Source organism: Flavobacterium sp. PLA-DH12, assembly GCF_059511845.1.
On sequence record NZ_JCAMPD010000003.1, the window covers coordinates 173015 to 288357 of the forward strand.

Annotated in this window: 105 protein-coding genes (2 of these 105 running past the window's edge); 58 read left to right on the top strand and 47 right to left on the bottom strand. The window is 33.6% G+C overall.

Annotation, left to right across the window (positions count from 1 at the left end; genetic code table 11):
- From AC5ZCW_RS07090 to AC5ZCW_RS07115, 6 genes are all read right to left on the bottom strand, one after another.
- Window positions 1–390, bottom strand: the 5' end (the start) of a protein-coding gene (locus tag AC5ZCW_RS07090; protein WP_343541335.1) for a chloride channel protein. It extends 894 nt beyond the left edge of the window; 390 of the gene's 1284 nt are visible here — the first part of the coding sequence; it begins with the start codon at window positions 388–390; its stop codon lies off the left edge, out of view.
- Window positions 391–738: 348 nt separating this feature from the next.
- On the bottom strand, window positions 739–1128 hold the full coding sequence (gloA2, locus tag AC5ZCW_RS07095) for an SMU1112c/YaeR family gloxylase I-like metalloprotein (protein ID WP_111363319.1): 390 nt from the start codon (window positions 1126–1128) through the stop codon (window positions 739–741).
- The gene (locus AC5ZCW_RS07100; RefSeq protein ID WP_177212461.1) at window positions 1128–1703 is read right to left on the bottom strand and encodes a sugar O-acetyltransferase; all 576 of its coding nucleotides are present in this window, start codon (window positions 1701–1703) and stop codon (window positions 1128–1130) included. The genes gloA2 and AC5ZCW_RS07100 overlap by 1 nt, the downstream gene beginning before the upstream one ends.
- The gene (locus tag AC5ZCW_RS07105; RefSeq protein WP_496118767.1) at window positions 1703–3049 is read right to left on the bottom strand and encodes a hypothetical protein; all 1347 of its coding nucleotides are present in this window, start codon (window positions 3047–3049) and stop codon (window positions 1703–1705) included. Before AC5ZCW_RS07105 ends, AC5ZCW_RS07100 begins: the two co-directional genes overlap by 1 nt.
- A gap of 184 nt (window positions 3050–3233) precedes the next feature.
- Entirely contained in the window at window positions 3234–3692 is a 459-nt protein-coding gene (locus AC5ZCW_RS07110) for a YciI family protein (protein WP_496118769.1), read from the bottom strand.
- A gap of 12 nt (window positions 3693–3704) precedes the next feature.
- Window positions 3705–4163 carry a DinB family protein gene (locus tag AC5ZCW_RS07115; protein WP_198856660.1) on the bottom strand — a complete coding sequence of 153 codons (459 nt, stop codon included), beginning with the start codon at window positions 4161–4163 and terminating at the stop codon, window positions 3705–3707.
- Between the two features lie 142 nt (window positions 4164–4305).
- On the opposite strand from AC5ZCW_RS07115, the gene AC5ZCW_RS07120 reads away from it, so the two are divergent.
- The 9 genes from AC5ZCW_RS07120 to AC5ZCW_RS07160 all read left to right on the top strand — a co-directional run bounded on the left by AC5ZCW_RS07120 (window position 4306) and on the right by AC5ZCW_RS07160 (window position 11316).
- The gene (locus tag AC5ZCW_RS07120; RefSeq protein ID WP_496118771.1) at window positions 4306–6471 is read left to right on the top strand and encodes a TonB-dependent receptor; all 2166 of its coding nucleotides are present in this window, start codon (window positions 4306–4308) and stop codon (window positions 6469–6471) included.
- A gap of 267 nt (window positions 6472–6738) precedes the next feature.
- Entirely contained in the window at window positions 6739–7146 is a 408-nt protein-coding gene (locus AC5ZCW_RS07125; RefSeq protein ID WP_343541342.1) for a DUF2141 domain-containing protein, read from the top strand.
- A gap of 47 nt (window positions 7147–7193) precedes the next feature.
- Complete coding sequence (locus AC5ZCW_RS07130) at window positions 7194–7814, top strand: hypothetical protein (protein WP_343541344.1); 621 nt, start codon at window positions 7194–7196, stop codon at window positions 7812–7814.
- Between the two features lie 18 nt (window positions 7815–7832).
- A complete protein-coding gene (locus AC5ZCW_RS07135) occupies window positions 7833–9170 on the top strand; it encodes a 2TM domain-containing protein (RefSeq protein WP_343541974.1) in 1338 nt (445 codons plus the stop codon).
- Window positions 9170–9493 (top strand): 2TM domain-containing protein, encoded by a 324-nt coding sequence (locus tag AC5ZCW_RS07140; protein WP_343541345.1) that lies wholly within the window; start codon window positions 9170–9172, stop codon window positions 9491–9493. Before AC5ZCW_RS07135 ends, AC5ZCW_RS07140 begins: the two co-directional genes overlap by 1 nt.
- Window positions 9474–9803: a 2TM domain-containing protein gene (locus AC5ZCW_RS07145; protein ID WP_343541346.1), complete on the top strand. Its 330-nt coding sequence runs from the start codon at window positions 9474–9476 to the stop codon at window positions 9801–9803. Before AC5ZCW_RS07140 ends, AC5ZCW_RS07145 begins: the two co-directional genes overlap by 20 nt.
- A gap of 2 nt (window positions 9804–9805) precedes the next feature.
- Window positions 9806–10111: a 2TM domain-containing protein gene (locus tag AC5ZCW_RS07150; protein ID WP_260671006.1), complete on the top strand. Its 306-nt coding sequence runs from the start codon at window positions 9806–9808 to the stop codon at window positions 10109–10111.
- A gap of 13 nt (window positions 10112–10124) precedes the next feature.
- Window positions 10125–10511 (top strand): 2TM domain-containing protein, encoded by a 387-nt coding sequence (locus AC5ZCW_RS07155; RefSeq protein WP_343541348.1) that lies wholly within the window; start codon window positions 10125–10127, stop codon window positions 10509–10511.
- A 40-nt stretch (window positions 10512–10551) separates the two neighbouring features.
- Window positions 10552–11316: a LytR/AlgR family response regulator transcription factor gene (locus tag AC5ZCW_RS07160; protein WP_343541349.1), complete on the top strand. Its 765-nt coding sequence runs from the start codon at window positions 10552–10554 to the stop codon at window positions 11314–11316.
- Window positions 11317–11672: 356 nt separating this feature from the next.
- Here AC5ZCW_RS07160 and AC5ZCW_RS07165 read toward each other — a convergent pair whose 3' ends face one another.
- Window positions 11673–12698 carry a COX15/CtaA family protein gene (locus AC5ZCW_RS07165; RefSeq protein WP_202006234.1) on the bottom strand — a complete coding sequence of 342 codons (1026 nt, stop codon included), beginning with the start codon at window positions 12696–12698 and terminating at the stop codon, window positions 11673–11675.
- A gap of 15 nt (window positions 12699–12713) precedes the next feature.
- Window positions 12714–14147, bottom strand: a complete 1434-nt coding sequence (locus AC5ZCW_RS07170) for a CCA tRNA nucleotidyltransferase (RefSeq protein ID WP_496118775.1) — start codon at window positions 14145–14147, stop codon at window positions 12714–12716.
- Window positions 14148–14609: 462 nt separating this feature from the next.
- Between AC5ZCW_RS07170 and yaaA the strand changes: the two genes are divergently transcribed.
- Window positions 14610–15368, top strand: coding sequence for a peroxide stress protein YaaA (gene yaaA / locus AC5ZCW_RS07175; protein WP_343541355.1), 759 nt, complete (start codon window positions 14610–14612; stop codon window positions 15366–15368).
- 221 nt (window positions 15369–15589) lie between these two features.
- On the opposite strand, the gene AC5ZCW_RS07180 is transcribed toward yaaA, so the two are convergent.
- The 23 genes from AC5ZCW_RS07180 to AC5ZCW_RS07290 all read right to left on the bottom strand — a co-directional run bounded on the left by AC5ZCW_RS07180 (window position 15590) and on the right by AC5ZCW_RS07290 (window position 37609).
- Window positions 15590–17176: an MDR family MFS transporter gene (locus tag AC5ZCW_RS07180; RefSeq protein WP_496118777.1), complete on the bottom strand. Its 1587-nt coding sequence runs from the start codon at window positions 17174–17176 to the stop codon at window positions 15590–15592.
- Window positions 17177–17181: 5 nt separating this feature from the next.
- Complete coding sequence (locus AC5ZCW_RS07185; protein WP_496118779.1) at window positions 17182–18261, bottom strand: HlyD family secretion protein; 1080 nt, start codon at window positions 18259–18261, stop codon at window positions 17182–17184.
- Between the two features lie 12 nt (window positions 18262–18273).
- Entirely contained in the window at window positions 18274–19593 is a 1320-nt protein-coding gene (locus AC5ZCW_RS07190) for a TolC family protein (protein ID WP_343541358.1), read from the bottom strand.
- Entirely contained in the window at window positions 19583–20212 is a 630-nt protein-coding gene (locus tag AC5ZCW_RS07195) for a TetR/AcrR family transcriptional regulator (protein ID WP_281633546.1), read from the bottom strand. Before AC5ZCW_RS07195 ends, AC5ZCW_RS07190 begins: the two co-directional genes overlap by 11 nt.
- 312 nt (window positions 20213–20524) lie before the next feature.
- Window positions 20525–21286, bottom strand: a complete 762-nt coding sequence (trpA, locus tag AC5ZCW_RS07200) for a tryptophan synthase subunit alpha (RefSeq protein WP_111426575.1) — start codon at window positions 21284–21286, stop codon at window positions 20525–20527.
- A 101-nt stretch (window positions 21287–21387) separates the two neighbouring features.
- Window positions 21388–22125, bottom strand: coding sequence for a carbon-nitrogen hydrolase family protein (locus AC5ZCW_RS07205; RefSeq protein WP_496118782.1), 738 nt, complete (start codon window positions 22123–22125; stop codon window positions 21388–21390).
- A gap of 9 nt (window positions 22126–22134) precedes the next feature.
- Window positions 22135–22455, bottom strand: coding sequence for a gamma-glutamylcyclotransferase family protein (locus AC5ZCW_RS07210; RefSeq protein ID WP_496118784.1), 321 nt, complete (start codon window positions 22453–22455; stop codon window positions 22135–22137).
- A gap of 56 nt (window positions 22456–22511) precedes the next feature.
- The gene (gene trpB / locus AC5ZCW_RS07215; RefSeq protein ID WP_281633543.1) at window positions 22512–23693 is read right to left on the bottom strand and encodes a tryptophan synthase subunit beta; all 1182 of its coding nucleotides are present in this window, start codon (window positions 23691–23693) and stop codon (window positions 22512–22514) included.
- A 12-nt stretch (window positions 23694–23705) separates the two neighbouring features.
- A complete protein-coding gene (locus tag AC5ZCW_RS07220; protein ID WP_343541364.1) occupies window positions 23706–24338 on the bottom strand; it encodes a phosphoribosylanthranilate isomerase in 633 nt (210 codons plus the stop codon).
- Between the two features lie 84 nt (window positions 24339–24422).
- Entirely contained in the window at window positions 24423–25202 is a 780-nt protein-coding gene (trpC, locus tag AC5ZCW_RS07225) for an indole-3-glycerol phosphate synthase TrpC (protein WP_496118786.1), read from the bottom strand.
- An 86-nt stretch (window positions 25203–25288) separates the two neighbouring features.
- Entirely contained in the window at window positions 25289–26281 is a 993-nt protein-coding gene (trpD, locus tag AC5ZCW_RS07230; RefSeq protein ID WP_496118787.1) for an anthranilate phosphoribosyltransferase, read from the bottom strand.
- Window positions 26282–26366: 85 nt separating this feature from the next.
- Window positions 26367–26933, bottom strand: coding sequence for an anthranilate synthase component II (locus AC5ZCW_RS07235; RefSeq protein ID WP_496118789.1), 567 nt, complete (start codon window positions 26931–26933; stop codon window positions 26367–26369).
- A gap of 91 nt (window positions 26934–27024) precedes the next feature.
- Window positions 27025–27468, bottom strand: a complete 444-nt coding sequence (locus AC5ZCW_RS07240; protein ID WP_343541370.1) for a hypothetical protein — start codon at window positions 27466–27468, stop codon at window positions 27025–27027.
- An 81-nt stretch (window positions 27469–27549) separates the two neighbouring features.
- Window positions 27550–28950 carry an anthranilate synthase component I family protein gene (locus AC5ZCW_RS07245; protein ID WP_496118791.1) on the bottom strand — a complete coding sequence of 467 codons (1401 nt, stop codon included), beginning with the start codon at window positions 28948–28950 and terminating at the stop codon, window positions 27550–27552.
- A 299-nt stretch (window positions 28951–29249) separates the two neighbouring features.
- Window positions 29250–30530 carry a beta-helix domain-containing protein gene (locus AC5ZCW_RS07250; RefSeq protein WP_496118793.1) on the bottom strand — a complete coding sequence of 427 codons (1281 nt, stop codon included), beginning with the start codon at window positions 30528–30530 and terminating at the stop codon, window positions 29250–29252.
- Window positions 30531–30737: 207 nt separating this feature from the next.
- Complete coding sequence (locus AC5ZCW_RS07255) at window positions 30738–31304, bottom strand: YceI family protein (RefSeq protein WP_281633535.1); 567 nt, start codon at window positions 31302–31304, stop codon at window positions 30738–30740.
- A 37-nt stretch (window positions 31305–31341) separates the two neighbouring features.
- On the bottom strand, window positions 31342–31974 hold the full coding sequence (locus tag AC5ZCW_RS07260; RefSeq protein ID WP_343541375.1) for an NAD(P)H-dependent oxidoreductase: 633 nt from the start codon (window positions 31972–31974) through the stop codon (window positions 31342–31344).
- Window positions 31975–31987: 13 nt separating this feature from the next.
- Window positions 31988–32446, bottom strand: a complete 459-nt coding sequence (locus AC5ZCW_RS07265) for a MarR family winged helix-turn-helix transcriptional regulator (RefSeq protein ID WP_343541377.1) — start codon at window positions 32444–32446, stop codon at window positions 31988–31990.
- A gap of 288 nt (window positions 32447–32734) precedes the next feature.
- On the bottom strand, window positions 32735–34312 hold the full coding sequence (locus AC5ZCW_RS07270) for a glycerol-3-phosphate dehydrogenase/oxidase (RefSeq protein WP_496118796.1): 1578 nt from the start codon (window positions 34310–34312) through the stop codon (window positions 32735–32737).
- Between the two features lie 186 nt (window positions 34313–34498).
- Window positions 34499–35017, bottom strand: coding sequence for a GNAT family N-acetyltransferase (locus AC5ZCW_RS07275; RefSeq protein WP_343541380.1), 519 nt, complete (start codon window positions 35015–35017; stop codon window positions 34499–34501).
- A gap of 3 nt (window positions 35018–35020) precedes the next feature.
- Complete coding sequence (locus tag AC5ZCW_RS07280) at window positions 35021–35497, bottom strand: DUF6691 family protein (RefSeq protein ID WP_343541382.1); 477 nt, start codon at window positions 35495–35497, stop codon at window positions 35021–35023.
- 10 nt (window positions 35498–35507) lie between these two features.
- Window positions 35508–36071, bottom strand: coding sequence for a YeeE/YedE family protein (locus AC5ZCW_RS07285; protein WP_343541385.1), 564 nt, complete (start codon window positions 36069–36071; stop codon window positions 35508–35510).
- 122 nt (window positions 36072–36193) lie between these two features.
- Entirely contained in the window at window positions 36194–37609 is a 1416-nt protein-coding gene (locus AC5ZCW_RS07290) for an MBL fold metallo-hydrolase (protein WP_496118799.1), read from the bottom strand.
- 205 nt (window positions 37610–37814) lie between these two features.
- Between AC5ZCW_RS07290 and AC5ZCW_RS07295 the strand changes: the two genes are divergently transcribed.
- The 6 genes from AC5ZCW_RS07295 (at window position 37815) to AC5ZCW_RS07320 (ending at window position 43455) form a co-directional block, all read left to right on the top strand.
- Window positions 37815–38405, top strand: a complete 591-nt coding sequence (locus tag AC5ZCW_RS07295; RefSeq protein WP_496118801.1) for an HD domain-containing protein — start codon at window positions 37815–37817, stop codon at window positions 38403–38405.
- A 414-nt stretch (window positions 38406–38819) separates the two neighbouring features.
- On the top strand, window positions 38820–40166 hold the full coding sequence (locus AC5ZCW_RS07300) for a cytochrome ubiquinol oxidase subunit I (protein WP_343541975.1): 1347 nt from the start codon (window positions 38820–38822) through the stop codon (window positions 40164–40166).
- A 2-nt stretch (window positions 40167–40168) separates the two neighbouring features.
- Entirely contained in the window at window positions 40169–41245 is a 1077-nt protein-coding gene (gene cydB, locus AC5ZCW_RS07305) for a cytochrome d ubiquinol oxidase subunit II (RefSeq protein ID WP_496118803.1), read from the top strand.
- A gap of 261 nt (window positions 41246–41506) precedes the next feature.
- Window positions 41507–41902 (top strand): helix-turn-helix domain-containing protein, encoded by a 396-nt coding sequence (locus tag AC5ZCW_RS07310; protein WP_343541391.1) that lies wholly within the window; start codon window positions 41507–41509, stop codon window positions 41900–41902.
- 523 nt (window positions 41903–42425) lie between these two features.
- Complete coding sequence (locus AC5ZCW_RS07315) at window positions 42426–42830, top strand: hypothetical protein (RefSeq protein ID WP_343541393.1); 405 nt, start codon at window positions 42426–42428, stop codon at window positions 42828–42830.
- A gap of 238 nt (window positions 42831–43068) precedes the next feature.
- Window positions 43069–43455, top strand: a complete 387-nt coding sequence (locus AC5ZCW_RS07320) for a helix-turn-helix transcriptional regulator (RefSeq protein ID WP_281633525.1) — start codon at window positions 43069–43071, stop codon at window positions 43453–43455.
- Window positions 43456–43542: 87 nt separating this feature from the next.
- Here the strand turns inward: AC5ZCW_RS07320 and AC5ZCW_RS07325 are convergent, their stop codons facing one another.
- Both AC5ZCW_RS07325 and AC5ZCW_RS07330 read right to left on the bottom strand, forming a co-directional pair.
- Window positions 43543–44328 carry a sulfite exporter TauE/SafE family protein gene (locus AC5ZCW_RS07325; RefSeq protein WP_496118806.1) on the bottom strand — a complete coding sequence of 262 codons (786 nt, stop codon included), beginning with the start codon at window positions 44326–44328 and terminating at the stop codon, window positions 43543–43545.
- 256 nt (window positions 44329–44584) lie between these two features.
- Entirely contained in the window at window positions 44585–45211 is a 627-nt protein-coding gene (locus AC5ZCW_RS07330) for a Crp/Fnr family transcriptional regulator (RefSeq protein ID WP_496118808.1), read from the bottom strand.
- 376 nt (window positions 45212–45587) lie between these two features.
- Between AC5ZCW_RS07330 and AC5ZCW_RS07335 the strand changes: the two genes are divergently transcribed.
- The 4 genes from AC5ZCW_RS07335 to AC5ZCW_RS07350 all read left to right on the top strand — a co-directional run bounded on the left by AC5ZCW_RS07335 (window position 45588) and on the right by AC5ZCW_RS07350 (window position 50490).
- The gene (locus tag AC5ZCW_RS07335; RefSeq protein ID WP_095929060.1) at window positions 45588–45899 is read left to right on the top strand and encodes a rhodanese-like domain-containing protein; all 312 of its coding nucleotides are present in this window, start codon (window positions 45588–45590) and stop codon (window positions 45897–45899) included.
- 74 nt (window positions 45900–45973) lie between these two features.
- Window positions 45974–47554 carry an NADP-dependent glyceraldehyde-3-phosphate dehydrogenase gene (locus tag AC5ZCW_RS07340; RefSeq protein ID WP_496118811.1) on the top strand — a complete coding sequence of 527 codons (1581 nt, stop codon included), beginning with the start codon at window positions 45974–45976 and terminating at the stop codon, window positions 47552–47554.
- A 281-nt stretch (window positions 47555–47835) separates the two neighbouring features.
- Window positions 47836–49713 (top strand): M1 family metallopeptidase, encoded by a 1878-nt coding sequence (locus AC5ZCW_RS07345; protein WP_496118813.1) that lies wholly within the window; start codon window positions 47836–47838, stop codon window positions 49711–49713.
- A gap of 162 nt (window positions 49714–49875) precedes the next feature.
- Window positions 49876–50490: a hypothetical protein gene (locus AC5ZCW_RS07350; protein ID WP_496118815.1), complete on the top strand. Its 615-nt coding sequence runs from the start codon at window positions 49876–49878 to the stop codon at window positions 50488–50490.
- Window positions 50491–50536: 46 nt separating this feature from the next.
- On the opposite strand, the gene AC5ZCW_RS07355 is transcribed toward AC5ZCW_RS07350, so the two are convergent.
- The gene (locus tag AC5ZCW_RS07355; protein ID WP_496118817.1) at window positions 50537–51100 is read right to left on the bottom strand and encodes an outer membrane beta-barrel protein; all 564 of its coding nucleotides are present in this window, start codon (window positions 51098–51100) and stop codon (window positions 50537–50539) included.
- 174 nt (window positions 51101–51274) lie between these two features.
- On the opposite strand from AC5ZCW_RS07355, the gene AC5ZCW_RS07360 reads away from it, so the two are divergent.
- The 14 genes from AC5ZCW_RS07360 to AC5ZCW_RS07425 all read left to right on the top strand — a co-directional run bounded on the left by AC5ZCW_RS07360 (window position 51275) and on the right by AC5ZCW_RS07425 (window position 67259).
- Window positions 51275–51679, top strand: coding sequence for a GNAT family N-acetyltransferase (locus AC5ZCW_RS07360; RefSeq protein ID WP_496118819.1), 405 nt, complete (start codon window positions 51275–51277; stop codon window positions 51677–51679).
- Window positions 51680–51871: 192 nt separating this feature from the next.
- Entirely contained in the window at window positions 51872–52252 is a 381-nt protein-coding gene (locus AC5ZCW_RS07365) for a hypothetical protein (RefSeq protein WP_496118821.1), read from the top strand.
- 178 nt (window positions 52253–52430) lie between these two features.
- Window positions 52431–53513, top strand: coding sequence for an efflux RND transporter periplasmic adaptor subunit (locus AC5ZCW_RS07370; protein ID WP_343541410.1), 1083 nt, complete (start codon window positions 52431–52433; stop codon window positions 53511–53513).
- Between the two features lie 106 nt (window positions 53514–53619).
- A complete protein-coding gene (locus tag AC5ZCW_RS07375) occupies window positions 53620–56787 on the top strand; it encodes an efflux RND transporter permease subunit (RefSeq protein WP_496118823.1) in 3168 nt (1055 codons plus the stop codon).
- Window positions 56780–58231 carry a TolC family protein gene (locus AC5ZCW_RS07380; protein ID WP_496118825.1) on the top strand — a complete coding sequence of 484 codons (1452 nt, stop codon included), beginning with the start codon at window positions 56780–56782 and terminating at the stop codon, window positions 58229–58231. Before AC5ZCW_RS07375 ends, AC5ZCW_RS07380 begins: the two co-directional genes overlap by 8 nt.
- Before the next feature lie 326 nt (window positions 58232–58557).
- Complete coding sequence (tssD, locus tag AC5ZCW_RS07385) at window positions 58558–58950, top strand: type VI secretion system tube protein TssD (protein WP_496118827.1); 393 nt, start codon at window positions 58558–58560, stop codon at window positions 58948–58950.
- Between the two features lie 22 nt (window positions 58951–58972).
- Complete coding sequence (locus AC5ZCW_RS07390) at window positions 58973–60835, top strand: type VI secretion system Vgr family protein (RefSeq protein ID WP_496118829.1); 1863 nt, start codon at window positions 58973–58975, stop codon at window positions 60833–60835.
- Between the two features lie 4 nt (window positions 60836–60839).
- Complete coding sequence (locus AC5ZCW_RS07395) at window positions 60840–61193, top strand: hypothetical protein (RefSeq protein WP_496118831.1); 354 nt, start codon at window positions 60840–60842, stop codon at window positions 61191–61193.
- The gene (locus AC5ZCW_RS07400) at window positions 61190–63268 is read left to right on the top strand and encodes a hypothetical protein (RefSeq protein WP_496118833.1); all 2079 of its coding nucleotides are present in this window, start codon (window positions 61190–61192) and stop codon (window positions 63266–63268) included. Before AC5ZCW_RS07395 ends, AC5ZCW_RS07400 begins: the two co-directional genes overlap by 4 nt.
- Window positions 63265–63951, top strand: a complete 687-nt coding sequence (locus tag AC5ZCW_RS07405; RefSeq protein ID WP_496118835.1) for a toxin-antitoxin system YwqK family antitoxin — start codon at window positions 63265–63267, stop codon at window positions 63949–63951. The genes AC5ZCW_RS07400 and AC5ZCW_RS07405 overlap by 4 nt, the downstream gene beginning before the upstream one ends.
- A 316-nt stretch (window positions 63952–64267) precedes the next feature.
- On the top strand, window positions 64268–64438 hold the full coding sequence (locus AC5ZCW_RS07410; RefSeq protein WP_496118837.1) for a hypothetical protein: 171 nt from the start codon (window positions 64268–64270) through the stop codon (window positions 64436–64438).
- Window positions 64422–65300 carry a hypothetical protein gene (locus AC5ZCW_RS07415; RefSeq protein WP_496118838.1) on the top strand — a complete coding sequence of 293 codons (879 nt, stop codon included), beginning with the start codon at window positions 64422–64424 and terminating at the stop codon, window positions 65298–65300. The genes AC5ZCW_RS07410 and AC5ZCW_RS07415 overlap by 17 nt, the downstream gene beginning before the upstream one ends.
- A 7-nt stretch (window positions 65301–65307) precedes the next feature.
- Window positions 65308–66054, top strand: coding sequence for a hypothetical protein (locus AC5ZCW_RS07420; protein WP_496118839.1), 747 nt, complete (start codon window positions 65308–65310; stop codon window positions 66052–66054).
- Window positions 66055–66188: 134 nt separating this feature from the next.
- Window positions 66189–67259, top strand: coding sequence for a DUF2931 family protein (locus AC5ZCW_RS07425; RefSeq protein ID WP_496118840.1), 1071 nt, complete (start codon window positions 66189–66191; stop codon window positions 67257–67259).
- A gap of 72 nt (window positions 67260–67331) precedes the next feature.
- Here the strand turns inward: AC5ZCW_RS07425 and AC5ZCW_RS07430 are convergent, their stop codons facing one another.
- On the bottom strand, window positions 67332–67601 hold the full coding sequence (locus tag AC5ZCW_RS07430) for a hypothetical protein (RefSeq protein WP_111362943.1): 270 nt from the start codon (window positions 67599–67601) through the stop codon (window positions 67332–67334).
- Window positions 67602–68002: 401 nt separating this feature from the next.
- Window positions 68003–68752, bottom strand: coding sequence for a DeoR/GlpR family DNA-binding transcription regulator (locus AC5ZCW_RS07435; protein WP_496118842.1), 750 nt, complete (start codon window positions 68750–68752; stop codon window positions 68003–68005).
- 88 nt (window positions 68753–68840) lie between these two features.
- Between AC5ZCW_RS07435 and AC5ZCW_RS07440 the strand changes: the two genes are divergently transcribed.
- The gene (locus AC5ZCW_RS07440; protein ID WP_496118843.1) at window positions 68841–69374 is read left to right on the top strand and encodes a 5' nucleotidase, NT5C type; all 534 of its coding nucleotides are present in this window, start codon (window positions 68841–68843) and stop codon (window positions 69372–69374) included.
- A gap of 73 nt (window positions 69375–69447) precedes the next feature.
- Here AC5ZCW_RS07440 and AC5ZCW_RS07445 read toward each other — a convergent pair whose 3' ends face one another.
- Window positions 69448–71103: a tetratricopeptide repeat-containing sensor histidine kinase gene (locus AC5ZCW_RS07445; protein WP_496118844.1), complete on the bottom strand. Its 1656-nt coding sequence runs from the start codon at window positions 71101–71103 to the stop codon at window positions 69448–69450.
- Between the two features lie 145 nt (window positions 71104–71248).
- Window positions 71249–71425, bottom strand: a complete 177-nt coding sequence (locus tag AC5ZCW_RS07450) for a hypothetical protein (RefSeq protein WP_496118846.1) — start codon at window positions 71423–71425, stop codon at window positions 71249–71251.
- Between the two features lie 1053 nt (window positions 71426–72478).
- Here AC5ZCW_RS07450 and AC5ZCW_RS07455 point away from each other — a divergent pair.
- Window positions 72479–72841 (top strand): hypothetical protein, encoded by a 363-nt coding sequence (locus tag AC5ZCW_RS07455; protein ID WP_343541433.1) that lies wholly within the window; start codon window positions 72479–72481, stop codon window positions 72839–72841.
- Window positions 72842–72977: 136 nt separating this feature from the next.
- On the opposite strand, the gene AC5ZCW_RS07460 is transcribed toward AC5ZCW_RS07455, so the two are convergent.
- The 3 genes from AC5ZCW_RS07460 to AC5ZCW_RS07470 all read right to left on the bottom strand — a co-directional run bounded on the left by AC5ZCW_RS07460 (window position 72978) and on the right by AC5ZCW_RS07470 (window position 75177).
- A complete protein-coding gene (locus AC5ZCW_RS07460; protein ID WP_496118848.1) occupies window positions 72978–74330 on the bottom strand; it encodes a GH1 family beta-glucosidase in 1353 nt (450 codons plus the stop codon).
- Window positions 74331–74616: 286 nt separating this feature from the next.
- Entirely contained in the window at window positions 74617–74781 is a 165-nt protein-coding gene (locus tag AC5ZCW_RS07465; protein ID WP_496118850.1) for a hypothetical protein, read from the bottom strand.
- A 207-nt stretch (window positions 74782–74988) separates the two neighbouring features.
- On the bottom strand, window positions 74989–75177 hold the full coding sequence (locus AC5ZCW_RS07470; RefSeq protein WP_496118852.1) for a hypothetical protein: 189 nt from the start codon (window positions 75175–75177) through the stop codon (window positions 74989–74991).
- Window positions 75178–75366: 189 nt separating this feature from the next.
- Here AC5ZCW_RS07470 and AC5ZCW_RS07475 point away from each other — a divergent pair, with 189 nt between their 5' ends.
- Window positions 75367–75783 carry a lipocalin family protein gene (locus AC5ZCW_RS07475; RefSeq protein ID WP_496118854.1) on the top strand — a complete coding sequence of 139 codons (417 nt, stop codon included), beginning with the start codon at window positions 75367–75369 and terminating at the stop codon, window positions 75781–75783.
- A gap of 106 nt (window positions 75784–75889) precedes the next feature.
- Here the strand turns inward: AC5ZCW_RS07475 and AC5ZCW_RS07480 are convergent, their stop codons facing one another.
- Window positions 75890–79909 carry a PAS domain-containing sensor histidine kinase gene (locus tag AC5ZCW_RS07480; RefSeq protein WP_496118856.1) on the bottom strand — a complete coding sequence of 1340 codons (4020 nt, stop codon included), beginning with the start codon at window positions 79907–79909 and terminating at the stop codon, window positions 75890–75892.
- 10 nt (window positions 79910–79919) lie between these two features.
- On the bottom strand, window positions 79920–80366 hold the full coding sequence (locus AC5ZCW_RS07485) for a response regulator (protein WP_496118858.1): 447 nt from the start codon (window positions 80364–80366) through the stop codon (window positions 79920–79922).
- A gap of 532 nt (window positions 80367–80898) precedes the next feature.
- On the opposite strand from AC5ZCW_RS07485, the gene AC5ZCW_RS07490 reads away from it, so the two are divergent.
- Window positions 80899–82344, top strand: a complete 1446-nt coding sequence (locus AC5ZCW_RS07490) for a glycosyltransferase family 2 protein (protein ID WP_496118860.1) — start codon at window positions 80899–80901, stop codon at window positions 82342–82344.
- Between the two features lie 74 nt (window positions 82345–82418).
- Here AC5ZCW_RS07490 and AC5ZCW_RS07495 read toward each other — a convergent pair whose 3' ends face one another.
- Window positions 82419–83132, bottom strand: a complete 714-nt coding sequence (locus tag AC5ZCW_RS07495) for an AAA family ATPase (RefSeq protein ID WP_496118861.1) — start codon at window positions 83130–83132, stop codon at window positions 82419–82421.
- Window positions 83133–83161: 29 nt separating this feature from the next.
- Complete coding sequence (locus AC5ZCW_RS07500; protein WP_496118863.1) at window positions 83162–83893, bottom strand: YggS family pyridoxal phosphate-dependent enzyme; 732 nt, start codon at window positions 83891–83893, stop codon at window positions 83162–83164.
- Between the two features lie 162 nt (window positions 83894–84055).
- Here AC5ZCW_RS07500 and AC5ZCW_RS07505 point away from each other — a divergent pair, with 162 nt between their 5' ends.
- On the top strand, window positions 84056–84319 hold the full coding sequence (locus AC5ZCW_RS07505; protein ID WP_343541466.1) for a DUF2024 family protein: 264 nt from the start codon (window positions 84056–84058) through the stop codon (window positions 84317–84319).
- A 138-nt stretch (window positions 84320–84457) separates the two neighbouring features.
- On the opposite strand, the gene pdxR is transcribed toward AC5ZCW_RS07505, so the two are convergent.
- A complete protein-coding gene (gene pdxR / locus AC5ZCW_RS07510; RefSeq protein WP_496118866.1) occupies window positions 84458–85867 on the bottom strand; it encodes a MocR-like pyridoxine biosynthesis transcription factor PdxR in 1410 nt (469 codons plus the stop codon).
- Between the two features lie 205 nt (window positions 85868–86072).
- Between pdxR and AC5ZCW_RS07515 the strand changes: the two genes are divergently transcribed.
- The 12 genes from AC5ZCW_RS07515 to AC5ZCW_RS07570 all read left to right on the top strand — a co-directional run bounded on the left by AC5ZCW_RS07515 (window position 86073) and on the right by AC5ZCW_RS07570 (window position 105177).
- A complete protein-coding gene (locus AC5ZCW_RS07515; RefSeq protein WP_496118868.1) occupies window positions 86073–86666 on the top strand; it encodes a murein L,D-transpeptidase catalytic domain-containing protein in 594 nt (197 codons plus the stop codon).
- 513 nt (window positions 86667–87179) lie between these two features.
- Complete coding sequence (locus AC5ZCW_RS07520; protein WP_496118870.1) at window positions 87180–87773, top strand: RNA polymerase sigma factor; 594 nt, start codon at window positions 87180–87182, stop codon at window positions 87771–87773.
- Between the two features lie 157 nt (window positions 87774–87930).
- Window positions 87931–89079 (top strand): FecR family protein, encoded by a 1149-nt coding sequence (locus tag AC5ZCW_RS07525; protein WP_496118872.1) that lies wholly within the window; start codon window positions 87931–87933, stop codon window positions 89077–89079.
- Window positions 89080–89252: 173 nt separating this feature from the next.
- On the top strand, window positions 89253–92570 hold the full coding sequence (locus AC5ZCW_RS07530) for a SusC/RagA family TonB-linked outer membrane protein (RefSeq protein WP_496118874.1): 3318 nt from the start codon (window positions 89253–89255) through the stop codon (window positions 92568–92570).
- A 10-nt stretch (window positions 92571–92580) separates the two neighbouring features.
- A complete protein-coding gene (locus tag AC5ZCW_RS07535) occupies window positions 92581–94029 on the top strand; it encodes a RagB/SusD family nutrient uptake outer membrane protein (RefSeq protein ID WP_343541476.1) in 1449 nt (482 codons plus the stop codon).
- Window positions 94030–94039: 10 nt separating this feature from the next.
- The gene (locus AC5ZCW_RS07540; RefSeq protein WP_343541477.1) at window positions 94040–94804 is read left to right on the top strand and encodes a DUF4843 domain-containing protein; all 765 of its coding nucleotides are present in this window, start codon (window positions 94040–94042) and stop codon (window positions 94802–94804) included.
- 31 nt (window positions 94805–94835) lie between these two features.
- A complete protein-coding gene (locus tag AC5ZCW_RS07545) occupies window positions 94836–96326 on the top strand; it encodes a PKD-like family lipoprotein (RefSeq protein WP_496118875.1) in 1491 nt (496 codons plus the stop codon).
- Window positions 96327–96398: 72 nt separating this feature from the next.
- A complete protein-coding gene (locus AC5ZCW_RS07550) occupies window positions 96399–97271 on the top strand; it encodes a thioredoxin family protein (RefSeq protein WP_496118876.1) in 873 nt (290 codons plus the stop codon).
- Between the two features lie 6 nt (window positions 97272–97277).
- The gene (locus AC5ZCW_RS07555; RefSeq protein ID WP_496118877.1) at window positions 97278–98750 is read left to right on the top strand and encodes an aspartyl protease family protein; all 1473 of its coding nucleotides are present in this window, start codon (window positions 97278–97280) and stop codon (window positions 98748–98750) included.
- A gap of 27 nt (window positions 98751–98777) precedes the next feature.
- Window positions 98778–100160, top strand: a complete 1383-nt coding sequence (locus tag AC5ZCW_RS07560; RefSeq protein ID WP_496118878.1) for a TlpA family protein disulfide reductase — start codon at window positions 98778–98780, stop codon at window positions 100158–100160.
- 11 nt (window positions 100161–100171) lie between these two features.
- Complete coding sequence (locus AC5ZCW_RS07565) at window positions 100172–102988, top strand: M16 family metallopeptidase (RefSeq protein WP_496118879.1); 2817 nt, start codon at window positions 100172–100174, stop codon at window positions 102986–102988.
- Window positions 102989–103131: 143 nt separating this feature from the next.
- Window positions 103132–105177: a protein-disulfide reductase DsbD family protein gene (locus AC5ZCW_RS07570; protein WP_496118880.1), complete on the top strand. Its 2046-nt coding sequence runs from the start codon at window positions 103132–103134 to the stop codon at window positions 105175–105177.
- 275 nt (window positions 105178–105452) lie between these two features.
- Here the strand turns inward: AC5ZCW_RS07570 and AC5ZCW_RS07575 are convergent, their stop codons facing one another.
- Window positions 105453–105911, bottom strand: a complete 459-nt coding sequence (locus AC5ZCW_RS07575; protein ID WP_496119150.1) for a DUF1810 domain-containing protein — start codon at window positions 105909–105911, stop codon at window positions 105453–105455.
- Between the two features lie 353 nt (window positions 105912–106264).
- On the opposite strand from AC5ZCW_RS07575, the gene AC5ZCW_RS07580 reads away from it, so the two are divergent.
- The 7 genes from AC5ZCW_RS07580 to AC5ZCW_RS07610 all read left to right on the top strand — a co-directional run.
- Complete coding sequence (locus AC5ZCW_RS07580) at window positions 106265–106669, top strand: hypothetical protein (protein WP_343541487.1); 405 nt, start codon at window positions 106265–106267, stop codon at window positions 106667–106669.
- 101 nt (window positions 106670–106770) lie between these two features.
- A complete protein-coding gene (locus AC5ZCW_RS07585; RefSeq protein WP_343541488.1) occupies window positions 106771–108426 on the top strand; it encodes a peptidase domain-containing ABC transporter in 1656 nt (551 codons plus the stop codon).
- A 2-nt stretch (window positions 108427–108428) separates the two neighbouring features.
- Window positions 108429–109781 (top strand): HlyD family secretion protein, encoded by a 1353-nt coding sequence (locus AC5ZCW_RS07590; protein ID WP_496118881.1) that lies wholly within the window; start codon window positions 108429–108431, stop codon window positions 109779–109781.
- Between the two features lies 1 nt (window position 109782).
- The gene (locus AC5ZCW_RS07595; RefSeq protein WP_343541493.1) at window positions 109783–111180 is read left to right on the top strand and encodes a TolC family protein; all 1398 of its coding nucleotides are present in this window, start codon (window positions 109783–109785) and stop codon (window positions 111178–111180) included.
- Between the two features lie 459 nt (window positions 111181–111639).
- Window positions 111640–112443, top strand: coding sequence for a DUF2490 domain-containing protein (locus AC5ZCW_RS07600; RefSeq protein WP_496118882.1), 804 nt, complete (start codon window positions 111640–111642; stop codon window positions 112441–112443).
- 164 nt (window positions 112444–112607) lie between these two features.
- A complete protein-coding gene (locus AC5ZCW_RS07605) occupies window positions 112608–113840 on the top strand; it encodes an ROK family transcriptional regulator (protein WP_343541498.1) in 1233 nt (410 codons plus the stop codon).
- A gap of 328 nt (window positions 113841–114168) precedes the next feature.
- Window positions 114169–115343 carry the 5' portion of a SusC/RagA family TonB-linked outer membrane protein gene (locus AC5ZCW_RS07610; RefSeq protein ID WP_496118883.1) on the top strand. 2260 nt of this gene lie beyond the right edge of the window, so 1175 of the gene's 3435 nt are visible here — the first part of the coding sequence; it begins with the start codon at window positions 114169–114171; its stop codon lies off the right edge, out of view.

Consider the following 115343-nt stretch of genomic DNA (forward strand, 5'->3'; position numbering starts at 1 on the left):
AACGGTAGAAACTTCAATTCCTGTAGAACCTCCAAAAATAACGGTCAATAAGCCGTTTATGAAGTGAGATGGAATTTTATAAGAAGGCAGATTTTTAGATTTTGATGCAGTGCTTTCAAAAACTTCTTTGATTCCTTTGTTTTCTTTTTTCTTAAAAAGATATTGTCTAAGAAAATAAATTACTGATAATCCAAAAACAGGGAAAACAATATAAAATATTGGATGAACCGAAACTTCGTGAAAGAAAATTTCTTCGTAATATTCGGTTATTTTTTTTAGTGAAATTCCGAGAAAGGCAGAAAGGAAGCCAATTAAGATAGAAACAATAACTAATTTTCGGAGTTTAATTAATTGATGATTTTTTTTGATTTGCGCCGTTTTGTTCATCATTATAAGTTTGAGAATCGCATTTTTTTTCTGCGGATTACAAAATTAAGCATCAAATTCGGTTTTTTCTAGGAAATCTTTATTTTAGTGTGTTAAAATGGATATAAACAGGAAAATTCTTTCGACGTTATTTTTGCCACAAAGGCACTAAGACGCAAAGATATTTAAATAGCCCCTAGCTTCAGCTAGGGGAGTAAGTTTTAAACAATGAAAGGCTTTAGCCAAACTTCGCAGATTTGGCTAAAGCCTTTTTTAAATGTTTCTATTTGACATCCAGCTAAAGCTGGACGCAATTCAATCTTAAATACTTAAAAAAAAACTTTCCGTCTTAGCGCCTTTATGGCAAAAAGCTTATCTCTCATAAAACTCAATCGGTAATAAATCAGGATCTGCGATAAAAGTGAAACGCTTTTCTGTGGTTTCATCAATTCTTATCGGTTCAGATTCTATGTTTTTTGAAGTTAAAAAAGCAATCGTTTCTTCTAGATTAATGACTTCAAATGCCAAATGTCTTAAACCAACCGCTTCTGGTCTTGAAGGTCTTTGCGGCGGATTTGGAAATGAAAATAACTCCACAACATAAGAGCCATTTAAAGCCAAATCCAATTTATAAGATTGGCGTTCTTCGCGGTAAATTTCACGAATAATGGTTAAACCTAAAATCTGAGTATAGAAATATTTCGATTTTTCGTAATCGGAACATAAAATGGCAATATGATGAACTTTATTAAGGGTAAGCATTATTTTTTTGATTCAGGTTCTTGATTTAATTTTCGAATAACTTTTGCTGGATTTCCAACAGCAAGCGAATTATCTGGAATATCTTTTGTAACGACAGATCCAGCTCCAATAACACAGCCTTTTCCGATTGTTACGCCTGGGCAGATAACCGAATTTCCGCCAATCCAGCAATCGTCTCCAATTGTAACAGGATACGCATTTTCTAATGTTTTTCTTAGTTCAGCGTCAAGCGGATGCGAAGCGGTATAAATCTGAACATTTGGTGCAATAAATACATTTGAGCCAATATTTACTGGCGCACAGTCTAAAACCACACAATTCACATTAAAATAAACATTTTCGCCAGCAAAAATATTGTAGCCATAATCACAATGAAAAGGAGGTTCAATATAAAGACCAGCTCCAGCGTTCGGAATCAATTCTTTTAGAATCTCTTTTGCTTTCTTGGTAACTCGATATTCTTTTACATTTAAGCTATGTAAAAGGTTTTTTGCCGCACGGCGTCCTTTTACTAATTCTGGATCAAAGGCATTATAATATTCGCCAGAGATCATTTTTTCTTTTTCTGTTTTCATTATTTAATATTGTTCTTTTTTAGAATTTCGTCTAAAGAATCGCTTCCCCAATCTTGATTCATATTTTTGTTTTGCTTTCTTGTCTCCAATATTTTTTTGTTGATAGCTTTGTCTTTAAAAGAAATTAAAGTTTCAACAATTGGAATATAAACATTTGCATTATCTTCTGTTGTTAATCTTTTGAAAAGAATTGGTGCAAAAGAAGAATCTTGTAATTCTAAAACTTTTGTACAATAAATTTCAAAATCACTAACGTAGGCATTCATAATTTTTTCTTTTAAGATGCTATAGGCAAAGGATTTGTCGTTTAAAAGAATAAAATTTAATAAAGTTTCTTCTAAATTTTCAGTAAGCATTTTTTGATTGGTCTGAGCAGTTTTTTTTATGTTTTTTATTTGATAACTTGGCTTAAGCTCCTTTTTAGCAAATTCTAAAGTTTTTGCACTATTTACTTTTAATAAATATTTAAATCCGTCCAAAGTGATAACGTGTTCGTCTTGCCAAATCTTCCACAATAAATCATCGTATAATTTAGATTGATTTGCTAAAATGGCTTCGTAAACAAACTTAATACGATATTTTCTAATGTTTTGATTTTGATATTTTGTAAAGGGAATTTTTAACAGTTCAACAGCTTTTTGATTTTTATAAGCTGCAATTGCCCCATACATTTCTAGCCATTCATTTGAAAAATGATCATTGTCTAAACTTTCATATACTTTCTTTTCTAAAAAAGGTAAAAAACGAGCGTCTGGAAAATTTTGAATGGCTCGATACGTGAAAAAATAACCACTTTCACCATCATCATCTTGATCTTTATCTCTGTTATTGAGAATTAGTTCAATATCATTTGGGCTTTTGTATTTTGATAAAGTTACTAATGCACTTTGATTATGGTCTTTAATATATAAGGTTCTTACTTTTGGATATAAAGCTTTTGTTGGCACTGCATTTTCAATTGCATTATCTGAAGCATAAAGATCATTTTTCTGATTGATTAAAATATTTTCTAATTTGGAAAATTCCTCATCATTTAGTTGTCTAATTTGAGAATTCTTATGCTTAGGATTTACAAGATTGATAAAAAAATCACCTACTTTTTCAGTAGCTCCAATACAGCCAAATTGAGTTTTTACAAGAGCATCATCATTGATATGGCTTTTAACTAATAAAAGTAAATCAAAATTTTTATAATTGCCCAAAGCCCAAAAAGAATAACAGCGTACAACTGCATTTGAATGATTGGTTAATTGTAATAACTCTTCTTTGGAAGCAGTTTTTTTCAATGCTTCAAAATTATCATATTGTTCAGGTTTATTTCCGCTTTCCCCCACAGCTGAACCCATTAGAACATTTATATTCTCTATTTTTTTTACAATTAGATTTGTTTCCTTAGAAATTTCAACACTATTTTTTCGTGAACAACCCAACAGAAAAAACATAATTACAAGAAAACTTGATAAAGAATTACAAATTGAAAGCTTGTTTGTCATAATTAGATAAAAGCAAATAAATGCAGGGAATTAAATTTTACATTTTCGTCTTGGCAATTTTTTCATGCATTTTCGGAATTTCCTGCAAAGCTGCGGTGCAGTACCAAGGCGTTAATTCGGCTTCGAGTAAATTGGCTTTTATTGCTGGATCGGTGGCAACAAGCGCTTTGGCTTCTTCCACCGTTTCGACATTAAAAATATAAATGCCACGATAATTTCGATCATTTTTCATGAAAGGTCCTGCAACAACTAGTTTTCCTTCTTTAGCCAATTTGCCAATATTTTCCATGTGTCCTTCAAAAAGTTTTTTGGTTTCTTCTTTAGAAGCTGTTGTATTACTTCCAGATTTTAGAAGACAAAAAACATATTTCTTCATTCCGTATTCGTCAGCATGGAGAGATTTGGCTAGAGCTTCATCATATTTAACTTCGGATTCTTGTGAAAACCCGATTGCACTCATTACTAAAAAAGCAAAAATTAAAAGTGGCTTTTTCATGATTATGAATTTTTAAAGCAACTTCTTCAAAATAACAATCTGCCCCAAATGATAAACGTCATGTTGAATGATTCCGTGAATATCTTCATAAAAATTGTGATTATTATTTAAATCTATTTTTTCGAAATCCTCATCATTAAAATCATTCAGGCAAGCACTCCATAATTCCTGAGATTTTGCCAGACTTTGAAGTGATTGTTCCCAAGCGGGCTCAGATGAATCTAAAATTGGCACAAAATAATTATGATCGGGAGTTGTAATTATTTCTCCTTGAACACGCTTTAATATGTTTCTTCTCCATTGTATTAGGTGATTGACAATTTCCCAAATCGTGTTTAAGTTAGGATTGATTTTTTTATAAGCCTGAGCTGCAGTTACATCTTTCAAAGTATCTGCTAAGGTTACTTCAAGCCATGGATTTCCATTATAAATGGATTGATATAAATTCGAAACTCTTTTACTTTCTGACATAGATAATAGTTTTTAGAAACACGTTACTAAGATACAAATTAGTATTTTACAACTCATCCTCGAAAATCTACAATTGGGTTATTATATATTTTTTAACATGAATTGTTAAAATACATTTGCTTCATCAAAAACCAAAGATGACATGAAAACCAAATTATTTTTTACAATAAGCTTTTTATTTTTTACAGCTTTAATTTTTGCTCAAAATACTATTTCTGGAAAAATAGTAGATCCAAAAGGAAAACCTGTTGTTGGCGCTAATATATATATTGACGGAACTTACGACGGAGCAACAAGTACTGAAACTGGAGAATTTTCTTTTGAAACTACAGAAACTGGAAATAAATTTTTAGTGGTAAGTTTTCTACTTTTTGAGACCTACAAACAAGAAATTGATGTTGCTAATTATAAAGATCAAGTAGTAAAATTAAAAGAGAATATTAATACTTTGGATGCCGTTGTTATTACAGCTGGAACTTTAGAATCTGGAGACAAAGCTAGAGTTTCTGTTTTAAAACCTTTAGATATTGTTACTACAGCAGGTTCTGCAGGAAATATAGTGGCAGCTTTACAGACTTTGCCAGGAACTCAAACGGTTGGTGAAGATGGACGTTTGTTTGTACGTGGAGGAGAAGCAAGCGAAACACAAACTTTTGTTGACGGAATTCGTGTGGCACAACCGTATGGTGCTACAACAAATAATTTGCCTACAAGAAGCAGGTTTTCTCCTTTCTTGTTTAATGGAATTGCATTTTCTACTGGAGGTTATTCTGCAGAATATGGCGAAGCTTTGTCGAGTGTTTTGCTTCTAAATACAAAAGACGAAGAAGATCATGATAAAACAGATATCGGATTAATGACGGTTGGTTTGAGTTTAGGAAATACGCAGAAATTCAAAAAAAGTTCTCTTAGTGTAAATATGATGTATGTGAATTTAGCACCTTATCAGGCTGTTATTCCGCAAAACGTAGAGTGGAATAATCCGTATCAATCACTTGGGGGAGAAACCGTTTATAGATATAACTTCACAAACGGAATATTTAAGCTGTATGCCTCTTTTGATTCTGAGAAGTTTGATTTGAATCAGAAAAATGTCAATTTCGAGAACCCGATTCGAACTGATATGAACAATAATAACTTTTATTTGAATTCATCTTACAAAGGAAGTTTTGGAACTGGATGGCAGATTACTTCAGGAGTGAGCTACGGTTACAGCAAAAACAAACTGAAATATGATATTACAGGAATTGAAAACCAAGAAAATGCAGCTCAGCTGAAACTGAAATTAAGCAAGAAATTTTCGAACTTTTTTAAATTGTCTTTTGGAAGTGATTATTTCATTACAAAATACGATGAAAACGTAGCCGATAATATTTCACTTAATGTTACAAATGGTTACGATTCAAACATTTTTGCAGCTTATACAGAAGGAGATCTTTTATTTTCTAAAAAACTAGCTTTAAAAGTTGGTTTAAGATATTCAAACAATAGTTTATTAAACGAAAATAATATCGCACCGAGAGCTTCATTAGGTTATAAAGCTTCGAAAAACAGTCAGTTCTCGTTTGCTTATGGAGATTATTCTCAAACACCAGTTGTAGATTATATTAAATTTTCTAAATATCATCAGTTTGAAAGTGAAAAAGCAAGACATTATATTTTCAATTATACGTTTACAAGAATAGGTCAAACACTTAGAGCAGAGGCTTATTATAAAGATTACAGTAATTTGGTGCAATATGATACAAGAGATATTCAGTACAATTCGGTTTTTAATAATAATGGATCTGGTTACGCAAAAGGATTCGATTTATTTTGGAGAGACAGCAATTTGCACAAAAACCTAGAATATTGGATTTCGTACTCTTATATCGATTCAGAAAGACAGTATAAAAACTTTCCAAACATGGCAACTCCAAGTTTTATTGCCAATCATAACTTATCTGTTGTAGCAAAATATTTTATTACGGACTGGAAATCTCAGGTTAGTTTAACAAACAGTTTTAGTTCAGGTCGTCCATACAACGATCCGAACCAGACACAGTTTATGAACGGGAAAACGAAATCGTACAATAGTTTAAGTTTCAGCTGGGCGTATTTATTAACGACACAAAAAATCCTTTTTTTCTCAGTTTCAAATGTTTTAGGAACTCAGAATATTTTTGGATATGATTACGCCAAAACACCAGACGCAAGCGGAGTGTATCAAAGACAAGCGGTAGTGCCAACAGCAGACAGATTCTTTTTCGTAGGTTTCTTTTGGACGATCAGCCAGAATAAGAATGAGAATCAGTTGAAAAACTTGTAGTTCGTGGTAAAGATGCTAAGCTGCTAAGGTTCTAAGTTACTAAGGTTTTGCCATAAAAAAACTTAGAATCTTAGCGATTCAGAACCTTAGCAACTTAAAAAAACAATTCATCATCAAAAATCAACAACTCAGCATCATTTAATTTTAAAAGAGTAAAAACCGATATACTTTTGAAGTATAAATTAACAAACCGAGTTTTAATCATCAACAAGAAAACTTAGAACCTCAGAACCTTAGTAACTTAGAACCTTAAAAAAAATAGAAATCATGACCAAAATTATTACAATAACTATCTTATTTATCTGCAGCTTAATGTCTGCTCAAAATGTGAAATTAACTGTTGCCGTTTCAGGTTTGAAAAATGACACAGGAATCGTGAAAGTAGGATTATATAATTCAGACGGAACTTTCCTTAAAACAACTTACAAAAGTTTGGCTTCGGAAATTAAAGACAATAAAGCGGTTGTAACTTTTGATGATCTTCCAGCGGGAGAATATGCAATCTCAACGTATCATGATGAAAATAGCAACGGACAGCTTGACAGAAACTCAATGGGGATGCCACTAGAAGAATATGCAGCTTCAAATAATGCTAAAGGATTTATGGGACCTCCTTTGTATAGTGATGCTAAATTTAACGTCAGCAAAGATTCAAAAATTGAAATTGTATTCTAAAAAACAAATAACTAATCCATTAAACAAACCATTAAATAACTTATAAAATGAAAAAAATCATCACTTTAATTGCACTATTTGTAGCAGTAGTAAGTTCGGCTCAAACACAATTTGAACAAGGAATGAATAAAGCATTCGGACTTTGGAAAGAAGGAAAAAATGCTGAAGCTTCGGCTTTATTTGAAAGAATTGCTGCTGCAGAAAAAAATAGCTATCTGCCTAATTATTATGTTGCTATGATCAACGCGACAGCTGTTTTTACAGAAAAAGACAAAACAAAAATCGATTTGTTATTGACCAAAGCACAAGATGCATTAGATATAGAGTTGATAAAAGACCAAGCCAACTCAGAATTGTATGTAATGCAAGCCTTAATTTATACAGGATATGTTGTAGCAGACCCGATGACAAACGGAATGAAATATTCTGCTAAAGTGATGGAAGCTTACGCAAAAGCCAAAGCATTAGATCCAAATAATCCGAGAGCAGTTTTTGGCGAAGCAGATTATCAGATAGGGGGAGCAAAATGGACAGGAGTAGATACAAAACCTTTATGCGCGCAAGTTGATAAATCTATTGAACTTTTTAATACTTTTAAACCAGCAACACCTTATTCTCCAAAATGGGGATTAGAAAGAGCTTTAGAAATTCAAAAAACTTGTAAATAATTCAGTATTATAAATATGATGATATTAAAACCTAATTTGTTAAAAGCATGCTTAGTTGGAGGAATAGTATTTTTGTTCTCTTTTCTAATTCGGTTCGCTTCTTTAGGAACAGCAGTCTTTACCAAGAATCTTTATATTTATTTCTTGTATTGCATGCTTTACAGTGTGGTTTTGTATATCGTAAATGTCGTTCTTTTTGATTTTTTAGATAGGGTCTTCCGAGAAAATCCATATTCAGTAAAGAGAATTTTAATTGGTTTTGCAAGTTCTTTTTTAATATCGATGATCGTAATTTTAATATTACGTTTGTTTACAAGTGTAATAATCGAGAATAAGACAATTATTGGTTTTCTTGCCAATGAAAAGGCTGAAAATTACATAGAATCTGCAGTAATGACTTTTATTGTTCTACTGTTTTTTCACGGACTTAATTTTTATAAACTCTATCAGGAAAATAAGGTTACACAACAAAAGATTATTGCGGGAACAGCAAATGCCAAATTTGAAAGTTTAAAAAACCAGATTGATCCGCATTTTCTTTTTAATAGCTTAAATGTTCTTAGTTCTTTAATAGAAGAAAATCCAGATAATGCACAGCGTTTTACTACTTCATTATCTAAAATTTACCGATATGTTTTAGAACAGAAAGATAAAGAATTGGTTTCGGTTGAAGACGAGTTGTCGTTTGCAAAAACCTATATGAATCTTCTGAAAATGCGTTTCGAAAATAGTTTATTTTACGAATTGCCAACAGAAAACATCAATCCAGAAGCCAAAGTGGTGCCGCTTTCTTTACAGCTCTTGCTAGAGAATACTGTAAAGCACAATGTGGTGAGCGAGCAAAAACCGCTTCATATTAGAATTTTTATTGATAAAGATTATCTGGCCATCCAGAATGATCTTCAGAAAAAAGAAGTTTTGCAGGATAGACAAGGTGTCGGATTGCAGAATATTGTAAACAGATACGGAATTGTAACAGACAGAAAAGTGAAGATTGAGGAGGACGAAAAGAATTTCACAGTTAGAATTCCAATTTTAACGAAACAAATTGCGGTTATGGAAATGAGTGCAGAATATACAGATGAAGCAAAAGCTTATTATAGAGCCAAAAAAAGAGTCGAAGAACTTAAAGGATTTTATGGAAATATAATTTCATATTGTTGTGTAATTCCGTTCTTAATATTTATCAATCTAAAATTTTCACCAGGATTTCAATGGTTTTGGTTTTCGGCTTTAGGCTGGGGATTTGGAGTTGCCATGCATGCCTTTAAAGTGTTTGGATATAGTTCAGATTGGGAAGAAAGAAAAATTCGCGAAATTTTAGAGAAAGACAACAAACAAAAAACGTGGAAGTAATGGAAAATAATTTCACAGAAACAGTTCGTTATTATGATGCTCAGAAAAAAGTAAAAGAGATAAGAGGATTTTACGAGCATTTGACAGTCTACGTTTTATGTAATCCAATTGTGATTGTTGTAAATTATATGACTTCTCCTGAATATCTATGGTGGATTTGGTCTGTAATGGGTTGGGGAATGGCAATAATATTGCACGGACTGAAAGTTTTTAGTCTTCCACCTTTCTTTAATAAGAAATGGGAAGAAAAAAAGATTCAGGAAATTTTAGAAAAAGAAAATCAAAAACGACTTGAAAGTAATTATGGAAACAAATTTGAGTAATGATCAGGAACAAATAATACTGCAAGAATTGGCAAGTAAAAAAGTAATTCAGCTGAAATCTTTTTACAAACATTTGTTCATTTACACCATTGTATTGATTGTTTTTCTTTTAAAAGAATATACCAATCTGCCATTGCAATTTTTCCCCATAAAATATATTAATTGGGTGATTGTAATAATTTGGACTGCTGTAATGGTAGGATCTGCAATCGATTTGTTTGCTTCGTATAGAATTTTCGGACAGCAATGGGAAGAGCGTAAACTAAGAAGCATTTTAGAGAAAAAGTATAAAAAACAAAAATGGGAATAATTATGGAAAGGAATTTAAGCGAAGAGGAAAAATATATTCAGGCCAAAAAGAAAGTAGAAAATATTAAAGGTTTTTATGGAAATCTTTTGGCTTTTGTATTAGTAAATGCGATTTTGATTTTTATAAATTTATATACATCACCAAGTTATTTATGGTTTTTCTGGCCATTATTATGGTGGGGAGTAGGAGTAGTTTTTCACGGATTAAAAGTATTTGAAGTTTTTCCAGGAATGGGTAAAGAATGGGAAGAAAGAAAAATCAAAGAATTTATGGAGAAGGAAAAACAGAATAAAAATAAGTGGAAATAATTAAAATATAGTTATGGGACGTTTTAGAAGAGAAATGTATGAAGATTACGCAAAACAGCATTTTGGGGAGTATGCAGACGATCCAAATTACAATGCAGCTTATAGAAGAGTAAAAAGACTTAAAAGATTTTACTCGCATTTGAAAATTTTCATCATTGTAAATATTATCATAATTGTATCAAGTTTGACTCGAGACAGGTCTGCTGGTTTAATGGTGATGGATTTAAGTGGTTTAACAGAGTGGCAAACGTACTCTACGGTGTTTTTTTGGGGAATTGGTCTATTAGCTCATGCATTATCTGTTTTCGGTGCTGATTGGTTTTTTGGAGCAGATTGGGAGAAAAGAAAAATCCAAAAATACATGGAAAAAGATACTGCAAATAAAAATAAATGGGAGTAACTTTGACTTCATAATTTTTTCAAATTTCACATTATAGTAAATGATCACATTAATTATAGAAGACGAAAAACCAGCAGCAAGATTGCTACAAAGAAAACTTGAAAAGTTAGATGTAACCGTAGAAATCATGCTTCATTCAGTTGAAGAATCGGTTCATTGGTTTGAAAATAATCCGCATCCAGATTTGATTTTTCTGGATATCCAGTTGTCTGATGGTTTATCATTTGAGATTTTTGAAAAAATAGATATCAAAAGCGCTATCATTTTTACTACTGCGTACGATGAATATGCGTTAAAAGCTTTCAAACTAAACAGTATAGATTATCTTCTTAAACCAATTGATGAAGATGATTTGGAAATTGCGGTTTCAAAATTCAAATCGCGTCTTCCAAAAACAGCAGAAACTTCAAATCTACAATTAGACTTCGAGCAAATTCGTCAAATGCTCTCAAATCCTTTTGAGAAAACGTATAAAAAGAGATTTACAGTTAAAATAGGACAACATTTAAAAGTAATTACTACAGAAGAAATTGAATGTTTTTTCAGCGAAAATAAAGGAACTTATATTCATACCTACGACAATCGAGATTATTTGATCGATTCGACATTAGAGATTTTAGAGCAAGAACTAGACAAAAAGGATTTCTTTCGCGTAAGCAGAAAATTTATTGTTCCGTTAAAGGCAATCAAAGAAATTCAGGTGTATACTAATTCTCGACTTAAAGTGATTCTTCCAACTTATAAAGAAGATGAGGTAATTGTAAGCCGAGAGAAGGTACAGGATTTTAAAGCTTGGTTAGGATAAAGAACAAATAAAATATAGAAATTTAGCAGATTTTAATTCATTTGATTAAAATTGAAATGATAGAAAGGGGCTGTCTCAAAAGGACAGCTTTTTTTGTAAGCTTCGGAGAAGCGAAATATTTATAGCGAAAGATAAATGTTGACAGGATAAAGCTCCAGAGGAGCGACATATTTTTGTAAAGTCTACATATATGTCGCTCCTCCGGAGCTCTTTTTATTTGTCTTAATGTAATTCTATAAATATTTCACCCCGCTGGGGTTTTGCATATAAAATAAATTTTAAAAATAATATTCCTTCCAACAAAAAAGCTGTCCTTGTGAGACAGCTTCTTTTTTATGTTTTAATATATTTCAATTTTATTTGCTTAATCGGTGTAAAGTATATGTCATAGCACTCAAAAGGAAAAATGCCATAATTTGGTGAATTAAACCTAAAGCCAAAGGTACACTGTATAATAAAGTGAAAACTCCCAATAAAAACTGAATGAAAACAAAAACAACTAAAGTTTTGATTCCGTTTGATTGAGTATGTGTAAGTGTATATTTTTTGCTCTTGAAGAAAAGAAAAAGAATAATCGCTACAACAACATAAGCAAAAGTTCTGTGTACAAACTGAACACCGCTTTTTCCTTCAATTAAGTTTTTTATTAAAGAAGATTGCTCAATAAAAACCGATTCATGAATAAATTCTCCGTCGCTCATTAAAGGCCAGTGATTATGGATTAATCCGGCATTTAATCCTGCCACAAATCCGCCGTAAATAATCTGGATTAGAAGAGCTGCCAAGGCATAACGAGCAATATTTCTAAGAGGTAAAATCTTGTTGATATTTCTTTCTGGATAAATCAAATCTAGCGCAACCCAAAGCGTATACGCAAATGTGATAAAGGCAAAAGTTAAGTGCAGAGAAAGTCTAAAATGGCTTACATCTGGATTGTCGATTAATCCGCTTCTTACCATAAACCAACCTAAAAATCCTTGGAAAGCTCCCATTGCCAAAAGAACGATACATTTTTTAATGGTTGGAGTATCTAATTTCTTTTTGGCTAAAAAGTAAACAAAAGGAACAAAGAAAACCAAGCCAATAATACGGCCGATAAATCGGTGAAACCATTCCCAGAAATAAATGAATTTATAATCGGCTAATTGAAAATCGTTGTGAATATTGATTTTCTGATACTCAGGAAATTTTTTGTATTCGTCAAAAGCGGCTTGCCATTTGGCTTCTGTTAATGGTGGAAATGTATCGGTTACCAAATGCCAATCAGTCATAGATAAACCTGAATTGGTCAAACGTGTAATTCCTCCCACGACAACCATTAAAAACAATAAAACACAGCCTGATAGTAACCAAATGATTACTGATTTATTCTCTTTTTTCATTTTATTAAATAATACTTATTTCTCAACTTTTTTTAAGCCTAATTTTTCAGCTCTTTTAATTACGAAATCATAAGCGGCCTGATATTCATTCGGAATATCGCCTTCCAAAATGGCTTCTTTGACAGCTTCTTTTAAAATTCCGATTTCTCGTGAAGGTTTTAAGTCGAACATTTCCATAATTTCTTCTCCCGTAATTGGCGGTTGAAAATTACGTACATGATCGCGTTCTTCTACTTCAACGATCTTTTTGCGTACGAGTTCAAAATTTTTATGATATTTCTTGAATTTTGATGGATTTTTGGTTGTGATATCCGCTTCGCACAAAGTCATTAAGTTTTCTACATCTTCACCAGCATCAAAAACCAAACGGCGAACCGCGCTGTCGGTTACAATATCTTGTGCCAAAACAATCGGGCGCGAACTCATAATAACCATTTTCTGAACGAATTTCATTTTATGGTTTAAAGGCATATGCAAACGTTCGAAGATTTTTTTTGCCATTTTTCCGCCCAGAAACTCATGTCCGTGAAAAGTCCATCCTTGTTTTTTGGTGAAACGTTTGGTTGGTGCTTTTCCAATATCATGAAGTAATGCCGACCATCTTAACCAAACATCATCTGTATTTGGGCAAATGTTGTCAACAACTTCCAACGTATGATAGAAATTGTTTTTATGTGTATGACCTTCAATTTCTTCCACCTGATTCAAAGCGGTCAATTCAGGTAAAATAATATCTAAAAGTCCGGTTTTGTATAAAAGTAAAAATCCTGTTGAAGGTTTATCGGTCATGAGAATTTTGTTTAACTCATCAACGATTCTCTCCCCAGAAATTATTTTGATGCGATCAGCATTTTTGGTGATGGCGTTTAATGAATTTTCTTCAATTTCAAAATTCAATTGATTTGCAAAACGAATGGCACGCAACATTCGCAAAGGATCATCAGAATAGGTAATGTCTGGATCCAAAGGCGTTTTGATCGTTTTGTTTTCTAAATCGGTTAATCCGTCAAACGGATCTAGAAGATCTCCGAAATTAGTTGAATTCAATGATAAAGCCAATGCATTGATGGTAAAATCACGACGATTTTGGTCGTCTTGCAAAGTTCCATTTTCAACAATCGGATTTCGACTGTCTCGAGTATAAGATTCTTTTCGAGCGCCAACAAATTCGATATCGGTATCTTCAAAGCGAAGCATTGCGGTTCCGTAAGTTTTAAAAACCTGAACTTTTGGTTTGTTTGGAAGTAAATCGGAAACTTTAAGAGCCAATTCGATGCCGCTTCCAACTGCAACAACATCAATGTCTTTTTTAGAACCTCGGTTTAAAAGCAAATCACGAACAAATCCGCCGATCACATAAGAGTCGACTTTTAATTCCTGAGAAGCTTTCGAAATAACATCGAAGATTTTGTTTTGTAAAGCAGTTTTATAGTTTGTTTGTATCGCCACGAATTCACTAATTATTGAGTAAAAATGCAATTTCAAATTTCTAAGAAATGAAATGCATGCAAATTTACAACATAGAAAATGCCTATTATAATCTAGAGCTTACTTTTTTGAACAATTTCACATTTTGTCGTGCAGAATTTTATTAAAATGAGAATGGTTGCCACGAATTGCACGAATTTCCACGAATTTATTTTTCTGCCACAGATTAAAAGGATTAAAAAAGATTTTTAATTAGTGAAAATTTGTGCAATTCGTGGCAGAAAAAAATAGTAATAGATTAAGAAAATCTGTGTAAATCATTTTAATCTGTGGCAAAAAAATATAACAATTTGCGCAAAAGAATAATTTGCGAAAATTCGTGAATTTGTGGCGAGAAAAAAATACAACGATAGAACAAATCAATTGCAAACGATAATTTTTAGAAATTCAATTTGTATTTTTGAATCATAGAAAAAAGCACACATGAAAATTGTTATATCTCCAGCGAAATCATTGAATTTCGAAAAAGAATTACCAACATCTCAATATACAGAACCTTCATTCTTAAAAGAAGCAAGAGTGGTTCATAAAGTAGTAAAAGCAAAAAAGCCTTCTGAATTATCAGAACTAATGTCAATATCAGACAAATTAGCCGATTTAAATTGGAAACGTAATCAGGATTGGAAAACACCTTTCACACCCGAAAATGCTCGTCCAGCAGTTTATACTTTTGATGGAGATGTATATACAGGATTAGATGCATATACTATTCCGTTAGAAAAATTAGATGTTCTTCAAGATAAATTGAGAATTTTATCTGGACTTTATGGACTTTTAAAGCCGCTTGATTTAATGCAGGCATATCGTTTGGAAATGGGAACAAAAATGCCTGTTGGTGAATATAAAAATCTGCATGAATTCTGGAAGCCAGTTGTAACTAAAGCTCTAAATAAAGAATTGAAAAAAGATGAGTTATTCGTGAATTTAGCAAGTAATGAATATTTTTCTGCTGTTGATGTAAAAGCCCTAAAAGTTCCTGTTATTACTCCAGACTTTAAAGATTATAAAGACGGAAAACTAAAAATGATCAGTTTCTTTGCCAAAAAGGCTAGGGGAATGATGGTGCGTTATATTATTGATACCAATGCTGAAACTATAGATGATTTAAAAGGTTTTAATTACGAAGGATATCAGTTTGATGCGAATCTTTCTAAAGGAAATCATTTAGTTTTTACAAGATGATTTTTTTTTTAAGATACTAAGGTTCTAAGTTGCTAAGATTCTAAGTTTATTACTTATTTTTTAACCGCAAAGAGCACTAAGACAAACGCAATCCCGATAGCTATCGGGAGCAAAGTTTGGAAGCTTGAAACTTGAAATCTGAAACTTTTTCAACATAAAAAATAAACGCCGAATTCTAAATGATGAATTCGGCGTTTCTGCGTATTATAAATCTATTATTATTAATGCATTGCGTCGGCTGCACTAATTTTGTTCTTCCCTTTTTTGATAAAGAGAATAATCGGTATGCAACATAAAAACATAATTCCTAGATAAAGGAAAATATCCATATAAGCCATTACAGTGCTTTGTTTCATTATGGAATATTCTATCGCCTGATACGCTTTTTTCAAAGCAACATCTGCACTATATCCTTTTGCCATGAAGGCGTGCTGCATTCCTGCAATACGCTGCTGAACATCAAATTTGGCAGGATCTAGGTTATTAATTAAATCTACTCTATGAGATTGACTAAAACGTGTGATGAAAGTGGTAATAATCGCAATACCAAAAGATCCGCCTAATTGACGCATCATTCCAGTAAATGCTGCTCCTTCACCAATTTGTTTTCCTTTTAATGTGGAAAGCGAAAGTGTTGTAATAGGAACGAAAAGTAATCCTAAACCAATTCCTCTCAAAATTAAAGGCCAATACATATGCTCAACTCCTGTATCAGGCGTCATACGGCTATACATCATGAAGGTAAAGAAGAAGAAAATTAAAAATCCTATTCCAACCATATATCCTTGCGGTACACCTTTCTGAATCATATTACCTACAAACGGCATCATAATCGCTGTGGTTATAGATCCCGGAATTAATAACAATCCTGCATCTGTTGCCGTCCATCCTAAAATTGACTGCGTGTAAATTGGGATAATTAAAGTAGAACCATATAATCCGAAACCAAGAATAAAACACATTATGGTTCCAATTCGAAGATTTCCATCTTTTAGAACACTTAGGTTTACAATTGGATATTCGTAGGTAAGCTCTCTCCAAATAAAGAGAACCAATCCAAGAACAGTTACAACACTCAAGGTTACAATTGTAGAGTCATTAAACCAGTCGTCCTGCTGTCCGTGTTCTAATACGAACTGTAAAGAACCGATAAATGCTGTCAACAATATAATTCCCCACCAGTCAACCTGATTGGCTTTTAATTTTTCTCCATATTTCGGACTTCTAACAAAGGTTAAAGCCAAAATAGTAGCAATAATTCCCAACGGAATATTGATATAGAAAATATATGGCCAAGAATAGTTATCTACTAAATATCCTCCCAAAGGCGGACCAAGAGTTGGACCAACAATTACACCCATTCCGTAAATAGCCTGCGCCATTCCACGTTTTGCTACGGGATAACTTTCTGTAATAATCGTTTGGGCTGTTACTAGTAATGCTCCTCCACCCATACCTTGTACGAAACGGAAAGCTACAAGTTCCCAAATATTGGTGGCATTACCACACAAAAAAGAACAGACTGTAAATATTATAATGGAAGCCACAAAATAATTACGTCTTCCAAATTGCTGTGATAGCCAGCTCGTCATCGGAATTACAATAACATTCGCAATTGCGTATGCTGTAATAACCCATGCCACATCGGTCAAGGTAGCACCAAGACTTCCGCGCATGTCTGTCAGCGCTACGTTTACAATCGTAGTATCTACAATTTCCAACAGTGCACAAAGCACTGCTGTAATCGTAATGATAACACGTCTGAAACCGTATTCTACTAAATCGTCGTCTTGTACTGCTGTAGCCATTTATTTTATTTCAAATGTACATCTACGTCAACGTTCATACCTGGTCTCAAAAGTTTCACTTTTTCAGGATCGTTAGATTCGTCTATGGTAATTTTTATTGGTAATCTCTGAATTGTTTTTACGAAGTTTCCTGTTGCGTTATCAGGAGGTAATAATGAAAAACGAGAACCTGTTGCAGGAGAGAAAGAAGATACAGTTCCTTTAAACTCATAGTTTGGATATGCATCTACTTTTAAGCTTACTTTTTGTCCCACAACCATTTTGTTCAATTGTGTTTCTTTAAAGTTCGCTACAACCCAAGCTTCATTATTGTTGATAATGTAGAACAAAGATTGTCCTGGCTGAACTAATTGTCCTGGCTGAATATCAACTTTAGATACTTGACCATCAATCGCAGCTGTAACTACAGTATAAGATAGGTTTAAATGAGCCACATCAAGCATTGTTTTTGCTTTTTTGATGTTTGCAGCAGCAACTTCTGTCTGTTTGTCAGAAACTTTAGATTTTGATTGAATAACCGATTTTTGGTAAGAAGTAGCTTTTTGCTGTTGTTCTAAAACACGTACTTGGTTTTCAGCTTCTTCTTTTGCAGTTAAGGCCTGCTCATATTGCTGTTTTGTAATCGTATGTGTTTTATACAAGTTGTTATAACGGTTATAATCATTTGTAAGCTGTCTCAATCTAATTTTTGCACTTTCTATAGAACCGCTTGCAGATCTCATTTGAGCATCAGAAACAGAGATGCTTGCATAAGCACTTCCAATATCTGCTTTTGCAGCTTCAAATTGCCCTTCAGCTCCCAATAATGCAGCGTTAGCTTCATCAATTTTTAATTGATAATCTCTCTTATCGATAGTAAATAAAGTATCTCCTTTTTTTACATAATCATTATCTTTCACATAAACTTTGCTGATATATCCTGAAACTCTTGGGATAATCGGATTCATTTTTTTCTCAATCTGAGCATCATCTGTTTCTTCGTGAGCTTGGCCGTGTAGGTATTTAGATATTCCGTAAGTTCCGCCTCCTAAAATCAGAACTGCAAGTATGATGATGAATTTTTTATTTGTTTTTTTCTTTTCCATGAGAGCTATCGATTATATTTTAGAAAGATTGAATGATTGTGATAATTGTCCTGATACTGAAAGTAATTCGTAATATTTTTGAATAATGGTTGCTTTAGATAAAGCAGTTTGAATTTTGGCATTTAAATGCTCTACATCTGCTTCTACTAAATCATTAGTGTCAGATAAACCATTGTCAAATTTATCTTTTACTAATCTGTAGTTTTCGGCTGCTTGCTGTAATGCTTCTTCATATACCACACTTTGATTAATTGCTAGGTCGTAATCTTCAATAGATTTTTGAACCTCTACTTTAATGCGGTCTGTCATAATTGCTTCGGTATTTTTTACTTCCAAAGCTCTGCTTTCTGCTTCTTTTACGTGAACATTATTTTTTAGAATTCCTGATAAGTCATAAGACAATCCGATTCCAAAGTTCATCGCATATTTTACAGTTACAATGTCTTTTAAGTCAAATGCAGTATAACCACCTAAAAGTGAAATTGAAGGATAATATCCAGCCTTTGCAATTTTTACATTAGCTTCAGAAGCTTTGCCTTGTAATCTTATTGCTTCTAAATCTTTTCTGCTTTCAAGTGCAACAGCATCAGATGTTATAGAATTGCTTGTTTTAAGATTAAAGAAATCCTCTTCATTTACCTGAATTTTTACATTAGGATCTAATTTTAATAAAGTAGTCAAATAGAAGTTGATATTATTGATGTTATTATTAGCTTCGTCAATAGATAATTGCGTTTTAGAAACTAATAATTGCGCTTTCAACAAATCGTTTCTCGGGATAATTCCGTTTTTCTCCAACTCTGTAAAATCAGTAACACGCTGTTTTGCACTTTTTTGATTTTCGTTTAAAACATCTAAAGTTTTTTGAGCCTTGTATAATGCTGTGTAATAAGTGATTGCTTTTAAAGCAACATCTTCTTTAGTTTTTTCAGCATTAGCAGTTTCTGCTTCGTACATTCCTTCATATGCATCAATGCTGTTTTGAATTTTAAATCCAGCAAAAATAGGAAGACTTAAGTTTGCCATTCCAAGCATTGCTCTATCTGGAGAAGCTAATGAAGCACTTTCACCTTGATTAGGCATATCAATCGATGCTTTTGTAAGACGCTGATATTGTCCCGAAACTTTAATATCTGGGTATTGATTGTTTTTTACGGTTTTTAATTCGTATTTTTTTGTGTTTACCTTAGTATTGGCAAGTGTAACTTCGTTACTCTTTTCCCAAGCCATTTGTACGGCCTCGCCCAAGGTTAAACTTGTTTTCTCTTGTGCTTCCATTGAAGATATTCCGATAAAGAAAACTCCAAAGAGCATTAATTGACTAATTTTCATAAACAAGTAGCGCTTTTATAGTTTGTTGAATGTGCTTTGTAAGATCGTTTTTAATGTAATTGTTAAACATTTCGTCGGTTTTCAAATCAAATATTTCTTCGAAAAAAGAGCGATTCATGTGAAAGTGAAAAAAGGTTCCAATAATCGTGGGTGTAATGAGTTGGATATTAACATCTTTTCTAAATACCCCCTGAGCTTGGCCTTGTTTGATAATACTTTCAACCGATTTTAAATTTCCTTTTTTAAGTTCAGTAAAAGCTTGAAGGCTTTTTTCTCTCTTCTTATTATAAAGTTCAAAATGTAAAACCCTGTAAATCCCTTTGTTAAGGCAAATTCTGTTGATGTAAATTTCGATTAATTTATTGACTTTTTCAAGAGGTTCAATGTCTTCTTGTAATAAATTTTCGAGTTGTAGTTTTAAATCAACGGTTTTGTGAAAAATAAGAGCTTCCAGTAGCCTCTCTTTTGAACCAAAATAATAAGAGACCATTGCGATGTTAATTTTGGCCTCTTTGGAGATATCCCGTATCGATGTACCCTCAAATCCTTTCTCAGAAAATAGCGTTTCTGCAACATTAAGAATCTGAATTTTTTTATCGTTCAATTCGATGTGTGACATGGTATTGTTTCTAATCGGATGCAAAATTAAACACTTGTTTAATTTAAACGCTTGTTTAATTTTATTTTAACATAATATTAACATAAAGCGTTTTCGATAATTTATGTTAAATCGTGCATTAATTAGTTAAAATAAAAAAGCCTGAAAACTCTATTTTTTCAGGCTTTTTTCGCAATCTTGTCATTTCGACGAAGGAGAAATCTCCACAAGTAGTTCCGTAAAGTGAAATCCAATCTTTGTCGATTTTGCAACGAAGATTTCTCCTTCGTCGAAATGACAAATTAAACGGATATTATATTTTAATCCGATTATTTATCGAATTTCTCCAACAAATTCCTCAATTTTTCCACTTCCTTTTTCACTCAAATGTTTGATAAAAGCACTTCCAATAATAGCACCTTTAGCATATTTAGTTGCCTGATTAAAAGTTTCTTTATTCGAAATTCCGAAACCAACTATTTGAGGATTTTTCAAATTCAGATTAGAAATTCTTTCAAAATAGCTTTCTTGAACATCTCCAAAACCAGATTGAGATCCTGTAACACTTGCAGAACTTACCATATAGATAAATCCGTTTGAAACGCTGTCAATAAAACGAATACGTTCGTCTGAAGTTTGAGGGGTAATTAAGAAAACATTGATCAAACCATATTTTTCAAAAATCGCTTTGTATTCGTCAGCATAAACATCAACCGGAAGGTCAGGAATAATTAAACCGTCAATTCCAATTTCGGCGCATTTCTGGCAAAAAGCTTCAACTCCGTATTGCAGCATTGGATTAAAATATCCCATGATAATCAACGGAATTTTTACGCTTTCGCGAATGTTTTTCAGCTGATCAAAAAGAATTTGAGTTGTCATTCCATTATGAAGCGCCTGTGTAGAACTCGCCTGTATAGTTGGACCATCTGCCAAAGGATCGCTAAAAGGAAGTCCGATTTCGATTAAATCAACTCCGTTTTTTTCTAAATCCTGAATAATCTGCACAGTATCGTTTAAGTTCGGATATCCCGCAGAAAAGTAAATCGAAAGGATTTTTTTATCTTCTTGTAATTTTTGAGTTATTCTGTTCATTTTTAGTATGTTTTTCTCCTACAAGGTTTTTAAAACCATGTAGGTTTCTTGTTTTATGTAATTTAATTATACCTACAAGGTTTTGAAAACCTTGCAGGAACTTAAACTGTTATGACTTTACTTATCCAATTATCATTTTGTTTTTCAACCAACAATAATCCAGAGTCAGAGTCATTCATTTGGGCAACTAATTCGCCTTTATTATTCCAAAAAGCACTTTGTCCTGCCGAAGGAGATCCCCAAGATTCTCCACTGAAATTGGACATCAAAACATTCATTTGATGCTTTTCGGCGTAATTTTGTAAATCTCTGTACGCATTTGAAATTCCGTTTGGCGAAAAGAAAATGCTCGCAATATAAATGTCTGCGTTATTTTTTGCAGCATTTTCAGGATGCTTTGGATTATCAATATCAGCACAAATTGCAAATGCAATATTTTGATCTTCAATTGTAATCATCGGATTATTATCAAAAGAAGATTGGAAAAATTCATCTTCGCCTTCATGCAAAAACTGCTTTGTGTAAATAGAAACCGAATCGTTGGGAGCAATAATGTATTGCCCAATAAACAACTGATTTTTAATTAAAATTGGAGCACCAGCAATAATGACAATATTATTATCGGTTGCCAAATCTTTCAAATGATCTATTCTATAATCATCTTCGGCAAAAGCCAATTCTAAAGCATTTTCTCTTTCATATCCTGTAATAGACATTTCTGGGAAAACGATTAATTGAGCTCCGTTTTGTGCAGCCGATTCAATAAGCTGATAATGATTTAATAAATTTGAAGCAATATTTTCGCGTTTTGGTTTTGTCTGCGCCGCTGCTAAAATCATTTTTGTAAATTATTTATTTTCGGTATAAACCCAGGCAACTGTTCCAGATTTCAATTTAACCTGAACTCTTCGGTACGAATTAGATTCAAATAAATCAACTTTTGCTAAATCTGCATTAGAAACATTAAAAACTACGCCATGTATATTTTCTTCGGCGTTTTCACTTGCAATTGCTACCACATAATCTGCCATTCCAAATTCTTCTTCGATTTGTAAACTTTTTAGTTTATAACCCGAGAGCTGATCTGGAGTTCCTACTAATACTTTTTTAAAAATCTGCATTTGAACTTGTTTAGATCTTAATGTTCCGTATGAGAATAACTTTTCCATAATTATATTTTTCTCGTTAATAGTTGCGATTAGAGAGGTGCAAATTAATACTTTTATTACAATTTAAAGTAATCAATGTAATTATCTAAATCTTTATCGCCGCGTCCAGAAAGACTGATTACGACAACATCTTCAGGTTTGAATTTCTTTTGATCTAGAACCGCAAATGCGTGAGCACTTTCTATAGCTGGTATAATTCCTTCTAATTTCGTAAGCTGTAAACCAGCATTCATAGCATCGTCATCGGTTACAGAGAAAAATTCTCCGCGCCCCGTTTGTGCCAAATGAGCGTGTAATGGGCCAACTCCAGGATAATCTAATCCTGCTGAAATAGAATATGGTTCTGTAATTTGTCCATCAGGAGTTTGCATTAAAAGCGTTTTACAGCCGTGAATAACACCTACTTTTCCTAGTTTGCTTGTTGCTGCGCTATGACCGCTGTCAACACCTTTTCCGGCTGCTTCAACTGCAATGATTCCAACTTCTGGTTCGTGTAAAAAGTGGTAATAAGTTCCTGCAGCATTACTTCCTCCACCAATACAAGCTACTACATAATCAGGGTTTTCACGACCTTCTTTTTCTTTTAATTGCCATTTGATTTCTTCTGAAATGATACTTTGAAAACGCGTTACCATGTCTGGATAAGGATGTGGTCCAATTGCTGATCCAATAATATAATGTGTATCAACAGGATTATTGATCCAATCGCGAATTGCTTCGTTTGTTGCATCTTTTAAAGTTCTCGAACCTGAAAGCGCTGGACGAACTTCTGCGCCTAACATTTTCATACGCGCTACGTTTGGAGCCTGACGTGCAATGTCAATTTCTCCCATATAAACAATACACTCAATTCCCATCAAAGCACAAACGGTTGCTGTTGCTACACCATGTTGGCCAGCTCCAGTTTCGGCAATAATTCTTTTTTTGCCTAGACGTTTTGCAAGTAAAATTTGCCCGATAGTATTGTTTACTTTGTGCGCTCCGGTATGGTTTAAGTCTTCTCTTTTTAAATAAACTTTGGTGTTATATTTTTCAGACAAACGTTTTGCAAAATACAACGGACTAGGGCGCCCAACATAATCTTTCAACAATTGATTGAACTCTGCTTTAAAATCAGGTTCATCCATTATGCTTAAATACTTCTGACGTAATTCTTCTACATTTGGATACAGCATTTCTGGAATATAAGCTCCTCCAAATTCTCCGTAATATCCTTTTTCGTTAACGTTAAAACTCATTTTATTTAAATTTTAAAAGTTGGCAACATCAAATTTGCGTTTGAAGTTGCTAAATAGATTTTTATTTTTCAGCCCTGGTTCGATTTCAAATTTACTATTTACATCGACTGCATAAATAGGTAATTTTGTTTTTGAAATTTCTTCTATGGCTTTTAATTCATTCATTCCGATTCCGCCACTCAAGAAGAAAGGTTTTTTCGAATTGTATTTTTTTAATATGGTCCAGTCGAAAGTTGTTCCATTTCCGCCAGGTAATTTTCCTTTTGTGTCAAATAGAAAATAATCACAGACATTTTCAAAAGGTGTAATTGTTGCGAAATCAAAATTCTCATCGGCTGAAAATACTTTTATGATTTCGATTTTCTTTGGCAGTTTTTCTTTTAATTCCGTTAAAAATTCAACTGATTCATTTCCGTGTAATTGAACGGCTTGTAAATTGTATTTTGTTACTTTTTCCAGAATTTCTTGCTGAGTTTGATTGACAAAAACACCTACTTTTTTGATTGTTTCAATAAGTTCAGGAATAGTTCCGTTAAAATATCGTGCGGATTTTTCCCAGAAAATAAATCCCATATAATCGGGTAGGAGTGCACCTACTTCGAGTATGTTTTCGGGATATTTCATGCCGCATATTTTGAGTTTCATTTTTTTAAATGCTTTAAGCTTTAAGCTTTAGGCTTTAGGCTAAATTAGTAATGTTGAGAAGGCTTATTGCTTAGAGCTTAAAGCCTATAGCTGATTAATGAATTCTGTTGCGGCCAGACCTGCGTTATCGGTTTTCATGAAGTTTTCTCCAATTAGGAAACCTTTGTAGCCGTATGGTTTTAGTTCTTGAATGGCTTCTACTGATGAAATACCGCTTTCTGATACTTTTACAAAATCATTCGGAATTTGAGAAGCTAATTCTTTGCTGAAATCTAAACTTACTTCAAACGTTTTTAGATTTCTGTTATTTACGCCAATCATATCTAAACTTGGCATAATTGATTTTTCTAATTCTTCTTGATTATGGACTTCTAAAAGAACTTCTAAACCTAAGCTTTTTGCAAATTCAGATAATGATTTGATTTCTTCACGCGTTAAAACGGCTGCGATTAATAAAATCAAATCCGCGCCATGTGCTTTTGCTTCAAGGATTTGATATTCGTCTACAATAAATTCTTTTCGCAAAAGCGGAATATTTACTGAAGCTCTTGCTAAAAGTAAATCGTCTAGAGAGCCACCAAAATATTTTCCATCAGTTAAAACTGAGATTCCGCAAGCGCCTGCACTTTCATAACCTTTTACTACTTCTTCAACAGTAAAATTATTGTTGATAATTGATTTTGAAGGCGAACGGCGTTTGTGTTCAGCAATAATTCCAGAATTGCTTTCTTTTAATTTCTGGCTAAGAGAAATGGTTTGTTTTCCAAAAAATACCGAGGCTTCCAATTGAGAAACCGGAATGATTGATTTCTTTAGAACAACTTCTCGTTTTTTATCTATTATTATTTTATCTAAAATGTTCATTGTTGTGTTGTTTCATGTTTCAAGTTTCATGTTTCAAGATGTAGAACGTTCAAAATAACTTGAAACCTGAAACCTGAAACAAAATTTTATTTACTTAACTCTTGTAATTTTTTTAATGCTTGATGTCCTTTTCCAGACAATAGACTTTCTTTTGCTAATTCAAATCCTTCTTTTGGAGAACATTTGGTAACGGTTGAAATTGCCATTGCTGCATTCGCGGAAACTACATTATTCTGTGCTTCATTTCCTTTTCCAGAAATGATATTCGTGAAAATTGCAGCAGATTCTTCGATGGTTTTTCCACCTTCGATTTCTGTTTGAGATAAAAGGTGAACGCCAAAATCTTCTGGATTTAACATTCCTTCCATGTGGTTAGAAATTGTTTTTGTCGGACCTGTCAATGAAATTTCATCATATCCGTCAAGCGAATGTAAGATGGTAAAATTCACATCGGTATTTTGATATAGATAAGCATACATTCTGGCCAATTCTAAGTTGAAAACTCCAACCAATTGATTTTGAGGGAATGATGGATTTACCATAGGGCCTAACATATTAAAGAATGTTTTTACTGCCAATTCTTTTCTAATTGGACCAACATTTTTCATTGCTGGGTGAAATAGGGGAGCGTGCAAAACACAGATTCCAGCCTGATCTATACATTTTTCTAAAAATGAAGGATCGTTACTGAATTTAATTCCCATTTTTTCCATGACGTTGCTTGATCCAGAAATAGATGAAACTCCGTAGTTTCCATGTTTCGCCACTTTTATTCCTGCTCCAGCAGATACAAAAGAAGCTAAAGTCGAAATATTGAAAGTGTCTTTTCCATCACCACCCGTTCCGCATAAATCGATGGTGTTATAGGCTGATAAATCGACACGAATGCATAAGTCTAATAAGGCTTCGCGAAATCCCGAAAGTTCGTCAATTGTAATGCTGCGCATCATAAAAACAGTCAAAAATGCCGAAATCTGACTTGGATTGTATTGACCGCTTGAAATATTAATCAATACGCTTTTTGCTTCTTCTTTAGTAAGAACTTCGTGGTTGATTAATTTATTTAATATAGTTTTCATTTTTTCTTTTAAGTTGCTAAGGTTCTGAGATGCTAAGATTCTAAGTTTTTTACTGAGACTGTAAACTGAGACTGAATACTGTAAACTAACTCTTAATCCAATTCTCTAAAATCCTTTTTCCGTTTGGTGTTAAAACGCTTTCTGGGTGAAATTGAACGCCTCTTACATCATAATTTTTGTGGCGTAAAGACATAATTTGTCCGTTTTCGTCTACCGAAGTTGCTTCTAAATCTTCGGGTAAATTGCTGTCAACAACCCAAGAATGGTATCTTCCAACTTCAAATTCGTTGCCTAAACCTTCAAATAAAATTTCGTCGTCTACTAAAGTTTTTACATTTGTTGCAACGCCGTGATAGACTTTATCAAGGTTGGAAAGCGTTCCGCCAAAAACTTCTCCGATTGCCTGTTGTCCCAAACAAACGCCAAGAATACTTTTTGTTGGACTGTATTTTTCGATTACTGCTTTTAATAAACCAGCTTCATCTGGAATTCCAGGTCCTGGAGAAAGTAATATTTTCTCGAAACCAGCAATTTCGTCAATATCAAATTCGTCGTTTCTGTAAACAGTAACTTCGCAATCTAAATCTTCTAAATAGTGCACTAAATTGTAAGTGAAACTATCGTAATTGTCTATAACTAAAATCTTTTTCATTTTTTTTAAGGTTCTAAGTTGCTAAGGTTCTGAGGTTCTAAGTTTCCTAACTTGAAACTTGAAACAAAGAAAACTTGAAACTAAATTTTATTTATTTTTCTCGAACGTATTTTTCTACTATAACACGATCTACGCCTAATTTTTCTACTTTTTCTATACCCTTTTGAATTAAGGTGTCGTTTTGAACTTTCACCACAAATTCAAATTTGTTGTCTTCCCAATCGCGATTGTTGAAAAACTCTAAATGTTCTGTATAAATACTGTCTTTTAAAGTATATTTTCCGCCTCCGCCAAAGAATAATGCTGCTGTAGTATCTTTTCCGTGTTTTAAATCATGATTAAAAAAGGCAAAATGTGTATCGTTAATAATTTTAATCATTTTTGTTTTTGAATTGAAAGTCGAGAATGTTGAATCTTTCTCAGTCGTTTCAGCTGATATAAGACGCCAGGTTCCTTCAATCGGATTTTGTTTTTTTTCTGAATTGCAAGAACTAAGGGTAATGATTAAAACTAAAATTGATACTGCTTTTTTCATGTTTTTGTGGTTTTATAGTTTGTTTAATTGTTTAAGGTTTCACGTTTCAGGTTTCAGGTTTCACGTTCCAATAACTTGAAACTAAATCTGCTCTGCCATTTCTAGCGCTGTGTTTAAAGCTCTTAATTTATTGTAAACTTCCTGCATTTCACTTTCTTCGTCAGAGCTTGCTACGATTCCGGCTCCAGCTTGACAGTGTAATTGATGGTTTTTAGAAAGGAAAGTTCGAATCATAATGGCGTGGTTAAAGTTTCCTTCAAAATCCATAACTCCGATTGCACCTCCGTAGAAGTTACGATTTGTTTTTTCGCATTCTTCAATCAATTGCATCGCTCTGTGTTTTGGTGCGCCGCTTAAAGTTCCTGCTGGAAAAGTATCTGCTACAACTTGCATTGTAGTTGCTTTGTCGTGTAAATGTCCTGTAACTTTAGAAACTAAGTGAATTACGTGAGAGAAAAACTGAACTTCTCTGTATTTTTCTACATTTACATCATGTCCGTTTCTGCTTAAATCGTTTCTAGCTAAATCAACCAGCATAACGTGTTCGCTGTTTTCTTTTTTATCTTCAGAAAGTTCTTTAGCTAAAAGTGCGTCACGTTCATCATTTCCTGTTCTTTTGAAAGTTCCGGCAATTGGGTGAATTTCAGCTTTTCTGTTTTTTACGATAATTTGAGCTTCTGGCGAAGAACCGAATATTTTGAAATCGCCATAATCAAAAAAGAATAAATATGGAGAAGGGTTAATGCTTCTTAAAGCTCTGTAAACATTGAATTCGTCGCCTTTGAAACCTTGAGTAAATCGGCGAGAAAGAACCAATTGAAAAACATCTCCGCGGTAGCAATGTTTTTTAGCTAGAGCTACATTTGTTTTAAATTCTTCATCGGTTAAGTTAGAAAAACCTTCGCCTTCTTTAGAAAATTTATAAGAAGCAATATTTCTAGATTGTAACAATTGCTCGATTTCAGCAATATTGTTTTTATTATCTACGCTGTGGCAGAAAATATAAGCTTCGTTTTTGAAGTGGTTAATCGCAATAATGTTTTGATATACTGCATAAAAAACATCTGGAATTGAAGTTGCATTATCTTTTTTTGCAATTGAAACTTTTTCGAAGTAACGAACAGCATCATAAGAAATGTAACCAAACAAACCATTATTAATGAATTTAAAATCGTTTTTTTCTGATTGAAACTGACTTGAAAATTCCTGAATTACCTGAGGAATATTTGTTGATGCATCGATCAACGTTTTCTCAGAAGTTCCGTCTGGGAAAGTTTTTGAGATTGTCTCATTTTCGATTTTTATAGTAGCAATCGGATTGCAGCAGATATAAGAGAAACTGTTATCATTTCCGTGGTAATCACTACTTTCTAGTAATAAACTATTTGGGAATTTATCTCTGATTTTGAAATAAATGCTTACTGGCGTAACCGTATCTGCCAGAATTTGTTTGTAATGTGTATTAAGAATAAAAGGTTTCAAAATATATAGTTTTATGTTGTTCGTTAATTTGTTTTCAATTGGATCAAAAAAAAAGGGCTTGTCGTGATGACAAGCCCTTTATATATTTATATTTTTTACAATACCATAGGAAGCTTCGTTCACGACGTCTGACGTAAATTGCTCCACCACCAAGTATTGTTTAAAATTGTTCTCATTTCTTTATTTTGATGTGACAAAGATATAAATGTAATTTTAATTAGAGTACATAAAATTTGAAAAAAAACTTTTCGAATCTGTGAAATTTGTTAAATTTTGATTTGAAACGCTTCTATAACTCCTTAGTTTCCAATTGCTATTGTGTTGTTTACATTTAATCTGAAATCTGGATTTCCTTTGATGTTTGGAAGCGCAAATAACTCGTTAAGTTTCATTTTTGTATATTCTATTCCGTAAGCTGGGTTTCCATAGTAGCTTTTTATACCTGGAATATTGCTTCCAGATTCGCTTTCAATTTCACCTTGGCAATTATTTGCCACAACGTTTTTAAAAGTAATTTTTGAGAGATTGGCTTCACCATTTCCGATATTTCCTTCCAATAAAATGAAAGGAGCAAACCCAGAAACGACACTATTAGTTAAGTTGAAAAAAGTATTTTCTCTAATGTAAGCAGATTCTCTAACCAAACCTTGATTGTTTTCTTCTAAATTAACCAAAGTGATGTTGCTAGCATTAATTTTGGTCATTTTTTTAGTCATATCTGTACTAGCAACTTTCTCGTATGAATCTACCTCAAAACATCTTGATCCCGAAATATCTGAAGAAAATGGGTGACGAATGGCAATACTGTTCGTAATATTAATTTGAGCACCTTGCGTAAAATCAAAATCGTCGTCTGTTGTTCGGTATGAAACTAAATTGCTTAGATTCAAATCTCCGCCGTAACATTCAAAAGAATCATCATTTGAATAACTAATTTGTACATGGCTAACTGTTGTTTTTCTTCCAACGCCAGCAAGAGAAAGACCGTTTAATTCTTTTGATGCACTTAATTTTCTTCCTGCATATTCGATTCTCACATACTTCATAATTCCTGAATTATCTTCTGGATCTTGACCTCCATAATGATTTAAAGTTGGATCTAAATCGAAAGGTAAAGTATGAATGCCTCCTAAAGAATTTATAGGAGCTTTTCCTAAAACAATAATTCCGCCCCAGTCGCCAGGTTTCCTGTTATTTATTTCATTTTCAGATGTAAAAACAATTGGGTCAGTTTCTAGTCCTTCGGCCATAAGTTTTGCACCATTTGTAATTACTAAAGTTCCGCAGGTTTTATCATCGCCACGAATAACCGTTCCAGGCTCAATAGTTAAAGTTGCATTGTTTGTAACATACACAACACCAACTAAATGATAAATATTACGCTTTACTAATCGCGTGTCTTTATCAATTGTTCCAGCAATTATATTGGTTGCTTCGCCATAGTCATTCGCAGCCGGTCTAAAGCTCGTCCAGTTAGTCATCCAGTTTGTAGTACCAGTTATTCCTTTTGGCTGTTGCTGAGCTTGTGCGAAAAAGCTGATAATGAAGAGTATGTATGCAATATGTAGTTTTGTTTTCATAACTATGACTTTGATTTCTAGTTTTTGATTTTTTTTAATTGCCCCAAAAATAGAAGCCGTATGTTAATCAAAGTCCTGATACTTATTACGAAAGAGTTATTATATTATTAAGAAGGTTAAGGTTTTGAAAAGTTTTTTAAAAAATAAACCCCGACAGTTTAAAACTGTCGGGGTTTACTGTATTTCTGAATTAGTAAGGCTTAATTATTAGAATTTTAAAGCTACTGTCAATTCGAAATCATCATTGATGGTTTTATCTCCTAAGTTTTCGAAGAAGTTACCAGAGTTGTATTTAATATCGTATTTAGTTCTGTCAACTTTGAAAGCTGTTGTAGCAGTGTTTCCTTTTACAGTGATATCAAAAGTTACTGGTTTAGTAATTCCTTTGATAGTTAAATCTGCAGTTACAGTATAAACGTCAGCAGATTTTGCACCGATAGTTTTGAAAACTAATTTTGAAGTTGGGAATTTGTCAGTTCCAAAGAAATCGTCAGCTTTTAAGTGACCGTTTAATTTTCCTTGGTATTCTCCAGTTAAATCTGTAGAAGTTAATGAAGTCATGTCAACTGTAAAGTTACCACCAGCTAATTTTTTTCCTTTGAAAATAACAGCACCATCTTTGAAGTTTACAGTTCCAGAGTGCTCTCCAGTTACTTTTTTACCTACCCATTTAATAGTAGATGCTTTTACGTCGATTTTTTTAGTTTGAGCGTTTACTGAAATTCCAGCAGCTGCTACGAATAATGCTATTGCAATAGTTTTTAAATTTTTCATGTTTTTAAAATTAAATTTGAATTTGATTAATAAATAATTATAGTGTGATAAATAATTCCTCGTGTGATTTTCTAACTTTTTTCTGGTGCTGAGATTTGTCGTCATCATGTCTGTAACCTACAGTTGCAATAACTGAAGCGTTTAGACCTAATTTATCGAAACCTAAGATTTCATTAAATTGAGCCGCATTGAAACCTTCCATAGGAGTTGCATCAATTTTTAATTCAGCCGCAGCGTTTAATAAGTTTCCTAAAGCTAAATACGTTTGTTTTGCAGTCCAGATGTGTTTTGCATCTTCAGATAAATTTGAAATTACATTTTTCATCATATCGCTGAAACCTCCTAAAGCTTCTGCTGGAACACCTCTTACTTCGCTAATGTTGCTAATGTATTTGTCAACAGAACCTGCATCAAGGCTTAAATCATTTGCAAAAATGAATAGGTGAGAAGCATCAGTAATTTGAGTTTGTCCCCAAGCTGCGCCTTTTAATTTTTCTCTCAATTCTTGATTTTCAACAATAATTACTTTGTATGGTTGTAATCCGTATGAAGAAGCACTTAATCTAACGGCTTCTTTTAGTGTATTTAAATCAGCGTCTGATATCTTTTTTGTAGCATCAAATTGTTTGGTTGCGTATCTCCAATTTTGATTTTCTAAGAAATTGCTCATAGTTTTTATTATTTTATTTGTTGGTTCTAAATTTTTCTAATAATTGATTTAAGAAAACTAATTCTTCTGGTTTTAAATTGTCAGCAAATGTGCGCTCATGCTCATCTACTTTTGGATCTAATTCTTTTAAAACGTCTAGTCCTTTTTGGGTAATCAGAACTTCAATTTTTCTTCGATTATCTGGACAGACATTTCTAGTAACAAAATCTTTCAATAATAATTTGTCAACTAATCGTGTTGTATTGCTCGTTTTAGCAAGCATTCGCTCTTGTATCACGCACATATTAGCAGGTTTTCCTTTTTGCCCTCTTAATATACGTAACACATTATATTGTTCTCCAGATAAGTCATACGGTTTAAGCAACTCGTTGAAATGATCCTGAACCACATTTTGCGTGTACATGATATTCAGAATAACTTTTTTCGCATTATCCATCTTAACCGTACTCTTAATAACCTCTTCAATTGTCATAGTCGTAAGTGTATAATTTGTATATACAAATGTATAACTTTTAATAGTTGTATATACAAGTGTTGTGTTAATTTTTTGTTAATCTGTTTAAATGCGTTTTTATAAAGAACTGAATAGAGGTCTTTTAAGAATAAAAGTAAGTTAATTTATCGTTGTAATGTGTTGATATATTGTTATTTAATGATTTTTTAAAGTCTAAAAATAATTTTAGGCTGAAAAATTAGAGAACAACTTTTTTGTAAGATAATTTTAAACTTAAAAACATTCAAAATCAGCTCATTTCACGATTTATTGGAACTCAGACAGCAAAAAACCTTTCGCAATTTGCTTGAAATTAGCAATTTCTGTGTTTACCCAAGCTTCATTGTGACCAATTTCTTTGGCAATTACTCTTGCTGTTTTTTCCGAAACTTCAATTGCAGCTCTGGCATCTAGGAATAATAAACGAACTCTTCTTGCCAATATATCATCAACAGTTCGTGCCATTTCGTAGCGAATTGCCCAAACAACTTCTGCCATCGTAAATTCGTGATTTGGATGCAGTTTTTCTTTTAATGCCGGTTCGCTTTCTTGCAACTCGATTATTTTCGAAATATCTGTACCATATATATAGAGGTGATTTTCTCTGTCGACAGAAGTTGTAGGTTGGCTGCCGTGAATAGAAAGATGTTCTGTTGTACAGGTTCTCTTTGGTAATTTGTCTGTTTTGATGGCTTTGTCAATTATATCTTCAGCAATTTTTCGGTAAGTGGTCCATTTTCCTCCTGTAATAGTAATAAGACCAGTTTCTGAAACTATAATTTTATGGCTTCTAGAAACTTCTTTAGTACTTTTACCTTCTTCTTTGGGTGCAGCCAATGGACGCAAACCTGCAAAAACAGCTAATACATCTTTTCTTTCTGGTTTTTTTGCTAAGAATCGCTGTGCAGTTTCAAGTACAAATTGAATTTCGCTTTCTAAGGCAATTGGTTCTAGACTTTGTTTCTTTATTAAAGTATCAGTCGTGCCAACTACAACTCGATTATGCCACGGAACCGCAAACAAAACTCTTCCATCTTTTGTTTTCGGAATCATTAAGGCATGATCTCCGGGAAGAAATGATTTATCAAAAACCAAATGAATTCCCTGACTTGGAACAATATATTTTTTATAAACGTTATCATTGAGTTTCATGATAGTATTTGTAAAAACTCCTGTAGCATTTATAATAGCAGAACCTTTTAATTCGTATTTAATTCCGCTTTCTTGATCTTGAACCTGAACTCCAATTACTTGATTGTTATTGTTTTTTAATAAATTAACAACTTTAGTATAATTTAAAACACAAGCTCCGTTTTCTACCGCAGTTTGAGCAAGATTGACAGCAAGACGAGAATCGTCAAATTGTCCATCGTGATAAATTACGCCATTTACTAAACCATTTTCTTCTACGTTAGGAAGCATTTCAATAGTTTTCTTTCTTGAAAGATATTTTGAACTGCCCAAACTTAGACTGCCAGATAAAAGATCATAAATTTTTAATCCGATGGTATAAAAATAACCGCTTAGCCAATGATAATTCGGAATAACAAAAGATTGATTTTTTACCAAATGACTTGCGTTTTGTGCCAGTAGTCCTCGTTCTTTTAATGCTTCTCTAACTAAATGTACATCTCCTTGCGCCAAATAGCGTACTCCGCCATGAACCAGTTTAGTGCTTCGGCTTGAAGTTCCTTTTGCAAAATCTACCGCTTCAAATAAAATGGTTTTATACCCACGACTTGCCGCATCAATTGCAGTTCCTAGTCCGCTTGCACCTCCGCCAATAATTATTACGTCCCAATTTTCTGTATTTTGTAGTTTTAATAACTGCTCTGAGCGATTCATATTTTTTACGGGACTTTTTGTTTAAAGCAAACTTAACGAAATGAAATTAAAAATTGATGAAGAAAAAAGTTTCAGGCTTCAGGTTTCAAGTTTCAAGTTTCAGGTTTTCGGTAGGCAACGTTAAACAAAAACAAACCCGACAGATTCATAGAACATGTCGGGTTATCAATTGTATATATTGTTTATTTAGCTCAATCGTTTTTCAAATGCTTTTCTTGCAGAGCCTCTAAAATAGACTTCTCCGCAATACGTATATTTTAATCTGTCTAAAATTTTCAACATCGGAGTATTATCGAAGTTTGTGTCTACTTTTATACTGTAAATTTTATTTTCGACAGATAAACCTTCGATGCTCTCAAATAATTTGGTTGCAATCCCTTTTCCTTTTGCCAATTTCGAAACGGCTACACGATGCACAACAGTATAATTGCCATCAGTAAGCCATTTGCCTTCGATATTTTCGTAAGCAGGCTCTTTGTCAAAAATAATAGCTGCATAAGCCAGAATGGATTCGTCTTCTGTAAAAACATATCCATAACCATTTTCGATATCGCTTTTAATCGAAAGCTCGTTCGGATAGCCATCTTGCCACTGCGTGCTTCCGTCTAATCGTCTTTGTTCAATTGCATCTTGCAGTATTTCCCAGATTTGAGGTATTTCTGAAAGATTTGCTTTTCTTAGAGATAGCTTTTCTGTTGTATTCATTTTTTAATGAGGCAATTTATCTTTAATCAAACCATAAACCCAAGTTCCAGCAATGGCGCTAACCAAAGTAACTACAATTACTGTAGCTCCTGTACCAATTTGAGCAAAAAGCGGACCTGGACAAGCTCCAGTAATTGCCCATCCGAAACCGAATAATAAGCCACCGTAAATTTGTCCTTTGCTGAAAGTCTTTGGTTGGATTTCGATTTTTTCGCCATCAAGAGTTTTGATATTGAATTTTTTAATCAATTGTACTGATATTAATCCAACTACGACAGCGCATCCAATTACGCCATACATGTGAAATGACTCTAGATTGAACATTTCCTGAATACGAAACCAGCTGATGATTTCTGCTTTTACGAATACAATTCCGAAAAAGATACCAACAACTAAATACTTAAGATTTCCTAATGCAGTTTCTTTTTTCTGGCTTGCGTTGATTCCTTCGCCGTCTATATTTTTATTTTCTAAATTCATTTTCTAAATTTTAAAGTGAAAGAATATAAGGTAAAATCAAAAGTGCCATTACAAAACCACCAATCATAAAACAAATTGTAGCTACCAATGAAGGCCATTGTAAGTTTGATAATCCCATAATTGCGTGCCCGCTTGTACATCCGCCAGCGTAACGAGTTCCGAAGCCAACTAAAAATCCACCAACCACAATCATAATAAATCCGCGAAGCGTTAATAAACTTTCCCAAGAAAATAATTGTGCAGGAACCAAACCACTATGATCTGTGATTCCGTAAGTTGCTAATTTCTCTGATAATTCAGGAGCAATCTCTATAGGATTTGGATTCGATAAAAAATGAGCAGTGATAAAACCGCCTAGAAATATTCCTAAAACAAAGAATAAATTCCAACTTTCTTTTTTCCAGTCGTATTTAAAAAATGAAATATTTGCAGGAATACAAGCCGCACAAATATGACGAAGAGAAGAACTAATCCCGAAAGATTTGTTTCCGATAATTAATAAAATTGGAACAGTTAATCCAATCAAAGGGCCTGCTACGTACCAAGGCCATGGTTCTTTAATGATTTCTAACATATTTTTTTAGGTTCTAAGGTACTAAGATTCTAAGGTTCTAAGTTTCTTTAGATTCTGAGTTGTTAAGTCCCAAAGGTCAAAAATCTTAGAACCTTAGAATCTTAGCAACTCAGAACCTTTAATTATTTTAATACTTTGCTTTGGCAAACAAAATCAGATTTAGGAACATTGGTTTTAGAAATTGCACCAAAACCGCCTTCAACTTCAGAGAAATTTCTGAAACCTCTTGCTTGAAGGATAGAGGCAGCAATCATACTTCTGTAGCCTCCTGCGCAATGCAGATAAAAATGCTCATTTGGATTAATGTCTTTTACCCAGTCATTAATATAAGCCAGAGGTTTGCTGTAAGCATCGTCAATATGTTCTGCTTCATATTCTGTTTCTTTACGAATATCTATTACTTTGTCTTCGCCAAGTTTAAATTCATTTGCAAATTGCTCTGCTGTAATTCGGTTTACAGTGTCTATTTCGAAACCTGCATTTTGCCAAGCTTCAAAACCGCCTTCCAAATGTCCAATAATCGTATCAAAACCTACACGGCTTAAACGAGTTACCGTTTCTTCTTCCATGCCAGCGGCGGTAACCAATATAATTGGCTGTTTTACATCGGCAATTAGAGTTCCAACCCACGGCGCAAAATCACCATTGATTCCGATATTAATAGACTGCGGAATAAATCCTTTACTGAAATCAGCTGCACTTCTTGTGTCCAGAATTAAAGCACCAGTTTCTTCAGCTACAGCTTCAAAATCTTTTACGTTTATAGCTTTCATTCCGTTGTTTAAAACAGTTTCAAAGCTTTCGTATCCACCTTTGTTCATCGCGACATTCATGCTGAAATAGGCAGGAGGAGGCAATAAACCGTCAGTTACTTCTTTGATAAATTCTTCTTCGGTCATATTAGCGCGCAAAGCATAATTTGTCGCTTTTTGATTTCCGATAGTAGAAACAGTTTCTTTGCTCATGTTTTTTCCGCAAGCACTTCCTGCACCATGCGCTGGATAAACGATTACGTCATCAGCCAAAGTCATGATTTTATCTCTTAACGAATGATATAAAATTCCAGCCAATTGATCTTGTGTCATTCCAGCCGCTTTTTGCGCTAAATCTGGACGTCCAACATCACCAATAAACAAAGTATCTCCAGAGAAAATGGCATGATCTTTTCCGTTTTCATCAATCAGTAAAAAAGTAGTGCTTTCCATAGTATGTCCCGGAGTATGCAATACTTTAATAGTTATTTTTCCGATTTTAAATTCCTGTCCGTCTTTTGCAGAAATGCAGTCAAATTCGCAGGCAGCATTTGGTCCGTAAACAATTGGAGCTCCTGTTTCTTTGCTTAAATCAACGTGGCCCGAAACGAAATCGGCGTGAAAATGCGTTTCAAAAATATATTTTAGTTTAACGCCATCACGCTCTAAACGATCCAGATAAGGCTGAATTTCTCTAAGCGGATCAATAATGGCCGCTTCGCCATTTGAAGTGATATAATATGCACCTTGAGCGAGGCATCCGGTGTAAATTTGTTCTATTTTCATGATAGGTATTGTAAAAATGATGGGATACAAAGGTAACTTTGTTTTTTAAAAAAATAGGTGACTAATGTTACAGAAATTAGGTTTTTGTGTAAAAAAAAGCGCAGTTTGCCATATTCGATTGAGATAACTTAATTTTAAGTTGAGCAATTACGCTTTAAGCTTTAATTTTGCATATGACGAATGTCATTTTAAAACAAAAAAGAAAATGAATACACAGGACTTATTAGATCAAATTGCTTTTATAAAAGAAATTGATAAAGTAAAATACATTCAGCGCAAGACAAAATTATTCAACAGCGATAGATGCGAAAATGACGCAGAACACAGCTGGCATTTGGCCTTGATGGCAATCGTTTTAGCAGAACACTCCAATGGACCCATTGATGTTTTGAAAGTCGTAAAAATGGTTTTAATTCATGATATTGTCGAAATTGACGCTGGCGACGTTTTCATTTATGATACTGTTAAAAGTCATGACAATACAGATGAAGAACGTTTAGCCGCCAATAGAATTTTTGGTTTGCTTCCAGAAAAACAAGCCGAAGAATTAATTGCAATCTGGGAAGAATTTGAAGCAGGAGAAACCAACGAAGCCAAATTTGCAAGATCAATGGACAGATTAGAGCCTTTGCTGCAAAACACATCAAACAACGGTGGAACTTGGAAGGAGTTTGGAGTGAAATATGATAAAGTCTATGAAAAGAAAAGCGTTATTAAAAATGGTTCAGAATCGATATGGTATTATGCTGAAGGTTTGATTAATGAAAGTGTTCAAAAAGGTATTTTAGAAAAATAACAAAACATAACTCGCGTAATCAAAATCAAACATAGCCTGCGGTTTCAACCGCAGGAAACGTATCGGATATGCATTGTGTTCCCGTGGTTGAAACCACGGGCTATGTTTGATCATGTAAATCTACATGCAATCCTGTAATTTCGACGAAGGAGACTCGAACGATAGCGAACAGGCGAAGCAAATCTTCGTAAGGAGCTCGAAAAAGAATGGCTTCTCGTTGCGGAGTTACTTGCGAAGATTTCTCTCTTCGTTCGAAATGACAAACTGTACCTAACGCAAAAAATGACAAGTGTCATTTTCACCCTTTAAATTGTTGAAAAGTTTAACAAATATCGGGCGATAAACTTTTTTTAAAGGAGGTTAATTCGGGTTCTAATGGTTAAATTTGTGGAACTTCATAAACAAATTACCATTATGGAAGAAATGCTCTTTTATGATCGAATGCAATTTGCCTTCACGATCACTTTTCATTATCTTTTTCCGCAACTTACAATGGGTCTTTCGTTGATCATTGTGTACTTCAAGTGGAAATATCTCAAAACTAAAGATGAACAATACAATCACGCCACCCATTTCTGGATGAAAATCTTTGCCCTCAATTTTGCAATGGGTGTTGTAACCGGAATTCCGATGGAGTTTCAATTTGGAACCAACTGGGCAAAATTCTCCGAATTAACGGGCGGAATCATTGGTCAGACATTAGCGATGGAAGGAATGTTTTCTTTCTTTTTAGAATCTTCTTTTCTTGGATTATTTTTATTCGGAGAAAAACTACTCGGACATAAATGGCATTTTGTAACTGGATTATTAATCATGATTGGTTCGTGGGCGAGTGGTTACCTAATTATTGCCACACATTCTTGGATGCAGAATCCAGTTGGTTATGAAATCCTCGAAAATGGAAAATTTGTTCTAAATAATTTTCAAGCTTTATTTTTAAATCCTTGGCTTTGGCCTTCATATTTACACAATCAAGCCGCTTCTTTGGTAACGAGTTCTTTTGTTGTGGCTGGAATTGGAGCTTTCTATATTTTAAGCAATAAAAATGTTTCTTTTGGCAAATTGTTCTTGAAGACAGGCGTTATTTTTGGATTGATTTCAAGTGTTATTGTGGCTGTTCCAACAGGAGATTTATTGGCTAAAAATGTGGTAAAATACCAACCGGTGACTTTTGCCGCAATGGAAGGAATTTTTCATACCGAAAAGAAAGGTTCAGAAATTGTTTTAATCGGTCAGCCCGATGTAAAAGATAAAAAACTGGATAATAAAATCGCTGTTCCAAACATTCTAAGTTTCCTGACTTATGGAAACTGGGATCAGGAAATAAAAGGTTTAGACCAGTTTGAAGAAGACTTGCATCCAACGAATATTTCTGGTTTGTATTATGCTTATCATATTATGGTTGGACTCGGAACAGTTTTTATTGGATTGATGGTGCTTTCGCTTTTTCAATTAATTAGAGGAAAATTGTTTGAAACCAAATGGATTTTATGGTCTCTAATGTTCATGATGCCGTTTCCGTACATTGCCAATACAACGGGTTGGTATACGGCAGAATTAGGAAGACAGCCTTGGCTAGTTTACAATTTATTGAGAACAGCAGCCGGAGCTTCACCGACGGTTTCATCAGGAAATACCTTGTTTACATTGCTTGGTTTTATCGGTTTATACCTTTTACTGGGAATGTTGTTTTTGCTTTTAATTGGAAAAATTATCAATAAAGGTCCGCGTCATGTGGAACTTTCAACAGAAAAAATATAAGTATGGAATTTTTTTGGTACGTAGTTTTAATGGGAATTCTGGCCGTTTATCTGGTTTTAGACGGTTACGATTTTGGTGCAGGAATTATTCATTTATTTTTTGCTGATACAGAAAAAGATAAAAAAGCAATTACCAATGCCATTGGTCCGTTTTGGGATGCCAATGAAGTATGGCTGATTGCAGCGGGAGGAGTTTTGTTTTTTGCTTTTCCGACTTTATATGCATCATCTTTCAGCGGATTTTATCTGCCTTTGATTATGATTTTATGGCTTTTGATTTTCCGTGCCATTGGATTGGAAATGCGCGGACAAATTCACAATCATATGTGGGAAAGCATTTGGGATAAAGCTTTCGGAATCGCGAGTTTGCTTTTGGCTCTTTTCTTCGGAATTGCTTTAGGAAATATAGTTCGTGGTGTCAATCTCGGAATGGTTCAGAATGGAGTTTCTACGCAAGAAGCGCATTTTTTCTTTTTGCCTTTATGGAATCCTACTTTTAGTCCGCAAGCAGATGAATTGGGAATTATTGACTGGTTTACGCTTTTCTTAGGAATCGTGAGTGTTGTGGCGTTGACGATTCACGGTGCAAACTGGATTATTTATAAAACAAATTCTGCTCTGAATCCGAAATTGAAAAATGTAGTTTTTAGACTGAACTTTGTTTTGTTGATTTTAGTCTTTATTTCTTTGGGAATTTGGCATTTTATCGAGCCGAAACCGTTTCATAATTTTGTTGAAAATCCGATTCTTTGGTTTTTTCCTTTAATGACTTTTGTCGGAATTGCGGGATTGTTTAAAGTTCGTTCCTTTAAAAAAGACGGTCACGGATTTCTGTTTTCGACTTTGTTTTTAGTTGGAGGATTTGCTTCTACGGCAGTTTCTATTTTCCCGAATGTTTTGCCTTCAACCAATAAAGTGAATCCGTCTTTAACGATTTACAACACAGCAGCTCATGAATACGGATTAAATGCAGGTATGAGTTGGTTTTTTATCGCTTTGTTTCTCGTGATTATTTATTTTGTTATTCAATATCGTGTTTTCAGTGGGAAAATGGATGATATTGGGTATGGGGAACATTGATTTTTTTTGTAGCCACTAATTGCACGAATTTTCACGAATTAATATTTTGAAAATATAATCAAATGCCTCCAGTTTTAACGGGAGGTTTTTTATTTTAATTTGAATTGGGCTTTAGCCAAATTTTGCGATTTTGGCTAAAGCCTTTTCATATACATTTGTTTACTTCTGGCTAAAGCTGGAGGTAATTTAATTTTATAGTGAGAAAAATATGTATTTTTACCAATCAGATAATTTTTCAAGAATTTTAAATATCTTTGAATTATGAGCACAACAGCAAAACCAAAACATATAGGACGAAACATAAGCCGAATTAGAGAGCTTAAAGGAATGAAACAAGAAGCTTTGGCAATTGCAATTGGTTTAAGCCAGCAGACTATTTCGAATATTGAAGCTAGCGAAACAATTGATAAAGAAAAATTGACTGAAATAGCAAAAGCACTTGGTGTTACTATTGAAGCAATTGAAAATTTTTCGGAAGAATCTGTTTTCAATTTCTTTAATAATTTTTATGATAATAGTTCAAGTCAAGGAAATAGTTTTAATCAAGGAATGTATGCAACTTTTAATCCTTTAGATAAAGTGGTTGAACTTTACGAGCGATTAGTTCAGGCTGAAAAAGAAAAAGTAGAATATTTAGAAAAACTACTAAAAAAATAATAGAAAACCAAAAGATAAAAATGAATTGCCTCCAGTTTTAACTGGAGGTTTTTTGTTTGAATTTGAATTAAGGCTTTAGCCAAACTTTGCGATTTTGGCTAAAGCCTTTTTTAAAAATGTTTTTTACCTCCAGCTAAAGCTGGAGGCAATTGATTGAAAATTTTAAAGACTAAAACGTCATTTTACCTGAGTCTGCGTTAGGGATAGGAGCGGTATCTCCCGATTTAGAAAAACAAGGCTTTTTAGCCGTAGTTTTTGTTAATCGGGAATAAAGCGGATAGCCCGGCCGAAGGAAACGCCCAAATTATTGTCTTCTAAGAATAAATATATTTTGGCAGTTAAAAGTGTATGATAATTTTTACGAAAGATTTAATTACAACTGATAGTTATATTCTATAAGCTGTACTGTAAGAAAAAAAAGCAGTTAATGCTTAATATTGCGTATCTAAGAATTTTTTCCCCCTAAAAAATTTTTAGCAATTCATTTTTACTAAAAGCGTAAAGCTATTTTACCTACTTAATTATGCCTTTAACAATTTTTTCCGATGAGGTTAGATTTCGTTATAAATCTAAAAACTGGCAGTATCAATTTGACGAAATTAAAGAACTTGGACTGCTCAAAAAAAAGAAAAAGTATTTTCTTGAAAATGGTGCTTTTATTGCCGTAACTGCTGCTGCATATTATTGTATGCTATTTTCTAATATAATGGATCTCTATTATATTATTCCATCAATTTTATGCTATGCTTTTATTATAGCTGCGAGGTTTAATGATAAAACTGAGTTTGTATATTTTCTTTTTGTTAAAGATATTTACCAAAAAGAAATTAAAACCAAAATAGCACCAGAGGACCGTATATTGGTTGGAAAACAGATCGATTACTATTTAGATCTTCAGTTTGAAAGAAGTGTAAAAAGAACTGCCTAACAAAAAAAAATCAGAAATGTTTGAATTTACTATTTCCCAATATGACTTTATTTTCATAATGGCAGCTTTGATGTACGGTTATTTTATTACCAAAAGAAAGAATTAACAAAAATGCTTATCATATTTCTTTATTGATGAAGCTTCAGTAATAATACCCAAAAATAAGTGTAGTTAAGCCGTTGTAATTTAACGGCTGGCTGTTTTAACTATACATGACCCCAAATCAGATTAAAAAATTATGGCCACAACAATTAAAAACAAGATTAGAAACATTAGAGAGTTAAAAAATTATACTCAAGAATATATGGCAGAAAGATTAGGTGTAACTCAGGCAGGTTACAGTAAAATTGAAAAAGGAAAGACTTCTTTGAGTTACGAAAAATTGGTTGAAATAGGAAGGATTTTAGATGTCAGCGTTGAGGATATAATTAGTTTTGATTACGATAAATATTTTAATAATTACAACAAAATAACAGGAAACAATAACGGCAGTATTTTGATTAATGCCGATAATTCTTCGGTACTTAAAGAGCTTTATGAAGACAAAATTCAGTTATTAGAAAAACTGCTTTCGAGAACCGAAATTGAGTTGGAACGCTATAAAGATAAGTTTGGAGAGATTTGAAGGTTTTAGTTTCATCTTTGTCAAAGTTATAAACTTTGACAAAGATTACTCTACAAGTGAAACTAAATAAAAGTTTTGAAATTACGGTTAGAATAAAACTTCTTTGGCAATGATATAAAATCCCATTACGAGGACAAACCATCCAAAAAGAGGTTTTAATTTTGTGCCATCTATTTTTTTAGAAAGCTGGCTTCCAATCATCATTCCGATTAAGGCCATTGCAGAAACGCTTAAAAGAAAAGTATAATTTATAGGTGTTCCAATGTATAAATCTCCGGCAAAACCTATTGAGGAATTTATGGTAATAATTAACAGAGAAGTGCCAACAGCTTGTTTCATGGGCAGTTTAGCGAAAAAAAGCAAGGCTGGAATAATCAAGAATCCGCCGCCAGCGCCTAGAAATCCAGTTACGATTCCGACCAAAAAGCCAATTAAACTAAGTTGCGGATAATTGGTTTCTGCTGCTGTTATTTCGGGCTGATTTTTTTTAATCATAGAAATAGCAGCTGTAATCATCAATATAGAAAAGACAATCATAATAAGAAAATCTTTTGAAATGGTATAAGATGCAACTGAAAACAGAGTTGATGCAATTTGAGGGAAGATTACTTCACGAATGATTAAAATAGAAATAACAGAAGGAACTGCAAAATACAAAGCCGATTTCAGCTTCAGATTTCCCATTTTATAATGGCTGTAACTTCCAAACAATGCTGTTAATCCCACAATAAATAAAGAATAAGAAGTAGCCTGATCAGGATTTACTTCAAATAAATAAACTAAAATTGGAATAGTCAAAATAGAACCGCCACCACCAATTAAGCCAAGCGAGATTCCGATTATGATTGAGGCAAAAAATCCTAAATATTCCATTGCATTTGTTTTAATGCAAAGTTGCCTCGGAAATTAGAATCCTACAGTAACATTTATCACAGAAGCTTTTTTTTCGCCACGAATTCACGAATTATTTTGTCAAATTGAGCGAAGTCGAAATGCTTTGCGAGGCTTCGACTTCGCTCAGCCTGACAACAGGAAATATTTTAGCCACAGATTAAAAGGATTAGATGGATTTTTCTATTCTTAATAAAAAGAAATCCTAATAATCCTTTTAATCTGTGGCTAAAAAAAACTATTTCAATAATTCAATCTGGTTTCTGTTGAGTTTGACTAAACCTCGCTGTTCCATTTTTTTGAGTAATCTGGAAACTACTTCGCGCGAGGTATTTAATTCGGTTGCGATTTCTTGGTGTGAGAGATTCACTTCAGAACAGCCACAAGCATCAGAGTGGCGTTTTAGGTAAAATTCTAGTCTTTCATCCATAGAACGGAAAGCAATATTATCAACTACTTCGAGAACTTCTTCAAAACGGCTTCTGTAGGTTTCAATTACAAATTCGTACCAGCTTCTATGTTCCATCATCCATTTGTCCATCAATTGTAACGGAATCATCATAACGGTAACATCTTCGACCACTTTTGCCATAATTTGGCTTTTTTCGCTTTTGGCAGTACAAATCATCGAGATTGCACAGGCTTGTCCTGGTTGTAAGTAGTACATTAAAAATTCTCCGCCATCTTCGCCTTCACGATAGATTTTGATTTTACCTTTAATAATCAAAACGGTATTTTTAATATACTGTCCGGTACGCATTAAAATTGTTCCGGCTTCAAAATCCTGAAGACTTCCGTTTTCTTCGATTGTATCAATAAGTTCGTTAGAGAAATTAGGGAATATGGTTTTTAATGAATGTTCCATTGTATTTTATTGATTTTGTCACATCGGGCACAGTTGAGATGTTTTGGTTTTCGACTTTGCTCGAACAAACAGATGTCACTTTTTAATATTTAAACTTTTATCAAAAAGAGATTAAAAATTATAATTTTTTACAAAGATAATGGATTCAAATGGTATTAATTGTCATAAAACTAGATTTGAGCATTTTTGGGGTAAATGAAAAAATCTAATTTTCTATCGATTTTGTAGGCTGAATTTTTGAAAATAGTAAGTAAATTTGTAATTCACTGATTATAATACTTTCTCTAAAACGTTTTCTGAGAATAATAATCGAAATCGCATTTGGTACGTTTTTCATATGGAGAAACGTCGTAATTTTACAAAAACACATTTTATTATGAATTTATCACAAGAAGATTGGGTTGCTCAGTTAGAGGCTGACGAAAATGCAGTTATACTTGATGTAAGAACTGAAGACGAATTTAATGACGGCTACATTGAGAATGCTCTAAATATTGATATCAATAAAGGGCAGGCATTTATCTATGAAATCGAAGAATTAGACAAAAATAAAAATTATTACGTATACTGTCGTTCTGGAGCTAGAAGCGCAAAAGCGTGTCAGATTATGAACGAATTGGGTATCGAAAACGCTTACAATCTGCTTGGAGGTATCCTGGATTGGGAAGGCGAAACAGTACAACCATAAAAGAAGAAGAGGCAATAAAAAAGCCTCTTTTTTCTTTTGAAAATAGAATTACCAGACCATTAAACAACCAAATTATGAGTTTTATACCAGAAGAATATCAGATTAATGCGCTGATAAACCAAGATACCTATCTTGTAAATGGAGAATTGAAACAATGGACAGGGCAAACCACACCTGTGTTTTCAACTATTTCTTCAACAGAAAAATATTCACCGACTTTATTAGGATCTATCCCTTTTATGGGAGAAAAAGAAGCCGCAGAAGTTGTCGAAGCTGCAACCAATGCCTATGATATGGGACAAGGTTTATGGCCTACAATGAAAGTGGTAGATCGTATTAAATGCATGGAGAAATTTGTGAAACAAATGAAAGAAACCCGCGAAGAAGTAGTGAAATACTTAATGTGGGAAATTGGAAAATCATTGGGAGATTCGCAAAAAGAATTCGACAGAACGGTAGAATATATTTACGATACCATTGCAAGCTACAAGGAATTAAACGGACGCAGTTCACATTTTGAAAAAGTGCAAGGTGTAAACGCCATGATTCGACGTGGACCTCTTGGAGTAGTTTTGTGTCTAGGACCATATAATTATCCTTTAAACGAAACTTTCTCATTGCTTATTCCAGCTTTGATTATGGGGAATACGGTAATCTTCAAACCTGCTAAACATGGTGTTTTATGTATCTCGCCATTGTTAGAAGCGTTCAGAAGCAGTTTCCCAAAAGGTGTAATCAATATTGTTTATGGTAGAGGACGTGAAGTAGCTTCTCCAATAATGAAATCTGGAAAAATTGATGTTTTGGCATTAATTGGAAACAGTAAATCGGCGATTGCTTTACAAGATCAGCACCCTAACAAAAATAGATTGCGTTTAATCTTAGGTTTAGAAGCTAAAAATCCAGCAATTATTCTTCCAGATGCCGATTTGGATTTGGCTATTCAGGAATGTATCACAGGAAGTTTGTCTTTTAACGGACAGCGTTGTACGGCTTTAAAAGTGTTGTATGTTCATGAATCAATTTCGGAAGAATTCAACAAACGTTTTGCAGAGAAAGTAGATAGTTTGCTTTTCGGAAATCCGTGGGAAAAAGGAGTTTCTTTAACGCCGCTTCCAGAAACAGACAAACCAAAATATATTCAAGGTTTAATTGATGATGCTCTTCACAAAGGAGCTAAAGTAATCAATGAAAAAGGGGGAAAACATACTGATAATTATATTTTTCCAGCAGTTTTATATCCAGTAAATAAAGAAATGCGTGTTTACCACGAAGAACAGTTTGGGCCAGTTGTTCCTGTACTTTCTTTTAAAGACATAAAAGAACCTTTAAACGATATGGCAGAATCAAATTATGGGCAGCAAGTAAGTTTGTTTGGTAAAGACATAAAAACATTGGCTCCGCTTATTGATGCTTTGGTTAATTTAGTTTGTAGAGTAAACCTCAACAGTTCTTGCCAAAGAGGGCCAGATGCTTTCCCTTTCACAGGAAGAAAAGATTCTGCTGTAGGAACTTTGAGTATTCCAGATGCTTTGCGTTCATTCTCAATCCGTACGTTTGTAGCTTCAAAAGATATTGATTATAATAATGAGATTCTGCAGGAATTGCTTAACAGCAAAGAATCGAATTTTATTAATAGAGATTATATTTTGTAGCCATCAAGTTATATATTAATTGTAGATGCCGTCTGTTGCTTTTGGTGATAGACGGTTTTTCTTTTTTGTGAGATGTGAGATGTAAAATGCAAAATGCAAAATGTAAAATGCAAAATGTGAAATGTGAAATGTAAAATGTGAAATGAATGTTTTTCGCATTTCACATTTCACGACTCGCATTTCACAATTCACCATTAACAATTAATAATTAAATTTGTAACATTGTTTTAAAAAAACAGTCTTATTATATACCAAACAATTTAAAGACATAAAAATCATTTATGAAAAAGAGATTTTTACAATTTGCATTAATAACATTCGTTCTTTTTGCCCAAGATGCTATTGCTCAAGAGCTTTACATGCCTCGAAATATAAAAAAAGCCTACGAGAACGGCACACGTTCTAAAGATGGAAAACCTGGTGTAAACTATTGGCAGAACCGCGGAAAATATAATATGGAAATTTCTGTTGATCCTAAAACAAGATTGGTTTCGGGAACAGAAACCATTATTTACGAAAACAATAGTAAAGATACTTTAAGAAACTTAGTTATTCGTTTTGTAAATAATCTTCATAAACCTACTTCGTCTCGTGGAAACGATGTGAGCGAAGATTTTTTAAGCGACGGATTAACAATTACTTCATTAAAAGTTGAAAATGAAGTATACAAAGAAGACGCTAGAAAATGGGGAACGGTTGGAAATGTGAAATTGCAGAAACCGATTTTACCGCATTCAAAAACTACCATAAATATTCAGTGGAATTATCCTTTATCTAAAGAGAGTGGGCGTGAAGGGCAGATTGACGAAACTACTTTTTTTGTAGCGTATAGTTATCCTCGCGTTTCTGTTTTTGACGATTATAATGGCTGGGATAGATTACCTCATACAGATCGTCAAGAATTTTATAATGATTTTAATGATTATGTTTTTTCTGTAAAAGCACCCAAAAATTATGTTGTTTATGCAACAGGAGATTTATTGAATCCAGATGAGGTTTTACAGCCTGAGTTTGCTTCACGTTTGAAAAAATCATACACAACAGATGAAATTTTACACATTGCAAACGAGCAGGAAATGAAAAGCGGTATCGTAACGAAACAATATGATTGGAATGTCTGGAAGTTTGAAGCTAAAAACATAACCGATGTATGTTTTGGTTTAAGCGACCATTATTTATGGGATGCTAGCAGTGTTGTTGTCGACAAGAAAACAAATCGTCGTGCTAGCGTTCAGGCGGCTTACGATGTTAAAGGAACAGATTTTGTAAATTCTGTAAAGAATAATCAATATGCTTTAGATTGGTTTTCTAACAATTGGCCGGGAGTTCCGTATCCGTTTTCAAAAATGACGGCTTTTCAAGGTTTTGCCGATATGGAATATCCAATGATGTGCAACGACTCGCAAATGGGCGATCCTATTTTTGCACAGTTAGTTCAAGATCATGAAGTAGCACATACTTATTTCCCTTTTTATATGGGAATCAATGAAACGCGTTACGCATTTATGGACGAAGGATGGGCGACAACTTTTGAATATTTAATCGGAATTGCCGAACATGGCAAAGAAGCTGCGGATAATTTTTATAAAGAATTCAGAGTAAAACACTATATAAACGATCGATCTTCAGAACAAGATCAGCCGATTATAACAATGTCTACACAGGTTTCTGGAGCAGGTTATGGAAACAATTCTTACGGTAAGGCTTCTCTTTCTTATTTGGCTTTGAAAGACCTGTTAGGAGAAGATTTGTTTAAGAAGGCTTTACATACTTATATGGATAATTGGAATGGAAAGCATCCAATTCCATGGGATTATTTTAATTCGTTTAATACTGCAACAGGCAAGAATTTAAATTGGTTTTTTAATAATTGGTTTTTTACCAACAACTATTTAGATATCGCTGTAAAAGGTATTTCTGCTGATAAAAAAACTATAACAATAGATAATATTGGAGGTTTTGCAATTCCGTTTGACGTTATTATTACTTATGCTGACAAATCGAAAGTCACACTTCATCAAACGCCTGCAATTTGGGAGAAAAATCAAAAAACAGCCAAAATAATTCTGAAAAGTGCAAAGAAAATAGCCCAAATTCAGTTAGATGGAGGTATTTTTATGGATGCGACTCCCGAAAATAATATTTTAAATGTTAAATAATTATTTAAATTTTAATAAAATAAAAAATAAAGCTGTTTTATTTAGTAAAGCAGCTTTATTTTTTTGAAAACCATTAAAAATGTCTAAAATATAGAAAAATATAGGAATATTTCTCTAAAATAGACTAGGTTTGCAGAATACTAAGAAAATACCCCGCCCCTAATGAAAAATTTTTTTGTGTTTATTGTATTGTTAAATACATTTCCGTTCTTTGGACAAAATGATCAAAAAACCGCATTTCAAAAAAGTAAATACGAATTAGCAGTTTCCTACTACAAAAAAGCTGATTTCGTAAAGGCAATAGATTTATTCTCTTTAGCAGCAAGAATTAAACCAGACAATGAGATTGGAAAAGATGCTGTTAGTAAAGTAGATACTTTGCGCGGACTGTTGAGAAAAGAAATTTTAAGCAACGTTCTAGGAACTTGGAAAAGAACAGGAAGTCAACCAGTTTGGTCAACAACAGCATCGCCAGACAGTAGTCAATCTAGTTTTGATGAATTGATCGAAATTAAAGAAAACGAAATATTGTTTTATGAAGTAGATAAAAAGACGAAAGTAAAGAAACTTCTAAAAACAGAAAATTTAGTTTACAATGATAATAGCACTACAGTATCAGTATTCTCAGAGATTATTCTTTCAGATGGAACAGTTTGGAACTGTAGTATTAACGAAAAAGCAAACATATTACATGTTATTAATGTAGCGGTTAAGACTGAAAACGGAGTCGAAAAGATAAAAGATGATAACGAGGAAAGTTATTACGTTAAAATTTAATAAAAAAAGGGAATCAACTGATTCCCTTTTTTTATGGCTTTATGTTTTATAAAAATTTAAATCCTAGTGAAAAGTTTGTTACTCCAGTTTTAATTTCTCCATTAGAAGCATCTATATCGGTAAGTCCTGCAAGATACCTTATGTCAAAAGTCAGCCTCCAAACATCAACTCCAACACCTCCAAGCACGCTGTGATTGTTTCTTTCAAAAGCAATAGAATTAAGATTGTTATTGCTGCTTATGTCTGAATAATTCTTCCAATTGTATCCCGCAAAAACTCTTACATTACCTATTTTTCCAAGCGGAATGATTTTAAAACCGGCAATTAAAGTGGCATCGGTTCCAGAGAGTTTAAATTCGGTTTCTCCTCTTCCGTCTTGAAAAACGCTGAAATTACTTTGGGCATAACCAAATTCGCCTTGCGCATAAAAAACGGTAAGATTTACTCTAGCAAAAGCGGCAAAGCCAATTCCTGTATTCGTATGATCGGAGCTGAAGTTTTTTGCATCGACAGAAGTAATATTGGTCGAAAATTGCGGTCCTATTTGTATTAATTGCGCAAATCCATTGGCACAAATACATAAAAATGCTGCTAAAAAGAATTTTTTCATAACGGAAGCTGTTTGATTTTGGTACTATAAAAATAAACATAATAGATTAGAATTGAATGATTTGTCTGATTTATTTTTATGTAAAGTTTTGATAGTTAGCCATGTCTGATTTTTGTTTTACTTTTTCTATTCAGATTAAAATGAATTATTTTTGGAAAGATTTAATAGATACTTATGGAAATTAAAGCAATAAAAGCATCAGATACTTGGCAGATTCGTCATGAAGTAATGTGGCCAGAACAGCCTTTCGAATTTGTAAAGTTAGACGAAGACGATGCTGGATTTCATTTTGGCTTTTTTGAAGATGATCAATTAGTTTCTATAGTTTCTTGTTTTATTGAAGGGAAAGAAATGCAGTTTAGAAAACTGGCTACTTTAGAAGAATATCAAGGAAAAGGAATTGCGTCTTATCTCTTAAAATATATTTTGGAATTTGCAAAAAGTAAAGATTTGCAAAAAGTTTGGTGTAATGCCAGAAGCAACAAAAAGTCTTTTTATGAAAAATTGGGACTTATAGATACTCGTAAAACATTTGTCAAAGCTGGACAGGAATTTACAATAATGGAAATTAAGCTATAGAAAAGTAATTTTTTTGTTTGTATAAATATTTGTTTTGTAGTTGTTTATATTGCATTTTTTGAATCGGATGTTGCTTTTCTTCATCTAATCTTCATATAAAAAGTTACCGAAAACGTTTTCATTTTATGTAACTGTTAAAGCTTGTTAAAAAATCTTTTTTTGTTTTAATTCTTTTATTACTTTCGCACCGAAATGAGAAAGTTAATAGTATTTTTAGTATTCATGAATATGCTTCTGTTTGGCGGAGGCCAATATTTGAATGCAAATACTTTTGGTCCTCATAATCACCATCATCTACAAAAACACAGGGTTAAATTTACTAATCAAGATCGCGGAAGCTCAACAATTGAAGAAGCTACAGATATTGATTTAGAAGAAGATCTTGTTGGAGGCGAAGATGTTGATTTACTTACGAACAAATATTTTACTGCTTCGTACAGTTTGGTAGACACTTTGTATCTGGCACTTTCAGATCAGTCTGCAGCGAATGATTCCAATCGTTTAAAATTTTCTGCGCCTATATTTGGGCATTCAAATCCTATCTATATTACTCAACGAGTATTAAGAATTTGATTCTAAAGTATACATCGGTTACCTGAGTTTTGATCTCTGCGTATCTTGCTGTTGTATATTTTTTCTACTTCCGCTTATATGAAAGTTATGGTCTGGACTAAGGCTGACTGATGCATTTTAACATCCAAAAGGAATTTTTATTCCAAAGCATTCAATCGCTTAATTTCCAAACTAAATCATGAAAAAAATCATTGTTTTCACAGGCTTAATGGCCTTGGTGTGCTTAACGAGCTGCACATCTAAAAAAGAAGAAAAAGAAGAAGTTGAAAAATTTACCGTTACTAATCCGGTTAGAATTGATACTTCGTTTACCAAAGAATACGTTTCACAAATTAGATCGGTTCGTAATATCGAACTTCGCGCCCAAGAAAAAGGGTTTTTACAAAATATATATGTTGACGAAGGACAGTTTGTAAAAAAAGGACAACTGTTGTTTAAAATTATGCCAAACATGTATCAGGCAGAATTGTTAAAAGCGCAGTCAGAACAAAAATCAGTAGAAATTGAATTACAAAATTCAAAATTACTGGCTGATAAAAATATCGTCTCTAAAAACGAATTAAGTGTAGCTCAAGCAAAATTGCAATCTGCAAAAGCTGAAGTTGCATTGGCAAAACTTCATTTATCATTCACAGAAATTAGAGCTCCGTTTGACGGAACAATCGATCGTATTCCTTTAAAACTTGGAAGTTTAATCGATGAAGGAGAATTATTGACAAGCCTTTCAGACAACAGTCAGATGTTTGCTTATTTTAATGTTTCTGAACCAGAATACATCAGTTATGAAACGCATATTAAAGATCGTGCAGATAACAAAGTGAATTTAGTTTTAGCAAACGGAGAACTTTTTAAAGATAAAGGAAATGTTGAGGTTATCGAAAGTGAATTCAACAACGAAACAGGAAATATCGCTTTCAGAGCAAGATTCCCAAATTCAGGAAAATTACTTAGAAATGGAGAAACAGGACAAGTTCAAATGAATGTTCCTCTTAAAAATGCTATTGTAATTCCGCAAAAAGCGACTTACGAAATTCAAGATAAAAAATATGTTTTCGTGGTTGGTAAGGACAACAAAGTTAGTTCTAGAGAAATCACCATCACAGGTGAAATTCCTGATTTGTACGTAATCAAAAGCGGTATTACAGAGAACGACAGAATCCTACTTGAAGGTGTTCAAAAAGTAAAAGAAAACGACAAGATTAAATTCGATTACGAATCTCCTAAAGAAGTAATCAATCATTTACGCTTAAAAGCAGAATAGTTTTTTGTTTTAATAGTTTCAAGTTACGTACTTAACCTAAAACTTGAAACCTGAAACTTGAAACATTTTAAACTTCAATAAGTTTAATCATTTAAAAAATATAAAAATGTTTAATAAATTTATTCAAAGACCTGTTCTTTCGATAGTAATATCGTTGATTATTGTCTTTTTAGGGGTGTTGTCGGTTTTAAATTTACCAATTACACAATTCCCTACCATTTCACCTCCAATGGTGAATGTTACCGCAGATTATCCTGGATCTAACGGTGAGTTGATGATCAAGGCGGTTGTTATTCCTTTGGAAAGAGCCTTGAATGGTGTTCCAGGAATGAAATATATGGCTTCTGATGCTGGAAATGACGGGGAAGCAACTATTAAAGTAGTGTTTAATTTAGGTACAGATCCTAATCAAGCTGCTATTAACGTTCAGAACCGTGTGGCTTCTGTTACCAATAAACTTCCTCCTTTGGTAATTCGTGAAGGTATCAAAATTACCCGAGAAGTGCCAAGTATGTTGATGTACGTGAACCTTTACAGTACAGACAAAAATACCGACATGAAGTTCTTGTATAACTATGCCGATATCAACGTACTTTCTGAATTGAAAAGGGTTAATGGTATTGGTTCTGGAGATATCTTAGGAACACGTGAATATGCAATGCGTATCTGGTTGAAACCAGACCGTATGTTGGCTTATAAAATTTCTGCTGATGAGGTAATGGAGGCATTATCAAGTCAAAGTTTGGAGGCTTCTCCTGGTAAAACGGGAGAAAGTTCTGGTAAACGTTCTCAGGCATTTGAATACGTGTTGAAATATTCTGGACGTTTTACAACAAAAGAACAGTACGAGAACATTGTAGTAAAAGCAAATCCGAATGGTGAGCTTTTAAGATTGAAAGATGTTGCGAAAGTGGAATTTGGAAGCTCGATGTACGATATCTATTCTAATTTGAATGGAAGACCATCCGCAGCAATCGTATTGAAACAATCATTTGGAAGTAACGCGAATCAGGTTATTGAAGAGGTTAAAGCGAAACTGGAAAAAATTAAACAAAGATTTCCAAAAGGAATGGATTATGAGATTTCGTATGACGTTTCTAAATTCCTTGATGCTTCTATCGAAAAAGTAATTCATACTTTGGTTGAAGCCTTTATTCTGGTAGGTTTGGTAGTATTCCTTTTCTTAGGAGACTGGCGTTCTACGGTTATTCCGGCAATTGCGGTACCAGTATCACTAGTTGGAACTTTTGTATTCATGACATTCTTTGATATTTCATTGAACTTAATTACATTATTCGCTTTAGTATTAGCAATTGGGGTCGTCGTCGATGATGCGATTGTGGTTATCGAAGCCGTTCACGCCAAGATGGAAGAAGAACATCTTTCGCCATTTAAAGCGACTAAACAAGCCATGCATGAAATTGCAGGTGCAATTATCGCAATTACATTCTTAATGGCGGCGGTATTTATTCCGGTTGCGTTTATGTCTGGTCCTGTTGGAGTTTTCTACAGACAGTTCTCTGTAACTATGGCAACGGCGATTATTCTTTCTGGTATCGTGGCTTTGACATTGACGCCTGCGCTTTGTGCGATGATGTTAAAAAACAATCACGGGCAGCCTAAAAAACCAACTCCTGCAAATAGATTTATTGATGCTTTCAACGAAAAATTCAATTTAGCACAAGGAAAATACCAGAATTTATTAGGTAAAATTGTTGACAGAAGAGTGGTTACTATTTTAGCGCTTGTAGTTTTTTGTATTGGAACATTTTTAATAAGCAGTTCGGTTCCTTCAGGATTTATTCCGAATGAGGATCAGGGAATGTTTTATGCGGTAATTCAGACACCTCCAGGTTCATCTTTAGAGAGAACGAATAATATTGCTGAAAGAGTTCAAAAAATTGCAGAAGATATTGACGGAGTAAAATCGGTTTCTTCATTAGCGGGTTATGAGATTCTGTCTGAAGGTACAGGAGCCAACTCAGGAACGTGTTTGGTTAACTTGAAAGACTGGAGTGACAGAAAAGAATCTGTTGTGGAGATTATGCATGAAATGGAAGAAAAATGTAAAGATATTACAGGAGCTAATATCGAGTTTTTCCAACCACCTGCTGTACCAGGTTATGGTGCTGCTGGAGGATTTGAGCTTCGTTTGCTAGATAAAACGGGTTCTGTAGATTATAAGAGAATGGAGCAGGTAAACAATGACTTTGTTGCCGAATTGAACAAACAGCCCGAATTATCAAACGTATTTAGTTTCTATAGTTCTAGTTTCCCTCAATACATGATGAAAGTCGATAATGACTTGGCGCAGCAAAAAGGGGTTTCTATCGAAAATGCGATGAATACTTTGTCAACTCTTGTGGGAAGTAACTACGAGATCAGTTTTATTAAATTCGGTATCAACTATAAAGTTATTGTTCAGGCTTCACCAGAATATCGTGCACAGCCAGATGATATCTTGAAATTATATGTGAAAAACGATCGTGATGAAATGGTTCCTTTTTCTGCTTTTATGAAATTAGAAAAAGTGTACGGACTTTCAGAAATTACACGTCATAACATGTATACCTCAACACAAATTAGTGGTTCTCCAGCTGCTGGTTATAGTTCTGGTACAGCGATTAAAGTAATTCAGAGAGTAGCTGCTGAAAAATTACCAAGAGGATATGATATTGACTGGGCAGGTATTTCTGCCGATGAGGTGGCTCAAGGTAATCAAGCAATTTGGGTATTCTTAATCTGTTTAGGATTCGTATACTTGGTATTAGCGGCACAGTACGAAAGTTTCATTCTGCCATTATCAGTAATTCTTTCGTTGCCAGCAGGTATTTTTGGAGCTTTCCTTTTATTGAAATTAACTGGATTAGAAAACAACATTTATGCACAGGTTGCGATGGTAATGTTGATTGGTTTATTAGGTAAAAATGCCGTACTGATTGTAGAGTTTGCCATACAAAGGCACGCTGCAGGATTATCAGTTTTACAGTCAGCAATGGAAGGAGCAAAAGCAAGGTTCCGTCCAATTTTGATGACTTCATTTGCCTTTATTGCAGGTTTATTGCCACTCGCATTTGCAACGGGACCAGGTAAAATTGGTAACCGAACAATTGGTACTGCAGCTGCGGGAGGTATGCTTATCGGAACCATTTGTGGTGTATTTGTAATTCCGGGCTTGTATTTCATTTTTGCCAAAATTGCTGAAAAATACAAATTGGTAAAACATGAATTAGAAAATCCATTAACAGAAGAAATTGATAACAATCATGTATAAAGTTAAAACATATCAATATAGTATTGCATTGGCTGTATGTCTAGCAGTTGCAGGGTGTAAAACCCCTGCACCTGAGGCAGTAGTTACAACCAGTACACCAGTTCCTGAGTCGTTTGGTGCAACAGCTCAAACGCAGGATGCAAATAACAATACGGCAGCATTAAACTGGAAAGATTATTTTAAAGATCAGAATCTAGTAGATTTAATCGATGTTGCACTAAAAAATAATCAGGAACTAAATATCACTCTGCAAGAAATCGAAATTGCGAAGAATGATATCCGTGTAAAAAAAGGACTTTTATTGCCAACAGCAGGTTTACGTGCTGGAGCGGGAGTAGAAAAAGTGGGTAGATATACCAGCCAAGGTGCGGGTGATGCTACAACTGAGATTAAACCGGGTGTTGAGACACCAGATCCGTTAGGAGATTTTACTATCGCCGCTTACGCGAATTGGGAGGTAGATATCTGGAAAAAACTGCGCAATTCTAAAAAAGCAGCTTTAAACAGATATTTAGCTACAGTAGAAGGCAAAAACTTTGTAATTACAAACCTCATCGCCGAAGTTGCCGATTCTTATTATGAATTATTGGCCTTAGACAATCAATTGGATATTGTAAAACAGACTATCAAATTGCAGACTAACGCTTTAGAAATTGTAAAAGTTCAAAAGCAAGCGGCAAGAGCAACAGAATTGGGAGTTAAGAAATTTGAAGCAGAGGTATTAACTTCACAAAGTTTAGAATTTGATATTTTACAGCAGATAAAAGAAAACGAAAACAAAATCAACTTTTTGCTAGGAAGATATCCGCAGGAAATCAAAAGAACAAGCAGTACTAATTTCTTGAGTTTATTGCCAGCACAAGTAAGTTCTGGAATTCCATCTCAACTGTTGCAGAATCGTCCAGATGTTAAACAAGCAGAATTAGAGTTGGTTGCAGCAAAACTAGATGTAAAAGTTGCCCGTGCTGAGTTTTACCCTTCTTTGGATATTACTGCAGCGATTGGAGTAAACGCTTTTAAACCTTCTTATTTGTTCACCATGCCAGAATCGCTTTTATATTCATTGGCAGGAGATCTTGTAGCGCCTTTGATTAACAGAAATGCAATCAAAGCGGAGTTTGCAAGTGCCAACGCAAGACAGATTCAGGCATTATACAATTACGATCGTACGGTTTTAAATGCTTATTTAGAAGTTTCAAACCAAATGTCTAAGATCGAGAATCTTCAAAAAGGTTACGATCTTAAATCGAAACAAGTTGACGCTTTAAATACTTCGATTGACGTTTCTAACGATTTGTTTAAATCGGCTAGAGTGGATTATTTTGAAGTTTTGATGACGCAGAGAGATGCATTAGAAGCAAAACTAGAATTAATCGATACTAAAAAAGAACAATTAAATGCTGCAGTTCATGTTTACAGAGACTTGGGCGGCGGATGGAAATAATATTGCCAATTAATTTGTAGAGAAAAAGCCTTTCGGAAGTAAAATTCTGAAAGGCTTTTTTGTAAAAAAACATTTTGTATTGGCAATTCACTGTTGTGAAAAAAGGAACCTTAAACCTTGGGAGCTACAATTAGTTTTCAGGGTTTTTTTTATGCTTTTTGTTTTTCTTTTTTGTTGTTACTATTTTTCTTACTTATTTTTAAACTATTTATTATATTTACAATATAAATTATGTAATATTTTATTTACTTAAATACCACTTCTCATTTATTGATTAAGGTTATAAAATCTACACAAACCTGTAAAATAATCAATACCCTTTAAATATGAGTTTTTTAGCAAAATTAGAATTAGACAATGAAGTGTTTAATGTTTTAGAATTTGATGTTCACTTTAGCCAGAATGTCGATAACAACGGAAAACCTGCCAACAAGACAAAAGGCGGACAGATAAAACTGGTGGTAGAAACGACACAGACAGACCTGTTTTCAGATTGGATGGTATCCCAAACGAGTGTAAAAGACGGAAAAATCATTTTTTATCGTAGAGACGCAATGAGCACCATGAAAAATGTAACCTTCAAAAAAGGCTATTGCATATCGTTTCATAAAAGTTTTAGAAGTGAAGGATCTGTTCCTATGGTCACCGAGATTTTAATTTCATCAAATGAAGTAAAAATCGGAAACACACTTTTTGAAAATAACTGGAAAAATTCATAGACCTTCTAAATGACTAATTAATATGGCATTACAAACGATCACAAATATTAGAATTGGCGAAATTCGAATTACTAATTTCAACAAATTAGAAGTTTTTCAGACCATTCACGACCATCACACTTTTTCATTCGAAGTAAGACAGGATTTATTGGTAGAAGAATTTAAAAGCGTTATGCCTTTTTCTCAGAAATTATATGGAGAAAAAATAAGCATAGAGATAAAACCTATAGACGGACTGGAAGATCTTATTATTGGGGCGGATCCTAAAGATTATATTATGCAGTTTTATGGTATAGTGACCGAAGTCAAACTGCAAAAATCACGTATCAAAGACATCGAAGAAACCATTGTGATAAAAGGAAAAAGCTCCACAATAGTGCTGGAAAATGGGCCAGAATGCAACTCTTTTACCAATATGTCTTTGAGCGATATTGTAAGCAAAGTAAAATCAGGCTGTGATATCGATATGGATGTCAGGCCATTTTATTTGGAAAATCTGCCTTATACCGTGCAGTATAACGAAAGCAATTTCGCTTTTCTGAACCGTTTGGCAAAAAGAAACGGACACTGGCTATATTATAATGGACGGACAACCATTTTTGGAAGTCCTGGCGGCGTTGGCGGACAGCCAAAATTAATTTTCGGAATAAACATGCAGGATTTTGATTATACCATTAAACTTTTGCCTGCCCAGTTTAAAATAATGGAGAATGACAATTATGACGGCCAGTATAAAACCGACGAAACTTTAAGATACAGAAAAGAAGCCGACGGATTTCATCAAAACTTTTTAAACAGGTCTAATGAAGTTTTTAATATAGAAACCGTAATACAGCTTAACCAAACTCCTGTTGGCGGATCTGGAAGACGGTCTTCTGAGGAATATGCCAAAAATAAAATGCGCGCAGTTTTAAGCGGTTTGGTAGAAATGAAAGCATCGAGTGAAGTTCCAGGCATTACTGTAGGAAACGAAGTGCGCGTATTGGGTGTCGACATGCAGTTGGAGAGCTCGTACCGCGTAACCCAAATTACGCACGTCTGCGATGACGGCGGCGGTTACGAAAACCACTTTACAGCCGTAAATTTTAACGGTTCTGTATTTTCTCCCGAAACAGATCCAGATTTAGTGCCTTACTGCAAGAGCCAGACCGCCATTGTAACCGCCAACGCAGATCCTGATGGATTTAGTGGCGTACAGGTACAGATGCCGTGGCAGGTAGCTAAAGGCCAAACCACGCCTTACATTCCTTTAGTGCAGAATTACGGAGGCGATGCCAGAGGCGCTCACATTATCCCCGAAATAGGAGATACCGTTTTTGTAGACTTTCAGGGCAATAATGCCGAACTGCCTATTGTAATGGGAACCATGACCAGCAAAAAAGAAAAAAGCGGTTATAGTACGCCGAATAATGATATAAAGGCAGTAATGCATAGCCGAAGCGGAAACCGAATTATTAATGACGATGCTACGGGTGACATAACAATAGAAAGCCAAAAAGGCGAAACAATAGCCGTAATTCATGGTGATGGAAACATTAGGTTTAAAGCTCCTAAAAATATTGAATTGGAAGCAGGGGAAGATATTATTTTGTCGGCAGGAAGAAACATTACATCTACCGCAGAACAAGATATTTCTGAAAGTGCAGGGGGCAATAAATCTACAACTGTTGGAATGATACAAAGTACTCAAGTGGGCGGAGACAGTATGCTGCATGTAAAAGGAAAAGCACACGAACAAATTGATGGTGAATTTAAATCAGAGGTAAAGGCAGACAGAACAACCCAGACCAACGGAACGAATACTTCACAGATAGAGAAAAGCAGTGAATTTCATTCGAAAACCGACATAAAAAATAATAGTTCAGAAAACACCACACAAAACTAAAAATATGGCTATTAAAACAATCAACGGTATAACCATAATGGGAAATGATAAAGAAAGCTGTTCTTATCATAATTCAAAAAATAGAGCCCATTTCAGTCGAAATAATAAAGGAGTGTTCTATACAGATTCCGTTGGCAATTATATGAGCAGTACACCTAGATTTATAAGTATTAATTTTCAACCCTTTAAACTAGAAAGTTACGGCGATGAGATTAGAAAATCAGATGGCACTCGAATGATAATGATGCCTAAAGTGCAAATTCAGGAAATTGCAAACAGTACTTTTTATGATGAAGATCAGTTTCATGTAATTGATTTTTTAACTTTTAGTATAACCGAAGAAAATAAAGAGCTATGAAAACCAGATATGTAGGAGGAGATTATACAGAAATAACCGGAGGAAACAATAAAGTTTTTGCCAATAGTATTGTAATTAATGCTGAGCGAATAAGTTACAATGCTCCACAGCATACTTATGGAGACCCTGTTGATGCTAAACCTTTTGAGATTCCTGATTTTTATATGAAGTTAAGGATTAAAGAACAAAAAAAGCCAGAAGATAAAAAATACAATGGTGAATTTGGTTTTGATTGGATCGATTTGAATCCAGATACTGGGCGTATCGAAAAAATACAAGATGTTCCTTTTGAGGATGTCGAATATTTTTATAAAGAAGGGCAAAATGGAGATTTAGGCAATATTATTGAAAAAACTTCTGATGAAAGCGGAGCACGAACAGCAATTGAGAAACATTATAAATACAATTTATACAGCAAATATGTCGATTATCCTTATATACTCTTAAAACCCGATCAAGAAATTATTCTTGAGCTCAATACTATACCCTATAAAGGAGAACTCAAAGAAGATTATCTCTCTATAACCGGAGATGAGTTTTATGATTTTACCATTGATGGAGGCACAAAAGAAGGTAAAACTGCTAAAATAAAAGTAACAGCCGAAACAAAACTGGATTTTAAAATAAAATGTCTTAAAGAAGGTCCCGAAAAAACATACGATTTTAAACATAACAATACAGTACTCCCGGAATGGATTATTGGCGGACTGGTTATGATGGAAAATAAAGTATTGAATTTAAAATTCAGAGTTATTGCTTTGGTTTCAAACGAAGGAAGTCCAAGCGCAAAAGCAAAAAAGCTTTTTGAAAAGTTTAGGGATAATGGCGTTGCAAAATATCTTAATGAAAACTCTTTGAATCAGGCTGGTTATGAAGTTGAAATAGAAAATCAATACATGTTTGCAAATTTGGATAATCCTGATGTTAATCTTGATGAATATTTTTATGCTTTTGATAAAGAGGATTGGACTAGAAAAAAATATTTTGGAAACATAATAAAACAAAAACCTGATGTTGATCCTGTTACTGGAAATTGCAAGGTTGGAAGCTGGGATCCTGTAAAAAATGAATGTAATAAAGTACCCGTTTCTACAGATGTAATAGTAGATGATCAAAAAGATTTGGGATTGCCTGAAAAAAGTAACAAAATGGATGGAATTACTATTTCAGCATACAAAGATAAACTTAAAACAAAAGGCAAATCTTATGAAGGGGGCATCATCATATTAGCTGATTTTGAATCTTCTGATGAAAATACGGGAGCATATAGTCGAATGGACCCGCTTAATCATTATGCATTGATGGTGTATTCTACTAATACAGGGGCAAAAGACACCTACTCTCACGAAATTGGACATATGCTGGGATTGCCTCATTCATTTTATCATTCAAAAGAGAAAGAAGCATATAAAAATGCTAGAGAAAATATTTTTGGGAATAGTGAGCCAGAGAAAAAATCTGATGGGACGAAGAATGATAAATATAAACCAGGGATAAAAAAACATATCAATAAAGTAAGCAATATAAATCAAATTTATTATGGTTGGGGGTATTTGGTTGCTTTTAGAAATAATATTATTTCAGCATTAGAAAAGTATAATAAAGCAAGGCAGATTGAGGTGGAAAAAGAAATTAAGGAAAGAGATGTAAAAAAGGCTTATTTCATAAATTATAAGGATAATGATTTAGTAGGCTCTACTCAAACAAAGAAAGAATATTTTAGGATTTGGAATGATAATATCAAACTAATTGAGGATTATATTGAGGATAATAAGAAGGCTATAATTGATTTAAAAAATAAGAAAGTAAATAATTATGTTGAATCAGAATTGCAAAAATGGTTTTATAAGACAGATATAATAAAATTATTAAATGAAGAATATGATTACTATAATAAAATAATAGCACAAATTCATTCTAACTATGTTATGTTTAAGCAAGGTAAAACCAAAAACATGATGGATTATGATAATAATAAAATAGCATATTTAAGTAATCAAATAAGGATAATGCGTAGTGATATGCAAAATTACATAGATATAATAGAGGTAAAACCAAAACCAAAGAAAAAATGAAACGAAGTTTAATATTTCTTACTTATTGTGTAATCGGTATTACTTCTTGTACAACTGTTAATTTTCTTAAGCATCCTAAATTGCTCTGTAGTAAAAAGGTTGCTTGCAAAAGACATGTGATTTTAGAAGAGCCTATGAAACTTGAATTTGGAAGAACTTATAATAATTCTCTCGCAAATTTTACGTATTTAGATTTTCCTGAAGAAGATATTCGTATGGGACAAGTATTGTATGAAGAACAATTTGCTGAAGGAGGACTTAGAATAGGTAAAATTATATATCACTATAAGCAAGGAAAATGGTTAAGTGGCGATGCTGATTTTGATAAAGATGGAAATATTTATGTAAAAGGAAAAATATGGCGTGAAGAATACTTTAAAAATGGCCTAAGAGATAGCATTTTTAAACAATTTGATAATGATGGAAAAATTATTTACGAAACCACTTTTAAAATGGGCACAGGTCTTTGGAAAGAATTTCATAGTAATGGAAGGTTATATTTTGAAATATATACTAAAGACGGATATTTTACAGACACATTGAGACTGAATGACGACAAAGGAAAAATTATAGGAAAGAGGCTTTATATAAAAGATTCATTGGTGTATGATGAAGGTCTTCCTTGTTTTCCTTATCGACCTCAAAGTGTTAAGAGTGATGGCTTAAATATGAAATCAGATTAGAACCCGAAACAGATCCAGATTTAGTGCCTTACTGCAAGAGCCAGACCGCCATTGTAACCGCCAACGCAGATCCTGATGGATTTAGAGGCGTACAGGTACAAATGTCTTGGCAGGCAGCCAAAGGCCAAACCACGCCTTACATTCCCTTGCTAGCGCGAGCGTCTCGCTCGTGAACACAAAGCTTTATTTAACCGAATTAATCCTCAAGCGCACGAGCGGGACGCTCGCGCCAGCGGGGGATATGACACTAAAAGCTTCTAAAACAATTCATGCAAATAGTGGAGCGAAAAGCAATTTCAACTAAATAGTAAAAATTATGGCTATTATAAAAAGCGCCAAGAACAGCAGTTTGAAAATAACTAAAAAGCATATTGTTGTAGCAAAAGAAGTAGAAAAAACTAGCGAGACTATAAAGTTAGTTTCTACGTACGGAAATATCGAATTAAACAGTACACAAAAAATTATAAAAAATGGGAACATCAATTAGTTTAGGCAATTACGAACCAGACCAAGTGCCAGAACCTTGGGAAGAATATCAATATAGAGAATTATCTAGAACATATTATACACAGAGTGTAAATATGGCTTTTAAAAGTGGTGATATTAATTTGATGCACTGTATAACAGCTCTAACCTCATTAGAATTTAATAAATGCTTTACTGATTCTGCAAAAGATATTACAATAGACAAAGTTCCAAGAAAATGTTATTTAAGCGCTTTAACCATTTATATGGATAATAAAGGTAAAATAGTAAAAGGAGAAAAAGTATTGACAGAATTTAAACTTGTTTACGATTTATCTGAAAAAAGACACGTTTTAGATCCTTCTTACAAAATAAGTAAAGAAAAAGAAGCCTGTATAGATGCAAAAGAATTACACAAAGATATTTTAGAAAATAAAACTGTGAGCTTTAAGAGTGGAAAAAATTATGTCTTAAAAAAATTTCATGAATATATTAAACAGGCATCGCTTTGCAATTGCAGAACAGATGTTAATTATACGAATCTAAAGGTTGCAGAAAACCGTGATGAACTAAATAAAACTTTAAGTTTTTTAGGAATAACAACAGCTGCAGTTGGTTTTATACCAGGGAAAGCACTAGTAATTGCAGACACCGCTATGAAAATTTTAGGAATGGCTTTAAGTGCAGAGCCAAGATTTAGTCTTGCAGAATATACTTATCCTATAAAAGGACCAGTTTATTTAGATGAAACAACTGAATTAAGAGAATATAAAAGAGAAAATTACAATGGTTATATTTCTTCTCAAAAATTAGATGGAAAACCTAAAAATGTGGAGCGAGATGTATTAAAAGAATTAGAAGAATTTGGTTTAATATTAAAATAGAAGTAAAATGAGAATTGTAATTATATTATTTATAATAACATTAGTGTCCTGTGGAAAAAGAGATAAAATTAACCACTATTTACCAGATCCAATAACACAGCAAGAATTATTAGATAACGGTTTTTATAGATATTCTTATGTTGATACTGTCAATAAAGAAGATTTACATAAATATACTTCTGATTATACTTATGCTTATACTCATACGCGTATTGACTCGATTGGTAAAGGAGACGGAATTCATGATTCGATAAAATTATTAATAAGACGTGATATATATTCGAATGTAAAACCGGAAAAAAATGAAAAAGGAGAAATACACCCGACACATTTGTGTAATTTTTACGGCAAAGATACAATCAAAAGAGAAGTAAATACTAGATATTTAAAAGATGAGCTAAAGGGAAGGATAATAACTTACTTATTTATAAATGATTCTCTTGAATATAAAAGTATAATCGTTGAAGATTTTGACAAAAAAAATAAAGGAATAACTGATTTCACGACCAAGACAAAAATTTTACATTATTATGATAGCCTAAAGATTCCCATTAAGCCGTTGTTGGTGAAAGATATAAGCACCAAGGGTCACCCAACTGTGTTTTTGATAAGCAACCTTAACGCAAGGATACGATATAGTAATAAAAAAAACTTTTACGAAAGTTCCATCAATTATATTGATAATGACAATTATACAGTTCATAATATTTTAGGGTCATATTATTCCGGGTTGCAATGGTATCCAGTAAAATAAAATTATGTGGTTAGATGAAAAGGATAAATTATCTGATCACGCAGATTTTTGTTCGTAACAAACCTGCGCTATCGGAATCGTTTACAAAATCTAAATCGTATTAATTAAAAGACAAAAAAACATATATAAAAGTAATGATAAAAAAAATAGTTGCATTATTGTTATTGGCAATTACGGTAAGTTCATGTGTAGAAAAAAAACAAGAATGGTCTGTTCGTATTTCTGTTCCAAAAGAATACCCTGTTGCGATACAGCGAGGATTTGTGGGCAAATCTTTTTTTGGACCATCTTGTATAAATTCAAGTTGGGGAATTGGTGTAGAAGTTGCTAAAAAAGATTTTTATACACTCCCTGAAACTTTTGAAATAACTTGGCTTTCTTTAGTTGAACAAAAATTCTATAAAGGTAAATGGCAATTACCAGAAAATATTATTGAAAGATATCTCAATCAAGAAGAGAAGAATAATAATGATAAGTTTAATTGTAAAACCATTCAACTTGGTCTTGCTCCAAAAGGAGTGGTTATAGTATGGTTGATAGGAGATGATGATGCACAAATTGAAATTGGCAGATTCCAAGCTTCTGAAACACTATTAAATAAAGATGATGTATATGACAGTGCAAAATTTATGTTTGAAAAAGGATTCTCAAAGAAAAAACTATCTGACCCAAAATTTCTTTCAAATGAAACAAGAGAAAATATAAAGCAACATGGGTATCCAACTCCTAATGTATATGATTTATATAGACAAAAATATACTTGGAATCAAGAGATCTCTATTCCTGAGGGGGGACAAATAATAAGTGTAAAAGCAAGAATGTGTAATGGTGAATGTCAGTCTCTCGTTGGCAAACCAATTTTTAATCCAAGTGAAAAAAAGGCTATTCCTTATCTTTTTATTGTAAAATGGAAAGACCTCAAAAATCAAGATTTTATAACAAAAATCGCTTTTTCAGAAGGTAATGAATATTGGCAAAAAGATAATGCTTTTACAAAAGAAGAATTACCATTAAACTTTGATAAAGGTTTTATAACAAATCAGTTTAAAAGTAAAAGCGAAATATCTACCACAGTAGTAATAAAAATTGATAATGATTCAACTGCGTATGCATTTTTAGAGCAAAATGGTATGCAATTGAATATTCCTAAATTTAGTCAAGAGACTAAAAAAATAGTAAAAAATGCTCCTTGCATTTGTAAATAATAAAATGGACTGTAAAAAAACAAAACCCTGCAAACACATATTCGCAGGGTTTTCAATTTTTATTAAAATAATTTATCTATTACTAGCGCAAGCCTTATAGATCTGTTTCTCTGAAAATGGCGATAAGGCTTCGGCGAGATTTCGGCTGGTTCTTAAACAGCTCAGTATTTTTTGCCTTAAATTGATGTCGTCGCCAAACTCTGTATGCATGAGGAGCTCGAAGATTTCTTGCAAATACATAGGCTGTTCTTTGTAATCTCCCTCAAACAATTCGTCTGAAAGGAAATTAATTACGGATGGCATTACATCACGATGTGTTGGTTTTTGATTTTCTTTTAGCATAATCGAAAATATTAGACACACGAAACCCTCGCTTTAGATGTGCTAAAATACCCGAATAGGATAGATTTACCATTGTTTCCGCAGGTACATCATGGCGAGGGAATCGCTTATGTTAACTTATAAAGTTTTTAGGATGATATCCTAGGTATTTTAGCAAAGCAAAGATATGCTTTTTATTATAAAAGAAAGAAAAAACTTACTTTTTATTCTTTTTGAATTGTAATGATAAGTTTAGGTTTAAAACAAAGATAGAAATTATTATTTGTGATTGAATCGCGCCCTAGCTTTGATTATAAAATTTAGGTTTGCTGGAACTTGGGCGACCGATGGAAATAATATTGCCAATTAATTTGAAGAGAAAAAGCCTTTCGGAAGTAAAGTTCTGAAAGGCTTTTTTGTGTTTATAAAATTGTCAAACCAGTATTTTTATACGGCTTTAAAATTTCCTCATCTGGAGAAACATTGGTTACCAAAACATCGATGTCTTTTATTGGACAGACAAAATAAGGTTCGGCTGTTTCTACTTTTTCGATAGAGCTTAAAGCAATAACAAAGTTGGAGTTCTTAATCATATTTTTTTTCAGCATAGAATCGTCGTATAAAATTCCCGTAATACCACGTTCATGGTGAATACTGCAAATTCCTAAAATGAAGATATCTGCTCTAAAATTTCTAAAGAAATCGATTGTTTCAATACTCGAAGTCGCAAAAGAAGTCTTGCACATTTTTCCGCCTGCAAAAATTAAATCAATATTGGGTAAATCTTCCACCAACGAAGCTATGGGAAAACTATTGGTAATAACCGTCAATTTTAAATCGTAAGGAAAGCTTGCTACTAAAGCTAGAGAAGTGGTTCCGCCGTCAATAAAAACGACTTGTCCGTCTTTTAAATACGAAATAGCTTTTTGAGCGATAATTTTTTTGTTTTCGATATCGTGTTTTTCTCTTTTTCTATAATGAAGCGGAATCGGAGAAGGAGCGACCGCACCGCCACGAACTGCTTTTAAAAGTCCTTGATCTGAAAGCTCTTTTAAATCACGTCGGATCGTATCTTCTGAAACGCTCAGATATTCGCTTAATTCTATAGAGCTAACTCGGTGTTCTTTAGATAGATATTCTAAAATTGCTTTTTGACGTTCTTCCTTTTTCATTTTATTTGCGGTTTTATATTGCAAAAATAAGTTAAAAATTGCAATATTTTGCAATTTTTGCATAATTTTACCGCAAAATAAAATTATCATGAGAAAGAAAACCATTGCAGTCGATATGGATGGGGTACTAGCGGATATAGAAACCCAATTGATTGAAGAATATAATAAAGAATACGGAATGAACCTTTCAAAAGAAAGCATTCAAGGATTAAGTGAAGAAGAAGCTTTTAAGGAAAGAGCACTTTTGCACGGAATTTTAAATAAGGGGAATTTTTTTAGAAATCTGCCTGTAATGCCCGATGCAGTCGAGAGTTTGCAAGAACTCCAAAAGAATTTTGAAATTTTTATTGTTTCGGCAGCAACAGAATTTCCAGTTTCCCTAGCCGAAAAAGTAGCCTGGCTCGCAGAGCATTTTCCTTTTATAAAATGGGAAAATATAGTTTTATGCGGCAGTAAAAGAATTATCAATACCGATTATCTGATTGACGATCACTGTAAAAATCTAGATCATTGCATGGGAAAACCTATCATGTTTACTGCCTTTCATAATATAAACAAAACGCACCATTTGCGAGTAAATAGCTGGAAAGAAGCGGTGGCGGTTTTAAACGAAACATTATAAGCTAAATAAGGTTATAATAGGATTGTTTTTTGAAGAGAAAAGCCTTTCAGATTAATTCTGAAAGGCTTTTTATTTAATACGCGAATTTTTCTTTTACTTTAATCTGAGTTTGTTCTGGCATTGATATTTTTACTTTAAATCCTTTGCCAGGTTCTGTATCGATATCAAATGTTCCGTTGACCGCTATAATGCGATTTGACATGTTTTGAAGGCCATTTTTTACAATCATACTTTTTTCGCAGCCTTTGCCATTATCTCTATAATTTATTGAAATTGATTTTTGGTCACTTTCAAATCGAATCACAACAATACTGGCCTCGCTGTGTTTTTTCATATTCACCATTAATTCCTGTAAAATTCGGCTGATGGTGATCTTTTTTATATCGTCAATATGCTCCCAATTTATATTTTCTAAATTGGTAATCATAATATTTCTCTCTCGTGTATTATAAGCAGAAAGCATTTCTTTTATACTGCGGGTAAAATTTGCTCCTGTATCAATACTATTATTTTCTCTAGAAATTCCCCTTACGCGACTATAAATATCATCTAGTTTTTGGAGTAAATTCTCTTTGGTGTTTTCTACAGATAATGGCTGAGATTCTGCAAAAGCGATAACTTGAAAAACATCGTTTGCTAGTTCATCGTGGATTTTTTTAGCAATTCGGGTTTCGGTGTTGTACGAAGTTTTAAATTCGATGGCTTTATTTTTATTTTTATAATAGCGTATTAAAATGAATATTAGAATAACTAAAAAAGCAAAAACAATTACTGATACGATTTTTAGGTACTGGGCTCTTTGAAGCGATAATTGATTCTCTGCCTTTTCTAAACGAAGTTTTTCGTTTTCGTCTTTTTCTTTTTGGGCATCATATTTAATTTTGGCAGACTTGTTTTTAAAATTATTTCGAACCTTAATAATGCTGTCATTTAATGTAAAGTACTTTTGTGTATATTTTGCTGTATTAGAACTGTTGTCATTTGAGATTAATATTTGCAGGGCTTCTAATCTTTCATCAACGCTATTCATTTTTGTGGAAATGGTATACGCTGCAAGAGCGTTTTCATCTGATTTCTTTATGTCTTTTTCTGAATAATAATCAGCAAGGTGTAAATAGCTTTCAATGCTTCCATAGATATCTTTAGTGTCAATTTTGATCTGGAGTGCTTCGTGCATTAAATGAAATCCTTTATCTTCCGCTCCCTTTTTTAAATAAGCATAACCTAAATTGTCTTTTATTGTAGCTTTAAATTGAGTATTGGAAACATCGTTTGAAAAATTCATTCTTAAAATAGATTCAAGAAGAGTAATTGCTTTATCATATTTTTTTTGCTGAATATAAACAGCTGCAATATTTTGTATTGGATATTGTTTGTAAGTAGAATCGGTATACTGATCTGCTGCCTTTTTATAGTAATAAATGGCATCATCATAAAGAGAAAGTTCTTTGTCTGCTATGCCTAATATATTATTTATAGAGGCTATATGATCCTTATCCTTAGCATAAATGAGTCCTTCCGTTACAGTTTCCTTGCTCCCGTAATAATCACCATTTACCAGTTGGATAGACGCCATTTGAATAAGTATATAAGGAATTTTGGCGCTGTCTTTTAAGGTTTCAAAAAGGGCTTTTGATTTGTTAAATTCATAAAAAGCGGTGTTAAAGTTTGCTTTTTCATAATTTTTAGCAGCCTTATCTCGTAGACTAAGCGCTTCTTTTCGAATCAATTCAGTGTTAGGAGTAGTAGGACTTTCTTTCTTGCATGAAAAAAGAGAGAGAAGTAGAATAAAATAAAAAAACGGGGACCGTAACATATAAATTTACTTTCCCCGAAAATAGTAATTAATTAGATACTAAAATTATAATTTTAGTTTATGGTTTAACAGGTGGTTTTGCATCACCAGGACCATTTGGAGTAGCATCTCCAGCGTATGAAGGCTGAGTAGTTTTTTCAGTTTTCTTAACTGGTTGTGTCTCATACTCATCAGGAGTGCAAGAAAATATCGTGAACAATAGCGCAAAAGCGATAAATAGTATTAGGTTTTTCATTTTGTTTATTTTTAAGAAATTAGACATAGGTATTGCTGTCCGGAATGATCCAGAGGCTTTCTGTGGCAATACCAACATTGGTTTTGGGAAGTGAAGAGAGTAAAACAGTAAGACGTTATTTATACTTCCCGAATAAACTCGGTCTTACGGTTTTTACACTCCTAATTAGAACTAGTTTTTACGATTGTTTTAGTCTGCAGACAAAACTTGAACTAATTTCTTGGTGCAAAGTAAAGGCGCTTCTAAGCCTTAACTAGCAAGGGATTCCCGGAATTCCTGCGTTTTCCTGAGATTCCCGAGAATTCCCAGAAAAAAGTATGCAAAAGGCTAGTTTGAATTATTTAAGTTGAAAGAGATCTCTTTATTATAGATGCAATAAGCCCGTCAAAAGTTGGCTGCGAACGGTTAAAAGATGCAGAAATAATATAGGATTGAAGTAAAGATCAAAAGCGCTTGTGACAATTTAATTGTCGAAGTCAAAAATAATGGCATATAAAAAAAGTTTTTGGTGAAAAATGAACATGAAGAGTCGAAAGAGATTCCTGAAAAAAGGAAGTCTTTTCATGAATTTGGAAGTTTTATTTTCTAAAAACGGAGTTCAGAAAATAGATCTTCGCAAAATAAATACGATTATGGCTGAAATTCTTGTGCTAATGTTTTCTGTCTGTTTACATTTTGACCAGAAAAAAGATTGGTAAGATTAATTTCGAAATGAAATTGGATCGCATTTTGAAAAATAAAATGCTTGAAGAAATAAAAAGAATAATTTTTTGAAGGGTAATTGAGGCATTTAAAAAGTTTGTTTTTCGGCATATATTTACTGTTATTTACACTATAAAGATAAGAAAAAAATCCCGTTAAACCTAATGAAATTCAATAAAATAAGTGATTTTTTAGCCTTTTTTTTGAAGTTTTTTTTAACCGAAATTGCTCGTTTTAGAAACAGTAGAACTTGAATTTTGCATTAGCAGAATTGCCATAAAATTATCTATATTTATAAACAAAAAATAGATTTTGGATTTCTATTAAGTATCAGTTTAAAAAGTATCTTCTATGAAAAAACTCTTATTATTAGTAATTATTTTATGCGCTGTAGGCTGTAAAAAATATGTTGTTTCGTTTGAACAGCCAACAGATATGAAATTGGACAATATAAAACTAGAAGTATTTCTGGATAAAGAAAAAGTTCAAGAAATTACCCTAAAAGCAACAGAAGCGCTGCCTACTTACGAAACAGTGGGATTATCAACCTCTGGTGAAGGAAAACACATACTTCAGGTTAAAGCAAAAGATACAACCTTTAGTTTTGAGGTAAAATATCCTGAGGAGAAATATATCAGGATTATAACGAATTTAAAACCTAATGGAAAAATTCATGTTGGAATCTTAAAACAGAATTATAAATATAAGTCTTAAGATATTTGGGTTAGTTTTCTAACCGCAAATGGCACAATCACGATAGCTATCAGGATACGCAAAGTTCGCAAAGCAATTTATATCGCTTTGCGAACTTTGTTTTAACGGTTACGCACTTTGCGTTAAAATAAAGCAGTTAAGATAAGAAATCCTTAAACCACAATCCAGAGTTTTTAATGGTTCTTTTTTGGGTTTCAAAATCAACGTGAATTAATCCGAATCGGGCATTGTAACCTTCGGCCCATTCAAAATTATCAGTTAAAGTCCACACAAAATACCCGTCAACATTTAGACCTTCATTTTTAGCTTTCAAAATTTGTTCTAAATTGTCTTGAATAAAATGAGTTCGTTTTATATCGTGAACCTTTCCGTTTTGGACAGTATCAGGAAAAGCAGCTCCATTTTCGGTGATAATTATTTTTTTGATTCCGTCATATTCGTTAAACTTTTTAAGAATATGGTACATAGCGGGCGGATAAACTTCCCAACCCATATCGGTCGAAATCACATTTCGTTTTTCAGCACTTATTAATTCGGCGCCAATGTACGGAGTCAAAATAGAATGTTTTACAACTTCTCGCGTATAACATTGCAATCCGATAAAATCAAAATCGAAAGCGAGATTATTTAAATCATCTTCTAAAATATAATTGTTCAGTTTTTTAAGAACCGGAAGATCCTTTTGCGGATAGCCTAGTCCTAAAATTGGTTCTATAAAAGTTCTGTTCAAAAGAGTATCTACACGTTTTGCGGCTTCAATATCTTTTGCATTTTCGGTTGCAGGTTCAATATGCGTGCAGGAGAATGTAGTTCCAATATGTGCATCGAGAACTTTTTCACGTATTATTTTACCGCCTGCAGCTGTTGCCAGTGTAACATGATGCATGGCTTTTAGATAATTGGTAATTCCTTTTTTTCCAGGCGCATGTATGCCTAAAAAATAACCCGCTCCAGTAAATACAGAAGGTTCATTAATTACCATCCAGTTTTTGACACGATCGCCAAAATACTGTACGCAGACTTCGACATATTCTTTAAACCAAGAAACCGATTCGCGATTGGTCCAGCCTCCTTTTACTTCCAGCTCGTGCGGTAAATCCCAATGGTAAAGTGTTATCCAAGGTTCTATTCCAGAAGCCAGAAGCGAATCTATAATTTTGTTATAATAATCAATTCCCGCCTGATTTACAGGATGAACGCCAGTCGGCATAATTCTAGGCCAACTGATAGAAAACCTAAAATTCGGAATATTTAATTCTTTAATTAAATTAATATCATCCTGATAGGAGTTGTAGAAATCACAAGCAGTTATAGCATGATGTCCGTTTTTGATTTTTCCTTTTTGAGAAGTAAAAACATCCCAGATAGAAGAACCTTTTCCGTCGGCGTCATGTGCTCCTTCAATTTGGAAAGCGGCGGTAGAAATACCCCACAAGAAGTCGTTACCAAATTGGTTTTTGTTCAAAAATGAGCTTTCAATTTTATTCATTCAATAGTACTTTCCTTTATTTTTAAATAGTTTATTAATGCAGGAAAGAAGATTGCATTGCTCTTAAAAAAAGCCATTCTTTGAATGATACCAGGAATTTTAGATTAAAAAGTTTCATAACGATTAGTTTTATATCAAATTAAGAAAACTAATGTGAAATTATTGTAAAGTGATTATTATCAAATGATTAAATTAATTTATAGGAAATGGGAATAAAGAAAATAATAATTGAAAAGAAAAAGGGAGTATCTAAAGGTTACTCCCTTTTTTAGCTGACGGATTAAAATTAATTATCTTCTGGAGGAGGTGGAGGAGGAGGCACTGTGTCACCAGGGCCATCTGCTTGTGCGCCTGTTAGAGATGTTTCTTTTACGACTTTTGTTTTCGCTCCTGTCGCTTCCGAATCATCGGCAGTACAAGAATAAGTGGCAAAACTTAATAAGATAAGCATACCAAATAGTAGTTGTTTTTTCATTTTTTATAAAGTTAAATGGTTTTGAATATTTTTCTAAAGTACTAATAATTATGTAAGCCATAATAAATGTACTTCAATGTTAAAATGAGATTGATGAAAAATATATTCGTAGAGTCATGATTTTTTTGCAAGGATATGCTTTAAATGGGAGTACACTTATCTTATGCTCCCATTTAAGTTTAATTACTTTTTAGGTGGCGGTGGTACAACAACGGGATCATCATCTGGACCAGTAGCTATTGCAGCATCTGTTGGTGTTGTGTTTTTTTTAATTTCCGATTTTGAGTTGTTAGTTTCTGAATCTTCGCTTGTACAAGAAAAAGCTGTAAAGCTAAACAATGCAAACAGACTTAATGCGATTACTTTTTTCATTTTTTTATAAAGTTAAATAGGTTATTAATATATCTAAAATACACTAATTATTGTTATTTGTTGAAAATAAATGATTCTTAGCCTAAAATGCGATTTATGTAATATATTCTTAAAATCATGAAATTTTTTGTAAGTATATACTTTTAATTTAGCATTATTGAATTAATTAAATAAAAAAACAAAGAAATCATGAAAAATAGAAACTTTTTATTCGTATTAGCCTTAAGCGCGGGAATGTTCGTAACCTCTTGTAGTAACGACGATAATGAAGGAGAAACAATAGTTCCAATTCAAGGGAAATATAATCTAAGCCAGACAGGAACAATTGTTAATGGACAGGAAGTGTTAGTTGATGCTCCGCAGAATCAAGCGGGATGCAACAGAGATTATTTAGATTTAAGATTAAGTAATGCAGCGGTTATTGGTGATTATAACGGAAGTGATTGTGCCTTAACAGAAACTACAGGTACTTATGTAAGATCTCACAACGATTTAACGCTTACTGTTGGAAATATCAGCTCAACTAGCGATATCATGAATCTAACCAACAAAGAGCTTAAAATTAAAGACAAAACAACAGGTGTAATTACTGTTTATACTAGATAAAATTTGTTTTGAGACAATTTCTATTCGTTTGAAATGGAAAAACGGAAACCGCTTACTTGCAGTTTCCGTTTTTTTATGGAATTTAGAGTTTAGAATTTGACATTTTTTATTTTACAGGAATATAAATATCAAAAGAAGCTCCTTGATTCTGAATTCCCGAAGCGGTGATGATTCCGTTGTGGTTTTCGATAATTTTTTTCACAATCGCCAATCCGATTCCGGTTCCATTATAGCGATCGCGTCCGTGGAGACGCTGAAAAACTTCGAATATTTTTTTATTATACTGCGCTTCAAAGCCAATTCCGTTGTCTGAAACTTCTATGTGACAGTATTTTTTTGCAGGAATTAGTTTTTCATTTTCTAAATCTTTTCCTAATGCAATTTTACTTCTTATTTTAATTACAATTGGAATATCGGGATTTGAGAACTTTAATGAATTGCTGATGAGGTTATACAGCAGTTGTTTGAATTGAAACGGAATAATATCAACTTCAACGCTTTGTTCAATTTCAATTACAGCACTTTTCTGATCTAGTTCTTCGGTTAAATCTTCTTTTACTTCTTTTACAATCTGAGCAAGATCTGTTTTTATAAAAATACGTTCCTGAATATTTGTTCTAGAATATGCTAATAAATCATTAATCAAAGTCTGCATTCGCTGTGCGGCATTTTGCATTCTTTTAAATTTATCCTTTCCGTTTTCCGATAAATTTTTCGCTTCTTTCTCTATAATCTGAGAAGCAAAAGTCTGTATTTTTCGAAGCGGTTCCTGCAAATCATGACTCGAAATGTAAGCAAAGGACTGTAGTTCTTTATTCATTTCTTCTAACTCATTGTTTTTCTGAGCCAGTTCTAATGCATTCATTCTTAGCTTATCTTCGTCTTTCTTTTTTTCGGTTAAATCGTGTGTTACTTTAGAGAAACCAATAACTTCTTTTTGTTTGTTATGAACGGCCGTTATTACCACACTTGCCCAAAATAGACTTCCGTCTTTACGTCTGCGCCAGCCTTCATGTATTACTTTTCCTTTTTCTCTGGCAATCTGCAGCAGTTTTTGTGGAAGATTGTTTTTCTGGTCTTTTTCGGTATAAAATACAGCAAAATATTTTCCGATGATTTCTTCTGCTTTATAGCCTTTTATTTTTTCTGCACCAGCATTCCAGTTTTCAATAATACCATCGCTATTCAAATATAAAATCGCATATTCCTGAACTTCTTCTACCATCAAATGATAGCGTTCTTCGCTTTTTTGAAGTGATTCGTTAATTTGGATTAATTCTCTGGTTCTGGCTGTAACCTGTTGCTCAAGTTCATGTGTAAAGGCCTTTTCGGTATGAATATCGGTAAAAGCGCCAACCCATTTTATTATTTTGTTATCGAGTCCAAAAACGGGTTCGCCAATAACGGTGTGCCATCTGTATGAACCATCTTTTCTGCGCATTCGCACGTCACAGCGATACATTTCTCCAGTTGCTAGTGCATGCTGCCAAATTTTGACATTTTCGTCAAAATCGTCTGGATGAATCATTTTTTGCCAAGAACCCTCTATTCCGGGTTCAATACCAGTATATTCAAGCCATCTTCCCGAAGTAAATAAGGCATTTCCATCGGCATCGGTTTCCCAAATTAACTGCGGAATACTTTCTGTAAGCAGACGAAATCTTTTCTCGCTTTCTTCGATTTTCTTTCTCGCTTCAACTTTTTCGGTAACATCAATAAGTGTTATTCTAATTCCAGAAATAGAATTGTCGCTTTCGCGGAGCGGTGCAAATTCAAAGTCTACATAAAATTGATTGCCACCGTTTTCATTGTCAATAAAAAGCAAAGACTCAGATTCTGAATATACTTCTCCAGATTTGTAGACTTTATTTAATAATTGATCATATTTCTGTTTATTCAGCTCAGGAAATAATTCTAGTATTTTTTTTCCTTCAACTTCAGTTTCTTCTTTTTTCCAGATGTTATTTAGAAGCGCAAAATTGGCCATTTCGATTACAAAATCGGTTCCGCGCAAAATAGCTTTAGGAACAGGCGACTGCATAATAAGATTTCGCAGTTTTTTTTCGCTTTCTTCAATTTTCTGCTGATATTTTTTTTCTTCGGTGATGTCTCGAATAGTTCCGATTAATTTTTGTGGCTGATGGTTCTCATCATAAAAAACTTTTCCTTTTCCTTCAATCCAATGTATAGATTGGTCTTTCCAGATTACGCGAACTTCATAATTTAAAAAACCTGAACTTAAAGCTTCTTTGAAACCTTTATTTCGAATGTGTAAATCATCTGGATGAAGATGTGCCAATAATTCTTCGTGAGTAAGCATTATATCTTCGGTATAACCGCCAATAATCTCAAGATATCTTTTAGAATAAGTTGGAATACGGGTTTTTACGTTCAGTTCCCAAGTTCCCAGTTCGCTGGCTTCCACGACAATTTTAAGACGATCTTCATTCAGTTCGACCCTTTTTCTTGCTTCGACTTTTTCGCTTACTTCGGTAACGGTTACTAAGATTCCAGAAATAGTTCCGTTTTCTTCCTTTAAAGGATGATAAAGAAAATCAAAATAAGAGGTTTCTATTTTTCCATATCGTTTTAAAGGAATAGGAACTTCAATTCCATGAAACGGAATTCCTGTATTTAAAACACCATCGAGTAATGCACTAACGCTTTCTTTTACTTCTGGCAATGAATGATACAAAGGTTTGCCAACAAAAGTTTTTTCTTCTCGATCTACCAATTTAAGATAAGCCTCGTTGGCCATTTCTACTATATATTCTGGTCCACGAAGAATCGTGATTCCAACGGGAGCTTGTCTTACTGTATCACGGAATCGTTTGTCGCTTTCTTCAATTTTTTGTTTGGCTAAGAATAAGTCGGTAATTTCTACAGCAGTATTCATTACACCGTAAATTTTTCCAGTCAGATCGTACAAAGGCGTAAAACTATAATTGAAATAAAACGATTGCAATACATTATCGATCACAATATCAATACGGGAATTTCTGGAATGAAACGATTGTCCAGTATTAAAAACCGATTCAACTTGCTCAAATACAGATTGATTTTGCAGTTCGGGTAGAATTTCACGATAAGTTTTCCCAATTACATCTGGGCCTTTTCCCCATATTTTTATAATAGATTCATTAGCGAGTTCAATGCGCATTTCTTTTCCGACATAAACACCAATCGGGAAAGGGGCATTTTCAACCAGCTGTCTTATTTTTTGTTCGCTTTCTTCAACTTTTGCGCGAGCCAAAACTTGGGCTGTAACTTCTGTGGCGATAGCTACAACTCCCGAAATAGTGCCGTCGATTTCTCGTAAAGCCTCATAAACAAAATTGATATAAGTATTTTCAGTTTGCCCATTTCGGTTTAATGGAACAAAAAGTTCGTTAGCAACTACTTTTTTCCCAGAGATAAATACGTTTTGAAGAATTTCATCAAGACCTTGTTTTTTCAATTCAGGAAGAACTTCAAAAATAGGTTTATTGATGGTGTTTTCAGCTTTTGCACCCCAAAGCTGTAACATTTGTTCATTGGCGATTTCTACAATATTGTTTTCGCCTTTAAAAATACACATGGCAACCGGAGCCTGCATAATATTGTTGACAAATCGTGCATTACTTTCTTGTAAAGCGTCTGCAACAATTTTCTTTTCGGTGGTTTCAATAACCGTCACCAAGATGCCACCAATAGAGCCGTCTTCTATTTTTATAGGACTATACGAAAAATCAAAAAAACAATCTTCTGTATAACCATTCCGATTAAGTGGCACTTTAAAATCAGGAAAACTTACTGCTTTTCCCTGCATCACATCGGCAAACATTGGTCCGATGGTATCCCAGATTTCAGCAAATGTATTTTTAGAACTTCCGCCCAAAGCTTCTGGATGTTTAGAAGCGCCCAAAATCGGGCGAAAGGCATCATTGTATATTTGAGTATAATTTTTCCCCCATGCAATGTACATTCCAAACGGATTGCCGAGCATCATTGCGGTCATTGTTTTTAAACTTTGTGGCCATTTTTCAGGATCTCCCAACGGAGTTTGGTTCCAATCTGCAGAACGAATTAATTCTCCCATTTCTCCTCCTTCGGAAAGAAAATAATGTTCCTTTTTTTTGCGGTTCATTTCCAAAGAATTAAGGTTGCAGTATGAAACTAGCTCTTTCGGGCTGCTTGAAATTATTTTCTGACGCAATTGTTAATGCCTTTTCAATTACGTTTTTGAGTTTTGAAAATTCGCCAGGTTTCCGAATATAATAAGAGGCGCCTTTTAAGTATAAATTGTTAACTATTTCGCTGTCCAGCGAAGTAGAAAAAATGATGATGGGCAGATTTTTTAATTTTTCGTCTTTTTTAATCTCGTCTAGACATTCTAAGCCATTTTTTCTAGGCATATTTAAATCCAAAAAAAGAACATCTGGAAGGTTTAAGATGTTGTTTTGCAGATAATTCATTAATTGTACGCCGTCGTGAACGGTAGAAAAATCAACACTGACCGTTATTTCATCGAGGGCTTCTTTAAAGAAAAGGCAGTCGTCTTCGTCATCATCAGCCAGCAAAAGATAATAATGCTCTTTACTCATTTTGTAATCTCCTAAATTTTAGAGTTAAGTTTGTTTCGATAAATTTAACTTTTTTCAGCAAGATTTCTTGTTTTTTTAGGAAGAATGTTTCTTTAAAAACGAAAAAAGCAATAAATTTTATCTATTTTATTTTGCTTATACAATTTTATGTAGAGAATTGCGTTTTAATAATTCTTACCATTTTGTGTTCAAAAAGCATACTTTGAGATTCGGGTTTTTTATTAGAATAGAAAATAAAAACAAGCCAAAAGCCTTATCAAATCTCAAATCGCAGCTACAAATTTCTTCCCTTTTAGTGTATACCGTATCCAGAAAGTGTAAAATAATTACACACTCTTTTTTGTGCTGTTTTTTCTAAATGGCTCTATACCAGTTTAGAATCGTATTGGCACGCCGCTTGCAAAATGTGTTAATGTCAAAATCTTTGATGTGTTTGTTTTTTTATTGTTTCTCGAAGTAAGAGCAGCAAATAATTAGAAAAGAAAAGATTTTACTAAAAGCCACATTAAGCAAATTAAAAAGGAGTATAAGCATGGAAAGCGAAACAATTATCTCAGAACAATTTTACGCGAACACTAGTTCAGCGATCAGCGAAAAAACAATAAATGGTTCTTTTTTCGGAACTAAACAAAAATCACAAAAAGTGCATGTAGAAAGACCAACAAGTCCGTTTGGATTGGCGGTTCTTATTGGGACTTTTTTATTACTATTAGCAGGTGTCGGAGTAGTATTTCTATTGCAGGATGATTTTGAAAAATTTCATTTTGAAAGAATTGCTTCAACTTGGGGATTGCCATTTTTAATTATCACAACAATCTTATTCTTTTACCAAGCAGGAGTTTTCTTATATAGCTCTTATTTGTATTTAAGATATAAAGCGATTCCATCAGTATCAGACGATTTATTACCAACTTGTACAATTATTGTTCCAGCATACAATGAAGGAAAATTGGTTTGGGATACTTTATTAAGCCTTGCAGATAGCGATTATCCAGCAGAAAAACTACAGCTTTTGGCTATTGACGATGGAAGTAAAGATGATACTTGGTACTGGATGCAGGAAGCAAAAGCAAAATTGGGAGATCGTGTAACGATTTTTCAACAGCCAAAAAACCAAGGAAAACGTCAAGCATTATACAGAGGATTTAAATTAGGAACTGGCGAAATTTTTGTAACGGTAGATAGCGATTCTATTGTGAAAAAAGATACATTGAGAAACTTGGTAAGTCCGTTTGTAGTAAACAAAAAATGTGGTGCCGTTGCAGGAAACGTTCAGGTTTTGAACAATAAAAAAGCAATATTGCCAAAAATGCTGAATGTAAGTTTCGTAATGAGTTTTGAATTCCAACGTTCTGCTGAAAGCGAATTAGGTTCTGTATTATGTACACCAGGAGCTTTGGCAGCTTACAAAAGAGATGCCGTTTTTAACTGTCTTCCAGAGTGGATCAACCAAACTTTTATGGGCGAACCATCAGATATTGGAGAAGACCGTGCTTTGACTAATATGATTTTAAAACAAGGTTTTGAAGTTAAATTTCAAAGAAATGCAGTGGTATTGACAAACGTTCCTGAAGAATACAAAGGATTATACAAAATGTTCATAAGATGGGCGAGAAGTAATGTTCGTGAAAACCTTATGATGGCAAAATATGTTTTTACAGATTTTAGAAAAGAATCAAAATTTGGAGCGAGAATGTTATTCTTAAACCAGTTCTTTAAAATTGCAATGACATATCCGATTATATTATTTATGTTTTACTTTATTGCTGTTCATCCAGTATTATTTTTAAGTTCAACATTAATGGCAATTTTAATCTTCTCTACTTTTTCAATGGTATTTTACGCAAAAAGATACACGCTTTCAGAATCATTCTGGGCTTATTCTTATAGTGTTTTTTACACTTTCAGTTTATTCTGGATTGCGCCTTATGCTATTGCAACAGCCAACAAAAAAGGCTGGTTGACAAGAGGATTGTAAACAAGTACACTATTCATTCTATATATAAAACTCCACCCAAGAATTACCCGTTGCAAACTTTTGCAGCGGGTTTTTTATGCGTTTTTATTTAAATCCAAAGCAGCAATAATCTGCTTTTTCATTGCAGTGTTGATATAATCTAAAGCCTCAGCATAAGAAATAGCATAACGTCTTTCTATATTCTGAAAATGCTCTGGAAAACTACCTAAGATTTTATCATAATAAATATTCAGCTGTTTTTCTGAGGGCATTTCATATTTCAAACGAAGCTGAAATCTCCTCAATAACGCGCTATCAATTATTTCGTAATGATTCGTGGCACAAATCAATAAACTGTCAGAAGGGAAATAATCAAAAAGCTGAATTATCGTGTTTACCAAACGCCTCATTTCGCCCACGTCTTTATCATCGCTATCACGACTTTTTCCAATCTGGTCAAACTCATCCAAAAACAAAACAGCCCTTTCTCTGATGGCTTTATCAAAAATCGCTTTTAAATTCTTAGAAGTTTCACCAATTCTAGAATCTACAACAGTGCTAAGATTTACTATAATAATCTTTTTGTCTAATGCATTGGCAATTGCTTTTGCCGTTGTCGTTTTACCGCAGCCAGAACTTCCATGCAATAAAATTTTATTGTCGACTTTAAGATTGTACTTTTTTAATTCCTCGATATATTGATGTTCTTTGATAATCTGAAGCAAAGCGGCTTTATTTTCATCACTAAAAAATAAATCGTCTAAAGCAATTTTTTCAGTATCAATTACGGTAAGATCATTCAGGTTCATCTGCTTATTATTTGCTGCAAAATTAAGTTTTATTCTGCAATGTTTTCGTTCCAGATTTCTTTCCCTAAAAAGCGGTTTCCGAATATCGAAGTGCCAACCCGCACCATATTAGAACCTTCGGCAATGGCAAGTTCCAAATCCTGTGACATTCCCATAGAAAGTTTTAAATCGGTTAAACCTTCAATTCCTTCCGAATAAATTTCATCCCGAATAGTTCTCAAAAGTCTAAGAGACGGAATCATTTTTTCTTTCTCCACATCCAATAAGCCAATTGTCATTAAACCTTTAATATTGAAGGTTTCGTAAGTTTTTATTTTTTTGATGAAAGATAAAACGTCTTCTGGCGGTAATCCGAATTTACTTTCTTCATAAGATGTATTCACTTGTACAAAAACATCCAATTTTCTGTTTTGGTTTTGAAGCTGTTTATGAAGTTCGTCAGCCAGATTTATTCGATCCAAAGACTGAATGCAAGTAACATATTTCAGTACATCTTTTACTTTGTTGGTTTGAAGATGTCCAATAAAATGACGTTCGACGGGAAGATTTTGCAAAATATCATTTTTATCCCGCAACTCCTGCATTTTATTTTCTCCCATTAAAGTCTCTCCAGCTTCAATCGCAATCCGTATTTTTTCTGCTGGAACCGTTTTGGTAGCCAATAAAAGCTGAACATCAGCAGGATTTCTGCCAGCAATTCGACAAGCGTTTTCGATGCGCTGATGTACTTTAATCAAATTAAAAATAATATCGTTTTTCATATTGCAAAGCTATGTCTAAAACATAAAAACGTACTGGACCAGTACATCTCAAAAAATGAAAAAACTGGATGATTTTAAACTTTTAAATCCAATATAAATTTGCATCATTAAACAATAAAATTTAGTTCCTTAGCGGCTTAGTAACTTAGAAACTAAAAAGAAATGAAAATAGCAGTTTGGGATACTTATGTAACCCGCAAAGACGGAAAAATTATGCACTTTGATATTTTGGTTGATGAAAATATTAATGATGCTGAACAAGTATATGAATATGGTAAAAAGTACTTGAAAAGTGTAGCACAAGAAGGACAGGCTTTGTCAGCAAAAGAATGCCGTTTTTGCCACATTGATAAAGCGCCGATTGAAGTAGAAAATCAGATTCGGGAAAATGGATTTTCTATTATTGAAATGGAAAACTGTAATTAGCTTGTTGTAAGTTAATTGAACGCGGATAAAACAGATTCGCTATCGCGAAAACGCAGATTCGCGCAGATTTTTAAAATCAGTTTTTTTCCGCATCTTTGCGATAGCAAATCCGTAAAATCTGCGTCTAATTTTAGTTACTTATAGTAATTTAGCAAGTGCTTTAATTCCTTCCTCCATTTGTTTTTCTGAATGAGAAGCATAACCCAAACGGAAACCTCTAATGGTTTCATCAAAACTAAATCGATCAGGGCTCATAATTTGAATTCCTTGCGATTTCAGCTTTTCAAAAATATCAAGAACATTAATATCTTCTTTTGGAACAATCCAAAAAGCAAGTCCGCCTTCGGGTTTTGTAAAAGTGATTTTATCTTGAAGATATTGATTTAGTAGACTTTCAAAATAATCTCTTTTGGTTTTATAAATCAAATTGGCCTTTTTAAGATGACGTTTTATTTTGCCTTCATTGATGAGGTTTAAAATTGCTTCTTCCATAATATTGTCGCCTTGAACATCGATTATCTTTCTATGGTTTCCGATTTTCTGAATGTTTTCTCTTGAACTGGCTACATATCCAATACGCAGCGCAGGGGCAACAATTTTGCTGAAAGTGCCAATATAAATATAGTTTTTCAAAGCCGCATAACTGGAAATTGGAAGTATTGGACGCTGGCCAAAATGAAACTCATTATCATAGTCGTCTTCAATAATCGTAAAATTGTATTGATTAGAAAGTTCAATCAGTTTTAATCTCTTTTTTAAAGACAAAGTTACCGTGGTCGGAAATTGATGATGAGGTGTTACATAAATGGCTTTTATATTTTTATGCTGCAGATATTTTTCAACCTGATCAATATCCAATCCATCCGAATCTACATTTACAGGAAGTAATATTGCGCCCGTATTTTCAAAAGTTTCCCATGCGGGTTTATAACCTGGATTTTCAACCAAAACAAAATCACCAGATTTTAAAATACAATGCGAAGCGAGATACATAGCCATCTGACTTCCGCGCGTGATACAGATTTGATCCTGCGAAATACTCATGCCTCGTTTAAAATTCAGCATTTGAGCAATCGATTTTCTAAATTCCAAATTCCCCAATTCACTGCTGTAACCCATAATCTGCCAGCGCGATTTTCGACTGAAGAGTTCGCGGTATGCTCTTGCTAGATCATTCATGGGAGCCAATCGGCTGTCTGGGAGGCCGTCATCAAAAACTAGAAAGCTTTTAGGTTCTTCAGTTTTAATCTCGGAATCTTTTTTATTTTCTGATGAATGATTGATGCTGGGAAGTGAATCGGTTACAAATGTACCCTTTCTATCAATCGTAATAAGCCAACCTTCGGCAATCAAAACATCCAAGGCTTCCACAACCGTATTTCGATTCACTTTTAATAATTGGGCAAGCTGTCTGCTTCCAGGAAGTGCATTCCCACTTACTAATTTTCCAGTTTTTATGGCCTCAATAATAGCATCGGCAATTTGAAGGTAAATTGTCTTCTCTGATTTTTTATCGAGCTGAATTTCTAATGGCCAAGGTCGAAGCATCTGGACTGTTTGTTTTTAATGAATTTGTTTTATAAAATAGTCCAAATATAATTTTTTTGATGGATGTGGACTATTATTTACATTGAAAAAAATCTTATTTTGTTGTTTTTTAGTCTTTTAGGACCACTTTGCTGAAAGTTAGAGTTTTAGTTTTGCAGCATTAAACAAATGATTATTAATGCTTTAAAATTGAAAAGATAGATTAATGAAAATAGCAAACTTATTGTTCCTGTTTACCATGTGTTTCTGGGGAAATTCCAAACCAAGTGAAAGAAATTTTATAGACGATTCTGAAGAAGAACGTTTTAATCAGCAGATTGAAAATGTCAAAAAAATGAGCGCTTCTGGTGCTTATAATTCTAAAATTGCATTTTTTATCGATATGAAAATTAAATCGGGTAAAAATAGATTCTTTGTTTATGATCTAGTAAACAATACAGTAATTGACGAAGGTTTAGTTGCAAACGGTTCTGGTTCTGAAACCTGTATAAAAGGAGAACTGAAATTTAGCAATGAACCCAATTCGAATTGCACATCACTTGGACGCTACATTGTTGGAAAATCGTATAGAGGTATCTTTGGTAAAGCATATGTTTTAAAAGGATTGGATCAAACGAATAATAATGCTATTAAAAGAATGATTGTATTGCATTCGTATTCAGCGGTTCCAGAAGGTGAGCAGGATCATTATATTGCTCTTAGCCACGGCTGTCCCATGGTAAGTGAAACATTTTTTAAAAGACTTGAAAAAATAATTGATACTTCGAAGTCAAATATTCTCTTGAATATTTATTATTAATTAGAAAGAATTATTTTTTGAGGGAAACTAGATTTGAACGCAGATAAAGCAGATTCGCTATCGCGAAAACGTAGGTTAAGACAGATTTTTTTAAATCAGTTTTTTTTTCCGCGTCTTCGCGATAGCGAATCTGTTTTTATCCGTGTCTAATTTTGTGTTTCTTTTTTATTTAGGAAATTTTGAGTTAAAAAAGAAAGTGTAAAAAAAACAATTTTAGATTTAAAGAAATTGGCTACGTCATTTTTTTGAAATTTAATAAAAATACAATTTTAACGTAACACCGATTTAAATCTGATATTTTAAAAAATTCATTTTATTTTAATCACGAATCTTGATTAAGCTTAAAAAATAAAACAGTTTGCTAGTTAGAATTGAAAAATATACAAAGTTATACTGTCTATGTAATTAAGGTTTAATGCAAAGATAAAAAGGTGTTGTCGATAACAAATTAGGATTATTAACGGAATTTGTTAAGTTTGTTGCGAATTATTCAATCTTCATAAACTGCCATCATTGCCAAATTCCATCTTAAATCAGGATCAGATTTTAATCGATCGTCTTCGCGACGGCGATGAATCGGCATTGACAGAATTGTACAATAAATTTTGGCAGGCACTTTTTATGTCGGCTTACAATGTAATTAAAGACAAAGAATTGTGCGAAGATATCATTCAAGATATTTTTATGAATATCTGGCAAAATCGCGAGAAAATCGAAATTCATATTTCGCTAAAAGGGTATATGTATGCTTGCGCGAGATATCAGGTTTTTAATCATTTGAGAAAAAATAAAGACAAAGTTCATGTCGAACTTTTTGATGATTTAGAAAAGCGTTTCTTATCTACAACTCCAGAAACACAATTAATGCACAACGAATTGGTGCAACAGCTGAATTTAATTATCGAATCGCTTCCAGAAAAATGCCAGGCCGTTTATAAGCTGAGTCGTGAAGAACAGCTGAGTCATAAAGAAATTGCCGAACGACTTAATATTTCTACAAAAACAGTCGAAAACCATATTACAAAAGCATTGAATACCATTCGATCTTCTATGGGTGAAAGCATGAGTATGGCGATGATTTTATGGCTTTCAAAAAATATCTTTTAGCAAAATTAAAAATGAAGTGGTTGGGTTGACGATGTATGGTTTTTCTTCTTTTTTTAATTCTTTTTCAAAAAAAATCAAAAAAAATGCAATTTGGACTAGGGGGTATATTCCTTTTTGGTTACTTATCTCATATACTCCCGAAATAATACAATAAAAAATGAAAAAAGAGGATTTCTTACTGTTACTAAATAGATATCTTTCCGGTGATACCAATCTCGAGGAGAATAATAAATTATTGAATTATTACGAAAGTTTCCAAACCGATAAAGATTGGGATGAAACTTTAGGTTCTAAAGAAGAGCTAGAGTTTAGAATGAGAACTCGTCTTCAAAATGCCATTCAATCTGAAGAATCTAAAGTAATACCAATTCAGCCATTTTATACCAAAACAGCTTTTAAACTAACTGCAATGGCGGCGTCATTGTTATTGCTGATTTCAATTTCACTAATAGTAAGCAAAACAAATCCGCTTAAAATTGAAACTCCGCAAGTGGCACACAAAGAAATCTTAATTGGAAGCGATAAAGCGACTCTGACTCTGGAAGACGGTTCTGTAATTGCATTAGAAAAAGGAAAATCATATACAAAAGGAAATGCTTCTAGTAACGGAGAAAAATTGGTTTACAATTCGAATGGAAAATCTGTGGCAATTGCCAATAACCTTTTAACAATTCCGAGAGGCGGGCAGTTTTTTGTGCAGCTGGCGGACAGCACCAAAGTGTGGCTGAATTCTGAATCACAATTAAGATATCCTGTTGCTTTTGTTGATGGACAAACCAGACAAGTAGAATTGGTTTATGGAGAAGCTTATTTTGAAGTATCGCCAAGTACCAAACATAAAGGTTCAAGATTTAAAGTTAAAACCCAAGAACAGAATGTTGAGGTTATTGGAACCGAATTTAATATTAAGGCGTACAGAGACGAACCAGCAATTTATACCACTTTGGTAGAAGGAGTTGTTGCTGTGAGCAATGCTGCTAAAAAGCAAATTCTGACTCCTAGCCAGCAGTCTAAAATAACGGAGTATAACGGAAATATCAGTGTTTCTGAAGTCGATGTTTACAATGAAATTTCTTGGAGAAAAGGCTTATTTGTATTCAAAGGAATGCCTTTAAAAGATATTGCGAGAGTATTGTCAAGATGGTATGATGTTGATATCGTGTTTGCAACTCCAGCGCTTGGCAATGTTAAGTTTAATGGGGTTTTAAATAAGAATCAGAAATTAGAAGACATATTAACCACGATCAAGAATATTAATTTTATTAATGCCTATGAGAAAAAAGACAATAAGATTATAATCAAATAAAAAAGAAAAGGGATTAAAGTTTAGACCTCTCACCGTACTGCGCTTTATCCCTTTCTGTGTATCAACCAGTAAGTCAGTTTTATTAACCAACCAACCAATTAACATGTAAATTTATGAAATTTAAATTAACCAGTGCCTATTTCTATTTTAGAAAGCGGCTAATTATTAACATTATGAGAACTTTTATCTTCTTGTTTTGTACTACAATTTTTGGTTTTTCTCCCGTAAATCTATTTTCACAAAACACGAAAGTTGTAATTACAGCTGATAAAACAGTATCTGTTGACGAAGTTTTTGACATCATTAAAAAACAGACCAACTATACTTTTATTTATCAGGAAGATTTATTTAAAAATTTGCCTAAAGTACATTTAAAAAAGGGAAAAATTAAAGTAAATGATTTATTGGAAGCCAGTTTCTCTGATAAAGATTTTGACTTTAGTTTTTCTGCTGGAAATACGATTATTGTAAAAGAACGAAAAGCTGAGAAAGTAGTTGTTCAGTCTAAATTAATAGAAATTAAAGGAACGGTTACGAACGATAAAGGAGAGCCTATTCCTGGGGTTAATATCAAGGTAAAAGGTACAGGAGCTGCTGCTCAAACCGATTTTGATGGTAAATATACCATCATGGCTCCAAACGACGGGCAGATTTTATTTACTTATATAGGACATCGCGCGCAAATTGTTGATGTTAATAACAGAAAAGTAATTAATGTAAAACTTCAGGAAGAGCGAAAAGAACTTGAAGGAGTTGTTGTAAATACGGGAGTTACAGTTCGAAAAAAAGAATTGATAACTGGCGCAGTAACTATTTTTAAGGGAGAAGAATTAAGACAGATTTCTACGCAAAATGCGGTACAGGCTTTAAAATCATTAGATCCGTCTTTCATTGTTGTTAATAATAATATTGCAGGTTCAAACCCAAATATTCTGCCAACAATAGAGGTGAGAGGGCAGACAAGTTTAACAGCCAATCAGGTTGACAGCCAATTTAGAGATGATCCAAACCAGCCTTTGTTTATTTTGGATGGATTTCCAACTACTTTACAACAGGTTGTCGATTTAGATATTAATAGAATTGCCAGTATCACTTTGTTAAAAGATGCTGCTTCGACTGCATTGTACGGTTCTCGATCTGCAAATGGTGTTGTAGTTATCGAAACCAATAAACCTCTTCCAGGAAAACTGCAGTTTAATTATGTGTACAATTCGTCGTATGAATTGGCCGATTTGAGTGTTTATCATTTAATGAATGCCGCGCAAAAATTAGAATTCGAAAGGCTTTCAGGAGCATTTATTGTTAAGGATGGAAGTGCTGAAACAACACCATTAACTTGGGATAAAGAATATAATAGACGTCTTGCAGCAGTGCGTAGCGGTGTAAATACATATTGGTTAAATGAGCCGATTCAGATGGGAATTACTTCTGGTCACAGTTTAAATTTTGGCGGAGGTTCTGATGAGTTTAGACTTAATATTGCTGGAAATTACAAAACGCTTACCGGAACAATGAAAGGTTCTGAGCACGATACTTGGGGCTACAACACGACTTTAACTTACAGAAAAAATAAATTAAGTCTTAACAACCAGTTTTTTGTTTCTGGAGGAACTAATCAGGAATCTCCATATGGTTCATTTGAAATTTGGGCAAAAGCAAGTCCATATTATCCAAAATATAACGAGAACGGAATCATAACACGTTATATGGACGGAAGTTCATTGCCTTTAACGAGTTTGCAAACTATTGTAAACCATCCTGCAAATCCGCTTTACAATGTATTTTTAGGAAGTTTTGATAAAGGAAAAAATTTTGATTTTACCAATAACTTTGCGATCAATTACGATATAACTCCGCATATTAAAGCAACTGGAGCTTTGTCTGTTTCGAGATTAGATAACCACAAAACGGTTTTTGTTTCTCCAGACGATACGCGCTTTGTAAATAATATTGCAACAGAAAAAGGATCGTACAGCAGTTACGAAGCTATTACAGATAAGTGGAATGCGAATCTTGGCGCAACTTATTCTAATGTTTTCAAAAGTGTCCACTCTTTCAACTATACTATAAGAGCTCAGGCTTTAGAAACAAAAAACAACTCGTACACAACAACTTTAAGAGGGTTTCCTCTTGGCGTTGGCGGAAATCCTGCGTTTGCTTTTGGATATGAACCAAATGGAAAACCAGTTGTTTTTACCGAATTGATAAGAAGCGTCGATTTAACCAATCAGATTAACTATGCCTACGACCGCAGATTTTTATTCGATTTTACTCAGACCATTTCTGGAGCGACAAACTTCGGAACAAATAAAAAATATTCGCCTTATTGGGGAGTTGGTTTTGGGTGGAACTTGAACAATGAGTTTAAAATGAACCAAGATATTGTCAATATTTTTAAAATACGTGCCAATATTGGTCAGACTGGAAATCAAAACTTAGTAGGTTTTGCTTCCTATGATGTATATGCTTATAACCCAAATACAAACGTTTTTGGTGCAGGATTAGCAGTTTCTCAAATTGCAAATCCAAATTTGGAAGCACAAAGAACAAAAGATTTGTCTTTAGGATTAGATCTGGCTATGTTTAGAAACAAATTTACGATGACTCTGGGAGCTTACAAGCGTAAAACGTCTCCACAGATTGTTGCTATCGACCTTGCGGCTTCTACAGGACTTAACGGTTATCCTTTAAATGTTGGGTATTTAACTACTCAAGGATTAGAACTAAAAATGAACTACAATTTCATCTACGATTTGAGTCGAAATTTTGTTTGGGGAATTGGCTTAATGGGAACTACTGGAGACAATGAATTAGGAGGTTTCGGTAACGCATTATCTTCTCTAAACTCTGAAGCGCAAAAAACAACCAGCTTAACGAGATATTATGACGGAGCAAGCAGCAACGATCTTTGGGCTGTACCTTCATTAGGAATTGATCCTGCAACGGGTAAAGAAGTTTTCTTAAAGAAAAATGGCCAGACTACTTTTGATTTAGATAAAAAAGATGAAGTTGTAATGGGGAATTCTAGAGAAACGGCTACGGGAGTAGTTTCTACAAACTTAAACTATAAAGGATTTAGTTTTGGATTATTTGTACGCTACAGTTTTGGTGCAGAAAGATTTAACTCTGCCTTGTACAACAAAGTAGAGAATATTTCGCGAGACAATATTTTTGATAATCAAGATGTTCGAGCTTTCACAGACCGTTGGACAACTCCAGGTCAAATGGCACAATTTAAAGCAATTGGCTTAACCAACAATACGCCAATTTCATCGCGTTTTATTCAAAAAGACGATTATATCTCTGGAGAATCTATTCGTTTAGGCTACCGTGTTACAGACAGAGCTTGGTTAAAAAGAGCAGGTTTAACTGCACTAGGATTTAATGCTTTGGCAAACGAATTCTTCCGAATTTCAACAATTAAAGCAGAACGTGGTATTGATTATCCTTTCTCAAGAATATATTCTTTGAGTCTTAATTTATCATTTTAATAAAGAGATTATGAACAAGTATTTATATAAAATTGCCTTTCTTTTGCTTGCATCTTTTATTGTGGTAAGCTGCAGTGATTTTTTGGATGTTGTGCCACAAGATAAAATTTTAGAAGATCAGGCTTACAGCTCAGAAGCTGGTGTGCAGAATATACATAACGGACTTTATCTTCAATTGTCTGTAAACAACCTTTACGGCAGACAGCTAACTATGGATGCAGTGGAGATTTTAGGCCAGCAGTATAATATGTCTGGATCGCATGTTAAAAACAAAATATCGACGTATTCGTATGAAGAAACACTTTCTAAAAATACTTTTGCTGGAATTTGGCAAAGCGCTTTTACAACTGTTTTGTCTGCAAATAAGTTTTTAGAGAGTATTGAGGAACATCCTGAAGTTATTTCAGCCGAAAAAAAAGCTATTTTAAAAGGAGAAGCAATCGCTATTCGTGCAATGATACATTTTGACATGTTAAGAATGTACGGGCCAATTTACAAAGTAGCGCCAGCAAATCCATCAATACCTTATTATGATGCTGCCGTAACTGTAAATAAACCGCTTTTGCCAGCTCAAGAGGTTATTGCCAAAATCATAGCCGATTTAGATGCTGCCATTGTACTTTTAGCAAAAGATCCCATATTGACTACAGGAAAATATACGGGTTCTACAGAATTTGATTCTAATCCGTATTATTCTGTAAATCGCGGACAAAGAATGAATATTTTGGCTGTAAAATGTTTAAAAGCCAGAGTCCTTTTATATGCTGGAGATAAAACTGGAGCTTACGCTGTGGCAACTGAAGTTATAAATTTCGTAAAAGGACAGCCTGTTATTACTTGGACACCATTCTTAGAAGCTACTAATACTTCTAATCCAGATCGTATTTTTTCTTCAGAAAACTTCTTTGCTCTTAGCGATCAGACTTTATACTTAAAACAAAAAGCACTTTTTGATTCAAGTTTAGATGATTTTAATATTTATGCTCCAATGTTGAGCAGAATAAATGCTGTTTTTGAATCTAATGATAATGATTATAGAAGTTTGCCAAGCTGGAAAATCCCAATTTCGGGGGGAAAAACCCAGAAGACATTTTTTAAATATGAAGATGTAACAGACAAAACGAAACTTTTCCGTTTTCAGATTCCAATGTTTAAACTTTCAGAACTGTATCTTATTGCGGCAGAAACAGCACCAGTTCCAGCAGATGGTATTGCTTTTTTAAATACACTTCGATTTAATCGAGGTCTGACCAATTTAGCAGCTACTGCAGTGTTAGCTACAGAAATTACAAAAGAGTATAGAAAAGAATTTATTGGCGAAGGACAATTATTTTTTTACTACAAAAGAATCAATTCTACTGCAATTCCAAATGGTTCTGCATCTTCAGGAAATGTAAGCATGAATGCAGTTAAATACGTGGTGCCGTTGCCAGATAGTGAAGTTAATTTTCAAAACTAAAAAAGTAATCATGAAAAAAATATTGATTTTAAGTATCACTTTTCTATCGCTGTTAGGATTGACATCATGTGATAAAGAAGAAATTGAAGTTTACTCAGATACAGATAACATTTATTTCTCGCGTGCTATATTTCCAGAATATAATAACGGACCTCTTATAGACAGTACTGGGTTTAGTTTTGGTTTGGATAAAATAACCATTACAGAAAGAATTTATCCTCTTGCGATACGTGTGCAAGGAAAAGTAAGCAATGTAGATCGTGCTGTTAAACTTACAGTCGACCCAACAAGTACAGCCGTTTTAGGAACTCATTTTATATTGCCAGAAAATATTGTAATGCACGCAGGGAAAGAATTAGACACTGTTTTTATCAAAGTGCTTAGAACCCCTGATATGAAAGATAAAGATTTGACAATGGTATTAAATCTGGAAGAAAATGAATTTTTTACCACCAACATGCAATCTAAGGTAACGAATGTTCTTACTGGGAAAACTAGAAGCTATATTCGTTTTAAATTGTCATTTAATGACAAATTATCAACACCAATTGGATGGCAGGCTGTATTTGGTGTATTTACCGCAAAAAAATTCTTTTTAATGTGCGAGCTTATGAATCTTGAACCAGAAATGTTTAATCAGACTCCTGGCTCACCAGGGCTCTCAATTCCTGAAACGCTCTATTATGCAAGTTTTATGAAACGTTATCTCGCAGATCAGAAAGCCAATGGCAATACTATTTATGAGGAAGACGGAAAAGAAATGTTATTTCCATAAAAACCATTCTTTAATTTAAAAATATAAAGTGATGTTTAAAAATATAAAAATGCAGGTAGCTGCACTAGCACTTCTCTTATTAACTTATGGTTGTGTAAGCGATGAAGGAAATTACGATTATAACAAGATAAATGAGTTTAACGTAACAGGAATTGAAAAAGAATATACCGCTTACACGGGAGATTATTTTAAGATTACTCCAGAACTAAATCCGACTCTAGATGATGGAGCAGATTCTGATCGTTATGAATATAAATGGGTTGCAGTAAATCCTGGAAAATTGGCCATCGAAGCTAGAACGACTATTGCTACTACTAAAAACTTGGATGGTATTTTAAAATTACCGCCAGCTAAATATGAGTTATATTATTTTATTAAGGATAAAGTAACCGGAATCAATTGGCAGCAACCTGTAATTACTTTAAATGTTGTTTCTTCTATTTATGAAGGATGGCTGGTTGTAGGAGATGCAGACGGAAAAGCTCGACTAGATATGATTTCTATAATTCCAGGAATTCCGGAGCCGCGTATAATTAATGATGTGTTAGATGCCGCTGGGTCTGCATTGAAATTAAAAGGAAAAGCTGTAGATGTAGAAACTTTTAGCGGGCCTTTACCAGGAAGTATTATTTATGGAATCTATGTAACAGCGTCAGAATCTGGAACAGCAAGATTAGAACCCGATTCTTTTGAATGGAATCAGACCATGAATATTGCATACGAAACTGTTGGAGGAAATTTTCCAACAAATTTTGCAGTAGATTTTATGAAATGCCCTATTGGATCAGAAAATTTACTATATAAAGATGGCGATATTTATTATTATAATAGAGCACTGCAAATTAGATATGGATTGCCGCAAAATAAAGTAGATCTCGAAACTAAAACTTTCTATGCAGCTCCTTTTATCGCAGAAGGTTCGTCAGCAGGAACTCCTGTCTTTTTTGATGTCGAAAAACATCGTTTTCTGCGTTATAGTACTTCGAAAGGAATTTGTTCGGCAATGCCTCCGGTTACCCCTTCTGCAACAGTTTTAGATTGGAATAATACCAACTGTGAACTGATTTATATGACCACATCAAATTTCAATTTGAACGAAAGTTTTGCGGTATTAAAGAATATGTCAACAGGTAAATTCTATTTGCTTCGTTTTAGTTCAAGTACTGTACAAACGTATTATAAAGAGATGCTGAATGCTCCAGATTTAGACAAAGCCACAAAATTTGCAGTAAGTCCAGATGCTGGATATTTGTTTTATGCGGTTGGCAATAAAGTCTATGAATATGATAGCGGCACACAATCTGCAAAATTAATGTTAGATAAAGGCAGTGAAGAAATTACTTATCTAGGTTTCAGCAAAAGAGGAAAAAAAGAGATTATCAGTAAATTAATTGTTGGTTCATACAATACAACAGGAAAGTTAGAATTGTATACCGTACCACCTGTAAACGGAAATTTAATTTTAGAAAACAGTTATTCAGGATTATGCAAAATTGTTGATGTTGCATATCGCGTGAGATAATTAAAAACCTAAAAACCAAACCGAATGAAGAATAAGCCTCATTCTTCATTCGGTTTCTAAAAACCACATTTTATGAAACGATTTATTAGAATCGCAAGCGCACTTTTGCTGCTTGCCTGTCCATCTATTGCCTTAAAAGCACAAGCGCAATCCACTCAAGAAAGTTGGGAACAAGCTAAAAAACAAGCACAAACAGAGAAAAAATTAATCTTTGTCGATTTGTATTTTACAGGCTGTATGCCATGCGCACAAATGGACAAAGAAGTATTTCCAGATCCAAAAGTTGCTTCAGTTTTAAATGCTGATTTTGTCACTTTCAAATCAGATATTTTAAAAGAAGAGATCGGTAAAAAGCTATGCATGAAATATGGCGTTACTGGGTTTCCGACTTTTTTATTGATGAATTCTGACGGAAAAATAATTGACATTGAATCAGGATTTAAAAATGTAGAAGAGTTTACCGCTTTGCTTCAAAGCGCGAAAGACTTAGCTAAAAAAGGAATTTTCAAAAAGTATAGTACAGAAATTCAGGAAAAAGATTATCCTGATTTTTACAAAGAAGCTTATTTGAACGGGAAAAGAAATGTTTCTTTTGAAACTGCCGATGCATATTTAAAAGCACAACCTTCATTAACTGCAGAAGTTCCTTTTGCGATCATAAGCGGTTTAAGAATTGGGCGCCAATATGATGATTTTTATTTAAAAAATGCAAAGCAGCTTTTTAAAGATTATGGTTCTGCAAGTGTTTCAAATCACGTATTTACAATTTTACAGCGCAAGAAAAAAGAGTTTGAAAAAACGAATGATTTAGCTTCTTTCAAAAAACTTATAGAAGAAATGAAACCTTTTTATACTGCAGAAGAATACACCAAATATGAAGGCATTTTATTGAAGGATTTTGGAGCAGAAAAAGTTGTAGTGAAACCAAATGCAGCACAAAAGTAATTCGAAATGAAAAAGATACTATTCTTTTTAATGCTGATTTTTGGCTGTACAATTCATGCTCAAAATAACATTCAGAAATCTATTAAAACTTTCGAAAAAGCTTTTCAGAACAAAAAATATAATGAAATTAAAGATCTTCTGGCGCCTCAGTTTACTGTTGGCGTTGGAGATTCTTCTTCAAACGAATTTTATCTGAATGGTATTTTTAAAGCATTTCCAGCTTTAGATTCTATTCAGATTGGAAAATCTGTGGCGATTAAAAATGAAACTTTTGTTTTGGTAGATTTCTGTTTTAATGGAAAAGAAAAAAAGCCGTCTCAAATTGTTTTCAACTCAGAAAATAAAATGCTGTACGTGACTTTTTTTGATTCTTTATACAGAGTTGACAGACACGCGCAAGTAAAAGAAGTAGCAAGCATTCCGTTTGAAATTATTGAAAACGGAATCGCCATTAAAATAAAACTGAACAAAGCTGATCGTGAGTTTTTAATGCTCTTTGATACGGGTGCCGACGGAATGGCGCTCAATCCAGACAGCGCTTACAAAGCTGGCGTTGTCGTTACCAAAAGCAAATCGGCTTCTGTAGTTGGCGGAAGTCAGCAAGTGCAGTATTCGGCAGACAATACCATTTATATTGGTGATCAGGTTCTGAAAAATCAAGGTTTGGTTATTTTTCCGAAACATGGTGTTTACGACGGATTGTTTGGTGCAAACCTGCTTCGCAATTTTATCACTTCTGTCAATTTTGATACGATGACGATTGACTTGTACAATTTCGGAAATTTTACGTATTGGGGAAAAGTAAAACCATTAGTTTTCGATTATAAATCGGGACTTCCGGTAGTAAAAATGAATTTGACTTTTGAAGATAAAAAAACAGTCGAAGGCAGTTTCACTTTTGATACTGGAGCAGGTTACGATTTAATTGCTTATGGACCTTTCAACCATAAAAATAATCTCGAAGCAAGTTTAAAAACCGAATATACGTCTGTGAATTATAGTTTAGGAAAACAGACCAAAATTGTAGGAGGAGCCATTCCAAATATTGCCATAAACGGACACAATTTTCCGAACGTAACAATTGCCTTGCAGGAATATGACGAAGCCAATAAAAACTGGGCTTTTGCCGATGGATCTCTCGGAATTGACTTAATCAGACGATTCAATTTTACAATCAATTTATTGGATAAAACCGTTTATCTCGAACCGAATAAAAGTTTCAAAAAAGCGTCTTCTATCTATTTGAGCGGACTTATTTTAGATTTTGACGAAAACCAAAATCTTATTGTAAAAAGAATTATCGATCAGGAAAATGAAGATTTGAAGAAAGTCAAAATTGGCGCAAAAGTCACACAAATCAATGATTTTGAAGCCAAAGATTTATTGAATCCTGAAAATCTTAAAAAGCTGAAAGAAACTAAAGAAAGCAAAGATTTAATTATCGAACAAGGAGATCAATCCATGAGAATTTCAATTTAAAACTATCAACCAAAAAACAAAGAAACAATGAAAAAACACATTTTTTATTTCATTTTAACCTTCATCATGGTTCAAATGAGTTTTGCTGCAAATCTTTCAGAATATGCAGTAATTAGAGGAACAATTTCAATTCCAGATTTCAAAGCAAAAGAAGTTACACTTTACAATGTTGAAGATGGAAAGCCAGCCGTTGCGGCTACCGCAAAAGTCAATTCGCTGGGGGAATTCGGCTTTATGACACCAGTTTCAGCTGCTGGCTTTTATTATGTAGATTACGGTCAATTTAAAAGCAGAAACCAATTAATTCGTTTGTATCTAGAACCTAAATTAGATCTTAATCTGGTTATCAATAAAGAAAATTATGTTTTAAGCGGAAAGAACATCGGACAAAATGCTTTGGTGCAAAAAGCAAATGAAATTTACAACGATTTTGCGCCTTTCGCTAGATTAGGAGGCAATGTAACCTATGTAGAATTTTACCCTTTCATTGATAAAGGAATTGCCAAAGCAGATGAATTTTCAAAATCGATTAAAACAAAAGATGCCAGTTTCAATAAATTATTAAAATTGGCTGTTGCAACAGATGTGGAAGAGTTGACTTATACTTTTTTCAGAATGCCAAGAACTGCATTTCCAGACAAAGACGATCGTCCAGCTGTAATCAAAACCTGGATGACAGACAAAAAGTTTACAGATCCAGATTTGTTAAAATTAGCAAACGGAGTTTCTTTAATGACCAATTATTTTTTCTATGTAACCATTAATGGTGGTGAGAAACCAAAACGTTTAGATTTAACAGAATCAATTACTCATATTACAGATCCAGCTTTAAAAGATGTTTACCTTCGTGAAGAAGTTGCCACTTCAAGAATGAAAATTGAAGAATACGAAAAAATTGCGCCAAGCATTAAACCTTTCATGATTTCAGATGCGAGCAAAGCCTTTTTAGTAGAATATGAAAAAGTGCTTCATAAAAGTGTAGGGCAGAAAGGATTGGATTTTACATACAATGACATTAACAATAAACCAGTATCGTTTTCAGATTTTAAAGGTAAATTTGTGTACATCGATTTATGGGCAACTTGGTGCGGACCTTGTAAAGCGGAGATTCCTCACATGAAAAAAATCGAAGAAGATTATCACGGAAAAAATATTGTTTTTGTAAGCCTTTCGTTAGATAAACCAAAGGATGCACAAAAATGGAAAGATTATGTTACCAAAGAACAATTAAAAGGAATTCAGTTAATGGCTGATAAAGATTTTAGTTCTGATGTAGCTAAGAATTATGATGTAAATGCGATTCCGAGATTTTTATTGTTTGATCCAAAAGGAAACATTATCAATGCAGATGCACTTCGTCCGTCAAATCCAGAGTTGAGAGAGCAACTGGATAAATTATTGAAAGGTTAATTAATAGCTTTATGAAATACAGCAAAAAAATATCAGTTTTACTGCTTTTTATCGGAAGTTTAACTTTCGCGCAAGCGCAAAACTTTAAAGCAACAGATCCAATTGCAGTCAACCAAAAAATAAAAAAAGGAGTGCTGCCAAACGGAATGACGTATTATATTTATCCGACAGATGTCAATAAAAATACGGCGAGTTATTATATCATTCAAAACGTTGGTTCGATTTTAGAAAACGATCAGCAGAAAGGTCTGGCGCATTTCTTGGAGCATATGGCGTTTAACGGAACGAAAAATTTTGAAAGAAAAGGAATCCTGAATACGCTTCAAAAACAAGGTGCTGTTTTCGGTAGAAATATCAACGCATATACAAGCACAGACGAAACGGTTTACAACCTAGATAATATTCCGTCAAAAGATGGCGGAGTTGTCGATACTTGTTTGCTGGTTTTGCACGATTGGTCTAATTTCTTATCGCTTACAAATGAAGAAATCGATGCCGAACGTGGTGTAATTACCGAAGAATGGCGTACAAGACAAAACGCAAGAGCAAGAATTTACAATCAGTTGGCGCCGTATTATTACAACAATTCGCTTTATGCAGACCGCATGCCAATTGGTGATATGGATATTGTAAAGAATTTTAAATATCAAGTTTTAAAAGATTTTTATAAAGATTGGTATCGTCCAGATTTGCAGGCAATCGCAATTGTAGGAGATATTAACGCAGACGAAATCGAAGCAAAAATCAAGAAACTTTTTGCAGATATTCCAACTCCAGTAAATCCTAAAAAGCGTTTTGAAATCGCGATTCCAGAAAGAACAGAACCAACTTTTAAACTGGCTTTAGATAAAGAAATTTCGGCTTCAAACATTAGTTATATGATTCGTCATACAGCTGAAAAATCAACAAATACCTATGCCGAATTAGAAAAATCTACTCAAAGAAGTCTTGCTTTTTCTATTCTAAATAATCGTTTGACAGAAATGGCGCAGAAACAAGAATGCCCGTTTAAAAGTGCTTCAATTGGATACCAAAACTATACTCGTTTAAATGATATCTGGATTTTGAATGTTTCTCCAAAACCAGAAAAACAAGCCGAAGCTTTTGCAATGGTCATGAATGAATGGGTTCGTGCGTACAAATTTGGTTTTTCTAAAGGAGAAATTGATAGAGCGGTTACAGAAAACATTTCGGGTTACGAAAATTATTTAGAAAAGCTAAATGAGATTTCGCATAAAGATGTTATTGGAATGGTGAAAGATGATTATCTAAATCACGAAGTTATTGCCGATCCTAAAGCTGAATTTGAAATGGTAAAAAGCATTTTGAAAAATGTGGACACTAAAATTCTTCAAGAGCAAATCAGTACATTGTATACGGCACAAAATCGTGTTGTAGCGGTTACAGGTGTAGAAAACGAGAATAACTTAACTCAGGAAAAAGCTTTTGATATTATTCAGAAAGCCGAAAACGATGCTTCGTTACAACCTTATGTGGATACTTTTGAAGGAAAAACACTTTTAGGAAATCTGAAAATCAATTCAGGAAAAATTGTTTCAGAGAAAAAAGAAGCGGCAATTGATGCTACTACTTTTGTATTGAGCAATGGCGTAAAAGTGCATTATAAATTTGCCGATAAAAACAAGAAGCAAGTAGATCTGAAAGGTGAAAGTTTTGGAGGATCTTCTTTGTATGAATCTCAAGATTTACCATCAGTTAGTCGCGCAAGTGAATTAGCTCTAATGTCTGGAGTTGGTGAGCTGTCAAATGTTGATTTGACAAAAGTTTTAAAGGGAAAAATTGCGGGTTCTTCTGTAGATGTAGGCTCTTTGAAAGAGACCGTTACGGCATGGGCAAATGTAAAAGATATCGAAACAATGATGCAATTGGTTCATTTGCGTTTTGTGCAGCCAAGATTTGATAATCAGATGTATGCGCTTATGAAGCAAAGATTAGAAAATTCGCTTAAAAACAGGGCAAATGATATCAATGCAAAAATGGGAGACAGTTTAATGGATGTGGTTTACGGGAAAAACAATCCAAGAATTCTGCCATTGAATCAAAAATTTATCGACGATTTATCTTTTGATAAAATGAAAGCTTTCTATTTGGATCGTTTTGCAGATGTTTCAAATTTTGAATTTTATATTGTTGGAGATGTTACTCCAGAAGTTTTAAAACCTTTGTTAGAAAAATATATTGCGAGTATAAACGGAATTAAACGCAAAGAAAAGTTTAAAACAGACATTCCGAAATGGACATCAAATAAAATTGATAAAGACGTTTTCATCAAAATGGAAACACCAAAAAGTTCTGTTCGAATTTCCTTTTTAAAAGATCTTGCTTTTTCTCAAAAAAACAGAATCTTGGTTTCGTATTTAAGTGATGTGCTGACTTTACGTTATACCGAAAGTCTTCGCGAAAAAGAAGGTGGAACTTATGGTGCACAAGTAAGAGGAACTATGGATAAGCTTCCGATTTCAAAAGCAAATCTTCAGATTAATTTTGATTGCGATGCCGACAAAGTAGAACATTTACTACCAATTGTGTATCAGGAAATTGATAAAATCAAGAAGGGAGAAATCGCTGCTGAAGACATTGAGAAAACAAGAACAAACTATTTGAAATCGAGAGAAGACAGCAAAAACTTCAACAGTTATAGCATGAACTTGATTTATAATTATTTTGAGAACGATTACAATATGAATGATCCTAAAAATTATGTTGATATTGTAAAAAGCATCACAGCAAAAGACATTCAGGAATTTGCTAATTCATTTTTGAACAAAGCAGATTCTTATGAAGTAGTTTTCAAACCATTAAAATAATCTGACCCCTTTATTTACTAGAGTTTAATTTGTATTTCCCTATCAAATAGTTATTTTGAATTAGTAAGCAATTTAGTTTGTATAGCGGATTACTTAGAGGGTTGTTTTTTGCTATTCAACCCTCTTTCTAAAGATTTTTACCCATGAAAAAGAATATTTTTTTACTGGGCTTTTTCCTGCTGTTTTCCATATTCGTAAAGGCTCAGATATACAATCCCATAAAATGGAAAACCAGTGTCGAGAAAATTTCTGATACTGAATACGAATTGCAGGCAAAAGCCATTATAGAATCGGGCTGGCATTTGTACAGTCAGGAAGTTGCAGACGGAGGACCGATTCCAACTCATTTTAATTTTATAAAAAGCGCAGATTTTCAGTTAACGGACGCTGTAAAAGAAGAAAAAGGAAAAACGGTTAACGATCCTGTTTTTAAAATGCAGATTAAGTTTTTTGAAAAAGAAACGACTTTTAAGCAGCGCATTAAAATACTTTCATCAAAACCTTTCAAAATCAATGCAGAGGTTGAATTTATGGTTTGTAATGATGAAAACTGTTTGCCACCAAGTTCAGACGAATTGGAGTTTGCCGTTAGCCCTTCCGCGAAAGCGAAAACTTTAATAGAAGCTGCTGTCAAGGAAGAAACAAAAACAGCAGTAATAGATTCTTCGGTTACCGAAATAAAAGAAAAAACAGAAGAAATTGTTCCTGCTGAAGCTGTAAAAACACCTCAAAAAGAAATCCAAAAAAGAGAACCAAAAACAGAATCAAGAAGTTTATGGGCGATTTTTCTATTGTCATTTTTCTCTGGATTTGCGGCATTGCTAACGCCTTGTGTTTTTCCGATGATTCCGATGACGGTGAGTTTTTTTACCAAACAAAGTAAAACCAAATCGCAAGGAATAAGAAAAGCCGTTTTTTACGGGATCGCCATTATTGCCATTTATATCTTTTTGGGAGCTGTTGTGACTTGGATTTTTGGAGCAGATTCGCTTAATGCACTTTCTACAAACGTTTGGTTTAATCTGATCTTCTTTGTGCTTTTAATGATTTTTGCGTTTTCATTTTTGGGTGCTTTCGAAATCATGCTTCCAAATGCATGGGCAAACAAAGTCGATTCGCAAGCCGATAGAGGTGGAATTGTCGGAATATTATTTATGGCTTTGGCTCTTGCAATTGTGTCTTTTTCTTGTACGGGACCAATTGTAGGCACTTTATTGGTCGAAGCCGCTTCTCGCGGAGGAATTGCACCTTTTGTCGGAATGTTTGGTTTTTCTCTGGCTTTGGCTTTGCCATTTACTTTATTTGCCGCTTTTCCGGGCTGGCTGAATTCGCTTCCAAAGTCGGGAGGTTGGTTAAATTCTGTAAAAGTATTTTTAGGGTTTTTGGAAATGGCTCTTGCCTTCAAATTCCTTTCTAATGCCGATTTGGTTTTGCAATTGCATTGGCTGGAAAGAGAAACTTTTCTAGCAATTTGGATTGCCATTTTCGGAACACTGGCTTTTTATTTATTCGGAAAAATTCAATTGCCGCATGATAGTCCAGTTTCAAATATAAGTGTTGGAAGACTTGGATTGGGGGTTTTGGTTTTAGCTTTCACCATTTATCTAATTCCAGGTATTTGGGGAGCGCCACTTAAAATGATTAGCGGTTTTCCGCCGCCAATGCATTACAGTGAAATTCCGAATGGTTTGAATAATGCTTCTTCGGGCGAAATAACGCAAAATCTTCCAGAAGGAGCAGAGCTTGGACCGCATAATATCATGGCTTTTACTGACTATGATTTAGGTATGAAATATGCCAAAAAAATCGGAAAACCGGTTATGATAGACTTTACAGGTCACGCATGTGTAAACTGTCGAAAAATGGAAGATAATGTTTGGTCGGACGAAAAGGTTCAGAAAATCTTAAAAGGCGATTTGGTTTTAATTTCACTTTATGTAGATGACAAAAGAGAACTGAATCCGCATGAGCAGATTACTTCAAAACTAACAGGAAAAAAACTAAAATATATTGGACAGAAATGGAGCGAATTCCAAACGCTGACGTACAAAACTAACGCACAGCCATTTTATGTTTTAGTAGATCATAACGGAGAAACGCTCAACGAAACTTCGGCTTATAATCCAGATATTGAAGAATATTTGAACTGGCTGAAAAAAGGCGTTTCTAATTTTGAGAAAAGTTCGTAATCATAATTTTTACCTTTATTTTATCTGTTCCGTAGGAACATTTCATCGGTAGAAAATATATTATGATCGTTATTTAACGTTCCATAGGAACGTTTGAATTTTGCGTTGTTTTTTGCAATCCGGTATATCAAACGTTCCTACGGAACGTAAACGTAATTGTTCTTTATCTTCTACCGACGAGACATTCCGACGGAATGATTTCATATGATTTATTAAAATAAAAAAGTGGCTATTTCAATTCGAAATAACCGCTTTTTTTTTGAGTTCTAAGAATATTAAGAAAGCACTGTATCTGGCTGAGCACTAACTTTTTGTGTAAAATTTAAAGTCAGCTGATCCAAATGCCCAAAGAAAAAAGTATCTAAAACCTGCTGGAATACAGGATGCGCGTTTTCTACCTGAACAAATAAGCTCATAGAAGAATGCAATTTTTTGGCGCCTAAATCTCCCAGAATTCCTTCTGCCGATTTTTTGTTTAAAGTCAGTAAAAGCTTCGAAATCTCAATTAAATGTTTCGACAAAATCGGATGATTTAAGAATTCTGTCGCTTCTTTTAAATCGGCAACAGCATAATAATCAGAAATAGTGCTTTTTCCTAAACCTTTAATTTGAGGAAAAATAAACCACATCCAGTGCGTTTCTTTTTTGCCTTTTTTAATTTCAGAAAGAGCAGTCAAATACAATTTGTTTTGTGCGTCTAAAAATCGCGTCAAATCATTCTTAGCGTAGATCATGTTTTGATTCTGTATTAAATCGTTTATATATGGAGTTTCTTTAATAGGTAACACGGTTGCACTGCTTTAATATTCTTTGTCAAAATTTCGAACATCAAAGGTAAAACACCCATTTTAGTAGAAGTTATAGAATTGCAGTTGGTCGTTACATAATTCCGATAGCGGTGTAAGAATGCCTTGTTAATATAATTTTAAAGTTTTGAAGCGTTTTAAATTCTAATGTTATTTTAATGTTCTAAAAAAAAATAGGCTCTAACTTGCGCCCTCATAAAAATTACAGTAAACGCCTTAAATCATTGATATTTTGATTCAAAAACGATGTGATTTAATTAAACTTTCGGCCTTTTAGAATTATGTTGAACAAAATTAAAAATAGCTTTTTATGTAAATGCCTTCAGGCGTTACTTGTCGGCTATTTTCTAATTAGCAGTTTAAACATTTCTAATAGCGTTGGAAGAATCTTAAGCGATAATGCTGAAACTTATACTGTAAAAGGGATTACTTGCAACTTCTTAAAAAAGATTTTTAAATGCGACGGAATTCCAGAAGAATTGGACGATTACAAAACAAAAGATACTAAAACAGCCAAATTAGCAAAAGGAATTCCTTTAATGGAATATCTGGTTTCAGCAGAATCGCTGATGCCTAATTTTTATTTTTTAATAGAAGTTGAAGGTAAAAAATATATTGATAATACAATCTTCTCGTTTGGTTTTCATGGTAAAATAGATATACCGCCTCCTCGATTTAATTCATAAATACTTGTTTTTTAGGGATTACGATAAAAATCTTAATCCATTACTGCGGTTTTTGCCGTATATTTATTCTATGTAATAATCTTGTATTTATACTTAAATTCATGACACCACTCAAACGATTTTACAACTTATTGCAGCTAGATAAGCGCGATGTTTATCAAATTATCTTCTATGCTGCGTTTGCAGGGATAGTAAATCTTTCTCTGCCTTTGGGAATTCAGGCCATTATTAATTTTATTCAAAGCGGACAGCTAAGCGTTTCATGGATCGTTCTCGTGATTCTGGTTACGATTGGCGTTGGTTTTGGAGGAGTGCTGAACATTTTACAGCTTCGTATTGTAGAAAATCTGCAGCAGCGAATTTTTGTTCGTTCCTCATTTGAATTTGCCTACAGATTGCCCTTAATTAAATTTAAAGAAATGTACTCAGAGTACGCTCCAGAAAAAGCAAATCGCTTTTTTGATACTTTGATGGTCCAGAAAGGAACGGCAAAACTGCTGCTGGATTTCTGTACCGCATTCCTGCAGGTAGGTTTGGGAATTATTCTTTTGGTTCTTTACCATTCTTTCTTTATGGTAATCGGACTTCTTTTTATTGTCATTTTATATGTCATTTTTAAATTTTCGTACAAAGACGGTTTAGAAACCAGTTTAAACGAATCGAAATTTAAATATAAAGTTGCAGCATGGCTTCAGGAAATTGCGCGAAATAGAGAAAGCTTCCGCAGAAAAGGAGCTTTTGAATATGCTTTGGACAGAAATGACGGCTATGTTACCAGCTATGTAAATTACCGCGAAAAACACTTTCAGGTAATGAAGAAACAATATATTCAGCTGACTATTTTTAAAGTAATTGTTACTGCTGCCTTATTATCGATCGGTGGTTTTCTGGTAATTCACCACCAAATGAACATAGGGCAGTTCGTAGCAGCTGAAATTGTAATTGTACTATTGATCAACTCGGTAGAAAAAATTATCTTCGGATTGGAATCTTTTTATGATGTACTAACTTCTGTTGAAAAAATTGGTCAAGTGACCGATATGGAAACTTCATGTATTCCTCAGACTTCAGGCAAGACAGAAAACGGAATCAATATTGAAACCGAAAGCATCAATTACCATTATCCAGAACACAATAAAAAATCGCTTAAGAATATTAATTTGAAAATTTCTCAAGGCGAAAAAATTATTCTTACCGGAACAAATGGTGCAGGAAAAAGTACTTTACTTCGACTCCTTTCGGGGGTTTTGGAGCCAGTAAGCGGTGCCATGTATGTTACCGATAATTATATGAATCGCCTTAACGAAGACACATATAGAGCTCAGGCAGGAACTTTTTTGCAGGGCGACACACTTTTTGCAGGAACAATTCGCGAGAATATTGTTTTTGGAAATGAAGAATTGAATAGTGATGATTTAAAATGGGCTTTAGATAATGTTGGACTGACACCATACATTAAAACTTTCGAAAACGGATTGGAGAATCAAATCCATCCCGGAGGTCGTGAACTTTCTGCTTCTGATGTTCAAAAAATTCTTTTGGCCAGAAGTATTGTGGGTAAACCAAATATCTTATTCTTGGAAGATCCGGTTGATAAAATGGACGAAATAACGTCGAGTAAAATTATTGATTTTTTACTTTCTGAAGAAAACGACTGGACTGTTATTGTAACTTCTAAAAATGATATTTGGAAAAGCAAATGCAGTCGTATGATTACGATTGATGACGGAAAAATTATTAACGACATAAAGCTTTAATCATGCTCAACCTATCTAAAGATAACAACGTACTTATAACGCCGGGCAAATACAAATCGATTACAAGCGTTGCCCGAAGACCTCATTATGAGATTTTAAATAAAGTCATAATCGGATTTTTGATTTTTGGTGTTGCCTGTCTTTTTTTGCCATGGACGCAGAATATATCGGGAACAGGTTCTGTCACGACTTTAAAACCAGATCAAAGACCACAAACAGTTCATAATGCCATTGCAGGACGTATCGAAAAATGGTTTGTAAAAGAAGGAGATTATGTAAAGAAAGGTGATACGATTCTTTACATTTCTGAGATCAAAGAAGATTATTTGGATCCTAATTTGGTTAACAATACCAAACAACAAGTAGATGCAAAAAAAATGGCCGTAGAATCATACGGTGATAAAGTAAATTCGCTAGATGTTCAAGCGCAGTCTTTGAATACAGAAAAACAATTGAAATTACAGCAGGCGCAAAACAAAATTCGTCAGTCGCAACTGAAAATAAAAAGCGACAGTATGGATCTTGTAGCAGTAAAAACGCAGCTTAGAATTGCAAAAACACAATTTGACCGTTCTACTGCTTTAAATAAAGAAGGCTTAAAACCAATGACAGATGTCGAGCAGAAGAGATTAAAACTGCAAGAATCTGAAGCGTATGTGATTACGCAAGAAAATAAACTGTTGAGCAGTAAAAACGAATTGATCAATGCAAAAGTAGAAATCAATAGAATTACGGCCGAATATGCTGAGAAAATATCAAAATCTAGGAGCGATAAGTTTACGGCTTTAAGCACCCAATACGACACAGAAGCCCAGGTTAATAAACTAGAGAATCAATATACCAATTACAGGTTGAGAAACGGTTTGTATTATATTACCGCACCACAAAGCGGTTATGTAAACCGTGCTTTATTGGCTGGTCTTGGAGAAACAATAAAAGAAGGAACTCCAGTAGTAAGCATTATGCCGTCTAAATACGATATTGCTGTAGAAACATATGTAGATCCAATCGATTTGCCTTTGGTGCACCGCGGAGCAAAAGTTCGTGTTTGGTTTGACGGATGGCCTAGAATTGTATTCTCTGGATGGCCTGGTTTGTCTTACGGAACTTACGGAGGTAAAGTCGTAGCGATAGAAAACTTCATTAGTCCAAACGGTAAATATAGAATTTTGGTTTCTCCAGACGGAGAAGATCGCCATTGGCCAAAAGAATTGAGTATTGGTGCTGGAGCACAAAGTATTGCATTGTTAGAAACCGTTTCGGTATGGTATGAGATTTGGCGAAACTTAAATGGTTTTCCGCCAAACTATTATAATTCAGGAGAAAAAGAAGAAAAAGGAAAGGAGAAAAAGTAAAATGAGAAATCTTGTAAAATTGTTTTCTTTCTTATTTCTATTAAGTTTTTCTACACTGCAGAGCCAGAATTTTAATCAAGAGGAACTTACTTTTATAGAGTATTTGGGATATGTAAAAAAATACCATCCTTTGGTAAAACAAGCCAATCTTGAAGTGACAAATGCTCAGGCAAAATTGATGCTGGCTCGAGGCGGATTTGATCCAAAAATTGAAGTAGATTACAATAAGAAAGAATTTAAAGGCACAGAATATTATTCGGTACTAAACAGCAGTTTCAAAATTCCGACTTGGTATGGAATTGAAGTAAAAGCTGGTTTTGACGATGCAGAAGGGCAATATCTTAACCCGCAAAACAAAACGCCAGAAGCAGGTTTAACTTCGCTAGGAATTAATGTTGCTTTGGGGCAAGGAATGTTTATCAATCAAAGAATGGCCGATGTGCGTGAAGGAAAACTTCAGGTAAAACTAAGTGACGCACAGCGAAAACTAAGAGCTATTGAAATTTTATATCAAGCGAGTGAAGCTTATTTTGAATGGAGAAAAAGCTACAACGAAGCTGAGCTTTATAAAAATTATTTAGGTTTCGCCAGCACTCGTTTTGAAGGTGTTAAAAAGCTGATCGCAGCAGGTGATGCACCTGCAATTGATAGCGTTGAAGCTAAAATAACCGTACGAAACAGAGAACTGAATGTTGAGAATGGAAATTTAAAATTAGCAAAAGCAAAACTGAAACTGGCTAATTTTTTATGGATTGAGAATGTTCCGGTTGAATTGGGAGAGTTGGTGAAACCAGAGCAGAATTTAATTCAGACTATAGAAGAAACGTTGAAGACAGATGCCATGATGGTCGATGTTGAATCATTAGACGCACATCCAAAAATTCAATCTTTAGAAACCAAAATGGATATTTTGGAAGTCAATCGCCAGTTGAAGGCCAATTCGTTGCTTCCGAAGATTAATGTGGGTTATAACTACATTTCAGAACCTAATTACTGGAATAATTTTAATGCCGATGATTATAAGTTTAATGTCGATTTCAGCTTTCCTATTTTCTTAAGAAAAGAACGCGGAAGTTTAAAAATGGCAAAACTGAAGATTCAGGACATGCAGTTCGATATTGACCAGCAGCGCTTAGAACTTAAAAATAAAGTAAAAGCACAGCAGACCGAAATTGCATCATTAAGAAAACAGAAAGTCGTAATTGACAATCTGGTAAAAGATTATATGACAATGCTGAACTCAGAAGAAAAATTATTTTCATTCGGAGAAAGTTCTATTTTCTTGATCAATTCAAGAGAAAACAATTTGGTTAGCGCAAAATTGTCGCAAATAAGTTTAGAGAATCAGTTTTATCTGTCGAATGCCGAATTGTACAAGATATTGGCAAATCCAGATTAACAAATTTCGATGTATAATTGGATAGTTGAAATTTATTGGAATCTAATATGCCGCTCCTTTGGAGCTTCTGAATTAGGGAGCATAGATTTTAGCCATAAATATATCGCTCTTCCAGAGCTTTAAAAAGTCACAGCAGGATTATATATCGTTAGTCCCAGCGGGACGAAATATTTATAGAAATATATGTTTGATCTATAAAATAGCCCCAGAGGGGCGAAATATCATATGTACACAAAAATAACAGTCAGCTTTGTACCTGTCTGTATTATATTAATTTTCAGAATTTGAGTTTAAAAAAGCTTTAGATGTTTGTCTAAAGCTTTTTTGTTTTGAAGAAATGTTCAAAAAGCGGTTTCATATTATAACATGAAACCGCTTTTTTTTAAAGTAAAAAACATCTTTATTTAAATTTGATAGACTTTCTTATTTCGAAGCCGTATAATTTAATATTGACGAATTATGAGTTTATTAAAAAAGAGTTTCCTTTTATTCTGCTGCATCATTCTTTCTCAAGTTTTAAAAGCCCAAGACGCTCCTTACACAATGGGATTCATTCCTGCATCTATAAGCGAAGTTGACGTTGCTTTTCCGTTAATAGAAAAATGGAATTTGAGCGGTCAGGCAGACATGCAGCTCGTTACACAAGGCGCTTACACAAACGGAAATCCTTTTGAATATACACAGCGAAAAGTAATACGCCCTTGGATTATTTATTCTGGTTTTAAAAATATGAAGCTTTGGTTAGGATATGCACACAATCAGAAATATGCGATAGAAGAAGCGGGAAATTACAAAACTTTAGAAAATAGACTTATTGTTATGGGAACCTATACGCAGGAAATGCCCAAAGGATCTCTTTTCGAACAAGTGCGATTCGAAACCAAGTTTTTTGATGATAGAAACGGCAATCACCAAACAATACCAAGAATAAGAGCTCGTTTTGGGGTCAATCATTATTTGAGACAAAGCAAAGAAAAACCAATTTTTCTGGCGCCTAATATTGGCTATTATACCGAATTGATGCTGAAATTTGCCTCTAAAGATTATGCCGACGAACATTTTGATATTTTCAGATTATCGGTTTATTATACTGCCGGAATTACGCCGAATATTCATTTCTTGGCAGGCGTAATCGGTCAGATGCAGTTGCGTACAAACGGAACTCAATTTGATGTTTACTATGGACCTATGGTTTCATTAAAATATAGCGTAAGACCAAAAGAACGCGAAACATTTGATAGCGTCGATGGTGGCGCAGATTAATTTTTTTACTTCATTATTTTTCTTCAATTTTATTTTGAAATCTTTTTTGCACTGCTTTTTTAAAATAGTTTTTAATATTTTAAAATAATTTAATATTAAAGACTGTATTTTTATGCTGATTTAAAAAATAATTTAAATTTGTTGTGAACCAAATTAGGAAAGCAATGAGTTTAAAAGATTTATTGGATAATAGCAAAGACAAAAGTTTATCCGAACAAAAGTGGCATTTGCTTAGACAGTCAATTGTAAAAAGATTGTTGTCAGGCGGAAATTCGACTATTGCAGAATTGAGTACAGAACTGCAATCCAGTGTTCCTACAGTTACAAAAGCAGTCAATGAATTATTGGCTGAAGGTTATGTGGTCGATCTAGGGAAAATAACCAATAGTGGCGGACGTAGACCTTCGTTGTTTAGTATAAATCCGACCTGTGCCTATTTTTTAGGTGTTGAAGTTGGACTTACAACTATGTCTATTGGTCTCCAGAACATAAAGAACGAATTAGTAAGCATTGAGCTAGGAACTTCCTTCGCTTTAGAAAACACGCAAGAATCACTTCTCAAATTCTGCAGTTTAATCAACTCTTTTATTGAAGATAGCTCTGTCGAAAAGAAAATGATAGTTGGAGTTTGTATCAATTTCTCTGGCCGCATTAATTCGATGGAAGGCTTTAGCTATAATTATTTTTTTAGTGAGAATAGGCCATTGACTGAGATTATTTCAGAACAATTAAATCTTCCTGTTCATTTGGAAAATGATACGCGTGCAATGGCTTTTGGCGAATATTGTGAAGGTGTTGTAGACGACGAGCAAAATATCATCTTTGTCAATTATAGCTGGGGAGTTGCAATTGGAATGATTACAGACGGAAAACTTTATTACGGGAAATCAGGTTACTCGGGAGAGTTTGGGCACAGCACGATTTTTAATAATGAGATTATGTGCCAATGTGGAAAACTAGGCTGTTTAGAAACCGAAATTTCAGGCTGGTCTCTAATCAATCAGTTCAAAGAAGCCATAAAGGATGGTAAACAATCTAAAGTGGTATTGGATGAGAACTCACCTGTATTACAGCATCATGCTATTATTTCTGGAGCAGTAAATTTAGAAGATACTCTTTGCGTAGATCTTGTAACGCAGCAAAGTGAAAAAATGGGACGTTATCTTTCTATTTTGCTCAACATCTTCAATCCCGATCTTTTGGTCATTGGAGGAGATTTCGCACAACTTGGCGATTATGCACTTCTGCCAATACAATCAGCTTTAAAAAAGTATTCGCTTGGTTTAGTAAACCGCGATATGAAGCTTAAAAAGTCAACATTAGGGCGTCGCGCGGGAGTTATCGGTGCTTGTTGCGTCATTAAAGAGAAGCTGTTGTTTCCTTTAATTAATAATTAAATTAATAAACTAAAACACAATTATTAAATTATTTTAATAACTAATGTTGTTATTTTAAAATAATTTATATCTTTACAAAATAATAATAAATTGTTTAAAGAAAGTTTACATTTAATTTTTAGCGATTAGCTGTTAAAAAGAAAACTTTAGAATTAAGATTTGATGTTCAAAACCAAACTAACCATTTGGAAAAATATATTGTTTTTAGATCATAAAAAAAGCCAGCCAATGCTGTGAACATTGCTGGCTTGTTCTTCTTGAGAACGGTGATTTAGGAATAAATAAATTGACCTTAACAAAGTTTTATTAACCAAACCATTACAAAAGTATGAAATTATTGCCTAAAAGTAAGCCTAAAAATTTTAGGTTTACTCCTAAACACGTAAAAGTTATTAAACTTACGTCTACGTTACTTTTAGCTTTTACTATGCAATTAGCATCAGCTAAAACAGAAAAAAGCGTTGTGTTTACGGATAAAAATGTAAAAAAGAACAATCCTGTTCAGAAGAAAGTTACTGGAAAAGTGACTAACGAAAAAGGAGAATCTCTTCCAGGTGTAAATATTGTTGCTAAAGGAACAAGTGTAAGTACTCAAACCGATTTTGACGGAAATTTTGCTTTTGAAGTTCCAGATAATGCCACTACTTTAATTGTAACTTATATCGGATTACAAGATCAAGAAGTTGCTATTACCGGAAGTCCATTAAATATTGTCTTAAAAGAAATAGGACAGCAAATGAACGAGGTGATTGTAGTAGGATATGGAGCTCAAAACAGAAGAACTTTAAGTACTGCAGTTTCTAAACTGGATAAAAAAGTTCTTGAAAATGTACCTTATTCAAACGTTACACAATCTTTACAAGGAAGCGTTACGGGTTTGGTGGTAAAAACTTCTTCAGGACAGCCAGGAAAAGCTTCCAATGTAATTGTTCGAGGTGGTACTTCGATTGATAATCCGTCTGGGGCAACTCCTTTATATATTGTTGACGGTGTTATCAGAAATCAGATTGATGATATTAACTCTTTAGATATTGCTTCACTTCAGGTGCTTAAAGATGCTGCTGCAACTTCTATTTATGGTGCACGAGCTTCAAATGGTGTAATCATTGTCACTACAAATACAGGTAAAGCAGGTAAACTAAAAGTTACTTATAATGTTTCAACTCAAAACAGTAGAATTGGCAAAAAATACAATTTTATGGATGGAGGCGATTACATTAAAATGCAGCGTGAAGGATTGTATAATGCAGCCGAACTTGCTGGACTTTCAACCACTACTGGTATCGCGCGTTTAGGACAATTAACTGGTGCAACGCCTGCGGGTACCGGAAATAATCTAGAAAATAATACTCCGTTTGCTACTTTATTAAAATCGAATTTATCTGCAGAAACCATAAGTACACTTCAGGCAAAGGGTTGGCAGGAACTTGCAGATCCTTTAAATCCGAGCAGTACAATTATGTATAAGAGTACCGATTGGAATGATATTTTGTTTCAGGATGC

Coding starts and splice junctions, on each gene's coding strand:
- gloA2 (WP_111363319.1), bottom strand. CDS start 1,128: ATGCTTACCCTTAATAAAGTTCATCATATTGCCATTTTATGTTCCGAT.
- AC5ZCW_RS07290 (WP_496118799.1), bottom strand. CDS start 37,609: ATGAAAATAGAACAAATTTACACCGGATGCCTCGCTCAAGGTGCATAT.
- pdxR (WP_496118866.1), bottom strand. CDS start 85,867: ATGCTTCGACCTTGGCCATTAGAAATTCAGCTCGATAAAAAATCAGAG.
- AC5ZCW_RS07490 (WP_496118860.1), top strand. CDS start 80,899: ATGGAAAGCGAAACAATTATCTCAGAACAATTTTACGCGAACACTAGT.
- AC5ZCW_RS07605 (WP_343541498.1), top strand. CDS start 112,608: ATGAGTTTAAAAGATTTATTGGATAATAGCAAAGACAAAAGTTTATCC.
- AC5ZCW_RS07430 (WP_111362943.1), bottom strand. CDS start 67,601: ATGCTAAAAGAAAATCAAAAACCAACACATCGTGATGTAATGCCATCC.
- cydB (WP_496118803.1), top strand. CDS start 40,169: ATGGAATTTTTTTGGTACGTAGTTTTAATGGGAATTCTGGCCGTTTAT.
- AC5ZCW_RS07350 (WP_496118815.1), top strand. CDS start 49,876: ATGAAAAATTTTTTTGTGTTTATTGTATTGTTAAATACATTTCCGTTC.
- AC5ZCW_RS07105 (WP_496118767.1), bottom strand. CDS start 3,049: ATGGGTTCAGCTGTGGGGGAAAGCGGAAATAAACCTGAACAATATGAT.
- AC5ZCW_RS07320 (WP_281633525.1), top strand. CDS start 43,069: ATGGCCACAACAATTAAAAACAAGATTAGAAACATTAGAGAGTTAAAA.
- AC5ZCW_RS07280 (WP_343541382.1), bottom strand. CDS start 35,497: ATGAATTTAGAAAATAAAAATATAGACGGCGAAGGAATCAACGCAAGC.
- AC5ZCW_RS07240 (WP_343541370.1), bottom strand. CDS start 27,468: ATGAAAAAAGCAGTATCAATTTTAGTTTTAATCATTACCCTTAGTTCT.
- AC5ZCW_RS07185 (WP_496118779.1), bottom strand. CDS start 18,261: ATGGAAAAGAAAAAAACAAATAAAAAATTCATCATCATACTTGCAGTT.
- AC5ZCW_RS07180 (WP_496118777.1), bottom strand. CDS start 17,176: ATGGCTACAGCAGTACAAGACGACGATTTAGTAGAATACGGTTTCAGA.
- AC5ZCW_RS07485 (WP_496118858.1), bottom strand. CDS start 80,366: ATGAGTAAAGAGCATTATTATCTTTTGCTGGCTGATGATGACGAAGAC.
- trpA (WP_111426575.1), bottom strand. CDS start 21,286: ATGAACAGAATAACTCAAAAATTACAAGAAGATAAAAAAATCCTTTCG.
- AC5ZCW_RS07300 (WP_343541975.1), top strand. CDS start 38,820: ATGGAAGAAATGCTCTTTTATGATCGAATGCAATTTGCCTTCACGATC.
- AC5ZCW_RS07145 (WP_343541346.1), top strand. CDS start 9,474: ATGGAAACAAATTTGAGTAATGATCAGGAACAAATAATACTGCAAGAA.
- trpC (WP_496118786.1), bottom strand. CDS start 25,202: ATGAACATTTTAGATAAAATAATAATAGATAAAAAACGAGAAGTTGTT.
- AC5ZCW_RS07130 (WP_343541344.1), top strand. CDS start 7,194: ATGAAAAAAATCATCACTTTAATTGCACTATTTGTAGCAGTAGTAAGT.
- AC5ZCW_RS07560 (WP_496118878.1), top strand. CDS start 98,778: ATGAAAAAACACATTTTTTATTTCATTTTAACCTTCATCATGGTTCAA.
- yaaA (WP_343541355.1), top strand. CDS start 14,610: ATGAAAATTGTTATATCTCCAGCGAAATCATTGAATTTCGAAAAAGAA.
- AC5ZCW_RS07550 (WP_496118876.1), top strand. CDS start 96,399: ATGAAACGATTTATTAGAATCGCAAGCGCACTTTTGCTGCTTGCCTGT.
- AC5ZCW_RS07315 (WP_343541393.1), top strand. CDS start 42,426: ATGCCTTTAACAATTTTTTCCGATGAGGTTAGATTTCGTTATAAATCT.
- trpD (WP_496118787.1), bottom strand. CDS start 26,281: ATGAAAACTATATTAAATAAATTAATCAACCACGAAGTTCTTACTAAA.
- AC5ZCW_RS07595 (WP_343541493.1), top strand. CDS start 109,783: ATGAGAAATCTTGTAAAATTGTTTTCTTTCTTATTTCTATTAAGTTTT.
- trpB (WP_281633543.1), bottom strand. CDS start 23,693: ATGAGTTTTAACGTTAACGAAAAAGGATATTACGGAGAATTTGGAGGA.
- AC5ZCW_RS07535 (WP_343541476.1), top strand. CDS start 92,581: ATGAACAAGTATTTATATAAAATTGCCTTTCTTTTGCTTGCATCTTTT.
- AC5ZCW_RS07210 (WP_496118784.1), bottom strand. CDS start 22,455: ATGGAAAAGTTATTCTCATACGGAACATTAAGATCTAAACAAGTTCAA.
- AC5ZCW_RS07150 (WP_260671006.1), top strand. CDS start 9,806: ATGGAAAGGAATTTAAGCGAAGAGGAAAAATATATTCAGGCCAAAAAG.
- AC5ZCW_RS07580 (WP_343541487.1), top strand. CDS start 106,265: ATGTTGAACAAAATTAAAAATAGCTTTTTATGTAAATGCCTTCAGGCG.
- AC5ZCW_RS07260 (WP_343541375.1), bottom strand. CDS start 31,974: ATGAGCAATTTCTTAGAAAATCAAAATTGGAGATACGCAACCAAACAA.
- AC5ZCW_RS07365 (WP_496118821.1), top strand. CDS start 51,872: ATGAGAAAGTTAATAGTATTTTTAGTATTCATGAATATGCTTCTGTTT.
- AC5ZCW_RS07310 (WP_343541391.1), top strand. CDS start 41,507: ATGAGCACAACAGCAAAACCAAAACATATAGGACGAAACATAAGCCGA.
- AC5ZCW_RS07325 (WP_496118806.1), bottom strand. CDS start 44,328: ATGGAATATTTAGGATTTTTTGCCTCAATCATAATCGGAATCTCGCTT.
- AC5ZCW_RS07330 (WP_496118808.1), bottom strand. CDS start 45,211: ATGGAACATTCATTAAAAACCATATTCCCTAATTTCTCTAACGAACTT.
- AC5ZCW_RS07110 (WP_496118769.1), bottom strand. CDS start 3,692: ATGAAAAAGCCACTTTTAATTTTTGCTTTTTTAGTAATGAGTGCAATC.
- AC5ZCW_RS07370 (WP_343541410.1), top strand. CDS start 52,431: ATGAAAAAAATCATTGTTTTCACAGGCTTAATGGCCTTGGTGTGCTTA.
- AC5ZCW_RS07570 (WP_496118880.1), top strand. CDS start 103,132: ATGAAAAAGAATATTTTTTTACTGGGCTTTTTCCTGCTGTTTTCCATA.
- AC5ZCW_RS07135 (WP_343541974.1), top strand. CDS start 7,833: ATGATATTAAAACCTAATTTGTTAAAAGCATGCTTAGTTGGAGGAATA.
- AC5ZCW_RS07100 (WP_177212461.1), bottom strand. CDS start 1,703: ATGAAAACAGAAAAAGAAAAAATGATCTCTGGCGAATATTATAATGCC.
- AC5ZCW_RS07405 (WP_496118835.1), top strand. CDS start 63,265: ATGAAACGAAGTTTAATATTTCTTACTTATTGTGTAATCGGTATTACT.
- AC5ZCW_RS07470 (WP_496118852.1), bottom strand. CDS start 75,177: ATGAAAAAAGTAATCGCATTAAGTCTGTTTGCATTGTTTAGCTTTACA.
- AC5ZCW_RS07345 (WP_496118813.1), top strand. CDS start 47,836: ATGAAAAAGAGATTTTTACAATTTGCATTAATAACATTCGTTCTTTTT.
- AC5ZCW_RS07165 (WP_202006234.1), bottom strand. CDS start 12,698: ATGAAAAAAGAGAATAAATCAGTAATCATTTGGTTACTATCAGGCTGT.
- AC5ZCW_RS07270 (WP_496118796.1), bottom strand. CDS start 34,312: ATGAATCGCTCAGAGCAGTTATTAAAACTACAAAATACAGAAAATTGG.
- AC5ZCW_RS07585 (WP_343541488.1), top strand. CDS start 106,771: ATGACACCACTCAAACGATTTTACAACTTATTGCAGCTAGATAAGCGC.
- tssD (WP_496118827.1), top strand. CDS start 58,558: ATGAGTTTTTTAGCAAAATTAGAATTAGACAATGAAGTGTTTAATGTT.
- AC5ZCW_RS07220 (WP_343541364.1), bottom strand. CDS start 24,338: ATGAAACTCAAAATATGCGGCATGAAATATCCCGAAAACATACTCGAA.
- AC5ZCW_RS07120 (WP_496118771.1), top strand. CDS start 4,306: ATGAAAACCAAATTATTTTTTACAATAAGCTTTTTATTTTTTACAGCT.
- AC5ZCW_RS07400 (WP_496118833.1), top strand. CDS start 61,190: ATGAAAACCAGATATGTAGGAGGAGATTATACAGAAATAACCGGAGGA.
- AC5ZCW_RS07380 (WP_496118825.1), top strand. CDS start 56,780: ATGTATAAAGTTAAAACATATCAATATAGTATTGCATTGGCTGTATGT.
- AC5ZCW_RS07575 (WP_496119150.1), bottom strand. CDS start 105,911: ATGATCTACGCTAAGAATGATTTGACGCGATTTTTAGACGCACAAAAC.
- AC5ZCW_RS07125 (WP_343541342.1), top strand. CDS start 6,739: ATGACCAAAATTATTACAATAACTATCTTATTTATCTGCAGCTTAATG.
- AC5ZCW_RS07285 (WP_343541385.1), bottom strand. CDS start 36,071: ATGTTAGAAATCATTAAAGAACCATGGCCTTGGTACGTAGCAGGCCCT.
- AC5ZCW_RS07155 (WP_343541348.1), top strand. CDS start 10,125: ATGGGACGTTTTAGAAGAGAAATGTATGAAGATTACGCAAAACAGCAT.
- AC5ZCW_RS07465 (WP_496118850.1), bottom strand. CDS start 74,781: ATGCTTATCTTATTAAGTTTTGCCACTTATTCTTGTACTGCCGATGAT.
- AC5ZCW_RS07295 (WP_496118801.1), top strand. CDS start 37,815: ATGAATACACAGGACTTATTAGATCAAATTGCTTTTATAAAAGAAATT.
- AC5ZCW_RS07440 (WP_496118843.1), top strand. CDS start 68,841: ATGAGAAAGAAAACCATTGCAGTCGATATGGATGGGGTACTAGCGGAT.
- AC5ZCW_RS07195 (WP_281633546.1), bottom strand. CDS start 20,212: ATGTCACACATCGAATTGAACGATAAAAAAATTCAGATTCTTAATGTT.
- AC5ZCW_RS07265 (WP_343541377.1), bottom strand. CDS start 32,446: ATGACAATTGAAGAGGTTATTAAGAGTACGGTTAAGATGGATAATGCG.
- AC5ZCW_RS07590 (WP_496118881.1), top strand. CDS start 108,429: ATGCTCAACCTATCTAAAGATAACAACGTACTTATAACGCCGGGCAAA.
- AC5ZCW_RS07410 (WP_496118837.1), top strand. CDS start 64,268: ATGGCTATTATAAAAAGCGCCAAGAACAGCAGTTTGAAAATAACTAAA.
- AC5ZCW_RS07505 (WP_343541466.1), top strand. CDS start 84,056: ATGAAAATAGCAGTTTGGGATACTTATGTAACCCGCAAAGACGGAAAA.
- AC5ZCW_RS07415 (WP_496118838.1), top strand. CDS start 64,422: ATGGGAACATCAATTAGTTTAGGCAATTACGAACCAGACCAAGTGCCA.
- AC5ZCW_RS07275 (WP_343541380.1), bottom strand. CDS start 35,017: ATGAATACAACAGAAAAGCTATCTCTAAGAAAAGCAAATCTTTCAGAA.
- AC5ZCW_RS07340 (WP_496118811.1), top strand. CDS start 45,974: ATGAGTTTTATACCAGAAGAATATCAGATTAATGCGCTGATAAACCAA.
- AC5ZCW_RS07140 (WP_343541345.1), top strand. CDS start 9,170: ATGGAAAATAATTTCACAGAAACAGTTCGTTATTATGATGCTCAGAAA.
- AC5ZCW_RS07190 (WP_343541358.1), bottom strand. CDS start 19,593: ATGAAAATTAGTCAATTAATGCTCTTTGGAGTTTTCTTTATCGGAATA.
- AC5ZCW_RS07205 (WP_496118782.1), bottom strand. CDS start 22,125: ATGATTTTAGCAGCGGCGCAGACAAAACCAAAACGCGAAAATATTGCT.
- AC5ZCW_RS07235 (WP_496118789.1), bottom strand. CDS start 26,933: ATGAAAAAGATTTTAGTTATAGACAATTACGATAGTTTCACTTACAAT.
- AC5ZCW_RS07420 (WP_496118839.1), top strand. CDS start 65,308: ATGAGAATTGTAATTATATTATTTATAATAACATTAGTGTCCTGTGGA.
- AC5ZCW_RS07390 (WP_496118829.1), top strand. CDS start 58,973: ATGGCATTACAAACGATCACAAATATTAGAATTGGCGAAATTCGAATT.
- AC5ZCW_RS07480 (WP_496118856.1), bottom strand. CDS start 79,909: ATGAACCGCAAAAAAAAGGAACATTATTTTCTTTCCGAAGGAGGAGAA.
- AC5ZCW_RS07395 (WP_496118831.1), top strand. CDS start 60,840: ATGGCTATTAAAACAATCAACGGTATAACCATAATGGGAAATGATAAA.
- AC5ZCW_RS07540 (WP_343541477.1), top strand. CDS start 94,040: ATGAAAAAAATATTGATTTTAAGTATCACTTTTCTATCGCTGTTAGGA.
- AC5ZCW_RS07500 (WP_496118863.1), bottom strand. CDS start 83,893: ATGAAAAACGATATTATTTTTAATTTGATTAAAGTACATCAGCGCATC.
- AC5ZCW_RS07545 (WP_496118875.1), top strand. CDS start 94,836: ATGTTTAAAAATATAAAAATGCAGGTAGCTGCACTAGCACTTCTCTTA.
- AC5ZCW_RS07255 (WP_281633535.1), bottom strand. CDS start 31,304: ATGAAAAATTTAAAAACTATTGCAATAGCATTATTCGTAGCAGCTGCT.
- AC5ZCW_RS07450 (WP_496118846.1), bottom strand. CDS start 71,425: ATGAAAAACCTAATACTATTTATCGCTTTTGCGCTATTGTTCACGATA.
- AC5ZCW_RS07355 (WP_496118817.1), bottom strand. CDS start 51,100: ATGAAAAAATTCTTTTTAGCAGCATTTTTATGTATTTGTGCCAATGGA.
- AC5ZCW_RS07375 (WP_496118823.1), top strand. CDS start 53,620: ATGTTTAATAAATTTATTCAAAGACCTGTTCTTTCGATAGTAATATCG.
- AC5ZCW_RS07530 (WP_496118874.1), top strand. CDS start 89,253: ATGAGAACTTTTATCTTCTTGTTTTGTACTACAATTTTTGGTTTTTCT.
- AC5ZCW_RS07565 (WP_496118879.1), top strand. CDS start 100,172: ATGAAATACAGCAAAAAAATATCAGTTTTACTGCTTTTTATCGGAAGT.
- AC5ZCW_RS07425 (WP_496118840.1), top strand. CDS start 66,189: ATGATAAAAAAAATAGTTGCATTATTGTTATTGGCAATTACGGTAAGT.
- AC5ZCW_RS07525 (WP_496118872.1), top strand. CDS start 87,931: ATGAAAAAAGAGGATTTCTTACTGTTACTAAATAGATATCTTTCCGGT.
- AC5ZCW_RS07495 (WP_496118861.1), bottom strand. CDS start 83,132: ATGAACCTGAATGATCTTACCGTAATTGATACTGAAAAAATTGCTTTA.
- AC5ZCW_RS07360 (WP_496118819.1), top strand. CDS start 51,275: ATGGAAATTAAAGCAATAAAAGCATCAGATACTTGGCAGATTCGTCAT.
- AC5ZCW_RS07250 (WP_496118793.1), bottom strand. CDS start 30,530: ATGAAAACAAAACTACATATTGCATACATACTCTTCATTATCAGCTTT.
- AC5ZCW_RS07435 (WP_496118842.1), bottom strand. CDS start 68,752: ATGAAAAAGGAAGAACGTCAAAAAGCAATTTTAGAATATCTATCTAAA.
- AC5ZCW_RS07335 (WP_095929060.1), top strand. CDS start 45,588: ATGAATTTATCACAAGAAGATTGGGTTGCTCAGTTAGAGGCTGACGAA.
- AC5ZCW_RS07555 (WP_496118877.1), top strand. CDS start 97,278: ATGAAAAAGATACTATTCTTTTTAATGCTGATTTTTGGCTGTACAATT.
- AC5ZCW_RS07515 (WP_496118868.1), top strand. CDS start 86,073: ATGAAAATAGCAAACTTATTGTTCCTGTTTACCATGTGTTTCTGGGGA.
- AC5ZCW_RS07600 (WP_496118882.1), top strand. CDS start 111,640: ATGAGTTTATTAAAAAAGAGTTTCCTTTTATTCTGCTGCATCATTCTT.
- AC5ZCW_RS07160 (WP_343541349.1), top strand. CDS start 10,552: ATGATCACATTAATTATAGAAGACGAAAAACCAGCAGCAAGATTGCTA.
- AC5ZCW_RS07455 (WP_343541433.1), top strand. CDS start 72,479: ATGAAAAAACTCTTATTATTAGTAATTATTTTATGCGCTGTAGGCTGT.
- AC5ZCW_RS07115 (WP_198856660.1), bottom strand. CDS start 4,163: ATGTCAGAAAGTAAAAGAGTTTCGAATTTATATCAATCCATTTATAAT.
- AC5ZCW_RS07460 (WP_496118848.1), bottom strand. CDS start 74,330: ATGAATAAAATTGAAAGCTCATTTTTGAACAAAAACCAATTTGGTAAC.
- AC5ZCW_RS07475 (WP_496118854.1), top strand. CDS start 75,367: ATGAAAAATAGAAACTTTTTATTCGTATTAGCCTTAAGCGCGGGAATG.